The organism is Bacillus sp. AR2-1 (genome assembly GCF_008368755.1).
Taxonomy (GTDB): Bacteria; Bacillota; Bacilli; order Bacillales; family Bacillaceae_G; genus Bacillus_A; species Bacillus_A wiedmannii.
The window spans coordinates 1-115,020 of sequence record NZ_QORY01000019.1; the positions used below are offsets into that span (position 1 = coordinate 1).

Sequence of the window (115,020 nt, forward strand, 5' to 3'; positions counted from 1 at the left end):
TTCAAATCCTGTCTTCCCGATTTTCCAAAAACACGGGGCCTTAGCTCAGCTGGGAGAGCGCCTGCCTTGCACGCAGGAGGTCAGCGGTTCGATCCCGCTAGGCTCCACTTATTTTAATATATTTTATGGCGGTGTAGCTCAGCTGGCTAGAGCGTACGGTTCATACCCGTGAGGTCGGGGGTTCGATCCCCTCCGCCGCTACCATAAAGGACCTTTAGCTCAGCTGGTTAGAGCAGACGGCTCATAACCGTCCGGTCGTAGGTTCGAGTCCTACAAGGTCCACCACTAAAGCTTTATATCTCGGAGGTATACCCAAGTTCGGCTGAAGGGATCGGTCTTGAAAACCGACAGGCGGCGAGAGTCGCGCGGGGGTTCGAATCCCTCTACCTCCTCCATTTTTTCTAAATTAAATATTTTATCATCGCGGGGTGGAGCAGCACGGTAGCTCGTCGGGCTCATAACCCGAAGGTCGCAGGTTCAAATCCTGTCCCCGCAACCAAATGGTCCCGTGGTGTAGTGGTTAACATGCCTGCCTGTCACGCAGGAGATCGCCGGTTCGACCCCGGTCGGGACCGCCATTTTTTTACATAAAGGCTCGGTAGCTCAGTCGGTAGAGCAGAGGACTGAAAATCCTCGTGTCGGCGGTTCGATTCCGTCCCGAGCCACCATTTTGAAGTCGCAAGCCGACTTAGCTCAACTGGTAGAGCAACTGACTTGTAATCAGTAGGTTGGGGGTTCAAGTCCTCTAGTCGGCACCACTTTCAAAATGAGCCATTAGCTCAGTTGGTAGAGCATCTGACTTTTAATCAGAGGGTCGAAGGTTCGAATCCTTCATGGCTCACCATTTACAATTTAATGCGGGTGTAGTTTAGTGGTAAAACAAGAGCCTTCCAAGCTCTGGTCGAGAGTTCGATTCTCTTCACCCGCTTTTCAATTATGGGCCTATAGCTCAGCTGGTTAGAGCGCACGCCTGATAAGCGTGAGGTCGATGGTTCGAGTCCATTTAGGCCCACCATAATTATTCCGCAGTAGCTCAGTGGTAGAGCTATCGGCTGTTAACCGATCGGTCGTAGGTTCGAGTCCTACCTGCGGAGCCATATTATAGAGAAGTACCCAAGTGGCTCAAGGGGCTCCCCTGCTAAGGGAGTAGATCGCGAACGCGGTGCGAGGGTTCGAATCCCTTCTTCTCTGCCAGAATTGGCCCGTTGGTCAAGTGGTTAAGACACCGCCCTTTCACGGCGGTAACACGGGTTCGAATCCCGTACGGGTCATACTAAAAGAGATAGCATAATCTGCTATCTCTTTTTTGTTGTGTAAAAGCGGACTTTGGATAGTCTGCTTTTTTTATGGATTTTTTGTGTCTTTAATGCTTGATAGTAATTATTGCAATAAGTTGTAGGAGATTTATATATATGCATTTATTTTTGCAACCTTTTTATTCTCTCATTCGACTATATTAGTAAAGGGAGGAAGAAATAAAAATGGACATAGCCTATCTAGTAAACCAAGCAACAAGAGGAAATGATCAAGCATTTGAACAACTTATTACTTTTGTTCGCCCAAAGCTATATCGAACAGCCTATTCTTATGTAAGAAATGAACAAGATGCACTGGATATATACCAAGAAACAATTTATGAAGCATATCTTTCATTGAGAAAATTAAAAAAGCCGGAGAAATTTCAAAGTTGGATTACTAAAATTCTTGTTTTTAAATCCATTGATTTTGTAAGAAAGTCCTCTAGACAATTTGTTGTGAATGATGAAATGTTATCTAATTTATGTACAGAAGAGAGCATGAATAAATTAGAGCAATCGCTGGATTTAACCGAGGCATTTAATTTCTTAGATCCTACTTACAAAACCATTATTTTATTAAGGTATTATCACGATTTATCTATTAAGGAAATTGCTGAGGTTCTTAATTCTCCAGAAGGAACGGTAAAATCTCAATTACATCGAGCAAAGCAAGCCTTACGCCCCATTTTAAAGGAGGGATATAGTTATGAATAAAGAAGAAATTAATCACCATATCAATGATATTCCTATACCAGAAGATCGGTTAATTCAAAGAGAAAAAACAGCCATGCTTCAAGCTAAGAAAAATCAGTACCGTAGAAAAAAAACAATTAAGTATTCTAGTCTTATTGCTTGTGGAATATGTGTTTCTCTCTTAGGTTTTGGATTCATTTCTCCTACCATGGCAAAGACATTATCGGGTGTTCCAGTTATAGGCTCCATTTATGCACAATTTAATGATATTGCTTCTGATAAAATTGAAAAGGATGAGCTTGCCACATCAATTGAGAGACGAGATAGTCATAGTGGTTTAACGATGAATGTGAAAGAAGCTGTTTACGATGGTGGACGTTTAGTGGTCACGGTGGAATACAAAGGAGAGAATCCTATTTCCAAAAGTAATGAAGAGAAAGCTGGATTTAGTTATATAACCATTAATGGGAAAGAAGTCAGAGCTGCAATTGGTTCTACTTCACAGAAGTCAAAAGGACAAAACACCATTATTGAGCAGCATGAATTTACTCTGGCTAATTACGGTGAATTTGGTGATAAAATTGATGTTTCCGTCCATGGGAAAGATTTATTTGAACAAACAGGAATATGGAACGTAGCATTTCCTCTTACAAAAGTTGAAGGTGAGATTCATAAATTCACTCCTAATATAAAAACATCAACGAAAGATAATTTATATGCATTAACAGTAAATCAAGTAACCTTTTCTTCACTTTCAACGAGGATTGATTTGACCTTTGATTATCCAAAAGAAATGGAAGCTAATGATAGCTGGCCAGCACTTGATTATACCGTAACTGATGATAAAGGAAAAATCTACGAAGGAGTCAGCTTGCAAGTTGGTAGCACGGGACTATACGGACACCATATTGTTTTAGCTCTTCCACCAATGGATAATCCTCCAAAATCCTTAACAATTGAACCTACGTATCTTAGTGATCTAAATGATACATTAAAAAATGGAGGTGCTGAAGATTTAAAAACGACTGTGTTGCTACAATAATTAAAGAGCTTTGCTAGGTTCACATGTTTATTGACTGTTAATAAGTGACGGTATGTTAATTTGACGTGTATGGAAAAAACATCGCTGTCCAGCTAAGATAAATTTGTATCCATATAATCAAAAGACGCTATTCTTTTTGTAGAAATATACAGAAAGGATGGCGTTTGTTATGCTGTTATCATTGTCGGTTTTTGTCGGTAAGTCGATATATTGCAAAAATCGCTGATATATTTGGAGTTACGGTCCATATATTTAAAAAATCGCTGATATAATTTCACTTACCGACAAAAATATAAGAAAATCCCTTTCACAATCTAAAGAAAACGTCTCCATTGAGATGGATTCCACACCTATTCCATCAACTTTACACTCTATGTGAAAAAGTTCACAAATAGGCCATAATTTGTGAAGTAATTCACAATAATACGTGCTACAATATGAATGTAAAGAAGTTAAACAACATTAAATTAGTATTTTAATTAATTACTTAAACAATCATAAAAAATATATGTGAACAATAGAGAGGGGAAATTACCATGAAAAAAGGTATCAATCGTGTAGTATTAGTAGGAACAGGAGCTGTAGGTTGTAGTTACGCTTACTCAATGATCAACCAAGGTGTAGCTGAAGAATTCGTATTAGTAGATGTTAATGAAGCAAAAGCAGAAGGGGAAGCAATGGACTTAAGCCATGCGGTACCATTCTCTCCATCACCAACAAAAGTTTGGAGCGGTAGCTATGCAGATTGTAAAGATGCAGATCTAGTTGTTATCACTGCTGGATTACCACAAAAGCCAGGTGAAACTCGTTTAGACTTAGTTGAGAAAAATACAAAGATCTTTAAACAAATCGTTCGCGGCATTATGGATAGCGGGTTCGATGGAATCTTCTTAATCGCAACTAACCCAGTTGATATTTTAACTTACGTAACTTGGAAAGAATCTGGTTTACCAAAAGAGCGCGTAATCGGTTCTGGTACTACTTTAGACTCTGCTCGTTTCCGTTACATGTTAGGTGACTACTTAGATGTAGATCCACGTAACGTTCATGCTTACATCGTTGGTGAACACGGTGACACTGAACTTCCAGTATGGAGCCACGCTACTATCGGTGTACAAAAACTAGAAACAATCTTAGCTAACAACGAACAGTACAAACAAGAAGACTTAGATAAAATCTTCGAAAATGTACGCGATGCAGCTTACCATATCATCGAGCGTAAAGGTGCAACTTACTACGGAATCGGTATGTCACTACTTCGTGTAACTAAAGCAATCTTAAGCAACGAGAACAGCGTATTAACTGTATCTGCATACCTTGAAGGACAATATGGTGAGAAAGATGCTTTCGTAGGTGTTCCAGCTGTTATTAACCGCGAAGGTGTACGTGAAATCGTAGAACTTGAGCTAAATGAAGAAGAAAAAGCGAAATTCGCTCATTCTGTAAAAGTATTAAAAGAAACAATGGCACCAGTACTATAATAATTGCTAAATAATTCAGAGGCGGGAAACTGCTTCCTACCTCTGAGTTTTTATATAATTTAATATAAATTCCTTTTCCGGTTTCCCTTGTATATCCCCAATATACCCCTTTTGCTGGATAAGGGTCGTTTATAGAAAAGAGCACTCTACTTTATATAGAGTGCTCTTTATTATTATTTTTTAGGTGTTAATCCTAATTTCTTTAAAATATCTGCCAGTGTACCGCTTTTTGATTTTTCAACAGGTATTTGTGATTTAGATGCATCTGGTCCTTTTTTCAAGAAGTTCTTTTCAACGAAACGAATATCTTTTTCGTCGACAATGCCATCTTTGTTAAGGTCGCCGTCTTTCACAGATAGTCCTTTTTTACCATAGTTGCTAGCGATAATTTCAGCATCTTTCATATCAATTACTTTATCAGCATTTACATCGCCAGCAAGGTTTTCGTCAGGTCGTGCATAATAATATTGACCAAGTAGTTTACCATCTTTTTCAGTACCTAGTTTTGTAGTTAGTCGGCTTGTTAAATGTCCTGGAACCTCCACGTATAAGTTATAATCACGTTTATTAACAGGAAGTCCATTCAATTTGAAGTAACCGTATTTATCAAGTGAGCCTTCAAACTTATGACGGTAAGAATCTGTTGCATATACTTTTACACCAAGCTTTGTATAATCAAATTTCTCATCTAAATATCCACGTTCATTTAAGAATGCACCAGGTTTAATATTTCCTTCTACTTTTGAGTTTAAAGACATAACTGAGAATGTTTGATCTTGAAGCACACGCATTCTGCTTGGCTCTGATTCACCTTGTTTCCAGTAAACGAACACCGGTAAATCTAATTGAGCATTTGCTTCATAAAACTCATCATTTTCTACCTTGAAAGTTACATCAATGAACGGGAAGTCACCATCTAATCCGGCGAAGTTTTTATCATCGATAGCTCCGCCTACTGTAACAGAACCTTCTTCTAGTTTCGGCTCATTTACTTTTGCGGTTACCCCTTTTTCAGAAAGGAGTTTTTCAAAAGTAGGATTCAATTTCGCATTTGCAAATTTGAAGTTCTTCTCTAGGAATTTTACGTTAAATTCTCCAGATACAAATTGTTTCACATGTTTGGCGTTTAGTGTCACAGTGAATTCATCATCTTTATATAATTCTTTTTTATCATAACTAGCTTTTGCATATTGAGCACCTTGCGGAATAAACCAATAGTTATTTACACCGCTTGGATAGTCAGGACCTGCAGTTGCATAATCGAAAATATATACGCCTGTGTTCATTGGACCTTCAGTTTTAAAGGAATCAGGTGTAATACCAACTTTAAAGTCACCATTTTCAGTAATAGGTAAAAACTTCTGCAAGTAGGGAGAATAGTCATAGTACATAACGCCGTTCGCTTCTTGCGTAATGTTTAATCCTTTTCCTCTTAAGTAGTCAACGTTAGAATCATATACATTTCCTTTAACCCATAGTGCTTTTTTACCGTCTTCTACTGTATAGTTTTCTTCATTTAATTCATAAATACCAGGCTGTAATCCAGTTAATTTCACTTCTGGCGGTGTATTATCAATTACGACATAATCACCTTTCACACGTGCTTTCCCGGCTTTATCGTAGCCAACAAATTCAATTGTGTAATCTCCTTCTGGTAAGTCGATTTTTTCATCACCAATTGGTTTTGCAGGATCATTTGTAAAAGGATACACTCTGCCGTTAAAGAATGAATCTAAATAGTAATACACATCTGTTTTTAATCCACTCGTGTTTAATGTTCCGATGAAGCCAAGTGCTTTATTTGTTTTGGAATCTTTCACGATAAGATCTAACGTTTCAAGTTCGCTATTTAATTGGAACGCCCCGTGAACATATGATTCGCGGTATGGATTGAATGTAGATGTATCAGTTGAGATTGTTTTTCTTGATAATAGTGCATTTTCAATACCAGGCTCTGACACACGAATAGAGAACGGAATTTGATACGTTTCTTCTTTATTTTTCGTATTTGTAATATGAATATATCCTTCATATCGGCCTTGCTTTGCACCAGCAGGAATATTAATTTTTGCTTCAATTTCATCTGATTTACCAGCATCAATCGTAATTGTTTCAGAAGTAGAAATTTTTACACCGTTTGCGGTAGCGTCATTAATGGCAGAAGAAGCTGGTGTATAAGAAATTTCTGTTTTAAATTCTTTCTTCTCTTGTTTATTGCGGTTTTCAATTTTAATTTTTCGTTTTTGTTCAATGGATTCCCCGTCTTTTTGATAGTATTTACCGAATGCAATGGATCCAGTTTCGTCTGGTACTTCAATCACTTCATCATTGACAATTGTTTTTGTCGTATCTAACACTTTAAAACTTGTTTCCGTGTGAACAGAGTTATAAGCATCTACTCGTCCAGCTCCAACTTCATATACGGAATACTTTTCTTTTAAATCATCAGCTGTGTTCATAAGAGATGCCTTTACATCGAATGGAGAGTATTCTGGGTGTTCTTGCAAAATAAGAGCAGCAACGCCAGCGATATGAGGAGATGCCATGGATGTTCCTTGCATACGTTCATAGGAAACATCGTAGTTTTCACCTTCTTGCGGGTCGTTAATATATTCAGGTACTGTTGAAAGTACCGCAACACCAGGTGCTGTAATATCAGGTTTAATATCATCATTTGATGTAACAGGGCCGCGTGAGCTAAAGTCTGCAAGATGATCGCCTTCTGTTTGAATATAATTTATTTCATCGAAAGTTAAGGATGTTTTGCCTTGTTCAATTTGAGCTTTTAGTTTTTCGCCATCTTCTTTCGTTAGGCGGAATGCTGGAATGTATTTTGTACTTTCGCCAATATAGTAAGGAATTTCTCCATCCACATTGTTATAAATAATAACTGCTTTTGCACCAGCTTGTTTCGCATTTGCGATTTTTTCATCAAACGAGATTGTACCACGTGCAACGAGAGCGATTTTTCCTTTTACATCTTTTTTACTAAACTCGTCAGGAGTACCGATTCCTACAGATTCAATAGGGAGAGATTGTCCTTTGAAATCCTCTATTTTATCAGTGAAGTTTTTGCCGAATAAAATTAGGTTAGGGAATTGTAATTGCCCAGCATGACCGGATAGTTTCGGTAAGGAAATAGAGCTATCACTTGCTCCAACTGTAATAGCAAATGGAGAAGCGCCTGGTGACCCAAGTGTCGCTGGATTTGGGCCAGAGTTCCCGGCAGCAACGACTGTAAAAACGCCCGAAAGCATTGCGTTATTGACAGCGATAGACGTTGGATCAAGCGGATTGTTGCTATCGTCACCTAACGATAAGTTAATGACGTTCATACCGTCAGAAATAGATTTATCGATTGCAGCAATAATACCAGAACTATCGCCGCTTCCGTAAGGACCTAGTACACGATAGTTATACAGTTCAATGTCAGGTGCAACACCTTTTACTGCGGAATCTGATTTATTTTTCTTTTGAGCAGAAACGATACCTGCTACGTGAGTACCATGCGCAGTATAGAAGGAAGAACCACGATCATCAAATTCAGGAGCGCCAGATTGTTGCCACTCTGTATAAGTTGTTTCCATCGGATCTGCATCGTTATTAATAAAGTCCCAACCTTTTACGGAGTTTGGGTCTACCTTACTAGAATCCTCACCCGATTTTGCGCGATAGCCTTTATACACGTCTTTTAAGTCAGGGTGATTGTAATCAATACCTGTATCTAGTACACCAACTTTAATTCCTTTTCCGGTAATGCCCTCGCTATGTAACTTATCTACCCCAATTTGGGGAATGCTATCTGTTAGTTTTTGAGGTGCTTTCTGCTCTGCTTGTTTTGGTAAATTTAATTTCACTTCGTAATCTTTCCAAATACGTTTTACAACGCCAATGCGTAACAATTCTTCAACTGTATTTGCAGGTAACGTTAGCGCAACACCATTTATAGCGTGCTTATAAGAACGTTTAATTAGTACAGACTGGAAATTCCCTGATTTTACTGATGGGCTGAATTGATAAAGGCGTTTTAATCCTTTTTGGAATTCCTCATGTTCTTGATCAATACGTGCCTTTATATTTTCAGGAGCAGCTTGTAATCCTTTTTCTTTTTGTTTTAATTCATTAATCTTTACTGGAGCAGTTTGAAATTCTACAATGATATTTACTGGTTCAGAACTACTCGTATTAATATCTGGCGAAATAGTAAAACCAGGATTGGCATCTAACGTTTGTAATGCTTGGCGCTGTTCTTTAGAAAGTTTTGATAGTAAAGACTGGGCGTTTGAAGAGTCAATTTGGTTAATAGGGTTTTCAGCAAGTACATTGAACGGAAGGGCAGTTGAAAATAGAACGCCAGCCGTCACAATTCCGGTAACAAAACGATTTTTCTTTTTCATATATAGGCCTCCGATAATTTATATTTTAAAAATTATTTCTCCACGCCTGGTGTTTGTTCTGCATGAAATGTCCAGTTTAGCTGCAGGGAATCACCCTGGAATTTATTTTGATCTTGGTCGTTGTCTTCAAAGGAGAAGAGAACGTGTAAATAATCTGTTTCACCAGATTTAATACCATCTATTAAGTTATGACGTTCTAGAGAAGTAGCTACATCCTCCGGTTTCATAGTTTTTAATTCTGATAATTTTGTTTCCCACAAAATTTCATGATCATCGTTTGGATTAGATGGCTTTCCATCATTCACTAAAAATTTGACGATGATGTGATCGCCTAAATCTTCACCATCATTATTTTGCTTTGCATCTGTAACTTCATAGGATGTTTCAAGTGCTACTTTTGCAATATGCAATGTTCCTTTATTTTCAAGCTTGAAGTTTCTTTCAATCAAATCACCTGGTTTTAAATCTTTCACATTAACAATTACACTTGGGTTAATAGAAAGATCTAGTGTACCAGCTTGAAATGAGTTACTAGATGTTTCAGAATCACTGAAATAGGCGAATACACCGCCGAATGTAAGGGATAAGCCAAGTGAAGCTGTGACAACTCCCATTCCAACCTTTTGTTTTAATGACATAAGAAAGCCTCCTAATTTAATTTTTTATCAAACTTTTTCTTGGAGCATGGACAGAGTAAACATAGTGTTTCAGTATGAATTATATTTGCGAGAGTTCGTAGTTCTTTATTGAGAACAAGTATATGCTTATGAATTTTCCATTTCAATAAAATTGTGACAAAAAATGTTGAGAAACATTTTTTTATGACAGATTATTTTGTTGTGATTTTAAGTGATAAATAGCAAGTAAAATAGAATCAATCTAATGAAATAAAGGTTGAGAAATAAATAAGAGGATGAAAGACTAGTAGGAAATGAAGCGTTTGCAATGGATATTCGTCAAAATTCGATATTTTACACAGTAAATTTGAATATTTTAAGCGAAATTAAAGAAAAAAACGAATATTTTTTAAAAAATAACAAGGATATTTCAGTTTTTCGCAGAAATGATAAAGAGTAAAAAAATTCTGTCATCTTAGTGAGGTGAACATATTGGATGTAATAAATTGTGAAGAAGTGAAACGAGATGAGTTTCATACAGAAAAGTACTATGACAGTTATAACATCTTTGGGGCACATATTGTGACGGAAGATGGGATGCGAGGTGTACGATTCACAGTATGGGCTCCTCATGCGAAAGCAATGAGTGTTGTTGGAGATTTTAATGAATGGGATTATGAGCAACATAAGATGCTACAAGTGACAGAAGAGGGGATTTGGTCCTTGTTTGTACCGCATATTCAAGAGAATGAGATATATAAGTATGCGATTGAAACGATGGACGGTGACGTTATTTTAAAAGCAGATCCTTACGCAGTATATGCAGAAGTAAGACCAAATACGGCATCTGTAGTTTTTGATATAGAGGGATATGAATGGAATGATAAAAACTGGATTCGTAAGAGAAAGAAAAAATCGATTTATAAAGAAGCGATGACAGTTTATGAATTACATTTCGGTTCTTGGAAAAAGAAAGAAGATGGCGCTCTGTATTCTTATAGAGAAATGGCCGAGGAGCTCATTCCGTATGTGGTGGAACATCAATTTACACATATTGAAATTATGCCGCTTGTTGAGCATCCATATGATCGTTCTTGGGGATATCAAGGGACGGGATATTATGCAGCGACAAGTAGATTCGGCACGCCACATGATTTGATGTATTTTGTCGATGAATGTCATAAATATGGAATCGGTGTCATTTTAGATTGGGTGCCGGGGCATTTTTGTAAAGATGCTCACGGTTTATATTTGTTTGATGGGACACCGACTTATGAATATAAAGATATAGATGTACAAGAAAACCTAGTATGGGGAACTGTTAATTTTGATTTAGGGAAGAGGGAAGTACGTAATTTTTTAATTTCAAATGCGTTATTTTGGATGAAGTATTTCCACATTGACGGTTTCAGGGTGGATGCAGTTGCGAATATGCTGTACTGGAATAAAGAAGGACAAGAGCAAAGTAATGAGCACGCTGTTTCATTTTTACGAGAGTTAAATGAAGCGGTGTTTGCAGAAGATGAAGATTTTCTTATGACAGCAGAAGATTCAACAGCTTGGCCACTTGTAACAGCTCCAACGTATGAAGGTGGGCTTGGGTTCAATTACAAATGGAATATGGGCTGGATGAATGATGTGCTGAAATATATGGAGTGTGCGCCTGAGTACAGGAAGTATATTCATGAGAAAATGACGTTCTCTTTAATATATGCTTACTCTGAAAATTTCATATTACCGCTTTCTCATGATGAAGTCGTTCATGGGAAAAAGTCGTTATTAAATAAAATGCCAGGAGATTACTGGGATAAGTTTGCTCAACTTCGTTTATTATATGGATATTTCTTTACTCATCCAGGTAAGAAATTGCTCTTTATGGGTGGAGAATTCGGGCAGTTTGATGAGTGGAAAGACCTTGAAGATTTAGATTGGAATTTACATGATTTTGAAATGCATCGTTATATGCATGATTACTTTAAAGAGCTCATAGCATTGTATAAGCGCTCCAAACCACTTTGGCAGCTTGATCATTCACCTGAAGGATTTCAGTGGATAGATGCTAATAATCATGAGCAAAGTATTTTCTCGTTTATCCGCCAAGGGGATAAACAAGAAGATGCGTTAGTTGTCGTATGTAATTTTACGAAAGCTACATATGAAAACTATAAAGTAGGTTTGCCAGATTTCGAGTATTATAACGAGATTTTAAACAGTGACGCTGAGCAATATGGCGGATCGGGGCAAGTGAATAAGAAACGTCTCAAGACGATTCAAGAACCGTATCATAATCAAGCGGCACATGTAGAAATTACAATTCCACCATTTGGCGTATCCATATTACGACCAGTGAAGACGAGAAAGGGGAGCAAAAAACAAGATGGCTCAAAAGCAAAAGTGCGTAGCAATGTTACTAGCAGGGGGAAAAGGTAGTCGATTAAGTGCATTAACAAAAAATTTAGCCAAGCCAGCTGTTCCATTTGGTGGTAAATATCGCATTATTGACTTTACGCTAAGTAACTGTGCGAATTCTGGTATTGAAACGGTTGGGATTTTGACGCAATATCAACCACTCGAACTTCATAATTATATCGGAATCGGCAATGCTTGGGATTTAGACCGAGTAAGCGGTGGAGTCACAGTGTTACCTCCTTATGCGGAGTCTTCAGGTGTGAAGTGGTACACAGGTACAGCAAGTGCCATTTATCAAAACTTAAACTATTTAAGTCAATATGAACCAGAGTATGTTCTGATTTTATCAGGCGATCATATTTATAAAATGGATTACAGTAAAATGCTAGATTACCATATTGAGAAAGAAGCGGACGTTTCGATTTCTGTTATTGAAGTACCGTGGGATGAAGCGAGTCGCTTCGGTATTATGAATACGAACGAAGAGATGGAGATTGTTGAATTTGAAGAGAAACCGCAATTTCCAAGAAGTAATCTTGCATCAATGGGAATTTATATTTTTAACTGGGCAATTTTGAAAGAGTATTTAGAGATGGATGCAAGAAATCCTGAATCTAGTAATGATTTCGGAAAAGATGTACTTCCGCTTTTATTAGATGAAGGGAAAAAGCTGATGGCGTATCCGTTTGAAGGATATTGGAAAGATGTTGGAACGGTGAAAAGCTTATGGGAAGCGAATATGGATTTACTTCGCGATGAAACATCGCTGAATTTAAACGATCGTAATTGGCGTATTTATTCTGTGAATCCAAATGAGCCACCTCAATATATTGCAGAAAAGGCAAAAGTAGAAGAATCACTTATTAACGAAGGATGCGTCATTGAAGGGGACGTGAAGCATTCTGTATTATTCCAAGGGGTGACGGTGGAAGAAGGTAGTATGGTTATTGATTCCGTCGTTATGCCAGGAGCGAAGATTGGTAAAAATGTTGTGATTGAAAGAGCGATTGTTGGATCGGAAATGGTTATTGAAGATGGAACAATTATTCGTCCAGAAAAAAATGTCGACGATGTAGTACTCATTGCTGAAGGGAAATAGAAAAGGGGGATGAAATGAATGGGAGAAAAAATGTTAGGAATTATTAATGCAACGGGAAGTTTTCCTTCCTTAAAGAAAGTAACAGGGCATCGTTCATTAGCGGCGTTACCATTTGGGGGCCGTTATCGACTCATTGATTTCATGCTTTCAAATATGGTGAATTCTAATATTCATAGTGTAGCGGTTTTTACAAGTCATAAAAACCGTTCACTAATGGACCATGTTGGTTCAGGAAAACAGTGGGATTTAGATAGAAAAAGAGACGGACTGTTTTTATTCCCGCCAAATTGCCAATGTGACCAAGATGAATTTGGGTCTTTTGCACATTTTAGAAGACATATTGATTATTTTTTAAGAGCTAGAGAAGAATACGTTGTTATTACGAATAGCCATCTCGTAACAGCATTAAATTTTCAAGCGGTGTTAGAGCGACATATACATACGGCAGCTGATATTACTGAAGTTTGCCATGAAGGGGTTTCGCTTCAAACATACGTGTTAAAGAAACAATTATTGTTAGATTTATTTGAGACATATAAAGATGTGGAGCAATACAGTTTATTTGATGTAGTGAGAGAAAAGCGCGGAAAATCACTGCATATTGCTACGTATGAGCATACAGGATATGTAGCTATTATTGATTCAATTGAAAGTTACTATAAACATAGCTTAGAAATTTTGCAACCTGCTATTTGGAAGCAATTATTTAAGAAAGAAGCACCGATCTTTACGAAAGTAAAAGATGAACCACCAACTCGTTACCTGAAGGGTGCAGCCGTGAAAAATACAATGATTGCAAACGGCAGTATTATTGAAGGAGAAGTAGAAAATAGTGTTATCTCCCGTTCTGTTAAAATTGGAAAAGGCTCAATTGTTCGTAATAGCATTATTATGCAAAAGAGCAAAATTGGAGATAACTGTATAATAGACGGTGTTATTATTGATAAAGACGTGAAAATTGGTGACGGTGTTGTACTAAAAGGAAACGCCGATGAGCCATATGTTGTAGAAAAAGGAAGCATTCAAAACAGTACGATTAATAGTTATTCTTAAAAGAATCAGTGGGGGTTTTTCCTCCACTGATTAAAGCATTCATTCAAATGAAAACTCGAAGGGAGGAAGCTGCAAGGGAAGTCGTATAAGCTTTTCGTGCAGTGGGACAACAAGTGAATATTTTATTTGCAGTATCAGAATGTGTACCATTTGTTAAATCGGGAGGATTAGCTGATGTAGCAGGTGCGCTCCCAAAAGAGCTAAAAAAATTAGGCGTGGACGTTCGCATTATACTTCCAAATTATAGTCTTATTCCGCAAAAATTAAGGGATGGATGTACGTTACATAAAGTAATTAACGTCCCGCTTGGGTGGAGAAATCAATATTGCGGAATTTTAAAAGGTGAGCAAGACGGGATTACGTATTACTTAATAGATAATGAATATTATTTTAAGAGAGATTCTCTATATGGTCATTATGATGACGGAGAGCGTTTTTCTTATTTTTCGAAAGCAGTTTTAGAGTGTATTCCGCATCTTGATTTTGAAGTGGATGTTCTTCATAGCCACGATTGGCATACAGCTATGGTGAATTTCTTACTGCGTGAAAAGTATCAAGATAATCCATTATATGAGCATATTAAAACGGTGTATACGATTCATAATTTGCAGTTCCAAGGTGTATTTCCTCCTGAAGTGATGTACGACTTGTTAGAACTTGGTGATGAATATTTTCATAGTGAGCAGCTAGAGTTTTATGGAAATGTGAACTTTATGAAGGGCGGAATTATTGCTTCTGATCAAATTACAGCGGTTAGCCCGACATACAAAGAGGAAATTCAATATGAGTTTTTCGGTGAGAAGTTAGATGGGTTGTTACGAAAAAATAATGGTAAGCTTAGCGGCATCGTAAATGGAATTGATACGAGCGTATATAATCCAGAAACAGATTCGTATATTACTGCTCAGTATGATGCAGAGTCATTAGAGGAAAAGAATGAAAATAAACGCGCCTTGCAGCGTTATTTTGGTTTGCCAGAAAAAGAAGATACACCAATTATTTCGATGGTAACGAGATTAACGAAGCAAAAAGGTCTTGATTTAGTACGTACTGTATTCCGCGAAATAATGGAGGAAGATGTGCAATGTATTATTTTAGGATCAGGTGATTCTGAATATGAACAATTCTTTGAGTGGATGGCATACGAGTATCCTGAGAAGGTAAAAGTGTATATCGGATTTAATGAAGAACTAGCCCACCAAGTGTATGCGGGAAGTGATTTATTCTTAATGCCATCACTATTTGAACCGTGTGGACTTGGACAACTTATCGCATTAGCGTACGGTACAATTCCGATTGTAAGAGAGACAGGCGGATTAAATGATACTGTACAATCTTATGACGAAGAAACTGGAGAAGGAAATGGTTTCAGTTTCACGAACTTTAATGCGCATGACATGTTGCACACGGTTCTTCGTGCGATTGAATTTTATCATGATAAACCGGTATGGGAGCAGCTTGTAAAACAAGCGATGACTGAAGATTATAGCTGGGAGAAATCAGCTCTTGCCTATAAGAAATTGTATAAAAGTCTCATGGAATAACATGTAGGTGGTGAAGAAATGTTTACTCATGTTGAAAGTTTCAAATCAGCTTTTCTAGAAAAGTTAGAGACGATGTATGGTAAAAGTTTTAAAGACTCTACAACTCGTGATCAATACAATACGCTTGGGTACATGGTACGTGAGTATATGAATAGTCAATGGATTGCAACGAACGAAAGTTATCGGTCTGGAGAGCAAAAGCAAATGTATTACTTATCCATTGAGTTTTTACTTGGGCGTTTGCTTGGAAGTAACATATTAAATTTAGGCATCAGGGATGTATGTGAGCAAGGACTTTCTGAGCTTGGGATTTCTTTGCAACAGTTAGAAGAGGTGGAAGCAGATGCAGGTCTTGGAAATGGTGGACTTGGACGATTAGCAGCCTGTTTCCTTGATTCACTTGCATCTTTAAACTTACCAGGTCATGGCTGTGGAATTCGTTACAAGCACGGCTTATTTGATCAAAAAATTGTTGATGGTTATCAAGTTGAATTTCCAGAACAGTGGCTTCTGCATGAAAACGTATGGGAAGTAAGAAGGCATGATCAAGCTGTAGAGGTAAGTTATTTCGGCAATGTTGAACCGCTATACATTGACGGGCGTTTAGAGTTCAGGCATACGAATGCAGAAGTGATTATGGCAGTACCATATGACGTTCCAGTAGTAGGTTATGAGACGAGTACTGTAAATACACTCAGACTTTGGAATGCTGAACCAGTTCCTTTCCCGCAAAATTGCAAAGATATTTTGAAATATAAGCGTGAAACAGAGGCGGTATCGGAGTTTTTATATCCAGATGATACGCATGATGAGGGGAAAATACTTCGTTTGAAGCAACAGTATTTCCTCGTATCAGCAAGTTTGCAAAATATCGTTCGTATGCATAGAGAAAGATATGGTGACCTTCGTCAATTACATGAGAAAATTGCGATTCATATTAATGATACACATCCAGTTTTGGCGATTCCAGAACTAATGCGTATTTTATTAGATGAAGAAAAACTAGCATGGGAAGAAGCTTGGCACATAACGACACAAACGATTTCTTATACGAATCATACGACGTTATCAGAAGCGCTTGAGAAGTGGCCAATTCACATTTTTAAACCGTTATTACCGAGAATTTATATGATTATTGAAGAGATTAATGAACGTTTCTGTCATGAACTTTGGGAACGTTATCCATATGAATGGCATCGTATTGAAGAGATGGCGATTATTGCGCATGATCTTGTAAAAATGGCTCATTTAGCAATTGTCGGTAGCCATAGCGTAAATGGTGTAGCAAAAATTCATACGGAAATTTTAAAGCAACGTGAAATGCGATTGTTTTATGAGTTTTATCCAGATAAGTTTAATAATAAAACGAATGGAATTGCTCATAGACGCTGGTTAATGAAGGCGAATCCGCAGCTGACAAACCTTATTTCGGAGGCGATTGGAACAGAGTGGAAGAAAGAACCGATTAAGCTTCAAGAGCTACAATTAGTTCAATATGATGCGAGTTTTCAAGAGAAATTTGCAGAGGTAAAACAAGAGCGTAAAGAGATTTTAGCGGAGCGTATTCATAATAAAATGGGGATTACAATTGATCCTAATTCTATTTTTGATGTGCAAGTAAAAAGACTACATGCTTACAAACGACAACTATTAAACGTTCTTCATATTTTATATTTGTATAACCGTTTGAAAGAGGATGCTAGTTTTACATTTTATCCGCGTACTTTTATCTTTGGAGCGAAAGCATCACCTGGCTATTACTATGCGAAAAAAATTATTAAATTAATCAATGAACTCGCAAGGAAAGTGAATAATGATCCGTACGTAAGCCAATATATGAAAGTTATCTTTCTAGAAAACTATCGAGTGTCTTTAGCGGAAGATATATTCCCAGCTGCGGATGTGAGTGAGCAAATTTCAACGGCGAGTAAAGAAGCATCAGGAACAGGGAATATGAAATTTATGATGAATGGTGCGATTACACTCGGAACGTTAGACGGAGCTAATGTTGAAATAAAAGACCGGGTCGGTGATGATAACTGTTTCATTTTTGGCTTAACAGCGGAAGAGGTTCTTCATTACTATCAAAATGGTGGATATCGTGCAAGTGATTATTATCACCACAATATGCATATTAAAAAAGTAGTAGATCAGTTAACGAATGGTTTCTTTGCACATTCGGGAGCTGAATTTGAAGCGATTTATGATTCTCTCGTAATTCAAAATGATGAATACTTCGTTCTGCGAGATTTTGGTCCATATGCGGAAAGACAAGAAGCTGTCGGTAGAGCGTATGAAAACCGAACGAAGTGGCTAGAAATGTCGATTTTAAATATTGCACAGTCTGGTCATTTTGCGAGTGATCGAACGATTTTACAGTATAGTAATGAGATTTGGAGTATTGGTAATGCCGTTACACAGTATTAAGTGAAAGTCCCTTTTGAAGGGACTTTTATTCATGGAGACAAAGTGTATTCACTTTTAAAAGAGGAATATAATTGCTAAAAACCGAGCTTAATCTCATTAAGCTCGGTTTTCTTTTTTTGCTTAAGAAAGAAATGGGATAGTGGTATATATGATACCTGTTCCACCATATTCTCCCGTCGCAAAGTATGAAAATGTAAAGAAACCTGTAAACGTAAAAATTACAATGAGAAAAAGTGCAAAGATAAATTTTAGCATGTAAGGTCCCCTCATCCAAAAATAACTTCATATATTATTATAGTATAAGGATATAGGGTTTCCAATCATTACCTGGTTAAAAATGAGAAGTCAGACATGTTTTGTATGTTGTCATGGCATGATTATTTGTAATAGATTTTGTGTTTTTTGTAAATGTCATGTTGTGATGAACGTGTGCATATTCCCAGTCTTGGTCATTAAAATGGACATTGCGCGGAGGGAGAAGAGGAACGACATCAAATAGATTAACGAAGCGAAAGCTACTAGCTACTTGTAGTTTATAATAATTACGAAATGCAATATCGCCCACTTTGGGAGAGGCAAATGTATAAAGACCGTACTGTGCGAAGGCGGTGTTGATACGCGCATCGAGTATATGTAGTGTGGCGAGCGCGCCGCCTAAGCTATGACCTGTTGCAAGGAGTTTTTTATGGGCTGGTAGTGATACGAGCATATCCATAATAGAATCTCGGCAAGATTCATAAATGGAAAGAAAGCCGTTATGGACATTTCCGCTGTTTAAAGCATATGGGTATGGTTTTTGGTTAACGAGTGAATCGATAATCCAGTCTGTATCTGTTTGTGTTCCGCGAAAAGCTACAATAATCGTATCCTCAGATTCTAGTATGAATCCGAACCATTCTGTCGTTTGAATGGTTTTTCCTTGAAAGCCTTGTACATATTGAAAACCATCCGGTATTTCGAAAATCCCATTTTGTTTATATTGTTCATACGTTAACTCACAACAAGAAGCTAACAATATGGCGGTATCTTTATCGAAGGATAAAGGAGTACGCATTAAGGAAGCCCTCCTTAAGAAAAGGTATAGTTCAATATATGCAGTGAGGGACTTGATTCATTCTTTTGGAGGGGGCAAATAGTTTGTATCGCGTATATAAATTAGTGGATGAAATTATAGCGACTTATGGACGAATCATGCCAAAATAAAACAGCACCCTATAAGGGCACTGTTTACTCTTTTCCATCTAATAAACGTCCAAGTCCGCCTAAGACGCTGCCTTCACCGCTGTTTTGAGCTGCTGGGCTTGTAAGACGTGCTGCTAAACGGCTAAGTGTTAAGGACTGAATCCAAACCGTTCCAGGACCTTCTAACGTTGCGAAGAATAAGCCTTCGCCGCCAAATAGAGCTGTTTTTACTTTTCCAACGAACTCGATATCGTAGTTAACGTCTTTTGTCATGGCAACGAGACAACCTGTATCGATGCGAAGTCTTTCGCCAGGTTTTAATTCACGCTTATATACAGTTCCTCCTGCATGCATGAAAGCGAGTCCATCACCTTCAAGTTTCTGCATGATGAAACCTTCACCACCGAAGAAACCAGTTCCAATTTTTTTCGTAAACTCAATTCCGATAGAAACGCCCTTTGCTGCACAAAGAAACGCGTCTTTTTGACAAACGACTTTCCCTTGATATTGTGTTAAATCAACAGGGATGATTTTTCCTGGATAAGGAGCGGCGAATGATACGTGGCGCTTGCCATGACCTGTATTTGTAAAGACAGTCATAAACATACTTTCACCTGTAACAAGACGCTTACCAGCGCCCATTAATTTACCGAATAGACCACTAGATGGGCCAGAACCATCACCGAAAATGGTTTCCATTTCGATATGATCTTCCATCATCATCATTGCGCCAGCCTCTGCGATAACGCTTTCTTCTGGATCTAATTCAATTTCAACAAACTGCATATCATCGCCATATAATTTATACTCGATTTCATGTGCTTGCATTTTTTCACCTCATCATATGTAGTAATTATATTGTACAGAAATCAAAGGAATTAGAATACTGTAGATTTGTTAATTTTTGAATAAAAATAGAATGAAAATTTAAGGTTATACTAGGATTATAAAAAACGATGGGTTGAAAGTGTTCTCATTTGACGTTTTTGACATAGCATGATATAGTGAAAATACTATTGAGCTACATAATGTGGTACGGAAATAAAGCACGTTGTATTAAAGGCTGTAAGCTTGTTATACATTCATGTCCTTTATATCCACCTTTTCATGTGGATTCATAGTTTCATTTTTATTTAGGAGGTACATGACATGCAAACAGGTAAAGTTAAATGGTTTAACGGCGAAAAAGGTTTTGGCTTCATCGAAGTTGAAGGCGGAGAAGACGTATTCGTACATTTCTCAGCTATCCAAGGCGACGGCTTCAAAACTTTAGAAGAAGGTCAAGAAGTTTCTTTCGAAATCGTTGAAGGAAACCGCGGACCACAAGCAGCTAACGTTACAAAAAACTAATTAGCTAGCGAAAAAAAGCATTCCGAATTTCGGAATGCTTTTTTTATTCTTTGGAGCTAGATTCATTTGAAGATAACTCGCCTTTGAAAGTACGCTCTTCAAAGTCATCAAGCATTTGTTCATACTCTTCATGTTCTTCTGTGGCGAAAACTTGAGGATTTTTGCCATACATGTCTGTTCCTATAAAATTTTCGAAATCCTCTACATACCCAACATTTTCTTCACTATTTACGTACATGCCATTATAGTTTTTGGAATCCTGTCTTTCTAAATCGGACGGTGTTTCCGATGTCCCATAATTTGCGACATCTTGCCATGCATCTTCAGCATCGTATTCTACAGAATGATCTTCGTCGTGCTTGTGAAAAGAAGGAGCCAACACCTCTTCTTCAACTGGTCGCGTGTTCATATTTAATTTATTTGTAGTGTGCTGAATACATGTTGTAGCGGTTGGCATTGCCTCTAATCTTTCAAACGGAATTTCTTCGCCAGATACTTCGCAAATTCCATACGTACCTTCTTCAATTTTTTGCAGGGCATGTTTTGTATCTTCTAGCTGCTTATGCCAAAATTCGATGAGCCCGAAATCTTTCTCACGTTCGTACAATTCTGTAGCCATATCACCTGGATGATTGTCATAGCTAGATAATTCTCCAACAGAATCGCGTTCAGAAGCACGATCTGTATTCTCATGAGTTTGTATTGTTTGTTCAACTTCTTGCTGTTGTTTTTCTAAAATAGATTTAAATTGATTTATTTGTTGTGGAGTTAACATAGTCGTCCACCTTCCTACAATTCAGTTTCTTTACATAGTATGAGCGTTGAGAGTAGGAATTATGAGCTGAGATTGGTATATGAAAAAGGAGCCACGTCAGCAGCTCCTTTTTATCCCGCATTAACGGGCAGTTGATTAAAGTTTCACTTTATAGGAAATATCCAAGCAATAATCCGATTCCCATGAGGAGACCGAAGATTGTATTTGTTTTTGCTGTTGCAATCATCGCAGGTACCATTTCCATTGGAATACTTTTGCCGATAAAGCCTTTCGTCGCTTTCAATGCTTTCGGTGCACTTAAAAATACGATAAGCATCCATGGTGATACGATGTTAACGATAATTAGAGCGATTGTCCAAATATAAGAAACGATGAACATAGAAGCGAGTACACCAACGGCTCTTTCGCGTCCAACGAGAATTGCTAACGTTTTACGACCGTTTTCTTTATCGCCATCTAAGTCACGAATGTTATTAGCTAGTAAAATGGCACCAATTAAAATGGAGCTTGGAATAGATAGTAAAACGACTTCTGATGTTACAGTTCCAGTTTGAATAAAGAATGAAATTCCAATAATAATGACACCCATAAATAATCCGGCTGTTAACTCTCCAAATGGTGTATATGCAATTGGAAGTGGGCCACCTGTATAAAGGTAAGCAACGGCCATACAAACAAGACCGATTGCAGCAAGCCACCAGCTAGAATTCATACAAATATAAACACCTAATAGTATTGCGATCCCGAAAAATCCAAATGCTAAGTTAAGCACCGTTTTTGGCTGAATGCCATCGCGAACGATAGCGCCGCCGATACCAACTGACCCTTCGTGATCGAGTCCTCTTTTATAATCAAAGTATTCATTAAACATGTTTGTTGCTGCTTGAATGAGAAGACAAGCGAGAAGCATCATAAGGAAAAGAGGGAGATGTATTTGATTTATACCTCCGACCTGCATCGCATAGGCTGTTCCGATGAAAACAGGAACGAAAGCTGCTGTTAATGTATGGGGACGTAGTAAACTCCACCAAATGCGCCAGCCGGTTTGCTTACTTGGCTTTGGCGCCGTAGGAGAGGAATTCGTTTCGACGTTCATTTCCATGTTGAATCCTCCTTTGGTCACATATTGTACACAACTAAGTGTAGAAAAAGCATCATTTAGTGTCAACGTTTATTTTCTAGGAAGAGAAGGTGAATTTCTCAGAAATGCTAAACGTTGACAGGCCTTTCGTTTGAGGTGTATCTTAAAATCAAGCGTAATTATGACTATTTTTCGCCCATAGGGGGGAGACAATTGTGATTCAAACGAAACAAATAGGCTTGCAAGAAGTTCTTAGTGCAGCCATTAAGCGTGCAACTGATGAAAAAATATTGGTGAGCTTCGTAAAACAAATAGACTGGATAGATCCGCTTCTGTTTTATGCAGCAGGAAAAAGGATCTCATTCGAAAATAGATGTTATTTTGCAGACCCAGCTCAGCATGTAATATTTGCTGGAATTGGCTCTGTTTTCACTATAGCAACTTCTTCTCACAAACGCTTTCAAACGGCTCGTGACGAGTGGGATAAAGTAAAAGAGAAAGCATTTGTACAAAGAGAAAGATACGAATTTGGAACAGGTCCTCTTTTATTTGGTGGATTTTCATTTGACCAAGAAAAAGAGAAAACCGACTTATGGAAAGAATTTGATGATACGACATTTTCACTACCAGCATTTTTATTAACTGTAAAAAATGAAAAAGCATGGTTAACAATGAATACATTCGTTTCAGCAACTGATTGTGCAGAAACTCTTTATAACGAAATTGTTTCTTTAGAAGAGAAAATTTTTTGGGAGAGTAAATGTGCACTCGAAGGATCGAAATTAACAGTTACTTCTAAAGTAGAAGTAGATCCGCAAGGCTGGATGAAGGCCATTGAGAAAGTGCAGGATGAGATGAAGCAGGGGAACGTGCAGAAGGTTGTATTAGCGAGGGAGCTAAAAGTAGAAATGGATCATCATATTGATTCTGCTCTTGTTTTAGAAGCACTTCGCATTGGGCAACCAGATTGTTACGTATTTTCTTTTGATTATAAAGGAGCATGCTTCTTAGGAGCGACGCCAGAGAGATTAATTCGCAAAGAAGATGAGAAGTTTACTTCGATGTGTCTTGCTGGTTCAACTGGTCATGGTCAATCTATAGAAGAAAGTGAACGAAATAGTAATGCGCTTCTTCATGATGAAAAGAATTTAGCTGAACACGGTTATGTTGTGAACATGATTCGAGGAGTACTAAATGAGCACTGCGAATCCGTTAATATTCCGGAAAGTCCGGGCTTATTAACAACGAAAAACTTAATTCATTTATATACGCCTGTAGAGGCAAAAGGCGATGCGAGTCTTTTGACAATGGTAGAAGAATTACATCCAACACCAGCTCTTGGCGGGACACCTCGTTTGGAAGCGATGAAACTGATTCGTGATGTTGAATTGTTAGACAGAGGGTTATATGGTGCACCGATTGGCTGGATAGATGATGAAGGAAATGGTGAATTTGCGGTTGCACTTCGCTGCGGATTATTAAATGGCGCGAAAGCATCCTTATTTGCTGGGTGCGGGATTGTAATTGATTCAGTACCGCAACTTGAATATGAAGAAACAAGCTTGAAGTTTAGACCGATGCTTGGTGCTTTGGAGGAATTAATGAAATGAACAATCATATAGAAGCATTATCATATTATTTAGGCGCGTTCGTGGATGAACTGACGCGTCTAAATGTATGTGATGTTGTCATTAGTCCAGGCTCACGGTCAACACCGATTGCTCTACTAATGGAACAACATGAAGGAATGAACACATATTTACATGTAGATGAAAGATCAGCGGGATTTTTTGCACTCGGTATCGCAAAAGCAAAAAAACGCCCTGTTGCATTATTATGTACGTCAGGAACGGCAGCAGCAAACTATTATCCAGCTGTATGTGAAGCTTTTCATTCACGAGTGCCGCTTATCGTCTTAACGGCAGATAGACCGCATGAATTAAGAGATGTTGGTGCGCCACAAGCGATGAATCAATTCAATTTATACGGTACATTTGTGAAGCAATTTACAGAGATGGCACTTCCAGAAGCGAGTGAAGCGATGTATCATTATGCTCGCATGACGACGCAGCGCACGATAGCAAGCGCACTTCTAGCGCCGCAAGGACCTGTTCATCTTAATTTTCCAGTTCGCGAGCCGCTTATCCCAGATTTCTCATTAGAAAGTTTATGGGATAAAGGACGCGGGGAATATACAGGAGTAGTTCAGCAAGGGAACGTGATGATGCCGAGTGAATATGTAGATTCTCTTGTAGGGCGCCTTTCACATATGGAAAAGGGGCTTATTATTTGTGGAGATGATAGTCATTCAGAAATCGCAGCGTTTACGGCAGAACTAGCTGAGAAAACGGGATATCCAATATTAGCGGATCCACTTTCTAACATTCGTAGCGGACATCACGATAAAACGATGGTAATCGACTGTTACGATACATTTTTACGAAATGAGCTGTTAAAAGAAACGTGGAAGCCAGAAGTTATGATTCGTTTTGGTGGGATGCCTGTTTCGAAAGCATTAACGCAGTTCATCAAAAAACAGACGAAAGCTGTTCATATCGTTGTTGACGAATCTGGACAATGGAGAGATCCAGCTCTCGTTGCGACAGAAGTTGTCCAAGCAAGTGATATTGCATTTTGCAGTGCATTAATAGAAAAACTGCCAGTTATGAAAAAGAATGATTGGTTCGGAATGTGGCAACATATAAACGAAAAAACGAAGGAAACGCTTCGTGAAATGGAAACATATGAAACTGCATTTGAAGGGAAAGTTATTACGGATATCGTCCGCGTACTACCAGAAGGGGCAACATTATTTGCGAGTAATAGTATGCCAATTCGTGATACAGATTCATTCTTCTTCACATCGGATAAAAATATTCAAGTGATGGCAAACCGTGGTGTAAATGGGATTGATGGCATCATTTCGACAGCTTTAGGAGCGAGCATTATTTGCGATCCGCTCGTATTAGTTATTGGTGATTTATCATTCTATCACGATTTAAACGGATTATTAGCCGCAAAATTACATGAATTAAATATAACGATTGTCGTTGTAAACAATGATGGTGGCGGTATTTTCTCATTCTTACCACAATATGAGAAAAAGGAACATTTTGAATCATTATTTGGAACGCCAATTGGACTTGATTATGAGCATGTTGTCAAAATGTACGGCGGTTCATTTAGTCGTGTAAATGGTTGGGAGCAATTCCGAGAAGAGGTACAAAAGGGAACGACGACGGAAGGTTTACACGTTGTAGAAATTTGTACGAACCGTGATGAAAACTTAACATTGCACCGTAAATTGTGGGCAAAAACGCAGGACGTAATTACTACATCGTTGCAAGGTGAATCAAAATGAACGTAACGCTGCAAGGTGTATCGTATGAATATGAAGTAGTCGGAAGCGGGGAACCACTTCTACTTCTTCATGGTTTTACGGGAAGCATGGAAACGTGGCGTTCCTTCGTTCCTTCTTGGAGTGAGCAGTTTCAAGTCATTTTAGTAGACATTGTGGGGCACGGAAAAACGGAAAGTCCTGAAGATGTAACTCACTATGATATTCGAAATGTAGCATTGCAAATGAAAGAACTATTAGATTACCTTCATATTGAAAGAGCGCACATACTTGGCTATTCAATGGGCGGTAGACTGGCGATTACGATGGCATGTCTATATCCAGAGTATGTACATTCCCTTTTGTTAGAAAATTGTACAGCTGGGCTCAAAAGTGAAGATGAGAGAGAAGAACGTCGTGAAAAAGATGAGCGACTTGCCGATAAAATTGAGCGAGAAGGCATCAATAGTTTTGTAACGATGTGGGAAAATATTCCGCTGTTTGAAACGCAAAAACGTTTAGCACAAAACGCACAAGAAGCAGTGCGACAAGAAAGACTTGCTAACAATCCAAAAGGAATTGCAAATAGCTTGCGCGGCATGGGAACAGGGGCTCAGCCTTCATGGTGGAACGAGCTGCAAAACTTAAAAATACCTGTTCTTTTAATGAACGGGGAGCATGATGAAAAGTTCTTTCGCATATTAAAAAACATCGAAAAATGCATCTCTGACGCGAAATTTGTGAAAATTGATGGTGCTGGCCATGCAATTCATGTGGAACAACCGGAAAAGTTTGATACAATAGTAAAGGGATTTCTAAAAACTATGCAGTGATGCTTTTTCATCTAAGAAGGAAGCTACACTTATAGAGGAGATCAGAAATATACAAGGAGGTAGTTGTAATGGCTATTGAATGGGTAAAAGAAGGCAATTACGAAGATATTATTTATTCAACATACAATGGTATCGCAAAAATTTCGATTAACCGTCCTGAAGTACATAACGCATTCCGTCCTAAAACGGTAATGGAGTTAATCAACGCTTTTGCACACGCTCGTGATGATGCAAATGTTGGCGTTATCATTTTAACAGGTGAAGGTGGACGTGCATTCTGTTCTGGCGGCGACCAAAAAGTTCGCGGTCATGGTGGATATGTAGGTGACGACCAAATCCCTCGTTTAAATGTATTAGACTTACAACGTCTAATTCGCGCAATTCCTAAACCAGTTATCGCAATGGTAGCAGGTTATGCAATCGGTGGTGGACACGTACTTCATATCGTATGTGACTTAACAATCGCTGCAGACAACGCTGTATTCGGACAAACTGGTCCTAAAGTAGGAAGCTTTGACGGTGGATACGGAGCTGGTTACTTAGCTCGTATGGTAGGCCACAAGAAAGCTCGCGAAATTTGGTACCTATGCCGTCAATACAGCGCACAAGAAGCGCTTGATATGGGCTTAGTAAACACAGTAGTACCATTAGAAGAGCTTGAAGCAGAAACAGTACAATGGGCACAAGAAATCTTAGCAAACAGCCCAATGGCACTTCGTTTCCTAAAAGCTGCATTCAACGCAGACACAGACGGTCTAGCTGGTATTCAACAACTAGCTGGAGATGCAACGTTATTGTACTACACAACTGACGAAGCAAAAGAAGGTCGTGACGCGTTCAAAGAAAAACGCAGTCCGGACTTCGGTCAATTCCCTCGTTTCCCTTGATCAAACCAAAAGCGGAGCCGACTGTTTAGCCTCGTAGGCTAAGGTTCTTTCGCACAGAAAGTGTTTTTTACTTTCTCGCTTAGAATGTGAGGGGGATGGAGCTTCTGACGAAGAGGCGCTTTTTGCCTCGTAGGAAGGCGTGAAACGACCGACTGTTCTAGCCGCTGTAGCTAGATGAGATCAACCGGAAACAAAATAACTAAGAGACTTGATGTCATATCAAGTCTCTTTCTTTCATGAAAGGAGAATGAGTGATGGAGACGATGCCAAATTGGTTAATGCAACGTGCATTTTTAACACCAGATCGCACTGCAATTGAAATAGAGGATGAAAAGGTTACTTTTATGGAGCTGCATGAAAAAGTAGTATCTGTTTGTGAACACCTCACGCATGTAGGAGTGAAGCGTGGGCAAAAGGTGGCTGTTCTGATGAAAAATGGTATGGAGATGATTACAGTTATTCACGCCCTATCTTACGTAGGTGCAGTAGCTGTGCTTTTAAATACGCGTCTTTCAAGAGAAGAGCTACTTTGGCAAATGGATGATGCTGAAGTTATATGCTTAGTGACGGATCAAGATTTCGAGGCTAAAGATGTTCCTGTATATTCGTTCGCCGAAGTGATGAATGGATCGAAGGCGGAAGCCTCTATACAAGAAGAATTCTCTTTAGAAGAAGCGATGACAATCATTTATACGTCAGGGACGACAGGAAAACCGAAAGGCGTTATTTTAACGTACGGCAATCACTGGGCAAGCGCAGTCGGTTCTTCGCTTAATTTAGGGCTTCGTGATGATGATTGCTGGTTAGCTTGTATGCCAATGTTCCACGTTGGCGGGCTATCTCTTTTAATGAAAAATGTTATGTACGGAATGCGTATTTTACTCGTTCCGAAATATGATGCTGATTTTATTCATAAAGCACTTCAAACGAGAGGTGTTACGATCATTTCTGTCGTTTCTAAAATGTTAACTGATTTATTAGAGAGACTTGGAGAAGAGACATATCCATCTTCTTTACGATGTATGTTACTTGGCGGAGGACCAGCGCCGAAACCGTTATTAGAAACTTGTGTAGATAAAGGAATTCCTGTGTATCAAACGTACGGTATGACAGAAACGTCTTCGCAAATTTGTACGTTATCCGCAGATTATATGTTAACGAAAGTAGGATCAGCTGGGAAACCACTATTTCAGTGCCAACTTCGTATTGAAAAAGATGGCGTAGTAGTACCGCCGTTTGTAGAAGGCGAGATCGTAGTAAAAGGACCAAACGTAACAGGCGGTTACTTTAACCGTGAAGATGCGACACGCGAAACAATTCAAAACGGATGGCTTCATACTGGTGACCTCGGTTATTTAGATGGAGAAGGATTTTTATACGTATTAGATCGCCGCAGTGATTTAATTATTTCTGGCGGAGAAAATATATATCCGGCTCAAATTGAAGAAGTGTTGCTTTCTCATCCGATGGTAGCGGAAGCCGGTGTTGTCGGTATGACTGACGATAAATGGGGACAAGTACCCGCTGCTTTTGTTGTAAAAAGTGGAGAGGTAACAGAAGAAGAAATCCTTCATTTTTGCGAGGAGAAATTAGCGAAATATAAAGTGCCGAAGAAAGCGTGTTTCTTAGAGGAATTACCACGAAATGCTTCGAAAAAATTGTTAAGACGAGAGTTAAGACAATTAGTGGAGGAGATGTAAGTGGAAATAAAAAAAGCGACACTTCATATAACGGAAATGCCACTCGTAATCCCGTTTGCTGCAAGCTACGGAACGTATGAAAAGCGTGAAAGTATCGTCATTGAATTAGAAAATACGGACGGATACATTGGATTTGGCGAAGTTGTTGCGTTCTCTGAACCGTGGTATACGGAAGAAACGGTGAAGACAGCGCTACATGTACTTCAAGATTTTTTAATACCGGATTTATTGAAAGCTGAAATTTCTCATCCGAATGAAATACCAAAGTTGTTCAAGCATATAAAGAGAAACAGAATGGCAAAGGCCGGAATTGAAGGGGCTGTTTGGGATTTATATACAAAGCGTCAAAAGAAGTCATTAGCGACATTGCTTGGCGGAACTAGGACTGAAATTGAAGTAGGCGTTGTGATTGGTATCAATACAATTCCGGTTATGTTAAAACAAATCGAGAAGTATGCAGAAGAAGGATATGAGCGTTTTAAAGTGAAAATAAAGCCAGAGCACGACTACGAGTTATTGAAAGAAATTCGTAAAGAGTTTCCAAGCATCCCGTTAATGGCTGATGCAAATTCAGCGTATACATTAGCGGATACGGAGAAACTGAAACGATTAGATGAATTTCAATTGATGATGATTGAACAACCGCTAGCGGATTACGATTTTCTTGATCATGCACAACTGCAAAAGAAAATGGAAACGCCGATTTGTTTAGACGAAAGCATCCATAGTTTAGAAGACGCGCGCGTTGCGATTACGCTTGGCAGTTGCCGAATCGTTAATATTAAACCAGGGCGAGTGGGTGGATTAACAGAATCCATTCAAATTCATGATTACTGCATGGAGCATAACATATCAGTTTGGTGCGGTGGTATGGTAGAGATGGGGATTTCACGAGCACAAAATGTTGCGCTTGCTTCACTGCCAAACTTTACGATTCCAGGTGATATATCTGCCTCTAGCCGACATTGGGAGAAGGATATTATTTCGCCGGAAGTGATGCTTGAGGGCGGAAAGGTGATTGTACCGCAAAGTGTTGACACTGAGTATGAAGTAAATCGAGGAAGGCTGGCGGAAATCACGAAGCAGCGGATAGTTTTGGAGCGGTGAATTTAATCAGGATGCCCGCAAATAGCGGTAGGATTTTGTTGTTAATTGTCGGTAAGTCGATATATTTCAATAATCGTCGATATAATTTCATTTACAAAGGTTACTCCTGTGAGTAACCTTTTCGTATTGTACAAATTGGATAGACTAGTTTACAATCGAGCGTATAAAGTGAAACTTTAATCAGTGGGGGCATCCCCACTGATTATTAGTTGAACCAATCGGGCTTTTATGGGCAGTTGATCTTCCACCTAACTTCTTTGATTCACCCGAATTTTGAGGTGGGAGTCTTACTGCCCGCAAATAGCGGGGTAAAGGGGGAGTAAAATGAAGAACATTTCAATTTTAATAGCGGATGATGAGGCAGAAATTGCTGATTTAATTGAGATACATTTAGAAAAAGAAGGTTACCACGTCGTGAAAGCAGCTGATGGAGAAGAGGCAATTCATATTATTGAAACGCAGCCAATCGACTTGGTGGTTTTAGATATTATGATGCCGAAAATGGATGGTTATGAAGTGACGCGCCAAATTCGCGCGAAGCACCATATGCCAATCATTTTCTTAAGTGCGAAAACGTCTGATTTTGATAAGGTGACAGGTTTAGTATTAGGTGCAGATGATTATATGACGAAACCTTTTACACCGATTGAATTAGTCGCACGTGTAAATGCACAATTACGCCGATTTCTTACACTAAATCAGCCCAAAGTAGCGGAGAATAAATCTGCTTTAGAGGTAGGCGGAGTCGTTATTGATCCTGAGCGAAGAACAGTGAATGTGTACGGAGAACAAGTTGAATTAACACCGAAAGAGTTTGATATTTTATATTTATTAGCGAGCCATCCGAAGAAAGTGTACAATGTGGAAAATATTTTTCAGCAAGTATGGGCAGATGATTATTATGAAGGCGGAAATACGGTTATGGTACATATTCGTACGTTGCGGAAAAAACTTGGGGAAGATAAAAGAAAGAATAAGTTAATAAAAACAGTTTGGGGAGTAGGGTATACTTTCAATGGCTAAAAAGATGAGAAGCTTTCGCTCGAAGATGGTTATGCTATTTGCGTTAAGTATGATATTTGCTGGCGGTGTAACGTATATCATTTATGAAGGATTACGGATTTATTATAAATTAGTCGTTCGTTTTGAGGATCCGTTAGCTCAATTTCGTTCCATGGTAAGACAAATTGGGGATGTTAATTTCTTTTTGATTATTTTCATTCCTCTATCCATTATGTTTTTCTTCTTCCTTACTAGGCCGTATTTAAAATATTTTGATGAGATTTCAAACGGAATTCATCATTTGGCAAACGGTGATTTTACAAATGAAGTGCGCGTTTCATCTAATGATGAGTTTGGATATATCGCACGTGAAATAAATGTAGCGAGTGAAAAATTAAAGGAAGCGGTTGAACGAGGAGACTTTGCGGAAAGTAGTAAAGACCAGCTCATTGTTAATTTAGCTCACGATTTAAGAACGCCGTTAACATCTGTTTTAGGTTATTTAGATTTAATTCTTAAAGATGAGAATTTGACGAAAGAACAAATTAAACATTTTTCCACAATCGCTTTTACGAAATCCGAAAGGCTGGAAAGTTTAATTGATGAATTATTTGAAATTACGAGAATGAATTATGGGATGTTGCAGCTGGACAAAAGACCAATTGATATAAGTGAATTGCTTATACAGTTAGAGGAAGAATTGTATCCGTTATTAGAGAAAAAGGGTTTAGAAGCGAGATTGAACATGGATTCTTATTTACCTATTAGCGGTGATGGAAAATTATTAGCGAGGGTATTTGAAAATCTTTTAACGAACGCGATTCGTTACGGGTATGATGGAAAGTTTGTCGATGTGAACGGATATATTGAGAGTGAAGAGGTAGTCGTACAAATTATTAATTACGGAGATAGCATTCCGGAAGAAGATTTACCGTATCTTTTTGATATGTTTTATACAGGTGATAAAGCAAGGTCAGAGCAACAAGGTAGTACAGGCCTTGGACTGTTTATCGCGAAAAATATTGTTGAACAGCATGATGGGAAGATTTCTGCTGAAAGTAATGTGATTAGAACGATATTTGAAGTGAGATTGCCAAAAGAAGAGAGCGAAGCAATTTAATAAAAATTTAAACTTTACCCCACTTTTTATTTTAATAGTTTTTTCTATTCTATACGTAAGTTACGTTAAGGAGGAACTAGAAATGAAAAAGTGGGTATTTATTTCTCTATTTATAGCATGTACAATCTGTGTAGGTTTTTATATATCACCGTTATTTCAAAAAGAGATCGATGTTAAAATTGCTGACAAAGATAATACGGTAAGAGCTGCGAATACGGAAAAGATAGAGATTACAAAAGAAGAAATTTATAAAGGGGATCTATTATTAGTTAATAAAGATTACCCAGTTAAAAAAGATAGTATTAGGTCTGACATTATAAATGTAAATCACAATAGTGAATTAGTAAGAGGTTACGTCATATTTGATAGAAATCTTCGCTTATCAAAGGGTGTTGTGAAAAATTTTTTGAACGTTGTCGATGCAGCTGGAAAAGATGGAGTACAGCATTTCTTAATGAGTAGCGGGTATCGAGATTTTAAAGAGCAAAGTAAATTGTATAAAGAAATGGGATCTGACTATGCACTTCCAGCAGGATATAGTGAACATAATTTAGGATTATCACTCGACATTGGATCTACGCAAAAGAAAATGGAGAAAGCGCCTGAAGGAAAATGGATTGCGGATAATGTATGGAAGCACGGCTTTGTTTTACGTTATCCAAAAAATAAAAGTCATATTACAGGCATTCAATATGAGCCGTGGCACATACGTTATGTTGGCTTACCCCATAGTGCGATTATGCAAAAAGAGAAAATTACATTGGAGGAATACTTAGACTTTTTAAAAGAGAAAAAAGAAATTTCAACGAATGTAGAGGGGAAGAAATATACGGTTTCTTATTATAAAGTGTCTGGGAACAGGAACGTGAATGTTCCAGCGAATAAGCAGTATGAAATTTCGGGGAATAATATGGATGGGGTTATTGTGACGGTGCAGGAATAGAAAAAGAGGTTGTTCCGTTTTGGAGCAGCCTTTTCTTATATAAGAAAGGGATCGACGTTTTTTGTCGGTAAATCGATATTCCTTGTCGAATCGTTGATATAATTTCCTGTACTATTAGCATTTTGAGTAGCATCTTTTTATTTACTTTTAAACATTATAACGTTATATTTACTTCTTCTTTTTTTTGTGTTACGCTAAACGTGTAAAAGACATATAAAATGAAATTTTAATGTAAGCGTATTCTTATGGCTTCTTATAGAAAAGGGTGGAAGTACAATGACAGAACGATTCGTACTACGTAATGTGAAACGTGTGAACGGGGAAGAGATTGACATTGTAATTGAAAATAATAAAATCGCACAGGTGACGAAAGCTGGTGCTGGCGAGGGTGGAAAGGTTCTTGATTACTCAGGTACTTACGTATCGAGTGGCTGGATTGATTTACACGTTCATGCTTTTCCAGAGTTTAATCCGTATGGCGATGAGGTGGATGAAATTGGCGTTAAGCAAGGGGTAACGACAATTGTTGATGCGGGTAGCTGCGGAGCTGATCGTATTGCAGATTTAGTAAAAAGTAGAGAGCAGGCGAAAACGAATTTATTTGCCTTTTTAAATATTTCTCGCATCGGTTTGAAACGAATTGATGAATTATCCAACATGGGATGGATAGATAAAGAGAAAGTAATAGAAGCAGTAGAAAAGTATAAAGATGTAATCGTTGGGTTAAAGGCGAGAATGAGTAAAAGTGTCGTTTGTGATAGTGGAATTGAACCGCTTCATGTTGCACGCTCTTTATCTCGTGAAACATCATTACCGATTATGGTACATATCGGTTCAGCGCCTCCTCGCATTGAGGAAGTTGTACCTCTTTTAGAAAAAGATGATGTCATTACACATTACTTAAACGGGAAAGAAAATAATTTATTTGATGAAGAAGGCAAACCGCTACCTGTGTTACTAGATGCAGTGAAGCGCGGTGTTCATTTAGATGTTGGTCACGGTAATGCTAGTTTTTCTTTTAAAGTAGCAGAAGCGGCGAAGCGTCACGGTATTGCCTTTAATACAATTAGTACAGATATTTACCGGAAGAATCGTATACACGGCCCAGTGTATAGTATGGCTCACGTTCTTTCGAAATTCCTTTACTTAGGGTATCCGCTAGAAGAAGTAATTGATGCGGTTACGAAAAATGCGGCAGAGTGGCTGAAAAAACCAGAGCTTGGCCGTATTCAAGAAGGCGATATTGCAAATTTAACTTTATTTACGGTGAAAGATGAACCGATTACGTTAATTGATTCAGAAGGGGATCAGCGCATTGCTGAAAGAAGAATTGATACGAAAGGGGTTGTAATCAATGGGTCATTCATTGAATGCTAAGTACGGATTAAAAAGAGTAATTAATGCGAGCGGTAGAATGAGTATTTTAGGTGTATCCGCTCCGACAAATACAGTTATGGATGCGATGAAACATGGTGGACAAAATTATGTGGAAATTGCAGATTTAGTAGATAAAGCAGGAGACCATATTGCGAGAATTCTAGATTCAGAGGCAGCGGTCGTTGTGAATTCAGCATCGAGCGGAATTGCGCTTTCTATCGCTGGTATCGTGACAGAAGGAAATCGCCGTAAAAGTGAAAGACTTCATCAAGAGGTCATCGCGAAAAACGAAGTGATTATGTTAAAAGGGCATAACGTTCAATACGGTGCTCCAGTCGAAACGATGATTTATTTAGGCGGCGGTAAACTTGTAGAAGTTGGCTACGCAAATGAAGGGAAAGCAGAGCATATTGAAGATGCGATTGGTGAAAATACAGCAGCGATTCTATATGTGAAATCTCATCATGCTGTGCAAAAAAATATGATTTCTGTTGAAGAAGCATGGGAAGTTGCGCAAAGAAATAACGTACCACTTATCGTCGATGCGGCAGCTGAAGAAGATATTCAAAAATATGTGAAGTATGCAGACCTTGCTATTTATAGCGGTTCAAAGGCAATTGAAGGACCTACTTCTGGTATTGTTGGCGGTAAACGAAAATATATTGAGTGGCTGAAAGTGCAATTACATTGCATCGGAAGAAGTATGAAAGTTGGGAAAGAAACAACTTTCGGTTTACTTCAAGCGCTTGATGAGTACGGAGTAAAAGAAGATAAAAGTGAACAAGAAAAAGAGTTATTGCAAGTACTTATGCCGCTAAAGGAATTAAACGGTGTAAATGTAACGATCGTTCAAGATGAAGCAGGAAGAGCAATCTTTAGAGCACGTATTCACATTAACGAGAACGAGTTAAATAAATCAGCAAAAGACGTCGTAACAGCATTACGCGAAGGGGAAATTGCCATTTATACACGTGATTACGGAGTAAGACAAGGATTCTTTGATATTGATCCACGTCCACTTCAAGGTGATGACATACATGTGATTGAAGAAAAAATGAGAGAAATTGTAGGGGGAAACTAAAATGACAAACATTCAAAAACGTTTTTATAAAGGCCGCGTAGCATTAAATGTATTAGCGAACAATATCGAAAATGCGAAAGACATTTTTGAGGCAGCAGAAGGTTATGTAGTTGTTGGAGTGTTATCAAAAGACTATCCAACAGTAGCAGAGGCAGTTAAAGCGATGAAAGCATACGGAAAAGAAATTGATGACGCTGTATCAATCGGACTAGGAGCAGGAGATAATCGCCAAGCAGCAGTTGTAGCTGAAATTGCGAAGCATTATCCTGGTAGCCATATTAACCAAGTGTTCCCTTCAGTTGGAGCGACACGTGCAAATCTTGGCGGAAAAGATAGCTGGATTAATAGTTTAGTATCACCAACAGGAAAAGTAGGGTACGTAAACATTTCTACTGGTCCAATTAGTGCAGCTGGAGAAGAAAAAGCAATCGTTCCAATTAAAACAGCGATCGCACTTGTACGTGACATGGGCGGAAATTCATTGAAGTACTTCCCAATGAAAGGTTTAGCTCATGAAGAAGAATATCGCGCAGTTGCGAAAGCATGTGCGGAAGAAGGCTTTGCATTAGAGCCAACAGGCGGAATTGATAAAGAAAACTTTGAAACAATTTTACGTATCGCATTAGAGGCAAATGTAGAGCAAGTTATCCCGCACGTGTACTCTTCTATTATTGATAAAGAAACTGGTAATACGAAAACAGAAGATGTGCGTGAGTTATTAGCGGTAGTGAAGAAGCTAGTTGATCAATATGCGTAAGAAAATTGCAGCATTCGGCGAAGTAATGATGCGCCTGCAAGTACCAGGATATGAGTTATTGTCGCAAGCTAACGCATTAAATTACTCCTTTTCTGGTACAGGTGTGAACGTTGCAGCGGCACTTTCTCATCTCGGGCATGAAGGCTTTCTTATTTCAACTTTACCGGAAAATTCTGTAGGGGATGCTGCGGTATCACATATTCAAAAGTTAGGCATTCGGACGCCGTTTATTTCAAGAGGCGGTAAATATGTCGGCATGTACTTTTTAGAAAATGGATTTGGCGCACGTGCAAGCCGCGTTACTTATTCAAATCGATTAGAAAGTAGTTTCAATACGGCATGTGAAGACATGTATCAATTTGAAGAAATCGCAAAGGAAATTGATATCGTTCATTTTTGCGGGATTACACTTGCGATGAATGATACGGTGCGCCATCATATGAAATCTTTAGCGAAAGCAGTGAAAGAAAACGGAGGAACTGTCGTCTTTGATTGCAACTATCGTCCATCTCTTTGGGGAGAAGACGGGTATAAGCAGGCGAAACCACATTATGAAGAAATGCTGGCTCTTGCTGATATCGTTATGATGAACGAAAAAGATGCAATGTTCGTTCTGGGAATGAAAACCGAGGAGACGGAGCGAGAGGCGCAACTTGTTGATCTTATTCCAAAGGTTGCTGAAACATATCATATCGCTACAATTGCTGGTACACATCGCTCTATTAATAGCGATAATACACACTCGCTTCGCGGGTTTATATGTAAAGATGGTGCGTTCACTTTTGCAAAAACACTTACGTTTTCTGTATATGATAGAATAGGTGCTGGAGATGCTTATACGAGCGGGATTATTCATGGCGAGATAGAAGAGTTTGCACCAGAGAAAGCTGTTTCATTTGCGTCAGCAGCTGGAATGCTTGCACATACAATCGTCGGTGATACGCCAATGTCATCAGAGAAGGATATACTTCGGGCAATGACGGCATCAGTAGGTGATGTAGAAAGGTAGTGGGTGTAACGGTGAACGTAACGAGGAAAAAAGGACCATTATATTTACAAATAAAAAATATTATTCGTGATCGAATATTGCATGGTGTATATGCGATTCATACGAATATTCCTTCCGAACCGCAGTTAGAAGAAGAGTTCAAAGTGAGCAAAATTACAGTGCGTAATGCGATTAAAGAACTTGCTCAAGAAGGATATTTAGAAAAGAAAAGCGGTAAAGGAACGAAAGTTATCCGTAATACTTCTGCGACAAAGTTGTCAAAGGGTAAGAAATTTACAGAAGTGTTAGTGGAAGAAGGATATAAAGTACAGAAGAAATTGCTCAAAGCAGAAATCGTTCATAATGAAGAAGGAACGGTGCCATTTCGATTATTCGGTAAGGAAAGTTTTCGCATTGAACGTTTATATACGTTAAATGATGCACCGTACATTCATTATACGCACTATTTCTCAGCACACATGGCAAGTACAGATTTATCGGACTTTGACTTGCAATCGCTTTACGATTTAGTGGAAGACCGAGGTATACATTTAGAAAACTTCAGAGATGAATTCGCTGTTGGGCTTGCGCCTAGTTTCGTTGCCGAAGCGTTAGGTGAAAAAGAGGGGACAGCGCTATTAAAACGTATGCGCTATTCTTACGATGAAGTTGGAGAAGTAATTGAATATAGCGAAGGCTACTACAACACAGAAATGCAGCATTATGTAGTGAATTATGACGTATAAAAAAGAGGGGATTCGCCCTCTTTTTTTATAAAGTGTTTCATTAGATTCATCCCGCACCAATTAGGTGCTTATTGCCTGCAAATACGGGATAAAAGTAAGGGGAATGAGAGATGGATATATACTTATTAATCGTCACGTTACTTGCAATCGCGATTGTTATTTTAGGGGTATCATGGTGGAAATGGCATGCATTTATTAGTTTAACAGTTGCAAGTTTATTTTTAGCTATCATGTCTGGATTGAATTTGACGAAAATAGTGACTGCCTATGAAACTGGTGTCGGTAGTGTACTAGGGCATCTAGTTGGTATTTTAGCTCTCGGAACAATTTTAGGAAAAATGATGTCCGATTCAGGGGCCGGCATGCAAGTGGCAGACTTCTTTATTCGATTTTTCGGTGTAAAGAAACTACCTTGGGCTATGTTATTTGCAGGATTTGTTATAGGGATTCCGGTATTTTTTGAAGTGGGGATCGTCATTTTATTACCACTTGTTATTTCTATTCGAAAAACGACGAAGCAAAATATATTATTAATTGCGTTACCTGTTATTGCTGGATTATCTATTGTGCACGGGCTTGTACCACCACATCCAGGGGCGATGACAGCAATCGGTATTTATAACGCGAACTTAGGAAAGGTACTTTTATATTCATTACTTATCGCGTTACCAGCAGCCATTATCGCAGGACCGATATTTGCAAAGTGGGTACATAAAAGGGTTATACCTGAAAATGAACCAGAGCTTGTTCGAGTTACGACTGTATCAACAGATTTACCAAGTCGTAAAGTTTCATTTTTTATTATTTTATTACCAGTTGTATTGATGATTTTATCAGTAGTTGCACCATATATTTCATTACCGAAAAAGATAACTGAATTTTTTGTATTTATAGGAAGTCCAGTAATTGCTTTACTTATTTCATGTTTTGCAGCATTTTATTTACTTGGAATAAGGCAAGGAATTAATAAAAAGGTGATTAAAAAATTAATGGATGAAAGTTTATTACCGGTCGGTTCCATTATTTTAATTATTGGTGCAGGCGGTGGATTTAAACAAATATTAATTGAAAGCGGCGTTGGAACAGCGATTGCCCAAATGGCAGAACATATATCGTTATCACCAATTGTGTTAGCTTTCATGGTAGCTGGATTAATTCGAATTGCAACAGGTTCAGCGACAGTAGCATTAACGACAGCAGCAGGGATTGTTTCACCAGTTATTCAGCACATGTCAGGTGTAAATTTAGAATTGCTCGTTATAGCAACAGGTGCAGGATCATTAATGTTTTCTCACGTAAATGATGCAGGGTTTTGGCTTGTAAAAGAGTATTTAGGATTAACGGTGAAGGAAACGTTTAAAACGTGGACGGTACTTGAGACATTGTTATCATTTATTGCATTTGGTTTTGCGCTTTTATTAAATACTTTTATTTAGAAGATACCTTAATTGGTATCTTTTTTTGATGAAGCCCATTTCCAAAAACAAGCCCGTTTTTAGGTAAGCCAAGCTTCCTATTCGCCCTGAAAACATACTATAAATGGAATCCCCTCATTTAGAGCAAGGTGAACTTGTTATGAATGATACTAAAGGAGGAATAGAGTAATGAGCGAAAAGTGTGAACACAGACATGATGATTGTAACCGCAGACACCATGGTTGCGGAGGCGGTTTTGCGCTTCTAATCGTATTGTTTATTTTATTAATTATCATCGGTGCTAGCTGCTTCGGCGGAGGCGGAGGCGGTTGTGGTTATGGTGGTTACGGCGGTTATGGCGGCGGCTATGGTGGATATTGCTGCTAATTAAAAACTATTGAAAATAGCCTTGTGCATACTGCACAAGGCTATTTTATTCATATTTTTATATGCTGTGATAATTTATTAATGTACAGAGAACGGATTAAGAAGAAGAAAATGATCTCGATAATCCCGAAAAAGGTGAGTATAATTAATAACTCTTTTAGTAATGAGAAAGAAAACATGCTTTGTAAAAACTTAACCGCAAATAATGTGTGAACACCAGCAACGATATAAGGAACGAAAAATAAAATTCCTAACTGAATCGTTGCAGAGCGAAACATTTCTGATTCAGTTAAGCCTAGTTTTGTAATCGTAATGTATTTTTGTTTTTCATTCGTTAAGTCGTTATACATACGGAAGTATAAAACGCTAGCCGCACCGATAAAGAAGATAAAGCCAAGAAATGCCCAAATAAAGAATTGAGCAACTGCATTTTCTTTATTATGGAGTAACTCATCAGTAGCTGTATAAATATTAAAAGGAACGGGAGATGCATGCTTATCGTCTTTATGTGCCTCATAATATTTTTCGGTGTCATTACTAATACTTTTTAATATATTTTTTGTTGGAATAATTGCATTTTCCCAATTATCCACGAAGTAGTTATAAACTGTAATGGTTTCAATATGAGGAATCATAGTATCGATTGCATAATCTTGCATAATAACTAAATTTGCTAATGCAAATGGTGGTGCTATTCCTTTGTTAATAAATTCCTTTATATAAAACTCCTTTTTATTGGATTCAAGCGTAATTGTATTTTGTTTTACAAATGGATTTGATACAAGGTTTAATAGCTCTGGTGAATAGCCAGAAATAATGTAAACTTCTTTTGAATCAAGGGTGATTGTAGGTCTCTTTAACTGTTTAGCAATTTCGTTATAATCACTCATTTTCATAATTGCAATCTCTTCTTTTGAAGCAGTATCTTTTAAAAGCGTAAATTTATATTTTTTATATTGAAAATGAGCATTGGAAAGTTCGGATTCAATAGTATTAACGTGCTTTCGTTCAAGGGAATGATCCCCTTCTAATTTGTATGTGAAGGGAATAGGATATCGCTCTAGTATCGACGCTTTTGTATTATTATTCGCAGCAAATAGTCCGATAATAATCGTAAATGCAAGCGCAGATAGCATAGAAACGATAAAGAGTACATTAATATTACTACGGGTACGAGCAACTAAATCTGAAATCCATAACATGTTTATTTGTTTCAAATAAAACTTTCTACGCTTCTTTAAAATATAGATAAAAAGAAGAAATGTTTGTGAAAAGAAAAAATATGTTCCGATTACTACGAGTGGCAAAATAGATAATATAATAAAGAAGACAGATCCGTTTTGCACATTTTTTTCGGTTACGTAGCCTTGTGGATAACCAGCAATATAATAACATAACCCTAAACAAGTTAAAGCAAATATTGAAATGAGTATAGACGGCCTTTTTTCGGCTGTCACTTTCTTGTTCCCTTTAATAAGATGGACTGTTTTACGCGTACGAATAAACATCGGTGTAAACGTAGAAACGATTAAAAATAAAATGATAAACGTTACGGTTGTCACGATTATCGCTTCTGTTGGCCAATATAAATAGAGACCTTTCGCATTTGTTAATTTCGAAGTGACTAATAAGAAAAAGTTAGAAAATACAAGGCCACCTTGAATGCCGATAAAGATAGACAATATCCCGATGATCATGTTTTCAGTAAATAAAAGTCTTTTTAATTGTTTCTGTGAGATACCGAGAATCGTGAGTATCCCGAATTGCTGCTTCCGTACATTTAAAAATGTTCCAATTGAATATAAGAGAAAGAAGAACGAGAACATAACGATAACAAGCTGTGCTGTACTAGCTAAGTTCATTAGAGGATCACGTTCTTGAAAGCTTTGTACATTTTGGAAGCGCGGGTGATACGCGTATACAGTAAATGAAAAGAAAACCATGATAGAAAAAGCACTACTTACAAAATAAGCGAAATATGCTTTAGAATTACGCGAGACATTTTTAAATGCAAATTGCCAAAATGTCATCCACGTCTTCCTCCTAATAATGCTAAAACATCTAATATTTCTTGATAAAACTTTTCGCGATATAGCCCGCGATGTAGTTCGTTGTAAAGCTCGCCATCTTTAATAAAAATGACGCGGTTACAGTAACTTGCTGCGAATGGATCGTGCGTAACCATTAAAATTGTTGCATCTTCTTCTTTATTCAATTTCGTAAATAGTTCCATCACGTCAATTGCCGCTTTTGAATCTAAATTTCCCGTTGGCTCATCGGCAAGTAGAAGTGACGGATGATGAATAACAGCACGTGCTACTGCGGTACGTTGTGCTTGTCCCCCAGAAACTTCAAAAATACGTTTGTCTAAAATATGATCAATGCCAAGCTTTTTGGAAATGTTATTAAGCTTTTCGTCCATTTCTTTTAATGGAACATTATCTAATGTTAAAGGTAGTACGATATTTTCACCGATTGTTAGTGTATCTAGTAGGTTAAAGTTTTGGAAAACAAATCCTAACTCTTGGCGGCGGAAAATAGCTAACTTCTCTCTACGAAATGTGTGCGGTTTTTTTCCGTTAATCACGACATCACCAGAAGTAGGGGAATCAATTGTAGAGATAACGTTTAAAAATGTAGATTTACCACTACCAGATGGTCCCATGATAGCGACAAATTCACCTTTATCTACATGTAAATTTATATTTTTTAAAGCAGTATGAGGGACTTTTCCTTCATACACTTTTGAGACGTTTTTTATGTGTAAAACTTCTTCCATAGTAATCACCTTTCTATCCGTTAAAACTTAATGTGTTGTGATAATTTTTGCATATAGAAGGAACGAATTAAAAGGAAAAATAAAATTTCAACCGTTCCAAAAATCATAAGTACGACTGTAATCTCAGCGAAGAACGAGAGATGTAATACTTCTTGTAGCATCTTTGTCGCAAACATCGTATGAATCGATGCCATAATGTATGGAACAAAGAAAAGAATTGCAAGTTGAATTGTAGCAGATCGTTTCATCTCAGCTTCTGTTAAACCGATTTTTGTAATCGTTACATACTTTTCTTGCTCATTTGTTAAATCTGTATACATTCTGAAGTAAAGAACACTGCCAGCACCAATAAAGAAAATAACACCTAAGAAAGTCCCAATTAAGAAGAACGAAGCGACATTTTGTTTTGTTGTGTATAGAGAATCGCTCGCTTCACTTGCATGGAAAGGCGGGTGCTCTGCTTGAATGTTGTTCCCGTCTGTATTCACTTTTTCTATGAATAAAGAGCCGATGTTATTAGCTTTTTCCCAGTCCTTAACTTTAAAGCTATATACACTCATCTGTTTTGAAACGGATGATAACGCCTCTACATTTTCATCAGATAGTATGAGCAATTGGTATATTAAGCGATTTGGGAATGGGTTATAACTTTTATATTCTTTCACTTGTAGTTGTAAATTGTTTTGAGTAAGTGTAAGAGTATTTTTCTTGTCTTTATTATGAAGCGTTCCAATAACCTGATCATCTAAGTCTTTCATAAGAATATAAGATTCATTCTTATTTACCGTGAGCGTTTCCCAATTTAAAGCCTTAGCAAGTACATTATAGTCACTTTGTTTAATTGCATAATAGAGCTGAGAATTTCCTTCCGCTGAAGATACTTCATATATATCCGTTTTAAATTGTTTATAAGTAAATTGCTCTTCGTTAAACTTTTGTTTTAACCAATTTAAATGTTCATCCGCTAACGTATTTTCAGTATGTGATAAATATGTAAAAGGAAAAGGATTTTCTCTTACTGTATCGAACTTCATAAATTTACCAAAACCATATAAGAATGTAATCATAGTAAAAGCAAGTGTTGATAGCATCGCTACAATAAAGAGCATGTTAATGTTTGTCCGAATGCGCGCTGCTAAATCAGAAATCCAAAGCATATTAATTCGCTTCATATAAAATGTTCTTCGCGTTTTTAATATACGAATGAGTAAAAAACTAATTTGTGAAAAGAAAAAGTATGTTCCAGCTGCAACAAGTGACGGAATGAGAAATATACTGGTGGCGGCGTACAAAAGCCCAACTACTTCGCCGAGCGACATGAAATATAGCGGATTTGCTGCTAGTACGTATCCAGATATTAAACATGTCGCACCAAATAGAGAGATGAGCACGGATGCTTTTCTTTCTTTTTGTTTTGTTCCTTCTTTTAAAAGACGTACAGCCTTTCTCGTCCGAATGAGCATCGGCGTAAACGATGAGACGAGAATGAAGAGTCCTAGAAAAATGATCATAGTTAAAATAATGGCAGCTGTTGGCCAATATAAATATAAACCAGGAACATGTGTAATTTTGGCGGTAACTAATAAAAAGAACTGCGAGAAGACAAGTCCAAGTTGAATGCCGAAAAAGATGGAAAGAACACCAATTAGCATGTTTTCTAGAAATACGAGTCTCTTTAATTGTTTTTGAGATATGCCAAGTACTGTTAAAATCCCAAATTGCTTTTTTCGTACTTTTAAGAAAGTACCGATTGAATATAGTAAAAAGAAAAATGAAAAGAATACAATGACAATTTCTGAAATTGTCATTAATATGTTCAGAGCAGCATTCACGCCTGTCATATGCAATTTAGGATGAAATAAATAAACCGCAAACGAGAAAAAAATTGCAATGGAAAATGCACTACTTACAAAATAGGCGAAATAAGCTCTGGCGTTCCGGTTTACGTTTTTGAATGCAAACTGCCAAAATGTCATTCACCTGAACCTCCTAATAGAGTGAAGAAGAAAAGGATATAAGAGATACCCTTTTCCTGTACTAATATATTTATAAAACTTAACCATTCGTATACTCTGATAACTTTTGCATGTAAAAGGAACGAATAAATAAGAAAAAGATGACTTCAACGACTCCAAAAATAATAAGAACAGCTGAAATTTCTTTGAATAGTGATAAATCAATTACGTCTTGGAGCATTTTTGTTGCGAACATTGTATGAATGGACGCCATAACGTACGGAACGAAAAATAAAATGCTAAGTTGAATGGTTGCAGATATTTTCATCTCTACATCTGTTACACCAATTTTTGAAATTGCTACATATTTTTCTTGTTCATTCGTTAAATCAGTATACAGTCTAAAGTAAAGAACGCTACCTGCTCCAATAAAGAAAATGACACCTAAGAATGTCCCGATTAGGAAGTATGCGGCACTTCCTGATGTAATTCTATATAATGAGCCTGCTGATTCATAGGAGCGTATAAGGGGTCCTTCGTATTGGAATTCCTGTCGATCTCTTTGTATTTTTTTCATAAAATCATCAGCGATTTCATACGTCTTTTCCCAGTTTTGTACGTTATAATTGTACGCTGCTACATGCTTTGTTGTATTTGGTAAGTTGTTTACAACAGCGTCAGGTAAAATTAAAGTTTGATATGAAAAGTCAGAGGGAATGGCCCCTACTTGTTCATATCCTTTTACTTGTAATGTCGTATTTGTGCTAGAAAGTGTAATGGATTTTCTATTGTAGCTTGGCTCAAATTGGCTGAATAAGGTGAAATAAGCGCTACCTGTTAAGACATATGCTTCGTTATCGCTCATGAATAGTTGTTTCATTCGCAGGGAAGCTGCAAGTTTGTTATAGTCACTTTGTTTCATTGCATAGATGTCATTGTAAGTCGTTATACCTTCATCTTCTTTCAGTGGTGTTTCATATAAATCAGCTTTTAGTTTTTTATAAGAGAAATCTTCCTTTTGTAACTGCTTTTCAAGCCAAGTTAAATGCTCGTTAACAAAAGGATTTGCGTCATATGAAAAATAAGAAAATGGAAAAGGTGAAGTTCTCGCAACATCTAGCTTTGTAAACTTTCCGAATCCATATAGGAACGTAATCATTGTGAAAGCAATTGTAGAAAGCATCGCTACAATAAAAAGCATATTGATATTCGTTCGAATACGACTTGCTAAATCCGAAATCCAAAGCATGTTAATTCGTTTCATATAAAAATTTCTTCTTTTCTTTAAAATATAAATAAGTAAGAAACTAATTTGAGAAAAGAAAAAATATGTCCCAATTGTAACAAGTGCTGGAATCACAAAAACACTTGAAACCATATAGATAACGCCTACTTGCGTGTTTATTGAGAAGAAATATTTAGGGTTTGCAGCTAAAATATAACCACCTAATAAACAGATAGCACCAAATAGAGAAATGAATATGGATGGTTTTCTTTCCTTTTGTTTCCCACCATTAGTTTTTAAAAGGTTTACCGTCTTTTTCGTACGAATTAGCATGGGTGTAAATGAAGATACAGCGATAAAGAGACCAAGAAATACAATCGTTGTTAAAATGAAAGCATTCGTAGGTGGATATAAATATATCCCTGGTAGATGTGTAATTTTCGCTGTCACTAATAAGAAAAATTGTGAAAATACAAATCCAAACTGCATACCGAAAAAGATAGATAAAATACCAATTAACATATTTTCAGTGAAAACGAGTCGATGTAATTGTTTTTTTGATATACCTAAAATAGTTAAAATACCAAATTGCTTTTTACGAACTTTTAAAAACGATCCAATTGAATAGAGTAGAAAAAAGAACGAGAACAAGACAATAACAACTTCTGAAAAAATCATTAATCCTGAAATTTCAGAGATCATAGTGGGATTTTGTAATTTCGGATGAAACAAATAAACAGCAAACGAAAAGAAAACAGCAATTGAAAAGGAACTGCTTAAGAAATAAGCAAAATAAGCTCTGGAATTACGCGTTACATTTTTAAAGGCAAACTGCCAAAATGTCATAATATGTACCTCCCGTTAGAAGGTAAATATGTAGTTTTATTGCAAAAAATGTATGAGAGTAAGTTCTCATACATTTTGCTAGCATATGTTCCGATCATGCTTCGGTCACCTTCTCTGTATGTTCTGCTTGATTATTTGCAGCGTTGTGGAAGATGATTTTAATCGTCGTTCCTTTACCAACTTCAGAATCTAGTTTGACAGAGTGACCTAAATAATCACAAATTTTACTTACAATATAAAGTCCCATACCAGTAGATTCTCCGAATGCGCGACCGTTTTTCCCAGTGTAAAACGGTTCAAATACTCTTCGAATATCTTCTTGCGGAATACCAACACCTTCATCGCGAACTTCTAAAATAATATCTTTTCCGTTTCGATAAGCAGATAAGAAAACTTTCTTCCCGCGCTCACCAGAGTAACGAACTGCATTTGTCATTAACTGATAAATGATGAACTTTAGCCATTTCGCATCAGAAGCAACTTTTAAATCGGAATGAACTTCTAAAACAGGGAAGACCCCATTTCGAATGAATAGTTCTTTTAATCCGTTAATATTTTTTGTTACCGCATCTTTTAATGAAATCGTCTCAACGTGGAAATCTTCATGGAAGTTATTTAACCTTGCCATATATAAAGCCATATCGAGTCCTTGATTTAATCGTTCTAATTCTTTTTTGAATTTCGGAATCAAATGTTCATCTTCCATTTCGAGTACCATAAGTTGCATAACAGACACAGGTGTCTTCATTTGATGCACCCAGTGGTTAATGAATAATTGATGTTCTTGTTGTTTTACTTCATACGACTGTAGTTCCTTTTGGAAGAGACGGTACTGTGTGCGCACGAGTTCATTTACACCGTGAGGCATCGGAGCAGTTGCTCTTTCAATAAACGCATCTTCCATTTTCTCTGGTTGCTCACTTAATCTATGGTACATTCTACGATTGCGGACGTAACGATAAGCGAGGAAACAAATGAATAAATATAAACTTAAAACGACGAAGTAAAATTTATTATTTTGAAATCCATCTACTGCATCATACAGAACGAAAATGATGCCGAAGTTTAATACATATAGTAGAAAAAATGCAAAATGATCACGTAAAAATAGCTTCATGCTTATTCACTCCAAGTTGCGTTAAAACGATACCCAAGTCCACGTACTGTTTCAATAGCATTTTCAATACCAAGCTCATTGAACTTTTTACGAAGACGCGTAATGTTTACGTTTAATGTATTTTCCTCAACGAAGCTTTCGTCATCCCATAGGGCAGCTAATAAATCTTCACGGCTCGCTGTACGAGGGAATTTAGATAATAACATTTCTGCTAAAATTGCCTCTTTCTTCGTTAAAAGAACTTGCTCAGCACCGAAATGGATTTCTGGGCGTTCTGGGAATAGTTTTAAACCTTTTACTTCAACGATACGTTCAGAAATATTTGGCGCATAATCACCGTAAATACGGCGTAATTGACCTTTAATTTTCGCCATTACAACGTCATAGTGGAACGGTTTTGTAATATAATCATCCGCACCGCTTTCAATCGCCATAATTTGTTCCATCTCGCCAGCACGCGCTGAAATGAAAATAATTGGACAAGTAGATTCATGACGAATTTGACGGCACCAGTAGAATCCATCGAATTTCGGTAAGTTTACATCAAGTAAAACAAGATGTGGTTTCACTGCATTAAACGATTCCATAATATCATCGAAATTCTCTGCAACAACAGCTTCATAGCCATATTTTTGAATGTGAGATTGTAGTAATGATGAAATATTTGGATCGTCTTCAACGATTAAAATTTTATACATATGTATACTCCTCCTAAAAAAACAATTGTAGCTATAGTGTATCATGTGTTTCAAGTCTTTTCATTATGTTGAAATGTAGGCTAATAAACAGTATAGGTCAAAAGTGTGAAAAGTAAAAAGGGCTTATGTATAATTGATAATTAATTGGAAGTGATTTAATATTTAGATAAATATCTAAATGTCTAATTAGTGAAAGGAAGAAAGACATTGAATCAAGCATTCAAAGCATTAGCAGATCCAACAAGGCGAAAAATTTTGGACTTATTGAAAGAAGATGATTTAACTGCTGGTGAGATTGCTGAACATTTCAATATGACGAAGCCAAGTATTTCACACCACTTAAACGCACTTAAAAATGCTGAACTTATTCAAGATGAAAAAAAAGGGCAATTCGTTATGTACTCTTTAAATACAACTGTATTTCAAGATTTATTGACTTGGGTGTTTACATTTACGAATAAGGGGGAAGAGGGGAAATGAGGAAGCATATATTTCCGTTATTATTAATTGCTTTAACGATTATTGCATGGTGTGCCGCGTGGCCGCATTTACCGGAGGAGGTTCCGAGTCATTGGAATCTTGCTGGTGAGGTAGATGGACATATGTCAAAAATGGGCATGATGATTTTGGATGTTGCAGTTATGGTTTTTATATATGTGTTATTGACTTTATTGTCTAAGATAGATCCGAAGCATGGGAATTATAAGAAATTTTCTAAAGGATATAATGTAATGAATTATAGCGTATTAGTCCTATTATTTTTAGTAAGTATCATTGGAATTGGTGCTGGATTAGGTTATGACATTCCCATGAATAGTACACCGCATATTCTTGTTGGTCTTTTATTTATAGTCATCGGCAACTATTTACCACAATGTAAACCAAACTACTTTGTAGGTATAAAAACACCGTGGACATTAAGTAACGAGGAAGTGTGGAGGAAGACACACCGTTTTAGTGGAAAGGTGTTTGTTGTATTAGGAATTATTATGATGTTAAGTATTTTTGCCCCAGTAGTATGGAAAGCTTTCTTAATAATTGGGATTATTATCGGTGCAGTAGGACTAACGATGGGATATTCTTATGTTGCTTATAAAAAAGAACTAAAAATGTAAATAAAAGCTGCTTTTCCTTCTAAGGAAGAGCAGCTTTATTTCTTATTTCTTCAAAATCGGTATCCAAATTTCACTTTTAAAGTTTGGAGAAGATACATCTTTCTGTTCATTCCACAATATTTCCGGTCCTACCGCTAATTCATAGTTGGAAGAAGGAAACCATTCGGAATAAATGCGTCCCCATACATTTTGTAATGTTTCAGGAAATGGACCGACAGCTTCAAAGATAGCCCACGTTGAAGCTGTGACTTCAAGTTGCGCGAATTGCGCTGGACAATTTTTCGTTGTGGCTACTCCAATGTAGTGATCAAGTTCTCCCTTTTCCTCCATCCTTCCTTCAGAAAAGTTAGTAGAAGCACTAATAATTCCATTCGGTTCCATGTTTGAAAGGGACTTTAACGTTTGAATGGACTCTGGATTTAGACTCTTCCACATAGAAGCAATTTCTTCATTTACACCATTAAACACAATCGGTACTCGTTTCGTAATACCAATAATTCGAAATGGTTCTTTTTCTTTAATTCGATAATTCATTTCATTTCCTCCTTGAATCGATAACTGGAAGGTCATTGGTGAATAAGCTTTCAAAGAACGAATTGTACTTCGAGCTTCTGAAGGCGTTATACCGTGCAAGTTTTGAAAGGCACGTGTAAAGGAATCGGGTGAGTTGTATCCATATTTGATAGCGACATCAATGACTTTTGCATTGCTATCTTTTAGTTCAAAAGCAGCAAGAGTAAGACGCCTACAACGAATATATTCTGATAGTGATACGCCAGCTAGGAAAGAAAACATTCTTTTGAAATGGTATTCAGAGCAGTAAGCTATTTTTGCGACTTCTTTAAAATCAATTTCATCTGTTAAGTTATTTTCAATATATTGCATTGCCGCATTCATGTTTTTAAGTGAATCCATACGATGACCTCCTTGTTAAATAGAATAGCAGGAACAAACGAAGTCCATCCGACATTTCATGCACAACTTTGTAGGGTACATTTTTAACCTTACAAAATTGTAATGTTCCTGTAAGGAGAATGAATGGATGGTATGATATCCCAATGCTATAGTAACAAAGTACTTTTGTTCAGTAGGTTAAATTTTTATATCTTTACTTATGCGTCTTACATAACTGTCATGTTTGTGTAAGAAACATCGATAGTGGCAAGAGTAGAGAGTGTATATAGTTGAAAATAGAGAATAGAAGAAATGAGGGATGTCGAGATGAAAACAGTGTTAGAAGCAAAAAATATTGAAAAAGTGTATGACACGGGTGGTAATAAATTTGCAGCGTTAAAAGGTATCAACTTACAAGTAAAAGAAGGTGAGTTCGTTGGAATTATGGGACCTTCTGGTTCTGGTAAGACGACTTTACTAAACGTTCTTTCTACAATTGATAATGCGACGAACGGTGAAATTTTAATTGATGGAAAAGATATCGTGAAGATGAACGATGATAAGTTAGCGTTATTCCGCCGCGATCATTTAGGGTTCATTTTCCAAGATTATAATTTATTAGATACGTTAACGGTAAAAGAGAACATTGCGTTACCTCTTGCGTTATCAAAGGTGAAAGCGAGTGAGATTGATCGCCGCGTTCTTGAAATTTCAAAGAAATTCGGTATTGATCACATTTTAAGTCAGTTCCCATATCAAGTGTCAGGCGGACAGAAGCAGCGCTGCGCAGCATCGCGTGCGATCGTTACGAATCCTAGTATGATTTTCGGGGACGAGCCGACAGGAGCGCTTGATTCTAAATCAGCGACAGATTTACTTGAAAGTATGAAGTCGTTAAATGAATATGATAACTCTACAATTTTAATGGTAACACATGATGCGTTTGCGGCGAGTTACTGTAAACGAGTTATTTTCATTAAAGATGGTGAGTTATATAAAGAATTGCACCGCGGGGAATTAACGCGTAAACAGTTCTTCCAACAAGTCGTTGACGTAATGTCTTCCATTTCCGGAGGTATGGCTGATGACCTTATCTAGCATTGCCCTCCGAAACATACAGCGGAATTTTAAAGACTACTTTGTATATTTTGCATCTATGATCTTTAGCATCGTCATTTATTTTACATTTAAGGCGTTGCAGTATAATTCACAAATGGAAAAAGCTGCGGAAGCTTCTAAAAAAATTAGCGGAGCGTTCCAAGTTTCAAGTGTTATGCTAATTATTTTCGTAGCGGTGTTCATTATATATTCGAACGGTTTCTTTACAAGGAAGCGTAAAAAAGAAGTTGGGCTATATTCCTTATTAGGCATTCGTAAAAGACAAATTGGTAAAATGCTGTTTTATGAAAATATGTTAATGGGATTAATGTCTTTAATTATCGGAATTGCGATCGGTAGCGTTCTTTCAAAACTATTCCTTGAACTACTAATAAGTATGATGGGAATAAACTTAAACGTTCATTTTGAAATACCGATGGCCGCAGTTATTGATACAGCACTTATTTTCTTTGTGATTATTTTGTATACATCACTTCAAGGATATCGTTTAATTTATCGCTTTAAGCTAATTGAACTTTTCCGAGCGGAACGCGAAGGAGAAGCAATGCCAAAAGGATCCGTAGTGATGGCGTTAATTTCAGTTTTCTTAATCGGTTCAGGTTATTTCTTAGCGTTAATGTACATGAAAGCAGTTATGTATGCAGACTTTATGGTCGTTGCATTATACATTTTACTAGCGACAGTAGCAGGAACTTATTTATTGTTTATGTTCTTCACAGTATTTGTATTGAAGCGAGCAAGAAATAATAAGTCAGCATTTTATAACGGTATGAATATGGTAACGACATCGCAACTACTATATCGCATTAAAGGAAACTCGAAATCACTAGCAACAATTGCTATTTTAAGTGCAGTGACATTAACAGCGGTTGGTACGTCAGTTACGATGTATTACAACACATTTACGCAATCAAAAGTTGCTGCTCCGTATAGTTATTCTTACGAGAAAAAAGATGAAGCACTAGATAAAAAAGTAAAAGAAATACTTGCTGGAGAGAAGAGCAATCATCCAGTGACATATGAATCAGAAGTTGAAATGATTCCTGTGAAGGGAACATTTAAAGGTGAAAGAGCAGATCAAGTGCTGAACACACATTATAATGTTACGAAGCAGTACCAGCTTATTTCTCAATCAAGCTTTAATACAATTGCGAAACGATTAGATGTAGAGCCTGTAAATTTAAGTGCGAATGAAGCCTTTGTATACGATAGCCTCTATATTGAAAAACTTGATTTTGGTCCTCTTTATACAGGAAATAAAGCTGTATTTCCTGTTGGGAATGAATCGAAAGAGCTAAACATTAAAGGTGTAAATAGTAGAAGTCTTACAAACTTAAATGAACTATTTGTAATCGTTCCAGATCAAACATATGAGCAGGCGAAACAAGTATATGAAACACGCGCTGTAAAAAATATTGATGTAAAAGGTGAGCGAAATAGTAAAGAGTTAACAGCGAAATTAGCAAACGTTATGCCAGCAGGCGAATCGGAAGTTTTAAAACCATTTAACGATTTCTATACAGGATTCCAAATGGGAATTGAAACGACAGGTTTAATGATGTTCATTGGGCTATTCTTAGGATTAGTTTTCCTATTAGCGACAGGCTCAATCATTTACTTTAAACAGCTTACAGAAGCAAGTGCTGACCGTGATCGTTACGTTGTTCTTCATAAAATTGGTGTAACGAAGCAAGAGATGAAGAGAGCTATAGCAAAACAAGTGAGCTTTATCTTTGCTATTCCGTTAATTATCGGTATTTTACACAGTTTATTTGCACTAAAAGGTTTGTCAAATATATTACCATTTGAAATTATGATCCCGCTCCTAATTAGTATTGGAGTATATGGTGTCATTTATATCGGATATTACTTCCTAACAGTTCGTTCTTATTATAAGATTGTGAGTGCGAAATAATAAGTGAAGCTGCGAGAAAATAAGAAAGCCATTTACCTAATTTTTTATGAGGTGAATGGCTTTTTTTACGTTCTAATTATAATGAAGAGATAATTAACGCGCATCGATTATGTCGATGAAACTAAAAGTATGCTTTCGGTTAAAGGCATCTATGCAAAGTAAAGAACGCTTCAAAGGATTTAATTCCATTACAGTCATATAACTTGTAGGGAAATAACCATCTTTATAATAAGTGATCAATATTTCTTTTTCTGAAATGTAAGAGCGTAATAAAGTATCTTCAATTTTGTCTCTATCATCATAGGGTGATACTATTTGCGATTCTTTCATATCAGTCGATTTTGATATATTTGTACTACTCATGCTTTCTATTCTCCTAACAATATATTTTCTATATGGGAAGGCTAATTACTATGGAAGTACCTTGTGTGATAGAACGAAGTAAGTATGGATGATTGGGAGCAGGATTGGCTTCGTACTAAAAAATTATCAAATTCATTCACTTATTTATAGTAATTATTTGTCATTCTTGTACTTTTTTGAATGGGATTCAAACTTTATTAAGGGGAATAAATCGATGTGATGAAGGTGAGCTAGTATAACAACTATCTCACCTTCTATATTAAGTAAGCATTTTTATATAACGGTATGATTTTCACGATATTGTCTAGGCGTCATACCCGCAATTTTTTTGAAGACTCTTGTGAAATAACTTTGATCATTAAAATTAAGCCAGGCACAAATATCTGATAATGGATAAGTCGTTAATGTTAATAATTTTTTAGCTTCTTCTACTCGTTCTCTCTGGATGTATTCAATTAAAGGAATTCCCACTTCTTTTTTAAATAGTTTTGATAAATAAGTAGGGGAAATATGTAAAAGGTTAGCAAGATCATTCAAAGATATTTCATCGTAAATATGCTTGTTAATATAATTGAGGCACGTAGTAATGGAATTAGAATATGCTTGATTATGATATTCTTTTACACGTTCTGCAAAAGTACATAATGCATCTTCAATTAACCTATTTACGGAATACATGTTATCTAGTTTCTCAATCGTTTGTATATATAAAGTACCGAGTGAAAAAGCAATATGCGATGGAAGATTACCGTCTATCGCATATCGAATAGCTAGCGTAATGGCGATAATGCCATTATTTTTTTGGTTTCTAAGCTGATCTCCTTTAGACCAAATTGTCGCATCTTCTTGGGGGAATGAATACGCATATTGTATGACCTTTTCTGTATTGCCTTCTTTAATGGCTGAAAAAAATTTGCGTTCCAATGATATGTCATAATTTTGCGGATCATGCCGGCGACGTTTTGAAATGTATAAATCAGGATTTACGATTTTATAAGAAACATCTTCGAGTAATTTATTCTCTTTCCAGACAATATCTCTATCTAATTTTTCATTAAAAATGACGTAATGTAACCAAATACTTATATCAATTAACGTGCTTTTTTTAATCTCGGGTAGAAATTGATAGTAATCTACTCCTTGTTGCATTTTATTATTACAGTTGAAATACTTCATCAGTTTAATCGCCATTTCATCTGATACTTTTGGATAGGTAGTCGGGCCGATTATAATTGTACCTTTTATATGTTCATGATTTGTTATATGGATGCTAATGAAATTTTCAAGATACTTATTTCCTTTGAAAATTGGAAAATTGCAAGGTACGTTTTCTTGATAAATTTCATTAAGATGTTCTTCTTTAGAAGAATAAAATGGACTACCAATTGTATGAGAAGTAGATTCATATACAATTTTTTTATCAGTAGATAGAAATTGAACAGGAACATGGAATGTTCTATGTACAAGGTCACATAAGTGCTGTAGGTCGATGGAATTATTCATTATCTTCTCCTTTTAAATAGTTTTGGAATACCACATATTCAGACTCAAATCTATATTTCTTATTATTTGCCTTTGTTTGCTTACATGAAAATAAACGTAGTGATGGTACCTTCCATAAAAGTTCTTTTTATATCTACTATACCAAATTAATGAATATAAAAGAGGTATTTATATATGGAATAAGAAATGTTTCATTCTTCATAAAATCTTAAGAAATCTCCTCAATTTTTGTTAAGAAACGATAGTTATACTTAGAAACAAGTTAAAAACTATCGAACGAATGGGGAGAGGGTTACATGCAACTCATAACATTCTTACATGAATTTATAAAACATCCGAAACATACTGGTGCAATTGCGCCAAGTTCAAAAATATTAGCAAAGAAAATGGTAGATGTCATTGATTTTAATAGAGCGAAATGTATCGTAGAGCTAGGGCCTGGTACAGGGGTTTTCACGAGAGAAATTATGAAGAGAAAGAAGAAGGAAACGATATTTCTTCTTATTGAAATTAATGAAGTGTTTTGCAAAGAGTTAAAGAGAAAGTTTAAAAATGAGCAGAACGTCATTGTGGTACATGGTTCAGCTGAAAATATAAAGAAGTATATGGAAGAATTACAGATAGAATGCATTGATTACGTCTTATCGGGATTGCCTTTTACATCTTTACCAGAAGAAGTTTCAAAGCGTATTTTAAACAATGTAATGGAGGCGATACATGAGACAGGTGAATTTATTACATTTCAATATTCACTTGTGAAAAAAGGATTTATACAACATTTCTTCCCTGAAATTACGCTCGAAAAAGTGTGGCTCAATTTCCCGCCAGCGTACATCTTTAGCTGTAAAAAAGAGTTAAGAAGAGCTTATGCCTAATGGAATTACATGAATTATTATCTTATATTGAACAGTATGGCTATTGGGCACTATTTTTCTGTTTATGGTTAGGTATTATCGGTATGCCAATTCCAGACGAAATGATCGTAATGAGTGGTGGGTTTGTCTCTTCATTAGGGATATTAAGTGTCATTCCAGCATTTTTATTAACCTATTTAGGCGTTGTATCTGGGCTGTCGTTAGGTTATATAGTAGGAAAAATATTTGGTATAAAAGTACTTGATAAGCTAATGAAAAAGAAAAAGGCGAAATATCTTTTGAAATCTCAACAAATGGTAGAGAAGTATGGCCATTATGCGTTAGTCACAAGCTACTTCATACCAGTCGTCAGACATATCGTACCGTATTTAGTTGGAATGAATAACATGTCATTTAAGACGTATGCTTTGTATTCCTATACGACAGGACTTGTTTGGACACTTGCTTACTTTGTACTCGGTTCTTTATTTGGACAACATATTGAAAGGATTGTAGCGCTTGCGATAGAGTATGGCGTGTATTTTGGCGGAATTGTTTTTGTTGTTGCGAGTGGTGCTTATTTGTATAAGCAAAGAAGAAGTACGGTGATGAGTAAATAAATAGAATGAGGGCTTACGCTTATTGAGAGTAGTATAAAAGGGAGAGTTATTTTGTAGAATAACTCTCCCTTTTAATGTAATAGCTTTTCATTACTTACATTAGGTGTTGTTTGAAATACAGTTATATAAATTGTTAATATGATTGTATTGATTAGATTAGCTAGTATAGTCATAAAATCACTTGATGGAGTGATAAGAACAAAGATTGAAAGTATGGCAGAAGCAAGTGGAATAAACTTTTGTAGTGTAGTTAACTTTCCGTCTTTATGAAGCTTCGAAGATTGAAAGAAGCAAAGTAAGAAAATAAAGGACGTAAATAATAATCCTAGATAGCCCCATCCATCTTCAATATACCAAGGTAAAAAGCTCATTCTTGATGTGAAAATAAATAAATTGAATACTAACGTGCTAATGATTAGCGTATTTAAAATCGTGATATTTGTCTGTTTTTCCATTTGAATTATACTCCGAAATTTATTTTATCCCGTATTAAAGGGCAGTAAAATCCCCACTGATTAAAGTTTTACTTTATTGAGATGTTTTTGCCATTTCCATAAATCGCTGTTCAATTTCATCGAAATCGAATGAATGGCATATTCTGCGGTCTTCTTTATCTAAAATTCGATAATGTTGAGATAAAATATTTTGTTGTATTTGATAACCGTTTAATTCTTTTATTTGTCGCCACCACACTTTTCCGCCTAACGTCTTCGGGAAGTTTGTACTGTAATGTGTAAAAGCGATTGTTTTTATAATTTCATTCACATCATCCCCAAATGTCATCTGGACTGTATCGCTCTGTTCGAAGAGTGTTACGACACAAACTGCGCCTGCCCATGTTAGCGTGCGTCTTCCTTTTTCGATTTCTACTAATGTTTTCTTCGATAAACCAATAATTTCTGACATTTTATCTTGTGATAGATTATTTTCAACACGGATGAGTTTTAATTTTGAATTAACGAGTTCAATAAATTTTTGTTTATCCATAATGCAGCTCCTTTTTCTTATAGTGTAAAATTACACTAAAGGTGTAATTTTGTCAATTGGAGTGTAAAAAGTTATTTTTTGTCTATTTCAATCTTTTTAATTAATATTTCACTTTTAGTTTAAGAAAATGTTAAGAAATCGAACGAGTTTTTATTAAGAAATAAGCTCTATACTTAGAAAAACCTTAAAGAAAACATAATGAAAGGTGGAATATAGATGAAAAGATTTATTTTTGGATCACTACTTGTTATCGTCGCAGGAGCGGCATATTTATTAAAGGGGAGCGCGGGGTTTGATAGAATGAATCCATTTCTTGATATAGAGGACCATTATGCAATAATTGATAACGATGGAAAAGAGTTAGGTGGAAATAAAGGTCGTGAATATAAAGTGAAAGCTTATGATGAAAATGGTAAGAAAAAAGAAGTTACAATTGACGAAGTAGATGAATTACCAAAAGGCTCATACTGGCATGTGCTTACGAGAGGTAAGTTCTTACATAATAAAGTACAAGTAACAACAGATAAAATTCCTGATGGAGCGAAGGCGAAATTAGGATTATAAGTATAAAACCGATTCTCAATGAGAGAATCGGTTTTGTTGTTTTATGGTAATGTTTAGTGTAAGGGGGCGAGGGTGATGCTACTCATTGTTAGTCTTATTTTAATCGGGGTTATGTGTAGTATGAGAATAGTATCTTTACATATGATAGAACGAGAAAAGATAGAAGAGCGATATGTATATTGTCCAAAATGTAATGCGAAAATTAGGAGAGGCAATTCTGCTCCCTTTTGTTCGAAATGTAATTTAACATTTTAATTATAGGAAATTTGAAATCATTTTGTATGGTTTTGGATTTTTTACACGAAAGCGTAAGAAAGAAATAGGTCTTTACTCTTTACTAGGTATTGGAAAAAAAGAAATAGGCAAAATGCTGTTTTATGAAAATACGTTAATGGTTTTACTATCGATTAGTAATCGGCATTGTAATTGGTAGTTTACTTTCAAAATCATTCCTTCAGTTATTAGTAAGCATGATGGAATTAGGCGTAAACGTTCATTTTGAAGTACCGATTGGAGCGGTTATTGATACAGCATGTATTTTTTTGTTTCATTTTTCTTTATACATCTTTTAAAGGATATAGCGTTATTTATATTAGTTATTATTTCTTAACGGTTCATTCTTATGTTCGGATTGTGAGTAAATGAAAATAGTGATAAAGTTTTTCGTTTTTTATTAGCTAAAATGAGGTGTGCATAACTAAGGTTTGATAAGGGGAATTTGAAACAGAAAAGAGATGGGAAAACCATCTCTTTTCTGTTTCAATGTTTTACGCTATTATCTATTTTCTTTCTATTCACATATAGGAAATGCATCTTGTAGATAAGGAGAAAGATAATCCTTTATTCTAATATTTAAAGTGGAGAAAAGCAGAAGTTAGAGCTTTTGTAATAAACGCTCGCTACTATTCATATCATTTTTGCATAATGGACATTTTGGTTCTTCTTCTAATGAAAAATTTTTACGCATCCATCCACGGCAGTCTTTTGCCGTACATTCCCATATAGCTATCGCTTCGGGATCTTCTACAGGCTTATCATTTTTTCTCCAATACATGTGATCGCTCCTCTAAAGTGAAAAGTTTTTTTGAAAAAATAAAAAGGTTGTTAACATTTTTTGTTAACAACCTTTTACTTATTAATTATACTGTATTTTTCGCAAAAATGCGAAGTTTAGTAATTATTAAAGTATAATAAAGTATTGATTACACAACCGCAGGATTATAAATCATCGTAAAGTGTCCTTGTAATAGTTCAATATGACAAGGTGTATGAAGCGAGCTTTCTCCATCTGTATCTACTTCTTTTTCTTCTTCTGTTTCAATATGAATGGATTTCGCTTTTACATGGAAGATGTCATTTTCATTTGAGTCTTCAAATAGTTTCTTCCCGATATAATCTTTAAACGCTTGAATACCTGTTGATTTTACAACAAAAATATCAAGTGTTCCGTCATCACATTTTACGTTCGGAATAAAGGATGGAATACCACCAAGATATTCACCGTTTCCAACCATAACAAGGACGGCTTCGTCTTCATATACTTGTCCATCGTACGTAATTTTTACGGGGAATGTTTCAGCATTTTTGACAGTTCGAATGGTGCTTAAATAGTAACCAATTTTCCCAAGCTTTGCTTTCTCTTCCGCATCGATATTGTTTGATACTTCAGAGACAAGTCCAATGCCCCAGAAGTTTAAGAAGTGTAGGTCATTTGCTTTTGCGACGTCAACTGGTTTTACATGTCCTTGTGTAATAAGTTTTGCTGCTTCTGCGATGTTTTGCGGAACGCCAAGTGTGCGAGAGAAGTCATTGCAAGTTCCGCCTGGAATGATTGCAAGTGTAGGTCTAGTTTCAAGAGGTGCTAAGCCATTTGTGCATTCAAATACAGTGCCGTCACCACCAAAGACGATAATTAAATCTACTTTACTAGCAAACTCCTGACAATATTTTGTTGCATCACCTTGCTTTTTCGTATGAAGGATATGTAAGTCAGGAAAAGCTGCCGCAAGAGGTGGTACAATTTTCGTTAAATTCGTATGTAAATCGCCTTGCCCTGCTTTTGGATTTACGATGAGGAGTACTTTTTCAAATTTTGTTTTTGTCATTTTTATTCTCTCCCTTTGTCTTTTACGAATCGTGATAGAAAATAAACTTCCACCAGTAATTGATGGTGGAAGTTTATTCTATTATATTATTCCGTTACAACTGAAGCGATAAATGGTAAGTTACGATATTTTTCTGCGCAGTCGATACCGTAGCCAACGATAAATTCGTCTGGAATTTGGAAGCCAACATATTCAGCTTTTAAGTCCACTTTACGACGCTCAGGTTTATCAAGTAACGTACAGAATTTCAATGCTTTCGGTTTATGCATAAAGAAGTGATCTTTTAAGAAGTGAAGTGTTAAACCAGAATCGATAATATCTTCTACGACAATTACGTTTTTTCCAGTGATGTTTACATCGATATCTTTTAATAGTTTTACTTTTCCAGTTGTTTCTGTTTGATTTCCGTAGCTAGATGCAGAAATAAAGTCGATTGTTACATCGTTTTTAATGTGACGAATTAAATCGGCAGCGAATACGAAAGATCCTTTTAATACAGCGATTACTACGATTTCTTCTCCTTCAAAGTCACGTTCGATTTGAAGTGCTAGTTCTTTTACTTTTTCTTGTAATTGTTCTTCAGAAATTAAAGTATCTTTTATTTCAAGATTCATTGGAGTCCTCCTACAGTGTAAAACTTGTGAACATTTCGACTGTAAAGGAAAGAAGGGGAAAAGTCAAAGAAGATATAAGTTTTTTACAGAAATCCCCACAAAATAGTCAGATGATATGATATACTGATTACATCAAGAAAACGCTTCCAAAAGGATGATTATGATGAGAAAGAAAGAGTATACAAGTGCAACATTTATAAAAGCATTACTTTTAACAATTGTTCTTGGTAGTTTGGCTTACATAATTGATGTACCAGCGATTCGGATTTCACTAATTGGAATGACTTTAGTATTAGGCGCAATTTCCCACGGTATGATGTCACAGCTACAAGAAGCTGGAGTGGATCATATGAAAAATCATATAGATAAGAAATGAGAAACCTTCACGTATAGAGAGTGAAGGTTTTTTGTTTCTTACAAAAATGTAAGGTAGTTGTAAGGCAAATCGATAGTTGCATAGTAGTGTTTTGGATAAACTATAAGTGTAAGGTAAAAGGCAAGCATATTTTAGGTAAATTAAGTTTTAGGCACTCTATATGTGAAAAAGGAGTAGGAGGGCATGGAGAAACGTTGGACGACCTTTTCTTTTTTAGCAACTAGCAACACCGTAATGCTAGCTGGCGAAATGGATTTTTTGCACTTGTTTGATCGAGAAGACGATCATTTTTCTTCTAAATTTACAATGAAATGGAATAAATGGAGCGAAAGTTGTAGGTTTGAAGAAGAGGCCCCTAACGAAGAGCAAAAGATTATTTTGACAAACCCTATTAAAGCGTGGGTTGTTCAACGTCGTAAGTGTAACGTCAAAAATCACTTAAAGAAAACTGAGCCGAGACAATTAGTTATCGCTCCGGCCTGTTCTACTTCTACATCACGCGAAAGTAACATGTAAATATTGAGACACACACCCGAAAAAACATCGCATATATTGCGATGTTTTTTTATTTTTCTACAATGAAATCTTTAAATGAAATATATTTCATCTGCATCTTATATTTATATCTCTTGTTTATTCTAGTGATACATCCGATGCGAGTTGATGTGAATAAAATATAAGGAGAGAATGAAGATGAAAAAGAGACTATTACCAATTTGTGCAATGGCACTTTTAACAGTAGGATATTCTTCAGTAGCGAGTGCGGATACTGGAACAGTAACAAAGGAAGAACAGGCACAACTGCAGCAAGATAAAGCGAAAAAAGAAGCATTGATTAAAGAACAGCAAAAAAGTGAAGAAGAGAAAAAGCGAATAGCGCAAGAGCAGTTGAAAAACGATAAGGCGAAAAAAGAAGCATTGATTAAGGAACAGCAAAAAAGTGAAGAAGAGAAAAAGAGAATAGCACAAGAACAGTTGAAAAATGATATGGCAAAAAAAGAAGCAGCACAAGTACAACAAAAAAATGGTGCGGTAAAAAAAGAAGTAGCGAAGCCAGCTGTACAAGGTGAAAAATTACCAAACACAGCATCTAATAATGTAGCAATGATGGCACTAAGCGCATGTCTTGTAGGGATAGGGACATTATTTGGTTTGAATCGTCGCAATAAAGTTAAGGCGTAAATAAAATATTGTCCTATAAAGAATGGAATAATTTCATATATTAAAAATGGTAGGTTATTCCTACCATTTTTGGCATGGAGGGATGAACATGAAGTTACTCAATTATATAGGTATCATATTGATGGCCATAGGGCTATTCACGGGATCATATTACGCTATGGAATGGTATAAAGGAAAAAGCTCTGCTCAACAATTAACGAAAGAAGAATTAAAGAGCCTTGAAAATATACAACATAAGCAACTTTCTTACGAAACACCTGTAACTTCCCAAGTACCTTCTTCTCAAACAGAACATAAAGAAGGAGAAAAGGTTGCACTGTTAAATATACCGAAAATAAAGAAGAAGTTTTCTATATACTGGGGAGCGGATGATGCAACGTTGAAGAAAGGAGTTGGAATGTTCGTTAGTGATGTAACGACAACACCATCTGGAGGGGGACATACTGTACTGAGTGGACACCGGGATACTGTCTTTACAGATTTAGGAGAGTTAAAAGAAAAAGACACTCTTGTTTTAGAGTATGATAATAAAACTTACACATACGAAATTCAAAAGATATGGATTACCCATGCGGATGATCGTACTGTTATTATAAAAAAAGAAGAACCGATATTAACACTAACGACTTGCTATCCATTTGATTATATAGGGGATGCACCAGATAGATATATTATCGAGGCGAAGTTAACGGCTAGTTATTCAAAATGAAGTGATAGTTTCTGAAAGCGGAAGGGGGATACATAAGTTATGTCAAAAAACATTTTAATTGTGGAAGATGAAGATATTTTGCGTGAAATATTAAAAGATTATTTTTTGAGCGAGCAATATGTAGTGTTTGAAGCAAGAGATGGGAAAGAAGCTTTAGTTGTATTTGAGGAAGAAGAGGTTGATTTAGTTATTTTAGATATTATGTTGCCGGAACTTGATGGATGGTCTGTTTGCCGAAGAATTCGTAAAACATCTGAGGTTCCTATTATTATGCTGACGGCACGTGTAGATGAAGATGATACGTTACTTGGATTTGAACTTGGGGCGGATGACTATGTGACGAAGCCGTATAGCCCACCAATTTTATTAGCAAGAGCGAAAAGGCTGTTAGAAAGTAGAAAAGTAACGAAGCAACTTCTAGAGAATGAAGATGATACATTATCCATTCACGGTATTCACGTCCACTTCCCATCGCGCACTGTTACGGTAGATAGGACAGACATTAATTTAACACATACTGAATTTGAAATATTAGCGTATTTCATGAAAAATCAAGGGATTGTTTTAACGCGAGAGCAACTCATTTCAAGAATTTGGGGATATGAATTTGCTGGTGACGATCGAACGGTTAATAGTCATATTCGTAATTTAAGAAATAAATTAGGAGAGAAAGCAAAGTGCATTACAACTGTAGTACGAACAGGTTATAAATTTGAGGGGAATGTATGAGAAAGGGGATTGTACTAAAATTATTTGCCCTCACAACAGCATTATGTATGTTAATTTTAGCGACGATATTTATTGGACAAACGATATTTTTTAAACAATATTATGCGAATCGAAAAGTAGAAGATATTAAAGTGAATTTAAATTCCTTTGAGAAGAATTATTTGAATTATGCAGGAAGTGCAGAAGGAATTCAGAAGCTGGAGCAAGACTTTTTAAGAGAAAATAATACGTGGATTACAACGTTAGATCAGAATGGGAATTTAAAACATGCGGATGATTTTTATTTTGAAGTAACGATAGATCGTAGGCAACAAAAGAGCTTTGGACAACAAATATTCAAAATTCCTTTATACAATCTCGTCAATATAGAGGAGATTGATAATAAATTATCAGATCCGTTTTTAGGACAAGAAATTTATTTTTCTGGCGTGAAAAAAGGTGATAGTTTTATTCCATTCTCTTTCGCGTTAGGTAAGCAAAATTTAAATGGATCTAATAAACCGTTAGAAAAAGCGTTTCAGGAGAAAATGAAATTAGATGAGGAGAAAAAGAGAGCGGATCAAGAACAACTTGTTAAAGAAAAGAAACCAGCTGTTCAGGAAGAATCTGCTCAGGAATTAGATACTTACATAAGAGGACGTGTTACGAAAGTACAGTTTCCTGATGTAAAAGGTCTTGTAAATCCAATTTATAAAAATAGTCTATTCTTAGATAGCATAAAAGAGTTTCAAAGGGATGTATTACTAAATGAAAGTAATCAAATAGAATATTCAATAAAAACAATGGACTATGAAAAAAATGATATAAAATATAAATTATTAATGAAACCAATAACAGAAAGAGACGGATCAGTCACATATATTTATGCGATGGCTTCTTTACAGCCTGTAGATGAAGCTGTACAAATGGTGCAAGATTACTACATTTACATCATTGCATTTGTAGTCGTTCTTATTTTTCTAGCTTCGTTCTATTATTCAAAACAAATTGCAAAGCCGTTATTAAAAATAAATGATACGACGAAGAAAATAGCACACTTAGATTTCACAGAACAAATACCGATTACTTCAAAAGATGAAATTGGTGATTTATCGAAAAATATTAATGTATTATCTAATAAGCTCCATTCGCATATTGGACAGCTAGAACAAGATATTGAAAAGGAAAGAAAGTTAGAAAATACGCGGAAAGAATTTATTTCTGGTGTTTCGCATGAATTAAAAACACCGCTGAGTATTATGAAAAGCTGTATTTCTATTTTAAAAGATGGAGTAGCTGAGCATAAAAAAGAATACTATTTTCAGGCAATGGAACGAGAAGTAGATAAAATGGATACTTTAATTTTGGATATGCTGGAGTTAGCTAAATTTGAGTCAGGTACATATAAAATGAAAAAGGATGTATTTTATATCGATACAGTAATTGAAGATATATGTGAACACCTTTCTGTGGACATAGAGAAAAAAGAACTTCATGTGCATAAAAATATATGTTCATTTGAAGTAGTCGCAAATCAAAGTCGGATTGAACAAGTAATCGTGAACTTCATTACGAATGCCATACGTTATACACCGAATAAAGAGGATATTATTATTTCTACAATAGATGAGAAAGATCGTATAAAAGTGTGTATTGAAAATAAAGGTACTCACATTGAAGAAGAGCAATTAGATAAAATTTGGGACCGTTTTTATCGCGTGGATGCAGCTCGCCACCGTTCACAAGGTGGAACTGGGCTTGGTCTAGCTATTTCTAAAAATATTTTAGAACTGCACGATGCTGAATATGGGGCAGAAAATACAGAAGATGGTGTATTATTTTACTTTTATTTACCTAAAAAAGCGTAGATGATGCATGCTACGCTTTTTTAATTTATTTTCATATTATCTTTACCTAATCTTTATTTTTAAGCGATATAATCTGGTTAGAAAATGAGGTTATGTAAGGAGTCGATGAACCGTGCATAGCAAGTGGCTAAGTATAATGGTATTTATTTTCTTTTGTGCATTTATTGTATTTTTAATTGATATTACGATATAACAAAAAGAGCGCTTATTAAGCGCTCTTTTTGTTTGAATTTATTTGATAAGCATTGATGCTCTTGAATAAGCGAGGTGAAGTAAGAAATAAAAATATAAGTAAAACGGTACATAAAATAAAAGAACCGAGCATTGTACTGCCGTTTACGATTAATGAGTATAGAACTGCTGATTGACCTTTCGGTGCATATTGTCCCCAGAAAATAATACCAGCAATAAAGTGGCAGAAATAGCGAGCAAAGCTACCGATAAATGTAGCAAGGATAATATAAGCAAGGACTTTCTTACCTTCGTTTTGTTTTGATGAAGGTTTTTCTTTACGGCTACCTAAACTTGATTGTTCTAAGTTATTTTCATTAGACGTTAAAAGTGCTTTTTGAATTGGACGATAGAATAAGCCAGCAAATCCGATAAAAGCAAAGGCAATGAAGTACTCAATGAAAGCTTGAATAGGTGTTAAAATGTAAGCATCTCCTACGACAATTTGTAATAGTCCCCAAACTAAACCACCTAAGAAAGCTGATTTAAAGCCCCAGCGGTATGCAATAATAAAAATAGGAATCATAGCGAATGAAATGGAACCGCCTGTTGGAAGTTTGATTGATAATGGTAAAATGTCGATGACCAAGGCGAAGGCTGCAAGAATTGCAGATTCGATCATCGCTTGTAAATTGGTGTTACGCATGTTGTCTCCCCCTAAATCCAAGTTGTGCAAAAAAGAATAGATATCATAGGAGGATACGAAATACGTAAATAAAAAAGAGGTATGTATTTCGGACGTTTGCACAATCCCTGCGTTAGCATTAACTAACAGGTTCGAAGGGTCGGAACGAAGTGTTCCCTCTCAGCGGCATGGCTCCCCCAGTGATAACGAGATTCTTTATTTGCTATTGTTTATTGTAAGCGAAATGGATGAGAATGGCAAACGAATACAGTATGACAATGATTGAAATAGAATTGTAGCGAAATGTTAATAAATATGAAGCAAAAGGGTATAGTACAAGAGAAATAGAGTGTGCTATAATTTTTTTGAAAATAATTATCATTCTCTTCTGAGGGGGAAGGTTATGAGCTTAGTAGATATTAAAATCGGTGAGAAAGTGTTAGTAAAAAGCGTTCAGTCTTTAGATCATTTACTGAAGAGAAGATTGGCTGCTTTCGGTCTTTCTGAAGGAAGCGAACTTCGCATGAAGCAGAAAGCGATGTTCAAAGGTCCTTGTACATTGGAGTGTCGTGGACAGTTAATTAGTATTCGTCATTGTGACGCGAAAATGATAAAGGTGGAATTAGCGTGAATAAGGTAGCTTTGCTAGGGAATCCGAATACAGGGAAGACATCATTATTTAATGCACTTACTGGTTCTTATGAATACGTAGGAAACTGGAGCGGTGTAACAGTAGAAAAGAAGGTTGGTAAATTAAAAGATAAGCAAGGAACATTAATTGATTTACCAGGTGTTTATGATTTGAATCCAGTTTCGCGTGATGAAGGTGTCGTTACAAATTTTCTACTAACAGACGAATTTCATCATATGTTAAATATAGTGGATTCTTCGCAATTCGAGAGAAATATGCATTTAACGTTGCAATTACTTGAGTTTGGAAAGCCGGTTTCAATCGGATTAAATATGGTCGATGTGGCAAAGCAACGAGGCATTGTAATTGATGTAAAACGATTATCAGAGCTATTAGGTGTAACAGCCGTTCCGGTCGTTGCAAGAAGTGGAAAAGGCTGTGAAGAACTACTTGCTACTCTTAAAGAAAATGACAAAAACGAGAAAAAGCCATTCATTATTTCATATGGTGTACAGATGGATGAAGGAATTGGAGAGGTAATAGCTCTTTTAGAGACAGCGAATTATAAGCATCCAAGATGGTTAGCCCTTCAATTTTTAAGCAATAACGAAGTAGTAGAAAAAGAAATGAAAGCATTACCAATTTATAAGGAACTTGTAGCCATTCGATCTCGCTTAGAAGGAAAACTTGATTGTACGTTGGAAGAGCACATTTACAAAACTCGTGAAGCGTATATTGAAAAGTTAAAAACAAATGTTATGAAGCATGAGAAAGAAGGAAAAATTCCTTTTTCGGAAAAAATTGATAGATTAATTACACATAAAATTTTAGGACTTCCAATCTTTTTAGCAGTTATGTTTTTTATTTTTCAGGTTACGTTTACGTGGATTGGTACACCTTTATCCGATATGTTAGATGAATTTTTTGGTGGACAGCTTACGGATTGGGTAACGGCTGGGCTCACAAGTGTTGGAGCTTCTGATTTTATTCAAGCACTCGTTACAGAAGGTATTATTGCCGGTGTTGGTGCGGTATTAGTATTCGTTCCACAAATCTTTGCACTATTCTTTTTCATTTCATTATTAGAAGACTCAGGATATATGGCGCGAATTGCAGTTGTTATGGATAGAATTATGGAGTTCTTCGGTTTAAATGGAAAAGCATTCATTCCGATGATTATCGGTTTTGGATGTAATGTTCCAGGTATTATGGCAGCGAGAACGATTGAACAAGAAAAAGAACGTTTACTTACAGTTCTTGTAACACCATTTATGTCTTGTTCGGCACGTTTACCTGTATACGCATTATTTGCGGGAGTATTCTTCCCTCATAGTCAGGCAACTGTTGTGTTTTCTTTATATGTTGCAGGTATTGTTCTTGCATTATTAGTTACAAAAATTATGTCTCTTACCATTTTAAAAGCGGAAAAGTCTATTTTCGTCATTGAACTACCTCCTTACCGCGTGCCACAAGCGAAAACGTTATGGCTAAGCACGTGGGAGAAAGGGAAAGGATTTGTTCGTAAAGCAGGTACATTCATCTTCGGTGGTTCTGTTGTCATTTGGTTATTAAACTATGCAGGTCCATCAGGATTTGGTGTTGATATGGGAGATAGTTACTTAGCGATGATTGGTGGATTTATTGCACCACTATTTGCACCGCTCGGCTTTGGAACGTGGCAAGCTGCAGCATCTCTTTTAACAGGATTTTTAGCGAAAGAAGTTGTCGTTTCTACAATGGCAATTATTTATGCGGTGAAAGAAGATGTGCTTGGAAATGTAATGGGAGCACATTATACTGCGTTATCAGCATATGCATTTATGTTCTTTATTTTATTATATGTTCCGTGTTTAGCGACAGTAGCTGTTATTAAACGTGAAACAGGATCAACGAAGTGGACAATTTTCTCTGTCGTTTATCCACTCGTTGTTGCTTATGTATTAACGTTCATTATATACCAAGTTGGATCCTTACTCGGATTCTAGAAGGAGATGTATTAGAGTGATGGTCAATATTATAATCGGAGCTATCATTTTTGGTTATGCAGCATACACGTTAGTTAATTTTGTAAAGAGAAGTAAAAAGGGAAAATGCGCAGCATGTTCTTTAAATAAATCATGTCAGTCGCAAACTTGTAGTCCGGATATGGAGCAAGTTGCTCATAAATAGAAAAAAGCTTTGCGAATTTCGCAAAGCTTTTTTGTTTTACCTTTTAATTTTTACAAGTTGAGAAGCTTCTACACCGTTGTAGCCAGGGAATTCTTTACTAGGGTCTTTATCGAATTTTAATACCCCAACAGATTTTTCATCGCCTTTTACATTTACGTAAGTTGCATCATCAACAATCGCGAACATGTCGGCATATGCACGTCCACTTCCGATAATTGTATTGCCTTCGTATTTTAATTTTGCCCCATCAAGTGTAGCATTTTCTACTTTTTCTTTAGCAAATAATACACCTTGTTCTGCTGTTACAGCTGGTAATTTATTAAGTGGTTTCGTGTCGTCTTTTTCATCAACTTTGCTAAGTAACTCTTTCTTCACCAGTTCTTCACCAGTTTTCTTATCCATAACAAGAACTTTTTTACCCTCTAATGTAGTCATTTTCATTTTATAGAAGTCTTTTTCTTTCACTTCTTTTTTGTTTTTATCTGTAATTTGTTGAACTTGTTCTTCTGATCCGTACAGTACAAAACCGTTTGCTTTCTCTCCTAATAAAGAACAACCTGATAATGCTCCGAATGAAATTGCTGCTGCTAATCCGATGCCTACTAATTTTTTCATGATGATTTCTCCTTTTTATATGTTTTATTGTAAATACAGTTTTTGTATTAGTTCTGAAATGATGAGAAGCTTGTTCGTTGCTTCTGGTATTAGTGTATAAGAAATATTGCAACGTAACTATCGAGTTAGCTTACAGTAACATTACAATAATGTAATTTAGTGAAAGTGCATAAAAATAAGTCAATTCTGAAGAGGGTTAATGAGAATATATTAGGAATACAATGTTTTATATAGAATGTCATATTATATTGGCTGTATTTTGGAAATAACATGTAAGGACATATTAGTTTTGTTATAATAAACACGTAGGCTGTAAAAATGAATATTCTTTACTGTTAAGGGAGATTTTTCAGTTTTCCAAGTAGTGAATTTGAAATATGAGGTAAGTCATAGGAGGAATTAGAATGTCTGTATTTAAACGATTACGAGATTTAACAATGTCGAATGTATATTCATTAATTGAAAAAGCGGAAGATCCAGTTAAGATGACGGATCAATATTTACGCGATATGCAAGCGGATGTACAAGAAGCTGAGAAAAGTGTAGCAGCTCAAATTGCACTTGAGAAGAAATTCAAAATATTATTTGAAGAGCAAGAAGCACTTGTGAAAAAACGTGAAGAGCAAGCTCATATGGCTGTTCAAGCAAGCAATCTTGATCTTGCACGTCGTGCTCTTGAAGAAAAACAAAACGCAGAGCAAAAGATGAATGAGTATAAAGCAAGCTATGAGCAAAACAAAGCTGCTGCCGATAATCTTCGCCTGAAGCTAGAAGAAATGCGTAAGCAATTAACAGAGCTGAAAAATAAACGTGAAACACTTGTAGCACGTGTAAATGCGGCGAAAGCACAAAAGAATATTAATCAGGCGATGTCTGGATTTGATTCAAATTCAGCAAAAGCTGGTTTAAGTCGTATGGAAGAGAAAGCTCTTCAATTAGAAGCTGAAGCAGAAGCAAGTGGTGAAGTGTATAAAAAAGAAAAGTCATTAGATGATGAATTCGCAAGCTTAAACAAAAATTCTGCTGTTGACGATGAATTAGCTCGTATTATGAAGCAGTATGAGAAATAATATAGAATAGACAAAGAAACCGACATGTCTGAAGAGAATTCATGTCGGTTTTCTATTACATTTTAGAGGAGGTTTTGCAATGACATGGACAAATGTGTTAGCCATGCTTGTATGGACTGGAGCAAGTGCAGTACTTTTATTTGCAATTATGTGGGTTGATTCAATTTTTACTAAATACAATGATTTAAAAGAAATAAAGAATGGGAATACAGCTGTAACAACGCGTTTCGTTATGAAATTATTCGCGCAAGGGTACATTTTATCTCAATCCATAACGAAAGCAAATGACTTATGGCAAGCGCTACTTGCATCAGCAGTTTCTTTCGTTATTTTATTAGTGGTAGAAATGTTTATCGAATTTGTGTTAAAGAAAATGTCCGGTTTAGATTTAGAAGAAGGTACGAAAGAAGGCAGTGTTGCGCATGCGATGTTGGCCGGATCATTACATATCGTTGGTGCACTTATTTTAGGTGCTTGTTTATAAAGAGAGAAGGAGGGGTAAATCATGAGTTTATTTAAACGAATTAAAAATATAATGAAGAGCCCAGAACCGCCGAAACCGGAGAAGAGTTTGTTAACGTTAGCTCCTGGCGATATGATTGAAGTTTCATTAGTCATGTACGAATTAACTGGGAAAACGAGTATGCATTCTCGTAAAGAAATTGTTTTAACACTGCAAGACGGGAAAGATATTCGTTATTTAAAAATTGAAGATCGTGAAAATACGTATTACAAATTATATACACCAATCGATGGTCGTTTAGATTCAATTGATGAAGTTCCGACGACAATTGAAATGGATGATACAGAGTACCATATGGAAGAGCAATATAACGGACGTGTTGTTGTGATGGGGAAAACACCATTCTCTGCTTCAGAGGAACAGTACGTATGGGAATTCCAATCAGATAACCGAAAATTATTACGTATTGAATGGCAAAATGGTCGCACAATGATGTATGAGGGAGAAGCAATTATTCCTGCTGATGTACAAATTATAAGAGCAACGTAAGGGGGCGTAATCATGTCAAACCGATTGTTTACCATGATTAAATCGTTCGTAATCCCTATACTTGCTATCGTTCTATTACTTGTTGTTGCTGGATATGCCTTATCAGGTTGTCAAGGCGGACAGACAAAGTCGATTCAAGACCGTTATCCACTAGAATCTGTCGCAAAAGAAGGTAAACAAGAATCTTACGTGTATAGGGCCGCCAATCGGTCAGTTCCTGAAGTCGCAAAGGAACTCATTAATGAAAGAGAACCGAAGCAAGCATCTAAAGAAGACGAAAATCAAATGTTCCTCGTTTATTCTGATAAGATTTATAACCTGCAAAAGGATAAAGAGAAACCTTCTGATACGTTAATTGAAATAAGTAATAAAGAATTTGTCCGTCAAAATTACCAACCATCCTTCCTGCAAGGATATATTATGGGAAGTATTTTAAACGATATATTCGGTTCACGAAAATCATCATACGGTGATTATCGCGGATATAATGACAGACAAAATCATAAACCGGTTATTCCAGAGAGACCGCCTACGAAAGAAGAAAAGAAAACCCCGCCTCCAATTACGAAGGAAGGGAAAGGATCTATCATTAAGCGAGGCGATAATGTAGATTCGAAACCTTCCGTAGGAGATACAGGAAGTATTACGAAAAAAGGAAGTAGTACGCCTCCGCCTTCTACTGGAAGCAAAGGAAAAATTACAAAAACACCAGGTGGCTCGAGCGGATCAGATGTGAAGCCGAAATCCTCTATTAAAACGCCGCCAAGGAATACATCTCCTCCGAAAACGAGGGTCGGTGGTTCAGGAAAAATTACGAAGAGAAGATAGTTATAGAGACCGGAAAGTAGAATGTGCTTTTCGGTCTTTTTATTATGGGAATTAATTCCTTATAGCTGGTACAATTAAGTTATAAGGAGGAGATTAGTATGACTATATATAAAAGGTTTAGTTTGATTATGTTCCTCGTCTTATTCCTCAGTTTGTTTATTAGCACAACGATGAAATTTCACTTTGTAGTAGGTATTCTATGGATACTATGTACATGTACTCTTTTTCTATATGTTCCGCTGCGCTTTCAACATGAAGTGCCTACCTTTCAAAAATACGTAGCATGGATTAAGAGAGGAAGAAGATGGGGAGAGTAAAATTATATCAGCGATTATTGAAATATATCGACTTACCGACAACGACCGCAACTTCATAATAAGAAGAGGGTGTGCCAAATTGTTGGCACACCCTCTTTATTCATGATGATTAATGAATATCACGTTTCTTAAAGTTACCGCCTTTTACTTCTGCTACGTCATAAACTGTAATAAAGGCGTGCGGATCGATTTCATTAATAAGTTCTTTCATTTTACTTTCTTCTAAACGGTTAATTACACAAGAAATTTCTTTGAATTTCTCTCTTGAATAACCACCGTATACTTCGTTATATGTTGCACTTCGGCCTAAACGATCACGAATTGTTTCTACCATTAATTCAGGCTCTTTCGTAATGATTTTAAATGCTTTCGAACCACTTAAACCAACTTCAACGATATGAATCACTTTCGAAGCAATAAAGTAAGCAATTGCCGAAAGGATAGCTCCTTGAAGACCGAATACTGTTGATACGAAAATAAATACGAACATGTTTAAGAATAAAATAAGGTCACTTGTTCCAAAAGGTAACTTACGAGAAAGCAATACAGCTAGCATATCGATTCCATCTAATGCGCCGCCGTTACGTAATGCTAGCCCCATACCGAAACCGATAATAATACCACCAACAACTGTAACGAGTAGTGTATCGCCTTCAATAATAGCTGGTATTCCGTGCATAACAACAGTACCTACTGCTAATGAAGCAATCCCGATAATGGAATAAATAGCAAAGCTTTTACCGATTTGCTTATATCCTAACCAAACGAAAGGAATGTTAATAACTGCGATTAGAGCTCCTAATGGCAATCCAAATAATCTTGAACTAACGATACTTAAACCAGTCACACCACCGTCTGATACGTTATTTGGAATTAATACTGCTTCTAATCCGTACGCTGTAATAAATGCCCCAATAATAATCATCAAAGCTTTTGAAGCAATTTTTAGCTTATTGGGCTTGTTTTTGATAATTTTCTCCATGTAATTTCCTCGTTTCAAACTAGTTTCTTATTTGTTACGTCATTCACACCTAACTTCCATTTTAACATTTAATTTGAAAAATTTCTCCTTTAATGGATGTATGCAGGGGATATTATGACCATACTCACTTTAAAATATTTTTGAAGTGAGTATAAGAAATCCCATCCTTTCAAAGGATGGGAGACTATTAAGAAATGATAAAACTAAGCACGGATAGGAATAAAGAAAATCCTAAAATAGCTCCGCAAACTTTCATATGACGTTTACGTCCCATCACAACGATTGCGACATACTCACGAATCATTGCATTAGGCCAGTAATAAAATGCAGTTTTTGATCCGATTCCTTGGCTATTAAGCCCCGCTTGTCTTGCATATATACCAGCGCGGAAAAGATGGAAATTATTCGTTGTAAAAATACTTCTATACTTACCTTCAGGTTTTAAAGACTCCATAATTTCTTTAGAGAACGACATATTTTGATATGTGTTTACAGAGCGATTTTCTTGCACTGTATGTTCAAGCGGGATTCCTTTTTCAACAGCGTACTTTTGCATCGCTTCCGCTTCTGGAAGACCTTCATCTGGACCTTGTCCACCAGAGAAAATGATTGTTGGTGGTGTATTCACAGCGGCTTGTTTCCAGTAAAAGTCGATTGCTTTATGAATACGACTTGCAAGTAAAGGCGGTACTTTATCATTAATTAAGCCGCTACCAAGAACGATGATGAAATCTTGATTACGCCTTGGTCTGTTGAATTGATATAGAAAATAAGCGCTTAAGAAGTTAGATAAGTGTATAAAGAAATATAAGGTTATAAGAGAAATTCCACCAAAAATAGGTTGCAAATGCGGTGAGAAGAAACTTGCTGGACTTATGAAAAAGAATAATATACAGAATAAAATACCTAAAGCAGCAATGAGTGTTAAACAGTTAGTGAACCGTCGTCCTTCTCGTTTCATTAAAATTCTCGCATTCAGAAATAGCCCAAACATTAAAGCAACAACACCGAAAGGAATCATAAGAATAAGTGCTAAAATAGGTAAAATTATACTATAGCGTAGGACATCAATACTTGAATTTACAGATATAATCACACAAAAAAGAAGGAAAAAACAGAAAAAAACATTAAATAAAAAGCCGTTTATTATTTTTCGCGGATCCTTTAAGTAAGAGATAAGAAAAATAATAAACAATATAAGAGGAATAATTCCAAAATACATAAATATAGTACACCTCAATTTGTATAATAATTTGACATACCTTCTATATTACATGATTTTATAATTGAAAATGAAAGAAAAAATGATTTAGAATTTTCTCAATAAAATATATAGATACATATGTTACAATGTATGGAAAGCGATATATTAAAAGTAAAATGGTTGAAAAGGCACTCTATGGAGTGTCTTTTCTTTTTTTCATGTAATTATGCATATTATATTTATTTTCAAGTGAAGAGGATTAAAATATAAGTGGTAGGCAGACTATATAAAGCAGAATTTCTTACAAACATTTCCCTCTACTTTTTGTATCTAACAATCGTATAACAATAAATAATTCTGTTTTATAGCGTCTGTTTATGAAAGGCGCCCTCTTTGAAGGCACCTTTTTATTGTTTCATGTAGATACTTTTCACTGTTGATATAGTGGAAAGTATCTATACTAAACATTAGCAATCTTCCGTATAAATATTATCAATTTACTATATATTCCAGTGGTGTTAACCTACATATGAAAGGCTTTCTTTTTCAAAATATTACCCCTAATAAATTTTTGAAGAAGTCAACTGTCTCCAAAATTGCCATTCATGCTTAGCAAAAAAGAATCCTTTTGGATTCTTTTTTGTGTTCGACATGATATGACAAATTGTATTCTTATAATTTGTTATTATGTTAAATGGTTATTAAGAATAGAAAAGGGGACCTTAGAATGAATTTAAAGAAAATATTTTTAACAGGTGCAATTGTCGTAACAACTGCCTTTACATCTATTGGAACGGCACAAGCAAGTATTATCTTCAAAGATGTTCCAACAGGGCATTGGTCTTATAAAGCAATTTTAGATTTAACAAGTAAAAATATTGTTAGTGGGTACGGAAATGGAATTTTTGGGTTTGGTGATGATGTGACTCGTGAGCAAGTTGCTAGACTTATGTATCTTCAGCTAAAGCCGGAATCGAAAGAGAATTACAATAATCCGTATAATGATATTAATGATCATTCAACAAATTTTAAAAAGGAAATTTTAGCATTAACAGAAATGGGGATTTTTGCAGGGGATGAAAAAGGAAACTTTAGACCAAAAGCTTCTTTGACTCGTGAAGAAATGGCTCAAGTATTAACAAATGCATATAAATTAGTGGCAAAATCAGAGCATACATTTGTAGATGTAGATAGAAAATCATGGTCGAATAAAGCGATTAGCGCTGTACAATCTAATAAAATTGCTGCCGGAACAGGTGATAATATGTTTTCACCTAAGATGAATGTGACTCGTGAACAATATGTACAGTTCTTATATAATGCGACATTACCATATGAGGAAAGACCAGGAGCGAATCAAGAGCCAAAGCGCTTTGCTAATTGTAAAGAAGCAAACGATGCTGGATTTTATGATATTACAAGAGATAGTCCGTACTACGGTAAGCATTTAGATCGTGATGGCGATGGAATCGCTTGTGAGAGAGAGAAGAGCGGTAAATAAAAAAAGCACTCACCCTGAGTGCTTTTTCTTATGGAAACATGCTATTTTTTTAGGCGATTCTCATAAAATAAAAGTAAGGAAATGAAAGTAGGTGACAAAATGCCATCAGTTGTGGAAGGCGTTATTATTGAAAACTGTAACGGAACGATTAATTTAGGAGATAAATATAACGTGCAGCCGATTGAAAAAACGAAAGCTTATAATGGATCAGGATCATCGAATACAGGAAAAAAAGTACAAACATTTAGTGGTATTAGTACAGCAGATGTAAGGGATAGCGATGCGAACGATCAAGGAATACAGTTTACTTTATAGATAAATATGTAAAATTGCATAAAATGATGAACTTGCCCTGTGCTACAATCTAGCTGTGAGCTGTTCATGATTCTTCTGTATTATAGTTGTTAGATTGGAAATATAACATCTTATCAAAAATCATACGTACAAAAAAGACACTTCAAACGAAGTGTCTTTTTTTACTTTAGTGATACCCTTTAGCAGAGTCTTTATGAATTTTATTTTTAAAGATACTGTAGCTCCAAAGTTGATATCCAATAACAATTGGTACCATAACCATTGCAACGAAGAACATAATTTTTAAGTTTAATTGACTACCAGCTGCGTTATATAGCGTTGTACTATAAGCATCATTAATACGAGATGGTAACATTCTTGGGAACATACCTGCAAATCCAGTTGTCATAAACATTGCGATTGTTAAGCAAACGAATGTGAATGCGAGACCTATATTATGTTTGTACACCATAATAAGTGCGAGTACACTCAGTAACATTGCAAGTACCGGAAGAATGAATAGTACCGGATATTCTGTGAAGTTTTGGAATAAATTTGTACGATTTGCAGTTGCTACATAGAAAATAGCTAAAATGATAGCAGCTGCCATTGAAAATGGTCTTGCGATTTTATAAGCACGATCAGATACTTCACCAGTTGTTTTAATCATAACCCAAAGGGCGCCAGATACGACGAATATAGCAGTGAAGAACAGACCACCTAAAATACCATAATGATTTAGTAAGCTTAGTAAATTTCCTTCATAGCCATTTTTTCCGATTTGTAGTCCGTAATAAAGGTTAGCGAACGTAACACCGAATAAGAAGGCGATTAGGAAACTACCAATTGTAAATGCCCATTTACAAGTTTTTTGCCAAATTGGTGAATCGTCTTTATGCATAAATTCAAGTCCGGCAGCACGAGCAAACAGTGCGAGTAATACTAAAAATAGTGGTGTATATAGGTAACTAAACATATTTGCATATGTGACTGGGAAGGCAGCAAATGTTGCGCCACCAGCTGTAATTAACCATACTTCATTACCACCCCAGAATGGGCCGATTGCTTCTTGTAATTGATTTCGTTCTTGTCGGTCTTTCGCAACGAAAGGAAAAATCATTCCGTTACCAAGTGCATATCCATCAAGAATGAAGTAAACTGTCCAAATCACGCCCCATAAACCAAACCAGATAATTGCAAGCATATCATGAGACATGAGCTGCACCTCCCTCAGTAGCAGGTTCTTCTAATGCTGCTGGTCCTTTTTTCGCGAACTTTAGCATTAAGTATACGTCTGCGATTAAAAGTAATGTGTAGAACAAGATTAAACTAATTAATGAGAACCAAATTTGTGGAACAGATATAGGTGATACAGATTCTGCTGTACGCATTAGTTTATAAACTGTCCATGGTTGACGACCTACTTCGGCAACAATCCAACCAGCGTTAATTGCGATATATGGTAGTAAGACAGACCATATTGTAATTTTTAAATAATGTTTTGAGTTTTCTAGTTTTCCTTTTCGGTTTAAGTAGAAACCGTACCAAGTTAATGCCATAAAGAACATACCAAGTGCAACCATTAAGCGGAAGCTATAGTACACGAGGTTAACATTTGGACGTTCATCTTTCGGGATATCTTTTAAACCAACAATTTCGCCATCAAATGAGTTTGTATAGAAGAAACTCCCTAGTTTCGGAATAGTAAGGAATTCAAAGTTCTTTTCGTTTTTTACATCAGGAATTTGAACAATCGAAAAGCCTTGTCCTTTTCCAGTTTCCCAAACTGCTTCCATCGCAGCTCCTTTAGCTGGTTGATATTTAGCTGCTGATACACCAGACTGATGACCCATAAACGGTGTAACAGTTGCAGCGAATAAACCTAACATTAAACCAAATTTGAATGATTTTTTGAAGAATTCCACTTCATTTTTACGTAATAAATGATAGGCGCTAATTGCCATAACGAAGAAAGCACCAACGATATAACAACCAATTACAGTATGGAAGAACATGTTCCAAGCATATGGATTTGTCACAAGTGCCCAGAAATCATTTAATTCAGCGCGGCCGTTACGTACGACGTAGCCAACAGGGTTTTGCATAAAACCGTTTGCTGTAATAATCCAAAGGGCGGAAATATTTGTTCCAAGTGCAACCATCCACATACAGAAGGCACGGAACTTTGGTGAAATTTTGTCTTTACCGAATAACCATATTCCCATGAAAGTAGATTCTAAGAAGAAGGCAACGAGTGCTTCGATTGCGAGAGGTGATCCGAAAATATCTCCCATATATTTGGAGTACTCAGACCAGTTTGTTCCAAATTGGAATTCCATCGTAATCCCAGTTATAATCCCCATTACGAAGTTAATTGTAAATAATTTACCCCAGAAATTTGCCATTTTGCGGTATGTTGGATTCAATGTGCGGGCGTATTGAGTTTCCATACATGCTACTAAAATAACAAGTCCGATTGTCAAAGGTACAAATAAAAAGTGATAAAAAATAGTAATTGCAAATTGAAAACGACTCAGTAACAGAACGTCGGACATAATGAATATTCACTCCTTTTTTACATTATCTACAATCAGTTTATAGTGAAAATACGTTTTAAATAGGAGGGACTTGTTACAAAGGTGTGTGTATATTTTGAAAGAATTATGTCGGTTATCTGAAAATATCTTATTTTCAATATAAAGTAATATCCTTTTTGAGTTTTTTAAATTTTGGTACACTATATAAGTAATGTAAATGAGAGAAAAGAGGGTTCTTTACTATGAAGTCATTAGAAGAGATTTTACAATACAATGAAAAATTCGTTGAAGAAAAAAAATACGAAGAGTACGAAACAGGTAAATTTCCAAACAAAAAGATGGTAATTATCTCTTGTATGGATACTCGTCTTGTTGAATTATTACCGAAAGCGATGAATATGCGTAACGGTGATGTGAAAATTATTAAAGTAGCAGGCGCTGTTATTTCACATCCGTTTGGAAGTATTATGCGTAGTATTTTAGTTGCTGTATATGAACTTGGTGCTGATGAAGTTTGTGTAGTTGGTCACCACGATTGTGGTATGGCAAAAATTCAAGCAAGCAGTACAATTGAGAAGATGAAAGAGCGCGGTATAACAGAAGAGAAATTAGATACACTTCGTTATTCTGGAATCGATTTAGAAAGATTCCTACAAGGATTCTCTAGTGTAGAAGAAAGTGTAGAACATAGCGTATCAATACTTCGCAACCATCCATTACTTCCTGAAGAAGTACCTGTTCACGGTCTTGTTATAGATCCTGACACAGGAAAATTAGATTTAGTTGTGAATGGTTACGACAATTAAGAATTAACTTTGTCATCCTTTTTATCTGGGACAGGATCAAATCCTCCCGGGTGGAAAGGGTGACATTTTAATATACGCTTGCATGTAAGCCAAAATCCTTTCAGAGCACCATGTTTTTGAAATGCTTCTAATCCATAATGAGAGCAAGTTGGGTAAAAGCGGCACGTTGGTGGTGTCATCGGAGAAATGAATTTTTGATAAAAGCGTATAATCCCAATAAAAATCTGTTTCATAATGGTCTCCTTTTCAGCATAGTCTTAAAGTATTATAGCACGACTGTACATAATACTTTACTAATGTTGATTTCCGTTATATCATATTGGATATAACGGAATTAAATTAAAAGCGGGAGAGATGTTGTATGCCATCAGTAGAAAGCTTTGAATTAGATCATACGATTGTAAAGGCGCCTTATGTAAGACATTGCGGAGTTCACAACGTAGGTAGTGACGGTATTGTAAATAAATTCGATATTCGTTTTTGCCAACCGAATAAACAAGCAATGAAACCAGATGTTATTCATACGTTAGAACATTTATTAGCATTTAATTTACGTAAATATATTGATCGTTATCCGCATTTTGATATTATCGATATTTCACCAATGGGCTGCCAAACAGGATATTATCTTGTAGTAAGCGGAACACCAACGGTTCGAGAAATCATTGATTTATTAGAATTAACATTAAAAGATGCGGTTCAAATTACAGAAATTCCAGCTGCAAATGAAACACAGTGTGGCCAAGCGAAGCTTCACGACTTAGAAGGAGCACAACGCTTAATGAACTTCTGGTTAAGCCAAGATAAAGATGAACTTGAGAAAGTATTTGGATAAAAAGAAAAAACTGCCTGTGAAAGGGCAGTTTTTTGTAACACGATGATAAATGAAATTATATCGACGATTTTTCGAATATATCGAACACAACTTGAAATATATTAACGATTTTTTTAATATATCGATGTTTCGAAACTGGATATCGACTTACCGACAAAAACTGCCAATAGTATGAATCAAATATAAAGAAGAGGCCGTCTAACATATGTGTTGGGCGGCCTCTTTTTTATGAAAGTATACTAGATACCCCAACATATAAAATAAAGGCAGAACCGAGAAAATAAACAAATGCTTTTGCTTTTTGCCGCTCTTTTATTTCATCGATTCCAAAAAGGATAAACATAATACTCAAAAGGATAAAAACGTATGGTAAAAGCATAGAGAGGTTTGCGAAGAAGCTAAATAGGGCGAGAATAAGAGCGATAGTAGCTATTATAATTCGAATGTTTTTAAACATATAATTCTCCTTTAAAAGAACATTATAAATGGAATAACAAAAACAATCGTAAAAAGACTTAAACCGATGCTAATAGCTCCAATTTGTTTTTGTTGTTTTTGAATCGTCTCAATTCCTACTAAAATGCCATATAAACTAAAGAGGAACAAAATGATAGATGAAAAGGTTTGAAAGTTCATTGTAAATGTGCTGTATAAACATAAGATTAAAGTAATAAAAACGATGGTTAGCTGTAATTTTCTTATATGCATTATAACCTCCTAGTAGAAAGATAGTTATTGAGAGACAAAAATTATAATAGCAACGATTAAAGTGAATACGCCAGAAAAGAAGGAGAGTGTACTATGTACTTTCTTTTGTTTCTGTTTTTCTTCTGCGCTCATGATGAAGGTCATAACAGATAAGGCGATGAGCATATAAGGCATTGTAACAAGTGCGTTTGTAAACATTCCGGATAAAGCGAGAGCGATGACGATAAGAGCCGATACAATTCGTAATGTTTTTAGCATACAAATCTCCAACTTTTAAATAGATTATTTACCGGAATATTTCTGAGAAGCCAAGCAGTAAAGCACCAGCTCCAGCCATAAAAGCAAGTATGCTGCTAGATTGTTTCTGTTTTTTTATTTCCTCTAAACCTATAGTGAAAGCCATAGCCCCTAAGAAAATGAACATGTAAGGCATAATGTCTCTGTTACCGCTAATAAATCCATAGATTGCTATAGATAAGGCGATAAGTGCAAAAGTAATTCGAACGCCTTTTAACATAAAAGCCCTCCTTCTAGTTTATGTAGGTACTGATGAGAACAATCTAAATGAAAGCACCTGCAACAATACAAATAAATCTAGTTCCTGAATCCTTTTTCCTTATTTGTTCAATGGTAATAAGAAACAGTAAAACTCCTAATAGAGATTGTGAAAGTGGTAGAAAGTTATGTTGACCTGTCAATAAACTAATACTGAATATGATGTGGGCTAAAATAAGTAGTATATGAAGCGTATTATGAATTCTTCTTGTTGTTTTTTGTATAAGGGTTATCTTCTGGCTTATCAACAGAATGTTTATAAGCGTAGCCTTTATTAATCGTCATGACGGAGAGTACTAGTATGACTAGGACGATTATAATACCGATAATTAATATTTTGAACATGGAATCCCTCCTTTACTTTATTTTACATAATTTTGTAATTGATGAAAACAATAGAAATTAAAAGGATGAAAGAAGGGTGTTACATGGAGACGAAAAAAACATATTATATATCAATAGGAAACGGTCAAATTTCACAAGTGAAGACGGCGGATACGTATAATTTTGAGATTTCCGCAAGTGATGAGGAAATTACGGAGTTAAGAGAGTACTTTGATCAAGCATATGTAGAGGATTTAGGTTCATTTGTACGTTCTCACGTTCCATTTGTTGAGTATCATCACGATTCGAATAATGACCGATATGATGAACAACTACAAAAAGCATATAAAATGATTTACGATTTAGGTAATCATGAGACGAAAGAATTAGTCGCGCAAATGGGAATAATCAATGGATTGTAATTGGATAATATTATGCAGAAAAGCGAGAATATGCTACAATTTGTGGTAGGAAAAACTTGTAACCATCAATAGGGGAGTAATGGCATGTACAAATTTAAAGATTATTACCACAATACTGTACAATTATCGTTTGAACGTTATCCATTTTCTCCTGAGCCAAAGCATGTTTGGGTTGTATGCCGGTACGGGGATCAATGGTTATTAACGCATCATTTACGTCGCGGTCTTGAATTTCCAGGTGGTAAAGTAGAATTAGGGGAAACACCGGAAGAAGCGGCAGTTCGAGAGGTTCATGAAGAAACTGGCGGCATAGTTTCTGATTTAACTTACTTAGGACAATATAAAGTATCTGGAAAAGACAAAATAATCATTAAAAACATTTATTTTGCAACAATTAGTGCGGTAGAAGAACATACGCATTACGAAGAAACGAAAGGATCTGTTTTATTAACAGACATTCCTGATAACATTAAAACGGATAGAAAATTTAGCTTTATAATGCGTGACGATGTACTGGCGCGCACGATGAAACATATAGAAGAAATCGGCTGTTTTACGAAGTAAAGTGGCCGGTTTCTTTTTTTGTGTGTAAGAATAAATGTAAATATATCTTTACATTATTTTGGGTATATTATACATTTTTGTAAAGGTATATTTACATTTTAGGAGGGGGAAGATGGATAAAAGAAAAGAAACGACTGTTACTGTTTCGATGGGGAAATTAAATTTCTATTCATGTTGTATAGCATTTGCTCTGGCGATTGGAGTTAGTTTTTTACATTCACTTCTTTCAGGTGGGTTTCAAATTGAAATTACGTTACCAACCTTGTTTCTTTTTATTATCGCAATGATTGTTCTTGTTTGTATTCATGAAGCGATACATTTAATAGGGTTTCGCTATATCGGTGGTGTTCCGTGGAGTGAACTGAAATGGGGTGTTAATTGGAAATCAGGTGTTGCATATGCTCATTCTAAACAGGCGATTACAGTAAAACAAATGAAGAAAGTGTTAATGCTGCCGTTTTTACCAACTGGAATTTTGCCAATTGTAATTGGGTTAACTACGAATGTGCAATCCATCTCATTTTTAGGGATTTTACTAACAGCAGGTTGTATCGGTGACATTGCCCTATATCAAAAAGTTTCAAAGTTTCCAGATGGTGCGCAAGTTAAAGATCATCCGAGTAAACCGCAGTTTACAGTATATGAATAATAAAGGAAGGGGAGGCGTTTTTGAAAAACGGCCTCTTTTTTGTTTGTCAGCTTTTGTCGGTAAGTCGATATATTGTAAAAAATCGCCGATGTAATTTATTTACTATTATTTTGTTTTCATTTCCACCTCTAAAAACGAAAGCACCTCCAACAAATCGTTCACTATACGTGGATGCTCAAAATCATCCCAAAATGAATCTCTCTTCCACACACCAAGAATTCCTACTCGTTCAGAACCAAGCACGTCGTTTTCTGGATGATCTCCAACGTAAAGACATTCTGTGGCCTTAACATCTAGCTTTTTTAAAGCCCGTTCGAAAATCTCAGGATGTGGTTTTTTAATTCCTTCCGCTTCTGAAACGAGAATTGTCTTTGTATACGTATGTATGTTTAGTGCGCGAAGATTGTTTATTTGATACTCAGTAAAGCCATTTGTAATAATGCCGATTTTAATATTTTGTTCTGTTAAACGATGAAGTAATTCATGCATGTTTTTGAAAGGAATACAATGGTGTTGAAAGTTTGTAATATAGTCGTGCAGCAGTTGCTCTGGTGTTAAAGTGGTAATGTTATATTCGCAAAGGAGAGTAGCATATACTTTATCTTTCCACGTAAAGCCATTATTATCGAGCTCAAGAAATCGAGAACAATACTCTGATTTTTCTATGTTCATTAAGTGAGAGGCAAAGCGATTATATTGATCATGAATAAACTGTTCTAGAGATTGGCGCCGATCTAATAGTGTTCCATCTAAGTCGAATAAGACTGCTTGAATCATGAGAAACCTCCTTATAGTTTGTATAATTAAGTATCGCACATTCGTTAGAAATTGCTTATGATATTTTTGTAGAATGGAACGACGGAGGTTTATATGAAGAGACTGTATGGTAAGTTAGTAGCGGTTGTCGTCGCAATTGGTTTAGTAGCAGGGTGTGATATTTCTATGAAGAGTGTGAAGGAAAAAGAAGTTTGTAAAACAGAAGAAGAATGCGTGGAAATAGGAGATAGGAAACTTCAAAAAGTATATGAAAAAATAGATGGATTATCTGAGCTTGAAGCAGTAGAAGATTATGATATAGAAGAGTATGAAAGTGCGAATATGAAAGAGGCAGAGCAGAAAAAAGAGGATGACGAAAATTATTTCTTTTTAGCCTCTTATTATATTGATGGTGATGAAATTGTAGATCCTTATTTTGAAAAAATAGAACGGAAACGTTTAAATAAAGTATTCGCTGAAGATAAAGAAGCGAAAGAAGAGGTGCTACAACAGCGTCAAGATAGAGGTTATCATGAAGACTTATGGGATATGTACCGCACGCTCATTCCAGCTAAATATCGCGGGAATATAACCGAATTTGATTTAATAACGGACGGTTATGACGGTGTTGTTGCTCACGTTATGCCTAGTATGGAGAATCCGAAAGATTGGACCCTAAGCTTAGATACACTTGATTCCGCGGTAAATATCGATGAAGTGATGAAAACATTAATTCATGAGACGGCTCACGTGTTGACGCTCGGGCATAAGCAAATACCAGTAGATGAAAACTATGTAAAGGATTTTGAAGAAGATAAAGATATTTCAACGTACCGAAATAACTGTGAAACTCTTTTCTTACAAGAGGGATGTGCGAGGGGAAAATCTTATATTAATCAATTTTATAACTCTTTCTGGAAGGACATTGAGCAGGAGTGGATAGAAAAGAAAGTAGAAGAAAGTGAAGAAACTCAAATTGAATTTTTTAAAGAAAAGCATGAGGAGTTTGTCTCACAGTATGGAACGACAAACGTAGCGGAAGATATTGCAGATACGTTTACAGCATTTATTTTGCAAGATTCAAAAAAGGTGAAAGAAGGATCGGAGTTAAAGTATAAAAAAATTGCGTTCTTCTATCAGTTCCCTGAGCTTGTAAAAATGAGAGCAGAAGTGTTGTCGGGATTAGATGATATCTCAAAAACGATAGAACAACAAAGCGGACAATAATGAGAGGTATATATTTTAGCCAATAAAACGTAAAGAATTTTAGTTCTTTGCGTTTTTTTATGTTTATAAAATTGAAAATTCTGTCTTTTTTTAAGAAGAAGAAGGAACTGAAGCTTTAAAAGAGAATTAGTATAAAAATGTCACAAATTAGACACAATTATAATGCGCATATTGTAGGGACTATAAGTTTACTCTCAAGGAGGTAATGAAACGTATGAAAACGATTCTTGCGGTTGCTGGTCTCATTTGGGTAATGTCTCACGGTTTTCCGATTTTTGAAGGAGAGCAAATTCGTAGTGCATTAAATAAAAAGTATGATGATTATCATGTAATAGATCGAAAAGAAAATGTCGTTACAGTACGTGTGAAAGATTGTTTCCATACAGTTACAGTTGCGGATGGAAACGTTACAAATGAAACAAAGATGTGTGATAAAAGGTAAAGAAAGAAGCTGACTATAGTTTATCGCCCTAAGTCAGCTTCTTTTTCGTTTTCCAATTAGAAGTTTTTCAAATGCCTCAACAAACACATACATAAGTGTTGCGAGGACGCAGGTGAGTAGTACGCTCAGTAAGACGAGCGTGAAATTAAATACTTGGAATCCGTAGCTAATTAAGTAGCCAAGACCTTGTTTAGAGACGAGAAGTTCGCCGAATATAACACCGACCCATGATAAACCAACGTTCACTTTTAACGTTGAAATAATTGCTGGGAAGGATGCAGGGAGAACGACTTGCTTATAACATTGCCATTTATTTGCGCCAAACGTGTCCATCACTTTTATATAGTTAGAATCGACTTCTTGAAATGCGCTGTAAATAACGAGAATGGTAATGATGATGGAAATGATTACCCCCATTGCAATCGACGAAGAAATATTTGGACCGAAGATTACAATGATAATAGGTCCAAGTGCCACTTTTGGCATGGCGTTTAGGACGACGAGATAGGGGTCGAGCACGCGAGCGAGAAGTGGCATCCACCAAAGAAAAGTAGCGATAATAGCGCCGAGCACTGTTCCAAGAATGAAGCCTACTCCTGTTTCAAGTAATGTCGTCCATATGTGAACCCAAAGCGAACCGTCAATCCATTTACTAAGGAAGAGATCCCAAATGCTTGAAGGAGAGCTAAAGAGTAAAGGATCAATCCACTCTTTTTTGCTAGCTATTTCCCATAGTGAAAAGAAAAGAATGAGCAGTAAAAGCTGCAGTGAGCGTGCTAACCATGCACGCTTACGTTCTTTTTTCTGAAACTGTTCATGTAGTTGCTTTATATTATCCAAGTCGCTCCAGCTCCTTCCATATATCTTGGAAGAGGGATGGGAAGTCATGGTGGTGGCGTGATTCTAACGGTGATAAGGAACGGATGCTTTCTGGGACGATAAATGTTTTTGCAATTTTCCCGGGATTCGCTTGTAGTAAATAAATACGATCACTCATCGCAATTGCTTCTTCAATATCATGTGTTACGAGTAGTGACGTTTTCTTATATTTGCGTAGTAAGTTGAAAACGAGATCTTCTAGTTTCAATTTCGTTTGATAATCGAGTGCTGAGAATGGTTCATCTAGCAATAAAATTTTAGGATCGGTCGCTAACGTTCGAACGAGAGCGGCACGTTGACGCATACCGCCGGACAGTTCACGAGGGTATTGCTCTTCTACATCATGTAGACCGACTTGTTTTAAAAGCTGTAAAGTATGTTCTTTCGTCTGTTCATTGTAAATTTTTCGGGTGTGAAGTCCGAGCATAATATTTTCTTCAATTGTTTTCCAAGGGAACAAGTAATCTTGCTGCAGCATATATCCCATAGATGAAGTTTTCGTTGTAATAGGCTCACCATCTAAAAAGACGATACCTTCAATTGGATCAAGTAGCCCGGCAATAATGGAGAGGAGTGTCGTTTTGCCGCAACCACTTGGACCGAGTATAGAAATAAATTCGCCTTCTTCCACTTGTAAGCTCATATCTTCGAGAATTAGTTTGGCATTCTCTTTCGCGAAAAAGCAGTGAGAAACGTTACGTATTTGTAAAAAACTCATACACTTCGCCTCTATTTCTTAATAACGCTTTCGGCAATTTTTGTATTGACGAGCGCTTCATGTGGAACTTCTTTTTGTAATTCGCCAGCTTCTTTCATTATCGTTTGGAGCTGTTTCCATTCTTCAGCATCTAATAGCGGATTTGTTGCATAAGAGTGTTGTTTTTTATACCGTTCGATTACTTTTACTGTAATGTCTTTTGAAGTGTCTTTAAATAACGGAGAAACGGTGTCAGCAATCTCTTCTGGACTATGTGTATCAACCCATTGCTGCGCTTTATAGAGAGCACGTGTGAATTTTTCAGCAGCATCTTTATCTTTCTTTAAGAAGCTTTCTTTTGCCATGAACGTTGTATACGGAACAGTTCCAGATTCATTTCCGAACGAAGCGACGATAAACCCTTTTCCTTCTTTTTCGAATATACTTGCAGTCGGTTCAAAGAGCTGTACAAATTCCCCAGTACCAGATGCAAAGGCACTTGCAATGTTAGCAAATTCGATGTTTTGAATTAAGTTTGTATCTTTGCGAGGATCAATGCCATTTTTCTTTAAAACGTATTCTCCAACCATTTGCGGCATGCCGCCTTTACGCTGTCCTAAAAACGTAACACCTTTTACGTCATTCCAATTAAAAGAGTCTAATTTTTTACGCGAAACTAAAAATGTTCCGTCTGTTTGTGTAAGTTGTGCGAAGTTAATGATAGGGTCTTTTGCACCTTGTTGATGAACATAAATAGACGTTTCAGAACCGACGAGAGCAATATCAATTCCGCCAGATAATAGGGCGGTCATCGTTTTATCTCCGCCAGCTGTTGTTTGGAGGTCAATATTTAATCCTTCATCTTTAAAAAATCCTTTTTCAATCCCGACATATAAAGGGGCGTAGAAGAGAGAATGGGTAACTTCGCCGATGCGAATGTTTTGCGTTTGTTCTTTCGTACCTTCCTTTTTACTACTGCAAGCAGCAAATGTGAAAATAGATAGTAACATGATGCAAAAAACAGCTATAAATTTTTTCACTATATGACACCTCCTAGAAGTCACTCTACAAGCATGATATGTAGGTAAGTGCCCATATGTGAGTGTAGATAGCAGGAATTTTTTGGGTGATAAAGAAGTACAAATATAAGGGGTGATAAAATGGAGTACGAATATGATGATAGCGTACATTTACATCTTGACTATTTCGGAACAGAATGTGATATGGAATCGATTGCTTATAAGCGGAAGAATGAAGACGTGTGGGATGTGTATTTTAATTTTGGAACATATGGTCTTCAGAAAGATGAGATCGAGACAGGTAGATTTATGGACGAATATGCTGGTCATTACGTTTTTTCTGTACATGCTCGTGATCTTAGTTGGGAATTTGGAAGTGCTCAATTTGAAGAGTGGGTCTTGAAAAATCATATAGTAGAAAAATCGCTGCAAAAATAGGGAGGAATTTTGTGGTCGATTTTCTCATTTTCTTGTTCATTTTCGTAGTCGGTTTTTTTATTATGCAAGTACTCATTTACAGATTTGCAAAGAAAAACATTCAAAAATATACAAAAAGAAAATGGATTCATATGTGGCTAGAGATGAATATGAAAAAGGGCCCGAGATTAGATCTTTTTGATTTTGTAGTTATCTTACTTGTATGTATTATATGGAAAGTATGGATGTATTCTCTTATATAATACATATGCTCATGTCTGTTAGAATGAAGCAGAACCTGTCAGTGTTGATAGGTTCTTTTCTTATGGTAACAATTTTGTGAAGCGTAGTTCATTTATGCTGTTAGAATATAGAGCGAAGAAGGTTTATCCCGTTCAATCCTGAATGGTTCGGACTTATTAAAGTTTCACTGTATTTTTAAGGGGAAATTAAGGATACATGTGTATATTACAAGCACATAGGGAGACTAGCTGCATACAAATATGGTATTTTGTATAGGACAATATGTTTGTGGATGCGAGACGAAGGGGTAAAGGAAAGAGGGAATAAATTGCGTTTTGATTTTTTAACACAACAACGAAGAAGAGATGAATTTTATCTTAGTTTTTCTCCTCAGGAGTCGAGGAAGAACCTATTAATTTCTATCATTCTTAGTGGAATGTGGGCGATTTGTTTAGAAACGCTGTTTTTTGTTATGTTAAGATCTTTCGAATTCGAGAGGACTAAAGAATTTTTTAATGGGAAAATACAGCTGAGTATACTCATTATTATTTTGTGGGGTGTACTACTATACACCATTCATTTAAATAAAGGTATTAGTCACAAGCTTAGGCCGGCTATCCGAGTTCACATCGTATTATTTTTAATTGCTCATACAATGAGTTGGATGTATATCTTAGTGCAGGAGGATATGAGCCTTCTATTAGTAAATACATGGGTATATTTACAATATGGACAGTATATATTAAGCCTGTTATTTATTTATATGGTATATGTTTTTGCGTATAATTTGCTTGGAAGGGTTTTCTTAAGTACAACGATAACTAGCTTAGTTTTACTTATTTTTGTAATGGTGAACCATTTTAAGCTCATCTTTAGAGGAGAGCCATTCTATCCGTCTGATTTCACACAGATTGGTCATATGGATACGGTTATACCGATGGTCATGGATTATTTCAGTTTTTGGAATGTGTTCCTGATGGTAGTTAGTATTGTTTTACTTATATTTGTAGTTATGTATATAAGAAAGTACATTCCAGTTATAAAATCGCATATTATTATGAGGATTATTTTAATATGTGGCTCTGCGTTTATGTTGTATGCATATAGTAACGCCCCTAATACCTTTATGAATAATATATTTACAAAAGCTGGGGTAGACATCCGTGCGTGGAATCAAGTTATAAATTATAAGGGGAATGGTTTTGTTATAGGATTTTTAAGTAACTTAGATACGACAGTTATCCAAGAGCCAGAAAAATATTCAAAAGAAAATATGCAGCAAATTGCAAAGGATATAGAGAAGCAATATGGCGGTAAAGTAAAAGCGCAAAAAAAGGCAGAGAAGCCGAATATTATATTTATTATGAGTGAGGCATTCTGGGATCCGACAAAATTAGCGAATCTTTCATTTAGCGAAGATCCAGTGCCGAATTTACATCATTATACAGAGAATTTTCCAGGAGGACAAACGATAGCTCCTACATTTGGAGGGAATACTGCGAATACAGAATTTGAAGCCTTAACGAGTTATTCGATGAGTCTTTTAATGCCAGGTTCTATACCATATCAACAAGCTGTTCCAAGCCAAAAAGAGATTCCATCGATTGCAAGTGAGTTGAAAAAACAAGGGTATTATGCAAGTGCAATTCATGCGTTTAATCGATCGTTTTATAAACGTGAAGATGTATATAAAACATTGGGATTCGATAATTTTAATGCAGAAGATACGATGAAAAATAAAGAAGTAGTGGGAGACAATATTGGTGATTTATCTATGAGTAAAGAAATCATAGATGAATTAAATAAGAGAAAAGAACCTACATTTATTCATGCGGTGACGATGCAAAATCATTTTCCGTATACGCCAAATATGTTTGGAGAAAATAAAATAGAAATTAGTGGATTAACAGAAGAGGAATCGAAAGCGGAATTAGAAGCATATACAGAAGGTGTAAGACTGTCTGATGAAGCTCTGCAATATTTAATCGAGCAGCTTAACGATTTAGACAGACCTACTTTATTAGTCTTCTTTGGAGATCATTTACCTATGTTAGGAACTAATAAATCTATTTATAAAGAAGCAGGATATATAGAAAATGAAGAGACGGTAAGAGAAAGATTAATTATGTCAGAAACACCATTGTTAATGTATGCAAATTTTGATTTGCCAAATGACAATTTAGGTTTAGTAAGTCCAATTTATTTTTCTAATCTTGTTTTTGATTATGCAGGACTAAATCAATCACCGTTTTATCAATTTTTATCGGAAATGCATAAAGAAATACCGGTTCTTAGAGATGAGTTAAAGGTTAATAAAGATGGGGAAGAGATAACAGATTTAACAAAGAAACAAAAAGAAATGTTAGAGCAATATAAAATGATCCAATATGATTTACTTGCTGGAAAGCAGTATAGTAAAGATATACTTTTTAAATAGAACAAACAAAAAGAACTTGTATAACGATACAAGTTCTTTTTTTTATAGTATTTAACGGGGTAACCAGACAAGCTGGGTTTAGGGAGTATTACCTGTACATTTAGTATAAATGAAAATGTAATCGTTTTATTGATTGATTTGTGAGAAATATGTGAATTTTAATCTTTTCAAAAAATGCGTTCCAATTGAAGCGATTTGGTATAGATTTTTATGAATGCAAAAACTTTATAAGTTCTGCATTTAATTCATCCGCTTGATCAATTGGAGAGCCGTGACCGCTATTTGTAAGAGGATGTAACTGAGAATTTTTAATCCGCTTTTGCGTGAGTTCAGCGCTTTTGTAAGGGATAAGTTGATCGTGAACACCGTGGAATATTTTTGTTGGGACGTTAATTTCACTTAAATCTTTCGTTACATCTTCATTTGCGGCTGCTTGCAATATTTTGATGAGAGCGTAGGAAGCAGACTGCATACCGAGATAAGAAAACCATTCTAACGTAGCAGATCCTAAGTTTCTATTAAAAAATGATAAAGATACATCATTTAAAAATTTTGGCATATTGGCATACATTTGATTAATGAGGGTATCTGCTTGTTCTTTTGGGACACCATAGGGCGATTCTTGATTTTTAACGAAAGAGGGGGAAACAGCATCGACTAATACAAGTTTAGAAATACGATGGCCATTATAGCGGGACATGTACCGAATAGAAAGAGCACCACCTACTGAAAAACCGACTAATGTAGCATTTTCTACTTGAAGTGCTTCGAGAACAATGGCGATATCGTCTGCTAAACGATCGTATGTGTAACCAGTCCATGGTTTATCAGATTGCCCGTTTCCGCGTATATCCATAGCGATGCAGCGGAAACCATGCTGTGGTAACACATTGAGTTGATATTGGTACATTTGATGATTTAAAGGCCAGCCATGAACGAAAAACACGGTTTTACTACCGGGTCCAGGATTAACGTCTTGCACAAAAATATGCACATCTTTCTCGACGGTAACAAACATAAATTATCCCCCTAACCTATTCATATGCTCTATCCCAAAAGCGTTGTTTCGTCATGGCTTTAATAAATTTATTTGCAAGTTGCGTAGGGTTTTGTTCTATTAGGACGCCAGGCTTTCCTTCAATATTTAAAGATTGAATAACGGTAGATCCATTTTGAAAGGCACCAATTGGCTTAAAGTGATTATATGATTCTACGACAAATGAACTCGCTTTATTAAGAAACAGTTCATCAAGGTTTCCTCCAATAAGAAGTAGCCCGTCATAAAGAAGTGAAGATCCCGTTAAGAAAGTGTCATTCACGTCCCAACGTACATTTTGCGTTCCTTGCACAATACCTAATCGCTCGGAAACAATTACTGGCTGCAACCCAACTTGTTTGAATTGATTTAGTATATATTGCGCGTTTTGTCCGTCATATCCATTTGCAACAATGACACCTACTCGTAATGTATTAGGACTAAATGTCGTATTTGCCATACTGAGTGCTGGCGATGATTTCGTAACGCCCGATTCTTGAATATTTGGGACTTTTGCTCCGATCGCTTCAGCGACTAACGTAGCTAATTCAGTACTAATATGCCCAATCATAGTTACGACTTGTTGGCGGACCGATTTACTTTTTACTTTTCCTAATTCAAAGGAGAAGGCTTGCATAATATGAACCTTTTCGACGTTACTCATACTATTCCAAAATAAACGTGCTTGAGAGAAATGATCTTTGAAACTAGCGGTTGTTTCTCTCGTTTTATGCCCTGATACAGTAGAAGGATATGTAACGAACCCACCCTTTGTACCGGGGACAGTGTAAGGAGTGTTATTTGCTAAGGAATTATTATGGTAAGCAATTTTTCCTTTGTCGATTATATATTTAGATGCACCATCTCTTTGATTGTTGTGAAATGGGCATATCGGACGGTTAATCGGTAATTCTTGATAATTTGTACCGACGCGTGCCAATTGAGTGTCTGTATAAGAAAAGAGCCTACCTTGTAAGAGCGGATCATTTGTAAAATCAATACCACGGACGATACTTCCCGGATGAAGCGCGACTTGTTCCGTTTCAGCGAATACATTCTCGACGTTGCGATTTAATGTCATTTTCCCGATGATTTTAACGGGGAAATCTTCTTCAGGCCAAATTTTCGTCGCATCTAATATATCGAAATCGTATTTAAATTCATCCTCTTCTTCTAAAATTTGAATGCCAAGTTCGTACTCAGGATAGTTTCCAGCATTAATATTTTCCCATAAATCACGGCGATGGTAATCTGGATCAGCACCACCTAATTTTTGCGCTTCATCCCAAATTAATGAGTGAATGCCGAGCTTCGGCTTCCAGTGAAATTTTACGAATCGTGACTTTCCATTTTTATTCACTAAGCGAAATGTATGAACGCCAAACCCTTGCATCATTCGAAAACTTCTTGGAATGGCACGATCAGACATAATCCACATCATCATCGCAGCCGATTCTTGGTTATTGGCGATGAAGTCCCAAAATGTATCATGTGCTGTTTGTCCCTGTGGAATCTCATTATGCGGTTCAGGTTTAAGGGCGTGAATAAGATCAGGGAATTTAATGCCATCTTGAATGAAAAAAATAGGAATATTGTTTCCTACTAAATCAAAATTTCCTTCTTCTGTATAAAATTTAACGGCGAACCCTCGTACATCTCGATTTGTTTCATTCGCTCCTTTTGATCCAGCTACTTCAGAGAAGCGAACGAAAAGGGGTGTTTTTTTTGAAGGGTCTTGTAAAAAGTGGGCCATTGTTAGCTCTTCTAAAGATTCATATAGCTCGAATATACCATGTGCACCGTATCCACGTGCGTGAACGACTCTTTCAGGAATTCGTTCACGGTCAAAATGAGCAAGCTTTTCTCGCATTAGGAAATCTTCTAGAAGGGTAGGACCACGATCACCAGCGGTTAAAGTATTTTCATCATTTGAAATGGTAACACCTGTATTTGTCGTCATTTTCTTTCCTTCATTCTCACGCGTGAAGGGTTCCAGTTGTTCTGTTTTTTTATTTTTTTTGCCGTCCACATAAAACACCTCCCATAATATACGTATTATTGTTTATAGCTTTTATGCTTATATAGCCTGAAGATACTTTGCTTTATTGGGATGATTTTCCTCAAATGTTCGATTTATCTTTGTTTGTCTATGAAAATCATTTATTATAATAAATGGTATTCTTCGAGATATTATTTTGAAGGGGTGTTGAAGTGAAAGGAAGTTTTCTATCATATAAAGAAGAAGAAAGGAATGCAAAAATTTTTTTATGGGTGCTATATGTCATTGTTGTTTCATACCAAATTTTCTATGCAATCGTATTAGAAAATAAATCATTAACGGATATGGGGCATAGCATACTATGGCAAGTTATTTGCGGAACTGCAATACTCGGTGTGAATGTATATTTAATAAAAAAAGAGAAAGCGAACCTTGTTAAATATGCATGTGTATTTGCATACATAGGAATAGAAATCGTTAATATACTTTCGTATATGCTTTATAATGAGGCGGCATTTGATGGAGTAAATATAATAGAAATTATTTTCATCTTCTTTGTACCTATATTTTTAAATAAAAAATATTTTGTGTTTGTACTTTCGACAATTGTAGGGAAATATGTTATTTATTTATTCGTATTAAAGGAAGTAAAAGGATTTATGTTCCTCATTATGTATACACTCGTATTAATAGCGGCATACATCATTTTAAATCGATTTATACAATACCTTTCAGCGGTAAAGGAAAGTATTAAGATTGCTAGTGAATCACAAAAATTAGCAGTAATCGGAAAAATGGCAGCGACAGTGGGACATGAAATTAAAAATCCACTTGCTTCATTAAAAGGGTTTACGCAATTACAACGAGAGAAGCATGAGGAGGACCCTATTTACGAACAGATGATTTTTGAAATAGAAAATATGAATAATATGATAAGTGAGTTAATGGAAGTTGCTACATGTAAACCTTCTGTTTATAAGAAACATAATATAGGTGAAATTGCATTACAAGCAGTAAAAATTGTTCGCGAAAAAATGAATGAATCTAGCGTCCAGTTTATTTCTAATGTGGAAGAAAAGACGATAGAAGTTGAATGTGATGAGCGGAAAATAAGAGGAGTCTTTCTATATGTCATAAAAAATGCTCTGGAGGCAATGGAGCAAGGTGGCACATTAGAGTTACGGTTAGAAAACAAAGGACAAGATTATGTAATGCTAAGTGTAATTGATAATGGTTACGGTATTAAGAAAGAAAATTTAGCTCGTGTTAAAGAGGCCTTTTATACAACGAAACAAGATAAAATTGGCCTAGGACTTACTGTAGCGAATCGGCTTGTTACTGAGCAGCATCTTGGTGAATTACATATTTCAAGTGAAAGAGATATTGGAACTAGAATAGATATTATGCTCCCGAAGCAACGTGGAAATAATGAAATCCAAGAGGGAGAAAAGCTAGGAGTTACGATATGAATAAAGACAATATATTTAAAAATGAAGAAATGAAGGCACTGAAAATATTTTTAAGTTTATTTTTCATTATATTTTTTGTATACGATCTTGCCTACGAATTTATTGTACCTTTAATAGGAGGAGAGCAAGAAGGAGTAGGACAATTTGAAGATGGTTTAGGTTTATGGCTTTATTTTCTAATGGTGATTTTGTTTTGTATTGGAGTATACTTCATGAAATGGAAGAATCCATTTGCAGTGAAATATATTATTCTAATTGGATATAACCTATTAGATTTTATCCATAATTTTATGATTTACTACGGTAGTGATGCTGAGTTTGATGGTGGGAATATAGTAGAAGGATTTTTTATTTTATTTGCCCCACTCTTTGTGAACAAAAGGTATTTTTGGTTAGTTACTGGTATACTTGTTGGGAAATACGCTCTTATAGGAATCATTATTCACTCGTCACTCGTTTTAATCCCGATGGCATTATATAGCGTATTTACTATCATATGTTGGATTATGTTTTTAAGGTTTCAATCTTACGTTCGTACGCTTGAGATGATGGATAAAGAAATACAACAAACAGAAAAGCTAGCAACTGTTGGGAAAATGGCTACAGTTATTGGTTACAAAATTAGAAGACCTCTAGCTAATTTAGATAAATTTGTTAATAAGCAAGCAAATAAATATCCTGAGGATAAAATATATAGTGATATTATGAAACAAGAAGTAGAGCGAATTCATACAATCGCTACAGAACTTAGTGGATTTGAGAAATCTAAATCACTAGAATCAGAAGTTCATAATATAGAAGAAATTATCGCTTATGTTATTCGAGTTATGGGAAAGCCTGCTTTAAAGCAAGGAGTGCACATACAAGGTATTTATAGTAAAGACATACCATCGATTACATGCGATGAAAAACGATTAAAGCAAGTATTTTTTAATTTAATTAAAAATGCGATTGAAGCAATGTCAGTTGGCGGAACGATTACGATTAAAGTGACTGTAGAAGATGCAATCATTGTTCAAGTTAAGGATGAAGGTTGCGGTATTCCAAAAGACAAAATTCCGAAGTTAAATGAAGCTTTTTACACAACGAAAGAAACGGGAACAGGTTTAGGTTTAGTAGTTACAGAAAAAATTATTAAAGACCACAACGGTAAAATGAGTTTTGAAAGTGAAGTTGGGGTTGGAACGACTGTGAAGATTGTATTGCCAATGTAATGAAAAAATTTTTAAAAGGGAGATTACTTATTTGAGAGTGATCTCCTTTTTTTGTTAAATAAATTACTGTTAAGAAGGAACTAAATATTAGTGATTAGAAAAATAGAATATACAGCACTGGCAGTAATTCCAGGGTTAATATAAAGAGATATAGCATCCCCTCTTGAAACAGGGTTTCCAGTTGTAATGCTAGTCCAAGTTACAGTAGCCGGACCTACGGCTGGAGTAGGATTAAATACTTGAATTTGTCCTGATCCAGTATCCGTCGGTTTAATGGAAAATACTATAGTTCCGGTAATTTTGTCCGTGGTAGTTAAGGTAATAGTAGTTAAAATGTAACTGGAAGTAGGGGCAGTGAGGTTTGTTGGGACATTCCTGCAAATATCAATCGTATAAACAGCAGCAGGTAAGTTATTTACATTTATAGATGCAGCAAAGCCAACTACACTACCGTCTCCAGCAGTGACATATGGAATAACATTGGAGTCAATGCCAGGAGAACCCGCTATACGTTGAAAACCAGCATTTGTTCCTTGAAAAATAATACTTTTTGCTGAGGCACTACCTGCAGTTCCAGTAGGTCCGGTAATGCCAGTAAATCCAGTAAATCCAGTAGGTCCGGTACTACCAGTAGAACCAGTAAATCCAGTAGGCCCGGTAATGCCAGTAGGCCCGGTAAATCCAGTAGGCCCGGTAATGCCAGTAGGTCCGGTACTACCAGAAGGTCCAGTATTCCCCGTAGGCCCAGTACTGCCAGTAGATCCAGTATTCCCCGTAGGCCCAGTACTGCCAGAAGGTCCAGTATTCCCCGTAGGCCCAGTACTGCCAGTAGATCCAGTATTCCCCGTAGGCCCAGTACTGCCAGTAGATCCAGTATTCCCCGTAGGTCCATTGATGCCGGAAGGTCCGGTACCGCCAGAAGGTCCAGTACTGCCAGTGTTTCCAGTAGGCCCACTTTCTACTAATACGATATAATCTGGAGATACATTCGGAAATCCTTGAGGTGCATCTTTTTTTACAACATAGCCGCTGCTCGTATAAGTGACAACTTGTCCTTTTTTATAGGTGGGGGCGGCTGCTAGACTAAAGGCGGTAGTACTTTGGAAACCAGCTCCGGAAGGCCCGGCAGAGCCAGTAGGTCCAGTACTACCAGTGGGTCCGGTGTTCCCGGAAGGTCCAGTGATGCCGGCAGAGCCAGTGTTTCCAGTAGGTCCGGTGCTACCAGTGGGCCCGGTGTTTCCGTTAGAACTACTATTGCGTCTGCCGTCGCAACTAAAACAATTACGTGGGTACATGTATGTTCTCCTTTCTATATTTTGAAAAACTAGTTTTAAAAATAGAACCACTATATACATATTATGAATTCTATATTTTTGTGTGTTCAATCGTATTGTGTATAGATTTTAAAATAGAGAGGAGAGTTGAATCGTTATAGAGCCAACGTTTCTCTTGTGGGCCGAAAGTAACACCCAAGTCAAAATTAAGCTGCAAATAAATCTTAAAGTGATTCTTATTTTTTCATAGCAAAATAAGAAGCGGTTAGGAAACAAATAAAGCCTAAAATCCAACCAATAGAAGGAGAATAAGGAAGTATATGTTGTAATAGCATTCCGCTAGAAATAAAAAAGCTACCGAGTAGGCCTAAGAAGATGGGGTATCGCAGTAATTTGAACATGAGTGATACAACCTCCTTTATTACATATATTGTATATTAGTCTTAATTTTCTGTATATAAATTTAAGAGAAAATGGTGGTACAATGTATGAAGGATATGAGAAGAGAGGATGAAGATTAACATATGTACGTTACTGTAACAGAAGCAGCATATAAAAAGATTATGGATACGATTCCAAATGAAGCGAAATATATAAAGTTATTTTACGATAATGAAGGTTGCGGTTGTGTAATGAGCGGAATTATCGATTTAGTAGCTGTAGCAGAAAAAGATGAGCGCGATGTGGATATCGAATCTAGCGCAATGAATTTTATCGCAGATCGTACAAAGCTTGTATTTATGGATGATAAGTTAACAGTTGATTGGCATGAAGTTGGAGGAACTTTTCAGCTGAAGAGCCCAAGCCAATTTTATAATCCAAATATGAAGTTACACGTTCGAGTGTAAGAAAGAAAAGATGGTCCAAAATATTTTTGGACCATCTTTTTATTATATAAGGTACTATTATTTTCGTTTTTTGTTGATAAGTCGATATATTCGAAAAATCGTCGATATAAGTTTATGTACCAAACAAAGCAAACCTCTCCATACAATACAAAGATTTTTTCACATAATGAAATGTACATGTGATTGAATTTTCTGTATAATCTTATTTGCGGAGGGGATATGCATGAGAAGATGGGGGATTGAGTTATTAATTTTAGCAGTCGTTATTATTTGGGGGATTAATTTTACGATTGCTAAATATGGACTTTTAGAATTTACAGCAATTGAGTTTACTGCACTTCGGATGATATCAGCGGCACCGCTTATGTTACTCCTTACATTTTTTATTGAAAAGTCGGTTTATATGGAACGAAAGGATATACCTAGATTAATCATCGTTAGTGTTGTAGGTATTGTACTGTATCAAACGTTATTTATGGAAACTGTCAAATATACGTCCGCTACAAATGCCTCTTTACTCATTTCTATTTCACCTATTTTTACAACTGTATTTGCTATTTTTTTGAAACAAGAAAAGTTTTCTTCTCGAAAACTCATCGGTTCTATAATTGCCTTTGGTGGTGCTGCATTAGTTTTATTAGCAGGGCATTCGCTTGCTAGTTCTTTTTATGGTAACGGAATTGGACTTATTACATCAATATGCTGGGGGCTTTATCCTGTTTTAGCAGGTCCATTAATTAAAAAATATTCAGCACTACGTGTTACCGCATGGTCAGCATTAGTTGGCGCGATTCCGCTTTTATTGTTAAGTGGACCACATGTATTTATAATGCCATTTCACATTACACATGGAATGACACTATTCGCTTTACTATATTCCATTTTCTTTGTAACAGTATTTGGTTTAGTGATGTGGTATGTTGGTATTCAAAAAATTGGCGCGTCACATACGATGGTATATATGTATATAACGCCACTTGTAGCTGTTTTATTTGCAGCTATATGGGCAAATGAATATGTATCATTTCAACAAATAATCGGTGGAATTATTATTTTCTTCGGTCTATGGTTTGTGAAATCGGAGAAAGTAAAAATTCATTCTACTGCGGGGGAACCTATATCAAAATAGGAAAACAGATCATCTATGATCTGCTTTCCTATTTTTTTATTTTTGGTAAGAAGACGAGAAATAAGATAGCAGTAATAAGTGGAATTAAGTTTAAAAATGGAATACGGAAGAGTGTGATAAGAATAATACCTGGAAGAAGAACACCGAGGACAGCGTAGAAAATACTATGATTTTTCGTGTACCAATACAATGAAAGTCCAATAAGTGCAGGGATAATGAGGTGAATGAGAGCCATTAAAAAATAAATCATTAGACGCCCCCTTTATTTGTGTACTTATTACATCATATCCGTATGTTCATAGATTGATATCACTTTTTTCATAAATGGACGAAAAATGTTTGGAAAAACGTCACAAATTATGAGAATATGATGTTTGAAATCTTGTATAATATTATTTCCTGAAAACATTCAAACAACATAAACATACTGTTTATGTTGTTTTTAATTTGAGTGAAATGAATTTTAAGTAGTATGAACTCGAAAGAAATGAGTTATACAGCTTTTGTTGGATAGATAAAAATTACTGAAGAGGAGAACAGCATGATTAGTATGTCATTAAGATCATTTAAAATTCAATCGTATTATTTACTAGGTTTTCTTTTGCTAGGATGGATGTTAACACCGTTTTCAGCTCATTTTCTAGGTGCTGGAATTGGACTTATCGTAAGTATGTATTGTGTTTGGCTTTTAGGGAGACGAATTGAGAAGCTTGGAGATAGTATCGTAAAGAAAACGAAAGCACCGACGCTCGGTATGTTTAATCGTTTTGCAGCTGCCATTTTGGGCGCTGTTATTATGTACGAAATTGAGCACCACATGGTTATGTGGGCATTTGCAGTAGGGATTCTGGGGGGTTATTTCTTAATCGTTGTGAATTTAGGCTACTATAGTATGAAAGATGAGGAAGAATTAACAAAGAGCTAAAAAGATAAAAAGCCTCTTTTTAGGTGGAATAGAGGATCCGGCGAGGGGTAGTTACAATAGGAAGCATAATTTTGCATAAAATACAGGTTGCTGCTTCCTATAAGCTAACATGAAATCACGTATTAGTATGACTCTTATGTTCTTTAAAAAAGGTGGATATAATACAACAAATTATTCCGGTAATTAGAATAATATATTTTATCGTTTCACTTGTATGCTCAAATAAATTAACGTTAAGCATCACAAGTCCTCAAAACATTTGGATCGCTCCGTAACTGAATAAAATTTTTCCTGTACGAGAAAAATTTTTCATAGGCCTCATCCTTTCCTTCATATGTAAATTTTATCATAAAAAAATAATAATGAATGAATATAAAATGAATTTTCTGTGATTTTACGAACTAAGTCATAGATGAAGAGATAAGATATAGAAAGAAGCTTACGTTTTTAACGTAAGCTTCTTTTTTATGTAAGTGTGTATAACCGTTAAGCCGCATTGGGTTTTGTCGGTGAGTACGCGGAACTTTACGGTTACACGACACTTATTCATATGAGTAAAAGGGGTATTCCAACAGAAAGTTTGTACTTAAGCGATTGGACCGCCTAAGTTAATAATATCTTCAGAAACGCTGTCGAACTTTTTGAAGTTCTCTTTGAATTCGCTCGCAAGCTCGATTGCTTTCGCTTTGTAAGCAGCTTTATCAGCCCAAGTTTGTTCAGGCATTAACACTTCGTCAGGTACACCTGGTACGTGAAGTGGAACTTCAAGACCGAAGATGTCATGTTTAGCTGTTTCAGTTTTCGCAAGTTCGCCGCTTAATGCTGCTTGAATCATTGCACGAGTGTAACCTAAGTTCATACGTTTACCAATGCCGTATTCGCCACCAGTCCAGCCAGTGTTTACTAAGAATACTTTCGCATCGTGTTTCTCGATTTTTTCACCAAGCATTTCAGCATAGCGAGATGCATCAAGTGGTAAGAATGGTGAACCGAAGCAGGTTGAGAATGTTGCTTGCGGAGATGTAACGCCGCGCTCTGTTCCTGCTAGTTTACTAGTGTAACCACTTAAGAAATGATACATAGCTTGTTCTTTTGATAACTTACTGATTGGAGGCAATACGCCAGATGCATCAGCAGTTAAGAAAATGATTGTATTTGGGTGTCCAGCAACACTTGGCAGTACGATATTGTCAATCGCATGCATAGGGTATGCAGCACGAGTATTTTCTGTTAAAGTAGTATCGTTATAGTCTGCGATACGCGTTTGGTTATTAATGATAACGTTTTCTAAAACAGATCCAAATTTGATTGCATCGAAAATTTGTGGTTCTTTCTCGTGAGAAAGGTTTACACATTTTGCGTAGCAACCGCCTTCAATATTGAATACACCGTTATCAGACCAACCATGCTCATCATCACCGATTAATTTACGGTGTGGATCAGCAGATAATGTTGTTTTACCTGTTCCAGATAAACCGAAGAATAGTGCTACGTCACCTTCTTCACCTACGTTTGCAGAGCAGTGCATAGAAAGAATATCTTGTTCAGGTAGTAAGAAGTTCATAATAGAGAAGATTGATTTTTTCATTTCTCCAGCGTATTCTGTACCACCAATTAGTACGATACGTTTTTCGAATGAAACCATAATGAATGCTTCAGAGTTTGTACCGTCAACAGCTGGATCAGCTTTGAAATTCGGTGCAGAAACAATTGTGAACTCTGATTCATGAGTTGTTAATTCTTCTTCAGTTGGACGAATGAATAATTGATGTACAAATAAATTGTGCCATGCATATTCGTTAATAACTTGAATTGGTAGGCGGTAATTGCGGTCAGCGCCTGCAAATCCATTGAAGATGAATAACTCTTCTTTTTCTTTTAAGTATTCTAAAACTTTAGTGTATAATTTATTAAAATGTTCTTCAGAAATCGGTTGATTCACTGCTCCCCAAGCAATTTTGTCAGCAACCGATGCTTCTTTCACAATAAATTTATCTTTAGGAGAACGTCCTGTATATTTTCCTGTTGAAGCAGAAACGGCACCAGTAGAAGTTAATTTCCCTTCATTTCGCATTAATACTTTTTCCACTAATTGCGGAACACTTAGTTGAATCTGTGCATTGCTTCCGTTCAATAATTCGTGTAAACCAATTTGGACATTCACAGTACTCATATTTATATACCATCCTTTTCATTTAATGAAATATTTCTCGTAATCCCCAACAAGAGTATAACACAATTATATAAATAATGTATACTATTTATTTCTTTTTGTTTGTGTGAATGTATTATTTCCTTATTAATATTTCATTCCAGGCGTATTGAGAAAAACTTTCAGGAAAATGTGAATATTAATTGACAAATGAATATCATTTCTTTAGTATAGGTTGGGACGGATACTCTCTTATCCCGAGCTGGCGGAGGGACAGGCCCGATGAAGCCCAGCAACCTCACTTGTAGTGGTAAATACAGGTGAATAGGTGCTAAAACCTGTGCGAGGCTAACGGTCTCGAACGATAAGAGCAAAGGGCAAAAAGCAGTATGCAAGTAGCAAATTAAACCTTTCCTCTATGTAAAGTAGGAAAGGTTTTTCTGTATGCTTGTGTGGGAGAATAAATGTATGTCGCAGTTTGTGGCAAATTAAGGATGAGTTCCGTACAATATATACAATTACTGTAGGGAGGTTTACCACATGACAAAAAAACGTCATCTGTTCACATCTGAGTCTGTAACTGAAGGACATCCAGATAAAATTTGTGACCAAATTTCTGATTCAATTTTAGATGCGATCTTATCAAAGGACGCAAATGCACGTGTAGCTTGTGAAACAACTGTAACAACTGGTTTAGTATTGGTAGCGGGGGAAATTACGACTTCTACTTACGTAGATATTCCAAAAATCGTTCGTGAAACAATTCAAGGCATTGGTTACACACGCGCAAAATACGGATTCGATGCAGAAACTTGTGCAGTTTTAACATCTATCGATGAGCAATCTGCTGACATCGCTATGGGTGTTGACCAAGCGCTAGAAGCACGCGAAGGTCTAATGACTGACGCTGAGATTGAGGCAATTGGTGCGGGAGACCAAGGTTTAATGTTTGGCTTCGCATGTAATGAAACACAAGAATTAATGCCACTTCCAATCTCGCTTGCTCACAAATTAGCTCGCCGTTTAACTGAAGTACGTAAAGATGACACATTATCATACTTACGTCCGGATGGAAAAACGCAAGTTACAGTTGAGTATGATGAAAATGGTAAACCTGTACGTGTAGATACAATCGTAATTTCTACACAGCATCATCCAGATGTTACATGGGAAGAAATCGATCGCGATTTAAAAGAGCATGTAATTAAAGCTGTAGTTCCAGCAGAATTAATGGATGGAGAAACGAAATTCTTCATTAACCCAACTGGCCGCTTCGTAATTGGTGGACCACAAGGTGATGCTGGTTTAACAGGACGTAAAATCATCGTTGATACTTATGGTGGATACGCTCGCCACGGTGGCGGTGCATTCTCTGGTAAAGATGCAACGAAAGTTGACCGTTCTGCAGCATATGCAGCTCGTTATGTTGCGAAAAACATCGTAGCAGCTGGTCTTGCTGACAAAGCAGAAGTACAACTTGCATACGCAATTGGTGTAGCACAACCAGTATCAATTTCAGTTGATACATTCGGGACTGGTAAAGTATCTGAAGACGTACTAGTAGAACTAGTTCGTAACAACTTCGATCTTCGCCCAGCTGGTATTATTAAAATGCTAGACTTACGTCGCCCAATTTATAAACAAACAGCAGCTTACGGCCACTTCGGACGTACTGATGTAGACCTAACATGGGAACGTACAGACAAAGCTGCAGCTTTAAAAGAGCAAGCTGGTCTATAATATATGAAAAAAAGCTTTGCGCCGTGAGCGCAAAGCTTTTTTTATTTTGTTTTACTTCCAATTTGAATACATGAGCTACAATACACTTCGCCGTCTAGCTCAATATACTTTTTCATATTCGTCATACTATTTGCTGGAAAGGGCATATGAATCCATGCTTTTTCATACGTTTGTATTTCTTTTTTACATGATTTACAAAGGATTGGTTTCTTCTGGAACATATGTAATCAACCTTTCATTTGACGTGCTTTACCCGCGCAAAAGGCACTGCTTAGTAAAAATAGTGTTGCGAATATAATGCTTACTAATGTAGCGTATGGAATTGCGCCTTTTAGAGAAAAGCCGACAGTAATGGAAGCGACGAATAAGAGGATGAATGTTGTTGTTAGTTTTTTATAAAGTTCCATAATATGTAGACCTCCTTATTTAGAGATAGAACGTTTAAAAATAAAATCTATTATATAGGCAAGTACGAGAGGAATTAATGTGCTAGTCAAATAGTAACGAATACCACCATCAGGCAAAAGTACATACAATTTTAAAAAGTTAATATCGAACCCGTAAGCGATACATTGAAAAAGGGATAATATAATTAGGAATGGTATAATGGGTACGGATCGTTTCATATTTTGAATCATGTAAAGCTCCTTTATATGGATAAACATACTTATATTGTATCATGTTGAATTCTTTGCTTCATACATAATTTTACAATAAAATGAAAGGGAAGATGAAAAATGAGTGTAACTGAACATAAAAAACAAGCTCCGAAAGAAGTGCGTTGTAAGATCGTGACGATTTCCGATACACGTACGGAAGAGACAGATAAGAGCGGACAACTATTACATGAATTGTTAAAAGAAGCGGGACATAAAGTAACTTCTTATGAAATTGTAAAAGATGATAAAGAAAGTATTCAGCAAGCGGTGTTAGCTGGTTATCATAAGGAAGATGTAGATGTTGTATTAACAAATGGCGGTACTGGTATTACGAAACGCGATGTCACAATTGAAGCAGTATCAGCGTTATTACATAAAGAAATTGTCGGATTTGGTGAGCTGTTCCGTATGATTAGTTATTTAGAAGATATCGGAAGCAGCGCAATGTTAAGTAGAGCGATTGGTGGTACAATTGGGCGCAAAGTAGTTTTCTCGATGCCAGGATCGAGCGGAGCAGTTCGCCTTGCGATGAATAAATTAATTTTACCGGAATTAGGTCATATTACATTTGAGCTGCATCGCCAATGAGTAAGTATGCTGGAATTGTATTAGCAGGCGGTATGTCGAGTCGATTCGGTGAGCCGAAAGCGTTAGCAATTTGGAAGGGAACTACTTTTGTTGAGCATATTGTGAAAGTGATGGGAAATACTTTGCAAGACATTGTAGTAATTAGCCATACTGATATAAAAGAGCGAGTAGAGCAACTCGTACAAGTTCCTGTTATAGAAGATATTCCGCATTATAAAGGAAATGGACCGCTTGCCGGCATTGTATCAGGTATGGAATATATAGAAGCAGATTGGTACGCTATTATGCCTTGCGATGCACCAAACGTTTCGCCAGAGTGGCTTACCATTTTACTAGAGCAAACGAGTAATGAATATGATGCGGTTGTACCTATTATTAATGGAAGAAAACAACCGTTACTTGCAGCGTATCATAACCGTGTGAAAGAAAAGATTTATGCTTTGCTTCAGGAAGAAAAAAGAAGTGTGGGCCAGCTTTTATCACAATGTAATGTAAAGTATGTTGCTGGAGAAGATGTACAAGCGCATGCGGATTGGTTTATAAATGTGAATACGAAAGAAGAATATGTGCAGGCTCAAAAAAACCTTTCAAATGAATGAAAGGTTTTTTGGTATACAGAAATTGGGGAACAATTACTGTATAAAGGTATGTGAGTAAGTTGATTTTAAGGGAAATTCTTAAAATCACTATACAGTTAAAATACTGTATAACCATATATTAATTTTTATGGGTTTTTATTACAAGTCGGTTTAGTTATGTTTATTTTTGATATAATGAATATAGAAATAAAACAATGTTTAACCTTATGTATCATTTATGAAACTAAAGTTTATAACTGTGTAATAAACTCCCTTCGTCTAGTTGAAGGGAGCTCTTCTGTTTAAGCGAGTAATTCTGATGCGGTGTTCTGAAGGACGGTTTCGTATTGGTCAAGTAACCCACGGAAAATCTCATCCCAGCTTTTTGTTTTAGCATAAGATGAAGCCGCTATGCTCATTTGCATAAGTTGCTCTTCATTTCGCAATAAAGAATGGATGGATGATAGAAATGAATCCGCATGTTTGGGCGGGCAAAGAACTCCTGTCTGTCCATCCGTAATAATATTTTTAACCCCGCCACTATTTGCACCGATGACAGGTGTACCGCATGCAAGTGATTCGAGTACGACATTTCCGAACGTTTCAGTAGCGGATGGAAATACCATGATGTTAGAACAAGCATATGCTTCAGCTAAATCCTTACCTTGTAAATATCCAGTAAAAGTGACATTTGTATTTGGAACAGCTTCACGTAAATGTATTGCTAGAGGACCGTCTCCTGCAATGAGCCAATGAATATCGTTTCGAGTATGCGCTGTTTTCGCGATAAGGTGTTGTAACGTATCAATATCTTTTTCAGGGGCAAGCCGTCCAACATAGGAAAGGACATACTTCGCTGTAATATTATATTTTTTTCGGAATAGGTCTGTATTGTAAGATGGATGAAAGAGTGTGCAATCTACACCACGTCCCCATATGGAGAGGGAATGAAAGCCTTTATTTTTTAGTTGGTGTAACGTTTCAAAGGAAGGTACAAAATTTTTTTGCATATGACTATGAAACCATTTTAAATAGTTCCAAAGCATATTGGAGAGGAATTCGATTTTGTAATAACGTAAATAGGCATCGAAATCAGTATGATAAGAACCGACAACTGGGATGTTTAACTTTTTTGCATAATACAATCCACAAAGTCCCATGTTGAAAGGTGTGGCAATGTGAATAATGTCAGGTTTAAAGGAAAGTAGTTCCCGTTTAATGCGTGGAGTAGGAAAAGAAAAACGACATTCTGGATATAATATTGTTAACGGGATACTTCTCATCTTGTTCACATTAGCTACGAAATTATCTTCAGCTGTATGCTGAGGGGCGAAAACAGAATAGGCGATCTTTTCTTTCTGAAAGTAACGTGTTAATCGTTCTAATGTTTTCGCAACCCCGTTAACTTGTGGCGTAAAAGTATCGGTAAAAATGGCGACTCTCATCATATCACTCCTTTATGTGAAAAGTGGGATGAATTGATAAAAAGAGATGATGCCAGAGCAAGTGCCGAGGCACATACCGACGAATACATCAGACGGATAGTGAAGCCCTAAATAAATGCGAGAAATACCAACGCATAATGCTAACGGTAATAGAAAAGCAAATATGCTTGGATTATAGCAAATAAATGGAATAAGGACAGAGAAAACGGCTGTTGTATGACCAGACGGGAAAGAGTGGTCTTTTAATGGATGGACTGGATATTTCGCATCCTGAATTGTTAAATAAGGGCGTTTTCGCGGATACCATCTTTTTAATATTTGTACAGGAATATGGCTAATTGCTAAAGAAATAGCAGTTGCGATTGCAGCTTGATGCAAAGTCCCTTTTGCAAAAATTAAAAAGAAAAGTGTGAGTGCGATTGAGAAAGTAGCACCACCGATATGAGTAATATTGCTGAAAAAGATATTTAATGTTTTTTGATCAAAGTATCGGTTAATTCCTTTGAAAATGTAACATTCTATTTTATACAGTCCACTGACCTTCATGAAAATTCTCCTCCCTCGTTTACATATATATGGAGATATTAGCTTTTATTTTAATAAGATTTTATTGAGGGAGTAATAATGTTTTGTAAAGAAAAAGTTAGTTTTTATATAAAAAGCTGCCACTTTAATGGCAGCTGGAAAAGTTACTTCTGTAATGATTTATAATACTGGCCTTTTTCAACATATTGTGTGCGAATTCGCTCCATGTCTTTACGGTCTTCTTCTGTTAATTCACGAACGACTTTAGCTGGTCGACCGAATGCTAATGTGTTTGGCGGGATTTTCTTTCCTTGTGAAACGAGGCTGCCAGCACCGATAAAGGCTCCTTCACCAATTTCAGCACCATCTAATATAATAGATCCCATTCCAATTAAAGCATCTTTTTTAATATGACAGCTATGTAAAATAACTTGATGTCCAATGGTTACGTCGTCTTCTAAAATAAGAGGATACTGTGGGCTTTGGTGAAGTGTACATTGGTCTTGTACATTTACCCGGTTTCCAATGATTGTTGGTGAAACATCACCGCGTATGACTGTATTAAACCAAATACTTGATTCTTCACCAATGGAAACGTCGCCTGTAATCGTAACATAATCAGCGACAAAAGCACTACTCGCAATTTTTGGATTTTTTTCTTTGTAAGGATATATCATGTAAAGTCTTCCTTTCCTAGAGACTAGTTTCAGTGTATCAAATTATGAGAAAGAGTGAAATGGAGGAGGTCCGTATGTGGAATTATGAAGCAGAGGAAGCGAAAGCTGTCGTTGTTATCGTGCACGGCGCAATGGAATATCACGGACGTTACGAAGCCGTTGCGGAAATGTGGAATCATATCGGCTACCACGTCGTAATGGGGGACCTTCCGTCACATGGAACGACTTCGAGAAATAGAGGACATATTGATTCATTTGATGAATACATAGAGGAAGTTAAATTATGGGTGAAAGAGGCAAGAAAGTATAGGTTACCTATTTTTATATTTGGTCATAGTATGGGTGGTCTTATTGTCATTCGTATGATGCAAGAAACGAAGAGAGAAGATGTAGACGGCATTATTTTAAGTTCGCCATGTTTAGGCTTAGTAGCTGGACCTTCAGCACCACTTCAAGCTGCCTCAAAAATATTAAATATTATCGCTCCAAAATTGCAATTTGCAACGAATCTTACAGTGGAAATGTCCACTCGTAATCATGAAGTTAGGGACGCGATGGAGAATGATTCATTGTTCTTGCGCAAAGTATCAGTACGTTGGTATAGTGAATTGATTAAGTCTATCGAAATTGCTCATAAAAAAATAGATGATTTTCCAGATGTTCCGCTCTTGCTAATGCAAGCTTGTGAGGATAGACTTGTAGATAAAATACGTGTCCGCACTTGGTTTGATAATGTTAAAATAAGTGATAAGGCTTTTAAAGAATGGCCGAATTGTTATCACGAGTTATTAAATGAGTATGAGCGTGATGAAATTTTGAATTATATTCAGTCATTTACTGAAATACGCATCAATAACATAATAGAAACAAACAAATAAGTAAATTATTTGTACATCGAATAGAGGAGATGAAGGAAGAAGTGAACGTACCGAGTAATCCCATAACGCTCATGGCGAAAGTATACCGTGATGTGTTTCCGGTAGTACACCATGAGCTAGCGGTGTGGAAAGAGCGTGCCTACCATATTCCGAATGATGAGCTTCATAGTCAGGCAATCGCGAGTATTGAGAATAAAACGTTTCATTGCGAAGGCGGTGGTATTTTAGCACTGTTAGCAAATGAGCACCGAGAGGAATGCATTCGTTTTATCGTAGCGTATCAAACAATCAGCGATTATTTAGATAATTTATGTGACCGCAGTACATCACTTGATCCGAATGATTTTGCCGCACTGCATGAATCTATGTTAATGGCATTATCACCTGAAGTAGAAGGTGGCGGTAATTATTATCGCTATCGTGATGACCAAGACGATGGTGGTTATTTAGATGAACTTGTTGAAACATGCCAAGATGTTTTAAAGAAAACGAAGCACTATGAAAAAATTGCTCCTGTTCTTCATGAACTTGCTTGTTATTATTGTGATTTGCAAATTCATAAACACGTGAAGTTAGAAGAAAGAGAACCACGCTTACAAAAATGGTTTGAAGCACATAAAGAAAATTTACCTGAAATGAGCTGGTTTGAATTTTCAGCATGTGCCGGTTCTACACTTGGAATCTTCTGTCTTGTAGCATATGCATTTCATGATGAATTACATGATGAAGATATTGCGAAAATTAGACAAGGATACTTCCCATACGTACAAGGACTTCACATTTTACTTGATTATTTCATCGATCAAGAAGAAGACCGCGCCGGCGGGGATTTGAATTTCTGTAGTTATTATGAAAACGAGCAAGCGATATTAGATCGTATGAAACATTTTGTAGAAGAAGCAGAGAAGAGCATTGGTGATTTACCTCATGCGAAGTTTCATCGTCTCATAAGCCGAGGGTTACTTGGTATTTATTTATCAGATCAAAAAGTATCAGCACAAAAGAATATGAACAAAATGGCACGGCGCATTGTAAAATACGGAGGGCTTACTTCACGATTCTTCTATTGGAACGGGAAGATGTACCGAAAGAAAATGGCGCAGTGATGAAAAAAACCACTCATGTAGAGTGGTTTTTTGTTATAATATGGTAAATGATGGTGGTGGAAATGAAGCGATTGTTTCAAAAGCTATATGAAAATATTGAAGTAACGTTACTCATGCTACTTTCCATTTCATTTGTAACTGGAATGTATATGATGATGAATAGGCCAAGTGGTCCTACTATGATGGATTATGTGCCGCAAGTAATAATTGGCACAATTATTATTGTAGATATCGTGTTCTTAATGAATAGTAGAAAAAAACAAACGAATAGTAAATAAAAAAGCATTTGTACACGAGAGTACAAATGCTTTTTTATTTATGATCGTATTTTTGAAAATACATATATGAGAAGTTCAATTGCGAAAATAACTAAAACAGATAGTCCGAATAAAGGCATGACAGCGCCTAGTATAACCATCATGATAAAGAAAACGATTATGCTTTTTTTATCTCTTTGTTTTGGCGGTGCTGCTAATTTTCCTTTCGGCTTTCTTGCAAACCACATTTTTACTCCGTAATAAATAAGAAGTAATAAAGATAATGTCGTTAGTAAGCATAATATTTTATTTGGCCATCCGAATAAATGACCTTCGTGAAGCGGGATACCGTAAGTGAACCATTGTGCAAATAAGCCATAATCACGATAGTCCGTTTTTGAAATGAGTTTTCCGCTATATTGATCAAAGTAAGCTGTTATTTCTTCATTTGGTGCCACATCCATGCCCGTAATACCAGAACCGCTCGATTTCGAAACGGTGAATACACCTTTCGGATCAGTTGGTAGTGAGATAACGTATGGCTTTTTTATTTCAATTCCTTTTTGTAATTCATCGACAGAAATTGTTTTTGGCTCATTTGAATTCGATTCAGGAGGAGCTTCTTTTCTTGTTGCCCACGGCAATTCTTTTACCTTTGATTCAGGCGGTGCCATATACAACTTGGGATATCCAATCGATTCATTCGACGATGCGATTTTATAAATTTGGTTACCCATAAATCCTGACCATGGCAATCCAGATGCGACTAACAAAACGAGTGGAATTGTAAATATAATACCGATAATAGAATGACGTCGTTTTGCTTTTTCTCGCTTAGTGGATGCCGGTGTGTTTTTGAATTGGCGTATACTCATATATAATCCAGTCACAATTAAAAAGATTGTCCAGCATGCCGCAAGCTCTACAGTATAGTTGACGACAGTGCCACCAACTAAAAGAGAACTATGTAATTCCCGCATTATATTGGCAAACGTTTCACTTGCATTTTGATCTCCAATAATTTGATTATTGCTATCTAAATACACATATTTTTGTTGCCCTGTATATTCATTTGCAATAGTAAGCCTCGTATTATAATCCCCATTAAACTCACTAATTTTCGCCACACTATAATGTGGATATTTTTTCTCTGTTAAGGAAATAGAATCAGACATCGAAATAGATTCCGTTTGGGCGCTCTTCCCAAAATATAAATCTTTATAGATGAAATCTTCAACTTCTTCCCGAAATAAATACCCAATTCCGCTCAGTGACAACGTA

At 36.2% G+C, this 115,020-nt stretch carries 121 protein-coding genes, 14 tRNA genes, 2 pseudogenes and 2 riboswitches (1 of these 139 only partly in view); of the genes and pseudogenes, 85 read left to right on the forward strand and 52 right to left on the reverse strand.

Annotated elements, in window-relative coordinates; genetic code table 11:
- The first annotated feature begins 34 nt into the window (after positions 1-34).
- The 17 genes from DT250_RS21705 to DT250_RS21785 all read left to right on the forward strand — a co-directional run bounded on the left by DT250_RS21705 (position 35) and on the right by DT250_RS21785 (position 4,514).
- Positions 35-107: transfer RNA gene (locus tag DT250_RS21705), tRNA-Ala, on the forward strand.
- A gap of 20 nt (positions 108-127) precedes the next feature.
- Positions 128-204: transfer RNA gene (locus tag DT250_RS21710), tRNA-Met, on the forward strand.
- Between the two features lie 4 nt (positions 205-208).
- Positions 209-285, forward strand: a tRNA-Ile gene (locus tag DT250_RS21715).
- 17 nt (positions 286-302) lie between these two features.
- Positions 303-395, forward strand: a tRNA-Ser gene (locus tag DT250_RS21720).
- A gap of 27 nt (positions 396-422) precedes the next feature.
- Positions 423-499, forward strand: a tRNA-Met gene (locus DT250_RS21725).
- Between the two features lie 3 nt (positions 500-502).
- A tRNA-Asp gene (locus DT250_RS21730) sits at positions 503-578 on the forward strand.
- Between the two features lie 14 nt (positions 579-592).
- A tRNA-Phe gene (locus DT250_RS21735) sits at positions 593-668 on the forward strand.
- A gap of 14 nt (positions 669-682) precedes the next feature.
- A tRNA-Thr gene (locus DT250_RS21740) sits at positions 683-758 on the forward strand.
- Between the two features lie 10 nt (positions 759-768).
- Positions 769-844 (forward strand) — tRNA-Lys (locus DT250_RS21745).
- A gap of 13 nt (positions 845-857) precedes the next feature.
- Positions 858-928: transfer RNA gene (locus DT250_RS21750), tRNA-Gly, on the forward strand.
- A 10-nt stretch (positions 929-938) separates the two neighbouring features.
- Positions 939-1,015, forward strand: a tRNA-Ile gene (locus DT250_RS21755).
- Between the two features lie 7 nt (positions 1,016-1,022).
- A tRNA-Asn gene (locus tag DT250_RS21760) sits at positions 1,023-1,097 on the forward strand.
- 6 nt (positions 1,098-1,103) lie between these two features.
- A tRNA-Ser gene (locus DT250_RS21765) sits at positions 1,104-1,194 on the forward strand.
- A gap of 5 nt (positions 1,195-1,199) precedes the next feature.
- Positions 1,200-1,271 (forward strand) — tRNA-Glu (locus DT250_RS21770).
- Positions 1,272-1,481: 210 nt separating this feature from the next.
- Complete coding sequence (locus DT250_RS21775; RefSeq protein ID WP_088609422.1) at positions 1,482-2,012, forward strand: sigma-70 family RNA polymerase sigma factor; 531 nt, start codon at positions 1,482-1,484, stop codon at positions 2,010-2,012.
- Positions 2,005-3,033, forward strand: coding sequence for a DUF4179 domain-containing protein (locus tag DT250_RS21780; RefSeq protein WP_088064690.1), 1,029 nt, complete (start codon positions 2,005-2,007; stop codon positions 3,031-3,033). Before DT250_RS21775 ends, DT250_RS21780 begins: the two co-directional genes overlap by 8 nt.
- A gap of 536 nt (positions 3,034-3,569) precedes the next feature.
- On the forward strand, positions 3,570-4,514 hold the full coding sequence (locus tag DT250_RS21785; protein WP_060632710.1) for an L-lactate dehydrogenase: 945 nt from the start codon (positions 3,570-3,572) through the stop codon (positions 4,512-4,514).
- A 173-nt stretch (positions 4,515-4,687) separates the two neighbouring features.
- On the opposite strand, the gene DT250_RS21795 is transcribed toward DT250_RS21785, so the two are convergent.
- Positions 4,688-8,911, reverse strand: coding sequence for a S8 family serine peptidase (locus tag DT250_RS21795; protein ID WP_098133834.1), 4,224 nt, complete (start codon positions 8,909-8,911; stop codon positions 4,688-4,690).
- Positions 8,912-8,943: 32 nt separating this feature from the next.
- Positions 8,944-9,549 carry a CalY family protein gene (locus tag DT250_RS21800; RefSeq protein ID WP_088064688.1) on the reverse strand — a complete coding sequence of 202 codons (606 nt, stop codon included), beginning with the start codon at positions 9,547-9,549 and terminating at the stop codon, positions 8,944-8,946.
- Positions 9,550-10,020: 471 nt separating this feature from the next.
- On the opposite strand from DT250_RS21800, the gene glgB reads away from it, so the two are divergent.
- The 5 genes from glgB to glgP all read left to right on the forward strand — a co-directional run bounded on the left by glgB (position 10,021) and on the right by glgP (position 18,060).
- Positions 10,021-11,958: a 1,4-alpha-glucan branching protein GlgB gene (gene glgB, locus DT250_RS21805; protein WP_149213700.1), complete on the forward strand. Its 1,938-nt coding sequence runs from the start codon at positions 10,021-10,023 to the stop codon at positions 11,956-11,958.
- Entirely contained in the window at positions 11,906-13,036 is a 1,131-nt protein-coding gene (gene glgC / locus DT250_RS21810; RefSeq protein WP_000057613.1) for a glucose-1-phosphate adenylyltransferase, read from the forward strand. The genes glgB and glgC overlap by 53 nt, the downstream gene beginning before the upstream one ends.
- Positions 13,037-13,054: 18 nt before the next feature.
- Positions 13,055-14,089, forward strand: coding sequence for a glucose-1-phosphate adenylyltransferase subunit GlgD (glgD, locus tag DT250_RS21815; RefSeq protein ID WP_000504142.1), 1,035 nt, complete (start codon positions 13,055-13,057; stop codon positions 14,087-14,089).
- 113 nt (positions 14,090-14,202) lie between these two features.
- Entirely contained in the window at positions 14,203-15,633 is a 1,431-nt protein-coding gene (gene glgA / locus DT250_RS21820; protein WP_002203738.1) for a glycogen synthase GlgA, read from the forward strand.
- 18 nt (positions 15,634-15,651) lie between these two features.
- Positions 15,652-18,060, forward strand: coding sequence for a glycogen phosphorylase (gene glgP, locus DT250_RS21825; RefSeq protein WP_087984936.1), 2,409 nt, complete (start codon positions 15,652-15,654; stop codon positions 18,058-18,060).
- Positions 18,061-18,180: 120 nt separating this feature from the next.
- Here glgP and DT250_RS32345 read toward each other — a convergent pair whose 3' ends face one another.
- The 3 genes from DT250_RS32345 to DT250_RS21835 form a co-directional block, all read right to left on the reverse strand.
- Positions 18,181-18,315, reverse strand: a complete 135-nt coding sequence (locus DT250_RS32345; protein WP_254982102.1) for a hypothetical protein — start codon at positions 18,313-18,315, stop codon at positions 18,181-18,183.
- Between the two features lie 76 nt (positions 18,316-18,391).
- Positions 18,392-19,114 (reverse strand): lipase family protein, encoded by a 723-nt coding sequence (locus tag DT250_RS21830; RefSeq protein ID WP_001260119.1) that lies wholly within the window; start codon positions 19,112-19,114, stop codon positions 18,392-18,394.
- Between the two features lie 173 nt (positions 19,115-19,287).
- The gene (locus tag DT250_RS21835; RefSeq protein WP_001147830.1) at positions 19,288-20,070 is read right to left on the reverse strand and encodes a TIGR00266 family protein; all 783 of its coding nucleotides are present in this window, start codon (positions 20,068-20,070) and stop codon (positions 19,288-19,290) included.
- A 321-nt stretch (positions 20,071-20,391) separates the two neighbouring features.
- Here DT250_RS21835 and cspD point away from each other — a divergent pair, with 321 nt between their 5' ends.
- A complete protein-coding gene (gene cspD, locus DT250_RS21840) occupies positions 20,392-20,592 on the forward strand; it encodes a cold-shock protein CspD (RefSeq protein ID WP_001193052.1) in 201 nt (66 codons plus the stop codon).
- A gap of 43 nt (positions 20,593-20,635) precedes the next feature.
- Here the strand turns inward: cspD and DT250_RS21845 are convergent, their stop codons facing one another.
- Both DT250_RS21845 and DT250_RS21850 read right to left on the reverse strand, forming a co-directional pair.
- Positions 20,636-21,367, reverse strand: a complete 732-nt coding sequence (locus DT250_RS21845) for a yteA family sporulation protein (protein ID WP_048541151.1) — start codon at positions 21,365-21,367, stop codon at positions 20,636-20,638.
- Positions 21,368-21,515: 148 nt separating this feature from the next.
- Positions 21,516-22,469, reverse strand: coding sequence for a 1,4-dihydroxy-2-naphthoate polyprenyltransferase (locus DT250_RS21850; RefSeq protein ID WP_060486613.1), 954 nt, complete (start codon positions 22,467-22,469; stop codon positions 21,516-21,518).
- Positions 22,470-22,663: 194 nt separating this feature from the next.
- On the opposite strand from DT250_RS21850, the gene DT250_RS21855 reads away from it, so the two are divergent.
- The 16 genes from DT250_RS21855 to DT250_RS21930 all read left to right on the forward strand — a co-directional run bounded on the left by DT250_RS21855 (position 22,664) and on the right by DT250_RS21930 (position 40,128).
- Positions 22,664-24,058, forward strand: coding sequence for an isochorismate synthase (locus DT250_RS21855; protein ID WP_088609425.1), 1,395 nt, complete (start codon positions 22,664-22,666; stop codon positions 24,056-24,058).
- Positions 24,055-25,809, forward strand: coding sequence for a 2-succinyl-5-enolpyruvyl-6-hydroxy-3-cyclohexene-1-carboxylic-acid synthase (gene menD / locus DT250_RS21860; protein ID WP_088064684.1), 1,755 nt, complete (start codon positions 24,055-24,057; stop codon positions 25,807-25,809). The genes DT250_RS21855 and menD overlap by 4 nt, the downstream gene beginning before the upstream one ends.
- Positions 25,806-26,618: a 2-succinyl-6-hydroxy-2,4-cyclohexadiene-1-carboxylate synthase gene (gene menH / locus DT250_RS21865; protein ID WP_088609426.1), complete on the forward strand. Its 813-nt coding sequence runs from the start codon at positions 25,806-25,808 to the stop codon at positions 26,616-26,618. The genes menD and menH overlap by 4 nt, the downstream gene beginning before the upstream one ends.
- Positions 26,619-26,686: 68 nt before the next feature.
- Positions 26,687-27,505 (forward strand): 1,4-dihydroxy-2-naphthoyl-CoA synthase, encoded by an 819-nt coding sequence (gene menB, locus DT250_RS21870; protein ID WP_000963888.1) that lies wholly within the window; start codon positions 26,687-26,689, stop codon positions 27,503-27,505.
- A 254-nt stretch (positions 27,506-27,759) separates the two neighbouring features.
- Complete coding sequence (locus DT250_RS21875) at positions 27,760-29,205, forward strand: o-succinylbenzoate--CoA ligase (protein ID WP_149213701.1); 1,446 nt, start codon at positions 27,760-27,762, stop codon at positions 29,203-29,205.
- Complete coding sequence (gene menC, locus DT250_RS21880; protein WP_097889138.1) at positions 29,206-30,312, forward strand: o-succinylbenzoate synthase; 1,107 nt, start codon at positions 29,206-29,208, stop codon at positions 30,310-30,312. It begins immediately after the preceding gene.
- 324 nt (positions 30,313-30,636) lie between these two features.
- The gene (locus DT250_RS21885; protein ID WP_088609427.1) at positions 30,637-31,335 is read left to right on the forward strand and encodes a response regulator transcription factor; all 699 of its coding nucleotides are present in this window, start codon (positions 30,637-30,639) and stop codon (positions 31,333-31,335) included.
- A complete protein-coding gene (locus DT250_RS21890; RefSeq protein ID WP_088609428.1) occupies positions 31,328-32,434 on the forward strand; it encodes a HAMP domain-containing sensor histidine kinase in 1,107 nt (368 codons plus the stop codon). Before DT250_RS21885 ends, DT250_RS21890 begins: the two co-directional genes overlap by 8 nt.
- Positions 32,435-32,516: 82 nt before the next feature.
- Positions 32,517-33,377, forward strand: coding sequence for a M15 family metallopeptidase (locus DT250_RS21895; RefSeq protein ID WP_088609429.1), 861 nt, complete (start codon positions 32,517-32,519; stop codon positions 33,375-33,377).
- A 276-nt stretch (positions 33,378-33,653) separates the two neighbouring features.
- Complete coding sequence (locus tag DT250_RS21900; RefSeq protein ID WP_097889139.1) at positions 33,654-34,754, forward strand: amidohydrolase/deacetylase family metallohydrolase; 1,101 nt, start codon at positions 33,654-33,656, stop codon at positions 34,752-34,754.
- On the forward strand, positions 34,732-35,835 hold the full coding sequence (locus DT250_RS21905; RefSeq protein WP_098133830.1) for a DgaE family pyridoxal phosphate-dependent ammonia lyase: 1,104 nt from the start codon (positions 34,732-34,734) through the stop codon (positions 35,833-35,835). Before DT250_RS21900 ends, DT250_RS21905 begins: the two co-directional genes overlap by 23 nt.
- A 1-nt stretch (position 35,836) precedes the next feature.
- Positions 35,837-36,592 carry a 2-dehydro-3-deoxy-phosphogluconate aldolase gene (dagF, locus tag DT250_RS21910; RefSeq protein WP_098133829.1) on the forward strand — a complete coding sequence of 252 codons (756 nt, stop codon included), beginning with the start codon at positions 35,837-35,839 and terminating at the stop codon, positions 36,590-36,592.
- The gene (locus DT250_RS21915; protein ID WP_088064674.1) at positions 36,585-37,601 is read left to right on the forward strand and encodes a sugar kinase; all 1,017 of its coding nucleotides are present in this window, start codon (positions 36,585-36,587) and stop codon (positions 37,599-37,601) included. Before dagF ends, DT250_RS21915 begins: the two co-directional genes overlap by 8 nt.
- Positions 37,601-38,326 carry a GntR family transcriptional regulator gene (locus DT250_RS21920; protein ID WP_000539264.1) on the forward strand — a complete coding sequence of 242 codons (726 nt, stop codon included), beginning with the start codon at positions 37,601-37,603 and terminating at the stop codon, positions 38,324-38,326. The genes DT250_RS21915 and DT250_RS21920 overlap by 1 nt, the downstream gene beginning before the upstream one ends.
- A gap of 110 nt (positions 38,327-38,436) precedes the next feature.
- On the forward strand, positions 38,437-39,762 hold the full coding sequence (gntP, locus tag DT250_RS21925) for a gluconate permease GntP (protein ID WP_088064673.1): 1,326 nt from the start codon (positions 38,437-38,439) through the stop codon (positions 39,760-39,762).
- A 168-nt stretch (positions 39,763-39,930) separates the two neighbouring features.
- Positions 39,931-40,128 carry a YjcZ family sporulation protein gene (locus DT250_RS21930; protein ID WP_001290402.1) on the forward strand — a complete coding sequence of 66 codons (198 nt, stop codon included), beginning with the start codon at positions 39,931-39,933 and terminating at the stop codon, positions 40,126-40,128.
- A 50-nt stretch (positions 40,129-40,178) separates the two neighbouring features.
- On the opposite strand, the gene DT250_RS21935 is transcribed toward DT250_RS21930, so the two are convergent.
- The 6 genes from DT250_RS21935 to DT250_RS21960 form a co-directional block, all read right to left on the reverse strand.
- Positions 40,179-42,158 carry an FtsX-like permease family protein gene (locus DT250_RS21935; RefSeq protein ID WP_149213702.1) on the reverse strand — a complete coding sequence of 660 codons (1,980 nt, stop codon included), beginning with the start codon at positions 42,156-42,158 and terminating at the stop codon, positions 40,179-40,181.
- Positions 42,155-42,907, reverse strand: coding sequence for an ABC transporter ATP-binding protein (locus tag DT250_RS21940; RefSeq protein WP_071757563.1), 753 nt, complete (start codon positions 42,905-42,907; stop codon positions 42,155-42,157). The genes DT250_RS21935 and DT250_RS21940 overlap by 4 nt, the downstream gene beginning before the upstream one ends.
- 20 nt (positions 42,908-42,927) lie before the next feature.
- Positions 42,928-44,883, reverse strand: a complete 1,956-nt coding sequence (locus tag DT250_RS21945) for an ABC transporter permease (protein WP_088064671.1) — start codon at positions 44,881-44,883, stop codon at positions 42,928-42,930.
- 79 nt (positions 44,884-44,962) lie between these two features.
- The gene (locus tag DT250_RS21950; protein WP_088609432.1) at positions 44,963-46,933 is read right to left on the reverse strand and encodes an FtsX-like permease family protein; all 1,971 of its coding nucleotides are present in this window, start codon (positions 46,931-46,933) and stop codon (positions 44,963-44,965) included.
- A 94-nt stretch (positions 46,934-47,027) separates the two neighbouring features.
- On the reverse strand, positions 47,028-48,050 hold the full coding sequence (locus tag DT250_RS21955; RefSeq protein ID WP_000765337.1) for a sensor histidine kinase: 1,023 nt from the start codon (positions 48,048-48,050) through the stop codon (positions 47,028-47,030).
- A gap of 2 nt (positions 48,051-48,052) precedes the next feature.
- Positions 48,053-48,748: a response regulator transcription factor gene (locus DT250_RS21960; protein WP_149213703.1), complete on the reverse strand. Its 696-nt coding sequence runs from the start codon at positions 48,746-48,748 to the stop codon at positions 48,053-48,055.
- 207 nt (positions 48,749-48,955) lie between these two features.
- Between DT250_RS21960 and DT250_RS21965 the strand changes: the two genes are divergently transcribed.
- Positions 48,956-49,228, forward strand: a complete 273-nt coding sequence (locus DT250_RS21965; protein ID WP_088064669.1) for an autorepressor SdpR family transcription factor — start codon at positions 48,956-48,958, stop codon at positions 49,226-49,228.
- Positions 49,225-49,863, forward strand: a complete 639-nt coding sequence (locus tag DT250_RS21970) for an SdpI family protein (RefSeq protein ID WP_149213704.1) — start codon at positions 49,225-49,227, stop codon at positions 49,861-49,863. The genes DT250_RS21965 and DT250_RS21970 overlap by 4 nt, the downstream gene beginning before the upstream one ends.
- A gap of 42 nt (positions 49,864-49,905) precedes the next feature.
- Here the strand turns inward: DT250_RS21970 and DT250_RS21975 are convergent, their stop codons facing one another.
- A complete protein-coding gene (locus tag DT250_RS21975) occupies positions 49,906-50,778 on the reverse strand; it encodes an AraC family transcriptional regulator (protein WP_088064667.1) in 873 nt (290 codons plus the stop codon).
- 306 nt (positions 50,779-51,084) lie between these two features.
- Between DT250_RS21975 and DT250_RS21980 the strand changes: the two genes are divergently transcribed.
- The gene (locus DT250_RS21980) at positions 51,085-51,855 is read left to right on the forward strand and encodes an ABC transporter ATP-binding protein (protein ID WP_000859654.1); all 771 of its coding nucleotides are present in this window, start codon (positions 51,085-51,087) and stop codon (positions 51,853-51,855) included.
- Positions 51,842-53,791 (forward strand): ABC transporter permease, encoded by a 1,950-nt coding sequence (locus DT250_RS21985; protein ID WP_088064666.1) that lies wholly within the window; start codon positions 51,842-51,844, stop codon positions 53,789-53,791. The genes DT250_RS21980 and DT250_RS21985 overlap by 14 nt, the downstream gene beginning before the upstream one ends.
- 93 nt (positions 53,792-53,884) lie before the next feature.
- Here DT250_RS21985 and DT250_RS21990 read toward each other — a convergent pair whose 3' ends face one another.
- Together DT250_RS21990 and DT250_RS21995 are read right to left on the reverse strand one after the other, a co-directional pair.
- On the reverse strand, positions 53,885-54,154 hold the full coding sequence (locus DT250_RS21990; protein WP_088064665.1) for a YolD-like family protein: 270 nt from the start codon (positions 54,152-54,154) through the stop codon (positions 53,885-53,887).
- Between the two features lie 273 nt (positions 54,155-54,427).
- Positions 54,428-55,657, reverse strand: a complete 1,230-nt coding sequence (locus DT250_RS21995; RefSeq protein ID WP_088609434.1) for a helix-turn-helix domain-containing protein — start codon at positions 55,655-55,657, stop codon at positions 54,428-54,430.
- 296 nt (positions 55,658-55,953) lie between these two features.
- Here DT250_RS21995 and DT250_RS22000 point away from each other — a divergent pair, with 296 nt between their 5' ends.
- Positions 55,954-56,532: a class I SAM-dependent methyltransferase gene (locus DT250_RS22000; RefSeq protein ID WP_088064663.1), complete on the forward strand. Its 579-nt coding sequence runs from the start codon at positions 55,954-55,956 to the stop codon at positions 56,530-56,532.
- Positions 56,532-57,131: a DedA family protein gene (locus DT250_RS22005; protein WP_088609435.1), complete on the forward strand. Its 600-nt coding sequence runs from the start codon at positions 56,532-56,534 to the stop codon at positions 57,129-57,131. The genes DT250_RS22000 and DT250_RS22005 overlap by 1 nt, the downstream gene beginning before the upstream one ends.
- 71 nt (positions 57,132-57,202) lie before the next feature.
- Here DT250_RS22005 and DT250_RS22010 read toward each other — a convergent pair whose 3' ends face one another.
- Positions 57,203-57,586 carry a hypothetical protein gene (locus tag DT250_RS22010; protein ID WP_087984913.1) on the reverse strand — a complete coding sequence of 128 codons (384 nt, stop codon included), beginning with the start codon at positions 57,584-57,586 and terminating at the stop codon, positions 57,203-57,205.
- A gap of 73 nt (positions 57,587-57,659) precedes the next feature.
- Positions 57,660-58,118 carry a helix-turn-helix transcriptional regulator gene (locus DT250_RS22015; RefSeq protein ID WP_088064661.1) on the reverse strand — a complete coding sequence of 153 codons (459 nt, stop codon included), beginning with the start codon at positions 58,116-58,118 and terminating at the stop codon, positions 57,660-57,662.
- A 216-nt stretch (positions 58,119-58,334) separates the two neighbouring features.
- Between DT250_RS22015 and DT250_RS22020 the strand changes: the two genes are divergently transcribed.
- From DT250_RS22020 to DT250_RS22030, 3 genes and pseudogenes are all read left to right on the forward strand, one after another.
- Positions 58,335-58,682 carry a YxeA family protein gene (locus DT250_RS22020; RefSeq protein WP_088064660.1) on the forward strand — a complete coding sequence of 116 codons (348 nt, stop codon included), beginning with the start codon at positions 58,335-58,337 and terminating at the stop codon, positions 58,680-58,682.
- A 75-nt stretch (positions 58,683-58,757) separates the two neighbouring features.
- Positions 58,758-58,937: a hypothetical protein gene (locus tag DT250_RS22025; protein WP_088064659.1), complete on the forward strand. Its 180-nt coding sequence runs from the start codon at positions 58,758-58,760 to the stop codon at positions 58,935-58,937.
- 19 nt (positions 58,938-58,956) lie between these two features.
- Positions 58,957-59,273, forward strand: a pseudogene (locus DT250_RS22030) (FtsX-like permease family protein); the annotation flags it as partial.
- A gap of 283 nt (positions 59,274-59,556) precedes the next feature.
- Here DT250_RS22030 and DT250_RS22035 read toward each other — a convergent pair.
- The 3 genes from DT250_RS22035 to hpt all read right to left on the reverse strand — a co-directional run bounded on the left by DT250_RS22035 (position 59,557) and on the right by hpt (position 61,401).
- Positions 59,557-59,736, reverse strand: coding sequence for a cold-inducible protein YdjO-related protein (locus tag DT250_RS22035; RefSeq protein ID WP_000289924.1), 180 nt, complete (start codon positions 59,734-59,736; stop codon positions 59,557-59,559).
- A gap of 148 nt (positions 59,737-59,884) precedes the next feature.
- On the reverse strand, positions 59,885-60,787 hold the full coding sequence (locus DT250_RS22040) for a diacylglycerol/lipid kinase family protein (protein WP_000167910.1): 903 nt from the start codon (positions 60,785-60,787) through the stop codon (positions 59,885-59,887).
- Positions 60,788-60,873: 86 nt separating this feature from the next.
- Complete coding sequence (gene hpt, locus DT250_RS22045; protein ID WP_001047287.1) at positions 60,874-61,401, reverse strand: hypoxanthine phosphoribosyltransferase; 528 nt, start codon at positions 61,399-61,401, stop codon at positions 60,874-60,876.
- A gap of 160 nt (positions 61,402-61,561) precedes the next feature.
- On the opposite strand from hpt, the gene DT250_RS22050 reads away from it, so the two are divergent.
- From DT250_RS22050 to DT250_RS22075, 6 genes are all read left to right on the forward strand, one after another.
- A complete protein-coding gene (locus DT250_RS22050; protein ID WP_097889152.1) occupies positions 61,562-61,777 on the forward strand; it encodes a hypothetical protein in 216 nt (71 codons plus the stop codon).
- 183 nt (positions 61,778-61,960) lie between these two features.
- Positions 61,961-62,293: a hypothetical protein gene (locus DT250_RS22055; protein ID WP_097889153.1), complete on the forward strand. Its 333-nt coding sequence runs from the start codon at positions 61,961-61,963 to the stop codon at positions 62,291-62,293.
- Positions 62,294-62,470: 177 nt separating this feature from the next.
- Positions 62,471-62,959: an LPXTG cell wall anchor domain-containing protein gene (locus DT250_RS22060; protein WP_097808224.1), complete on the forward strand. Its 489-nt coding sequence runs from the start codon at positions 62,471-62,473 to the stop codon at positions 62,957-62,959.
- Between the two features lie 88 nt (positions 62,960-63,047).
- Positions 63,048-63,668 carry a class D sortase gene (locus DT250_RS22065; RefSeq protein ID WP_088064656.1) on the forward strand — a complete coding sequence of 207 codons (621 nt, stop codon included), beginning with the start codon at positions 63,048-63,050 and terminating at the stop codon, positions 63,666-63,668.
- Positions 63,669-63,707: 39 nt separating this feature from the next.
- A complete protein-coding gene (locus DT250_RS22070) occupies positions 63,708-64,397 on the forward strand; it encodes a response regulator transcription factor (RefSeq protein ID WP_060486642.1) in 690 nt (229 codons plus the stop codon).
- The gene (locus DT250_RS22075) at positions 64,394-66,244 is read left to right on the forward strand and encodes a sensor histidine kinase (RefSeq protein WP_088064655.1); all 1,851 of its coding nucleotides are present in this window, start codon (positions 64,394-64,396) and stop codon (positions 66,242-66,244) included. Before DT250_RS22070 ends, DT250_RS22075 begins: the two co-directional genes overlap by 4 nt.
- 208 nt (positions 66,245-66,452) lie before the next feature.
- Here the strand turns inward: DT250_RS22075 and thiT are convergent, their stop codons facing one another.
- A complete protein-coding gene (thiT, locus tag DT250_RS22080; protein WP_088064654.1) occupies positions 66,453-67,121 on the reverse strand; it encodes an energy-coupled thiamine transporter ThiT in 669 nt (222 codons plus the stop codon).
- 86 nt (positions 67,122-67,207) lie between these two features.
- Positions 67,208-67,309: riboswitch (TPP riboswitch) on the reverse strand.
- Between the two features lie 194 nt (positions 67,310-67,503).
- Here thiT and DT250_RS22085 point away from each other — a divergent pair.
- The 3 genes from DT250_RS22085 to DT250_RS22095 are packed head-to-tail and all read left to right on the forward strand — an operon-like array spanning position 67,504 to position 69,900.
- Positions 67,504-67,731, forward strand: a complete 228-nt coding sequence (locus DT250_RS22085; protein WP_000060518.1) for a FeoA family protein — start codon at positions 67,504-67,506, stop codon at positions 67,729-67,731.
- Positions 67,728-69,716, forward strand: a complete 1,989-nt coding sequence (feoB, locus tag DT250_RS22090; RefSeq protein WP_106382738.1) for a ferrous iron transport protein B — start codon at positions 67,728-67,730, stop codon at positions 69,714-69,716. Before DT250_RS22085 ends, feoB begins: the two co-directional genes overlap by 4 nt.
- Positions 69,717-69,732: 16 nt before the next feature.
- On the forward strand, positions 69,733-69,900 hold the full coding sequence (locus DT250_RS22095; RefSeq protein ID WP_000989599.1) for a FeoB-associated Cys-rich membrane protein: 168 nt from the start codon (positions 69,733-69,735) through the stop codon (positions 69,898-69,900).
- A 36-nt stretch (positions 69,901-69,936) separates the two neighbouring features.
- Here DT250_RS22095 and DT250_RS22100 read toward each other — a convergent pair whose 3' ends face one another.
- The gene (locus tag DT250_RS22100) at positions 69,937-70,515 is read right to left on the reverse strand and encodes a lipoprotein BA_5634 family protein (RefSeq protein ID WP_088064652.1); all 579 of its coding nucleotides are present in this window, start codon (positions 70,513-70,515) and stop codon (positions 69,937-69,939) included.
- 404 nt (positions 70,516-70,919) lie between these two features.
- Between DT250_RS22100 and DT250_RS22105 the strand changes: the two genes are divergently transcribed.
- From DT250_RS22105 to DT250_RS22125, 5 genes are all read left to right on the forward strand, one after another.
- A complete protein-coding gene (locus tag DT250_RS22105) occupies positions 70,920-71,585 on the forward strand; it encodes a PspA/IM30 family protein (protein WP_000110287.1) in 666 nt (221 codons plus the stop codon).
- 79 nt (positions 71,586-71,664) lie between these two features.
- The gene (locus DT250_RS22110; protein ID WP_000220323.1) at positions 71,665-72,069 is read left to right on the forward strand and encodes a DUF350 domain-containing protein; all 405 of its coding nucleotides are present in this window, start codon (positions 71,665-71,667) and stop codon (positions 72,067-72,069) included.
- Positions 72,070-72,090: 21 nt separating this feature from the next.
- Positions 72,091-72,597: a DUF4178 domain-containing protein gene (locus tag DT250_RS22115; protein ID WP_000051753.1), complete on the forward strand. Its 507-nt coding sequence runs from the start codon at positions 72,091-72,093 to the stop codon at positions 72,595-72,597.
- Positions 72,598-72,609: 12 nt separating this feature from the next.
- A complete protein-coding gene (locus DT250_RS22120) occupies positions 72,610-73,425 on the forward strand; it encodes a DUF4247 domain-containing protein (RefSeq protein WP_000071201.1) in 816 nt (271 codons plus the stop codon).
- Positions 73,426-73,523: 98 nt separating this feature from the next.
- On the forward strand, positions 73,524-73,742 hold the full coding sequence (locus DT250_RS22125; protein WP_149213705.1) for a hypothetical protein: 219 nt from the start codon (positions 73,524-73,526) through the stop codon (positions 73,740-73,742).
- 109 nt (positions 73,743-73,851) lie between these two features.
- On the opposite strand, the gene DT250_RS22130 is transcribed toward DT250_RS22125, so the two are convergent.
- Both DT250_RS22130 and DT250_RS22135 read right to left on the reverse strand, forming a co-directional pair.
- Complete coding sequence (locus DT250_RS22130; protein WP_000411244.1) at positions 73,852-74,724, reverse strand: YitT family protein; 873 nt, start codon at positions 74,722-74,724, stop codon at positions 73,852-73,854.
- Between the two features lie 187 nt (positions 74,725-74,911).
- Complete coding sequence (locus DT250_RS22135; protein ID WP_087984896.1) at positions 74,912-75,946, reverse strand: YdcF family protein; 1,035 nt, start codon at positions 75,944-75,946, stop codon at positions 74,912-74,914.
- Positions 75,947-76,655: 709 nt separating this feature from the next.
- Here DT250_RS22135 and DT250_RS22140 point away from each other — a divergent pair.
- Entirely contained in the window at positions 76,656-77,429 is a 774-nt protein-coding gene (locus DT250_RS22140) for an S-layer homology domain-containing protein (protein WP_001049554.1), read from the forward strand.
- A gap of 81 nt (positions 77,430-77,510) precedes the next feature.
- A complete protein-coding gene (locus tag DT250_RS22145) occupies positions 77,511-77,744 on the forward strand; it encodes a spore germination protein (RefSeq protein WP_033657613.1) in 234 nt (77 codons plus the stop codon).
- A gap of 166 nt (positions 77,745-77,910) precedes the next feature.
- Here DT250_RS22145 and cydB read toward each other — a convergent pair whose 3' ends face one another.
- On the reverse strand, positions 77,911-78,939 hold the full coding sequence (gene cydB, locus DT250_RS22150) for a cytochrome d ubiquinol oxidase subunit II (protein WP_137011971.1): 1,029 nt from the start codon (positions 78,937-78,939) through the stop codon (positions 77,911-77,913).
- Positions 78,929-80,278 carry a cytochrome ubiquinol oxidase subunit I gene (gene cydA, locus DT250_RS22155; RefSeq protein ID WP_149213706.1) on the reverse strand — a complete coding sequence of 450 codons (1,350 nt, stop codon included), beginning with the start codon at positions 80,276-80,278 and terminating at the stop codon, positions 78,929-78,931. The genes cydB and cydA overlap by 11 nt, the downstream gene beginning before the upstream one ends.
- A 224-nt stretch (positions 80,279-80,502) precedes the next feature.
- Between cydA and DT250_RS22160 the strand changes: the two genes are divergently transcribed.
- Entirely contained in the window at positions 80,503-81,066 is a 564-nt protein-coding gene (locus DT250_RS22160) for a beta-class carbonic anhydrase (RefSeq protein ID WP_000838167.1), read from the forward strand.
- Here DT250_RS22160 and yidD read toward each other — a convergent pair.
- Complete coding sequence (gene yidD / locus DT250_RS22165; protein ID WP_000809334.1) at positions 81,063-81,299, reverse strand: membrane protein insertion efficiency factor YidD; 237 nt, start codon at positions 81,297-81,299, stop codon at positions 81,063-81,065. The genes DT250_RS22160 and yidD overlap by 4 nt on opposite strands.
- A 128-nt stretch (positions 81,300-81,427) precedes the next feature.
- Here yidD and luxS point away from each other — a divergent pair, with 128 nt between their 5' ends.
- A complete protein-coding gene (gene luxS, locus DT250_RS22170) occupies positions 81,428-81,901 on the forward strand; it encodes an S-ribosylhomocysteine lyase LuxS (protein ID WP_001141371.1) in 474 nt (157 codons plus the stop codon).
- Between the two features lie 226 nt (positions 81,902-82,127).
- Here luxS and DT250_RS22175 read toward each other — a convergent pair whose 3' ends face one another.
- Genes DT250_RS22175 through ytzI form a run of 6 tightly spaced genes read right to left on the reverse strand, consistent with a single transcriptional unit; the run spans position 82,128 to position 83,509 of the window.
- Positions 82,128-82,358, reverse strand: coding sequence for a YczI family protein (locus tag DT250_RS22175; RefSeq protein WP_000475806.1), 231 nt, complete (start codon positions 82,356-82,358; stop codon positions 82,128-82,130).
- Positions 82,359-82,369: 11 nt separating this feature from the next.
- Positions 82,370-82,609 (reverse strand): hypothetical protein, encoded by a 240-nt coding sequence (locus tag DT250_RS22180; RefSeq protein ID WP_149213707.1) that lies wholly within the window; start codon positions 82,607-82,609, stop codon positions 82,370-82,372.
- Between the two features lie 24 nt (positions 82,610-82,633).
- On the reverse strand, positions 82,634-82,867 hold the full coding sequence (locus DT250_RS22185) for a DUF3953 domain-containing protein (RefSeq protein ID WP_073516833.1): 234 nt from the start codon (positions 82,865-82,867) through the stop codon (positions 82,634-82,636).
- Between the two features lie 28 nt (positions 82,868-82,895).
- On the reverse strand, positions 82,896-83,126 hold the full coding sequence (locus DT250_RS22190; protein WP_088064643.1) for a YczI family protein: 231 nt from the start codon (positions 83,124-83,126) through the stop codon (positions 82,896-82,898).
- A 43-nt stretch (positions 83,127-83,169) separates the two neighbouring features.
- The gene (locus tag DT250_RS22195) at positions 83,170-83,367 is read right to left on the reverse strand and encodes a DUF3953 domain-containing protein (RefSeq protein WP_149213735.1); all 198 of its coding nucleotides are present in this window, start codon (positions 83,365-83,367) and stop codon (positions 83,170-83,172) included.
- Positions 83,360-83,509, reverse strand: a complete 150-nt coding sequence (ytzI, locus tag DT250_RS22200; protein ID WP_073516831.1) for a YtzI protein — start codon at positions 83,507-83,509, stop codon at positions 83,360-83,362. The genes DT250_RS22195 and ytzI overlap by 8 nt, the downstream gene beginning before the upstream one ends.
- Positions 83,510-83,592: 83 nt before the next feature.
- On the opposite strand from ytzI, the gene DT250_RS22205 reads away from it, so the two are divergent.
- The 3 genes from DT250_RS22205 (at position 83,593) to DT250_RS22215 (ending at position 85,123) form a co-directional block, all read left to right on the forward strand.
- Positions 83,593-83,910 (forward strand): hypothetical protein, encoded by a 318-nt coding sequence (locus DT250_RS22205; RefSeq protein ID WP_000448410.1) that lies wholly within the window; start codon positions 83,593-83,595, stop codon positions 83,908-83,910.
- A gap of 84 nt (positions 83,911-83,994) precedes the next feature.
- Positions 83,995-84,474 (forward strand): antimutator 8-oxo-(dGTP/GTP)ase, encoded by a 480-nt coding sequence (gene mutTA / locus DT250_RS22210; protein WP_000276386.1) that lies wholly within the window; start codon positions 83,995-83,997, stop codon positions 84,472-84,474.
- 112 nt (positions 84,475-84,586) lie between these two features.
- On the forward strand, positions 84,587-85,123 hold the full coding sequence (locus DT250_RS22215; protein WP_149213708.1) for a DUF3267 domain-containing protein: 537 nt from the start codon (positions 84,587-84,589) through the stop codon (positions 85,121-85,123).
- Positions 85,124-85,228: 105 nt separating this feature from the next.
- Here DT250_RS22215 and DT250_RS22220 read toward each other — a convergent pair whose 3' ends face one another.
- Positions 85,229-85,900: an HAD family hydrolase gene (locus tag DT250_RS22220; protein WP_149213709.1), complete on the reverse strand. Its 672-nt coding sequence runs from the start codon at positions 85,898-85,900 to the stop codon at positions 85,229-85,231.
- A gap of 93 nt (positions 85,901-85,993) precedes the next feature.
- Here DT250_RS22220 and DT250_RS22225 point away from each other — a divergent pair, with 93 nt between their 5' ends.
- Both DT250_RS22225 and DT250_RS22230 read left to right on the forward strand, forming a co-directional pair.
- Positions 85,994-87,106: a zinc metalloprotease gene (locus DT250_RS22225; protein WP_149213710.1), complete on the forward strand. Its 1,113-nt coding sequence runs from the start codon at positions 85,994-85,996 to the stop codon at positions 87,104-87,106.
- A 214-nt stretch (positions 87,107-87,320) separates the two neighbouring features.
- A complete protein-coding gene (locus tag DT250_RS22230) occupies positions 87,321-87,548 on the forward strand; it encodes a hypothetical protein (protein ID WP_000849118.1) in 228 nt (75 codons plus the stop codon).
- A 33-nt stretch (positions 87,549-87,581) separates the two neighbouring features.
- Here the strand turns inward: DT250_RS22230 and DT250_RS22235 are convergent, their stop codons facing one another.
- Genes DT250_RS22235 through DT250_RS22245 form a run of 3 tightly spaced genes read right to left on the reverse strand, consistent with a single transcriptional unit; the run spans position 87,582 to position 90,164 of the window.
- Positions 87,582-88,388 carry an ABC transporter permease gene (locus tag DT250_RS22235; protein WP_088064640.1) on the reverse strand — a complete coding sequence of 269 codons (807 nt, stop codon included), beginning with the start codon at positions 88,386-88,388 and terminating at the stop codon, positions 87,582-87,584.
- The gene (locus DT250_RS22240) at positions 88,381-89,145 is read right to left on the reverse strand and encodes an ABC transporter ATP-binding protein (protein ID WP_088064639.1); all 765 of its coding nucleotides are present in this window, start codon (positions 89,143-89,145) and stop codon (positions 88,381-88,383) included. Before DT250_RS22240 ends, DT250_RS22235 begins: the two co-directional genes overlap by 8 nt.
- An 11-nt stretch (positions 89,146-89,156) precedes the next feature.
- Positions 89,157-90,164 (reverse strand): ABC transporter substrate-binding protein, encoded by a 1,008-nt coding sequence (locus DT250_RS22245; RefSeq protein WP_142314808.1) that lies wholly within the window; start codon positions 90,162-90,164, stop codon positions 89,157-89,159.
- A 120-nt stretch (positions 90,165-90,284) separates the two neighbouring features.
- Here DT250_RS22245 and DT250_RS22250 point away from each other — a divergent pair, with 120 nt between their 5' ends.
- The 3 genes from DT250_RS22250 to DT250_RS22260 all read left to right on the forward strand — a co-directional run bounded on the left by DT250_RS22250 (position 90,285) and on the right by DT250_RS22260 (position 93,240).
- Complete coding sequence (locus DT250_RS22250; protein WP_088064638.1) at positions 90,285-90,581, forward strand: DUF3986 family protein; 297 nt, start codon at positions 90,285-90,287, stop codon at positions 90,579-90,581.
- Positions 90,582-90,592: 11 nt separating this feature from the next.
- Positions 90,593-90,823, forward strand: a complete 231-nt coding sequence (locus tag DT250_RS22255) for a hypothetical protein (RefSeq protein ID WP_087984884.1) — start codon at positions 90,593-90,595, stop codon at positions 90,821-90,823.
- A gap of 272 nt (positions 90,824-91,095) precedes the next feature.
- Complete coding sequence (locus DT250_RS22260) at positions 91,096-93,240, forward strand: LTA synthase family protein (RefSeq protein WP_149213736.1); 2,145 nt, start codon at positions 91,096-91,098, stop codon at positions 93,238-93,240.
- 208 nt (positions 93,241-93,448) lie between these two features.
- Here DT250_RS22260 and DT250_RS22265 read toward each other — a convergent pair whose 3' ends face one another.
- A complete protein-coding gene (locus tag DT250_RS22265) occupies positions 93,449-94,258 on the reverse strand; it encodes an alpha/beta fold hydrolase (RefSeq protein WP_088064636.1) in 810 nt (269 codons plus the stop codon).
- Positions 94,259-94,274: 16 nt separating this feature from the next.
- On the reverse strand, positions 94,275-96,305 hold the full coding sequence (locus tag DT250_RS22270) for a catalase (protein ID WP_149213711.1): 2,031 nt from the start codon (positions 96,303-96,305) through the stop codon (positions 94,275-94,277).
- A 182-nt stretch (positions 96,306-96,487) separates the two neighbouring features.
- Between DT250_RS22270 and DT250_RS22275 the strand changes: the two genes are divergently transcribed.
- Both DT250_RS22275 and DT250_RS22280 read left to right on the forward strand, forming a co-directional pair.
- A complete protein-coding gene (locus tag DT250_RS22275; RefSeq protein WP_088064634.1) occupies positions 96,488-97,744 on the forward strand; it encodes an ATP-binding protein in 1,257 nt (418 codons plus the stop codon).
- The gene (locus tag DT250_RS22280) at positions 97,741-98,958 is read left to right on the forward strand and encodes an ATP-binding protein (RefSeq protein WP_097889164.1); all 1,218 of its coding nucleotides are present in this window, start codon (positions 97,741-97,743) and stop codon (positions 98,956-98,958) included. Before DT250_RS22275 ends, DT250_RS22280 begins: the two co-directional genes overlap by 4 nt.
- 80 nt (positions 98,959-99,038) lie before the next feature.
- On the opposite strand, the gene DT250_RS22285 is transcribed toward DT250_RS22280, so the two are convergent.
- Together DT250_RS22285 and DT250_RS31770 are read right to left on the reverse strand one after the other, a co-directional pair.
- A complete protein-coding gene (locus DT250_RS22285) occupies positions 99,039-100,253 on the reverse strand; it encodes a collagen-like domain-containing protein (RefSeq protein WP_149213712.1) in 1,215 nt (404 codons plus the stop codon).
- Between the two features lie 215 nt (positions 100,254-100,468).
- Positions 100,469-100,633, reverse strand: a complete 165-nt coding sequence (locus DT250_RS31770) for a hypothetical protein (protein ID WP_087984879.1) — start codon at positions 100,631-100,633, stop codon at positions 100,469-100,471.
- Between the two features lie 123 nt (positions 100,634-100,756).
- Between DT250_RS31770 and DT250_RS22290 the strand changes: the two genes are divergently transcribed.
- Positions 100,757-101,080 carry an iron-sulfur cluster biosynthesis family protein gene (locus DT250_RS22290; RefSeq protein ID WP_048540845.1) on the forward strand — a complete coding sequence of 108 codons (324 nt, stop codon included), beginning with the start codon at positions 100,757-100,759 and terminating at the stop codon, positions 101,078-101,080.
- Between the two features lie 223 nt (positions 101,081-101,303).
- Positions 101,304-102,209: a DMT family transporter gene (locus DT250_RS22295; protein WP_088064632.1), complete on the forward strand. Its 906-nt coding sequence runs from the start codon at positions 101,304-101,306 to the stop codon at positions 102,207-102,209.
- A gap of 28 nt (positions 102,210-102,237) precedes the next feature.
- Here DT250_RS22295 and DT250_RS22300 read toward each other — a convergent pair whose 3' ends face one another.
- Positions 102,238-102,459, reverse strand: a complete 222-nt coding sequence (locus tag DT250_RS22300) for a hypothetical protein (protein WP_000639043.1) — start codon at positions 102,457-102,459, stop codon at positions 102,238-102,240.
- Positions 102,460-102,750: 291 nt separating this feature from the next.
- On the opposite strand from DT250_RS22300, the gene DT250_RS22305 reads away from it, so the two are divergent.
- The gene (locus tag DT250_RS22305) at positions 102,751-103,134 is read left to right on the forward strand and encodes an ATP synthase subunit I (RefSeq protein ID WP_000624934.1); all 384 of its coding nucleotides are present in this window, start codon (positions 102,751-102,753) and stop codon (positions 103,132-103,134) included.
- A 115-nt stretch (positions 103,135-103,249) separates the two neighbouring features.
- Here DT250_RS22305 and DT250_RS32020 read toward each other — a convergent pair.
- Both DT250_RS32020 and pckA read right to left on the reverse strand, forming a co-directional pair.
- Positions 103,250-103,447: pseudogene (locus DT250_RS32020) on the reverse strand (hypothetical protein).
- A 273-nt stretch (positions 103,448-103,720) separates the two neighbouring features.
- The gene (gene pckA, locus DT250_RS22310) at positions 103,721-105,307 is read right to left on the reverse strand and encodes a phosphoenolpyruvate carboxykinase (ATP) (protein ID WP_087984876.1); all 1,587 of its coding nucleotides are present in this window, start codon (positions 105,305-105,307) and stop codon (positions 103,721-103,723) included.
- A 228-nt stretch (positions 105,308-105,535) separates the two neighbouring features.
- A riboswitch (SAM riboswitch) is annotated at positions 105,536-105,657 on the forward strand.
- Positions 105,658-105,826: 169 nt separating this feature from the next.
- Here pckA and metK point away from each other — a divergent pair.
- Positions 105,827-107,026, forward strand: a complete 1,200-nt coding sequence (gene metK, locus DT250_RS22315; protein WP_000163113.1) for a methionine adenosyltransferase — start codon at positions 105,827-105,829, stop codon at positions 107,024-107,026.
- Positions 107,027-107,067: 41 nt separating this feature from the next.
- Here metK and DT250_RS22320 read toward each other — a convergent pair whose 3' ends face one another.
- Genes DT250_RS22320 through DT250_RS22330 form a run of 3 tightly spaced genes read right to left on the reverse strand, consistent with a single transcriptional unit; the run spans position 107,068 to position 107,664 of the window.
- On the reverse strand, positions 107,068-107,247 hold the full coding sequence (locus DT250_RS22320; protein WP_097889167.1) for a hypothetical protein: 180 nt from the start codon (positions 107,245-107,247) through the stop codon (positions 107,068-107,070).
- 6 nt (positions 107,248-107,253) lie between these two features.
- Positions 107,254-107,433 carry a hypothetical protein gene (locus DT250_RS22325; protein WP_000424805.1) on the reverse strand — a complete coding sequence of 60 codons (180 nt, stop codon included), beginning with the start codon at positions 107,431-107,433 and terminating at the stop codon, positions 107,254-107,256.
- Positions 107,434-107,448: 15 nt separating this feature from the next.
- A complete protein-coding gene (locus DT250_RS22330) occupies positions 107,449-107,664 on the reverse strand; it encodes a hypothetical protein (protein ID WP_088064628.1) in 216 nt (71 codons plus the stop codon).
- 99 nt (positions 107,665-107,763) lie between these two features.
- On the opposite strand from DT250_RS22330, the gene DT250_RS22335 reads away from it, so the two are divergent.
- Positions 107,764-108,273 (forward strand): MogA/MoaB family molybdenum cofactor biosynthesis protein, encoded by a 510-nt coding sequence (locus DT250_RS22335; protein ID WP_000117127.1) that lies wholly within the window; start codon positions 107,764-107,766, stop codon positions 108,271-108,273.
- On the forward strand, positions 108,270-108,872 hold the full coding sequence (locus tag DT250_RS22340; protein ID WP_149213713.1) for a molybdenum cofactor guanylyltransferase: 603 nt from the start codon (positions 108,270-108,272) through the stop codon (positions 108,870-108,872). The genes DT250_RS22335 and DT250_RS22340 overlap by 4 nt, the downstream gene beginning before the upstream one ends.
- Positions 108,873-109,153: 281 nt before the next feature.
- On the opposite strand, the gene DT250_RS22345 is transcribed toward DT250_RS22340, so the two are convergent.
- From DT250_RS22345 to DT250_RS22355, 3 genes are all read right to left on the reverse strand, one after another.
- On the reverse strand, positions 109,154-110,296 hold the full coding sequence (locus DT250_RS22345; protein ID WP_149213714.1) for a glycosyltransferase family 4 protein: 1,143 nt from the start codon (positions 110,294-110,296) through the stop codon (positions 109,154-109,156).
- A gap of 12 nt (positions 110,297-110,308) precedes the next feature.
- On the reverse strand, positions 110,309-110,842 hold the full coding sequence (locus DT250_RS22350) for a phosphatase PAP2 family protein (protein ID WP_000868583.1): 534 nt from the start codon (positions 110,840-110,842) through the stop codon (positions 110,309-110,311).
- Positions 110,843-110,985: 143 nt separating this feature from the next.
- Complete coding sequence (locus DT250_RS22355; protein ID WP_000640213.1) at positions 110,986-111,498, reverse strand: gamma carbonic anhydrase; 513 nt, start codon at positions 111,496-111,498, stop codon at positions 110,986-110,988.
- A gap of 74 nt (positions 111,499-111,572) precedes the next feature.
- Between DT250_RS22355 and DT250_RS22360 the strand changes: the two genes are divergently transcribed.
- From DT250_RS22360 to DT250_RS22370, 3 genes are all read left to right on the forward strand, one after another.
- Complete coding sequence (locus tag DT250_RS22360; RefSeq protein WP_149213715.1) at positions 111,573-112,376, forward strand: alpha/beta hydrolase; 804 nt, start codon at positions 111,573-111,575, stop codon at positions 112,374-112,376.
- 41 nt (positions 112,377-112,417) lie between these two features.
- Positions 112,418-113,482, forward strand: a complete 1,065-nt coding sequence (locus DT250_RS22365) for a tetraprenyl-beta-curcumene synthase family protein (protein WP_149213716.1) — start codon at positions 112,418-112,420, stop codon at positions 113,480-113,482.
- A gap of 62 nt (positions 113,483-113,544) precedes the next feature.
- Positions 113,545-113,760 (forward strand): hypothetical protein, encoded by a 216-nt coding sequence (locus DT250_RS22370; RefSeq protein ID WP_088123562.1) that lies wholly within the window; start codon positions 113,545-113,547, stop codon positions 113,758-113,760.
- Positions 113,761-113,798: 38 nt separating this feature from the next.
- Here DT250_RS22370 and DT250_RS22375 read toward each other — a convergent pair whose 3' ends face one another.
- Positions 113,799-115,020: the 3' portion of a PepSY-associated TM helix domain-containing protein gene (locus DT250_RS22375; RefSeq protein WP_149213717.1), read on the reverse strand. 80 nt of this gene lie beyond the right edge of the window; 1,222 of the gene's 1,302 nt are visible here — the last part of the coding sequence; the start codon falls outside the window, past its right edge — the gene reads right to left on this strand; it ends in the stop codon at positions 113,799-113,801.

Bases quoted from the DNA above. Each gene is read 5' to 3' on its own strand.
- DT250_RS21775 (WP_088609422.1), top strand. From the start codon at position 1,482: ATGGACATAGCCTATCTAGTAAACCAAGCAACAAGAGGAAATGATCAA.
- DT250_RS21780 (WP_088064690.1), top strand. From the start codon at position 2,005: ATGAATAAAGAAGAAATTAATCACCATATCAATGATATTCCTATACCA.
- DT250_RS21785 (WP_060632710.1), top strand. From the start codon at position 3,570: ATGAAAAAAGGTATCAATCGTGTAGTATTAGTAGGAACAGGAGCTGTA.
- DT250_RS21795 (WP_098133834.1), bottom strand. From the start codon at position 8,911: ATGAAAAAGAAAAATCGTTTTGTTACCGGAATTGTGACGGCTGGCGTT.
- DT250_RS21800 (WP_088064688.1), bottom strand. From the start codon at position 9,549: ATGTCATTAAAACAAAAGGTTGGAATGGGAGTTGTCACAGCTTCACTT.
- glgC (WP_000057613.1), top strand. From the start codon at position 11,906: ATGGCTCAAAAGCAAAAGTGCGTAGCAATGTTACTAGCAGGGGGAAAA.
- glgD (WP_000504142.1), top strand. From the start codon at position 13,055: ATGGGAGAAAAAATGTTAGGAATTATTAATGCAACGGGAAGTTTTCCT.
- glgP (WP_087984936.1), top strand. From the start codon at position 15,652: ATGTTTACTCATGTTGAAAGTTTCAAATCAGCTTTTCTAGAAAAGTTA.
- DT250_RS32345 (WP_254982102.1), bottom strand. From the start codon at position 18,315: ATGCTAAAATTTATCTTTGCACTTTTTCTCATTGTAATTTTTACGTTT.
- DT250_RS21830 (WP_001260119.1), bottom strand. From the start codon at position 19,114: ATGCGTACTCCTTTATCCTTCGATAAAGATACCGCCATATTGTTAGCT.
- DT250_RS21835 (WP_001147830.1), bottom strand. From the start codon at position 20,070: ATGCAAGCACATGAAATCGAGTATAAATTATATGGCGATGATATGCAG.
- cspD (WP_001193052.1), top strand. From the start codon at position 20,392: ATGCAAACAGGTAAAGTTAAATGGTTTAACGGCGAAAAAGGTTTTGGC.
- DT250_RS21845 (WP_048541151.1), bottom strand. From the start codon at position 21,367: ATGTTAACTCCACAACAAATAAATCAATTTAAATCTATTTTAGAAAAA.
- DT250_RS21850 (WP_060486613.1), bottom strand. From the start codon at position 22,469: ATGGAAATGAACGTCGAAACGAATTCCTCTCCTACGGCGCCAAAGCCA.
- menD (WP_088064684.1), top strand. From the start codon at position 24,055: ATGAACAATCATATAGAAGCATTATCATATTATTTAGGCGCGTTCGTG.
- menH (WP_088609426.1), top strand. From the start codon at position 25,806: ATGAACGTAACGCTGCAAGGTGTATCGTATGAATATGAAGTAGTCGGA.
- menB (WP_000963888.1), top strand. From the start codon at position 26,687: ATGGCTATTGAATGGGTAAAAGAAGGCAATTACGAAGATATTATTTAT.
- DT250_RS21875 (WP_149213701.1), top strand. From the start codon at position 27,760: ATGGAGACGATGCCAAATTGGTTAATGCAACGTGCATTTTTAACACCA.
- DT250_RS21885 (WP_088609427.1), top strand. From the start codon at position 30,637: ATGAAGAACATTTCAATTTTAATAGCGGATGATGAGGCAGAAATTGCT.
- DT250_RS21890 (WP_088609428.1), top strand. From the start codon at position 31,328: ATGGCTAAAAAGATGAGAAGCTTTCGCTCGAAGATGGTTATGCTATTT.
- DT250_RS21895 (WP_088609429.1), top strand. From the start codon at position 32,517: ATGAAAAAGTGGGTATTTATTTCTCTATTTATAGCATGTACAATCTGT.
- DT250_RS21900 (WP_097889139.1), top strand. From the start codon at position 33,654: ATGACAGAACGATTCGTACTACGTAATGTGAAACGTGTGAACGGGGAA.
- DT250_RS21905 (WP_098133830.1), top strand. From the start codon at position 34,732: ATGGGTCATTCATTGAATGCTAAGTACGGATTAAAAAGAGTAATTAAT.
- dagF (WP_098133829.1), top strand. From the start codon at position 35,837: ATGACAAACATTCAAAAACGTTTTTATAAAGGCCGCGTAGCATTAAAT.
- DT250_RS21915 (WP_088064674.1), top strand. From the start codon at position 36,585: ATGCGTAAGAAAATTGCAGCATTCGGCGAAGTAATGATGCGCCTGCAA.
- gntP (WP_088064673.1), top strand. From the start codon at position 38,437: ATGGATATATACTTATTAATCGTCACGTTACTTGCAATCGCGATTGTT.
- DT250_RS21930 (WP_001290402.1), top strand. From the start codon at position 39,931: ATGAGCGAAAAGTGTGAACACAGACATGATGATTGTAACCGCAGACAC.
- DT250_RS21935 (WP_149213702.1), bottom strand. From the start codon at position 42,158: ATGACATTTTGGCAATTTGCATTTAAAAATGTCTCGCGTAATTCTAAA.
- DT250_RS21940 (WP_071757563.1), bottom strand. From the start codon at position 42,907: ATGGAAGAAGTTTTACACATAAAAAACGTCTCAAAAGTGTATGAAGGA.
- DT250_RS21945 (WP_088064671.1), bottom strand. From the start codon at position 44,883: ATGACATTTTGGCAGTTTGCATTCAAAAACGTAAACCGGAACGCCAGA.
- DT250_RS21950 (WP_088609432.1), bottom strand. From the start codon at position 46,933: ATGACATTTTGGCAGTTTGCCTTTAAAAATGTAACGCGTAATTCCAGA.
- DT250_RS21955 (WP_000765337.1), bottom strand. From the start codon at position 48,050: ATGAAGCTATTTTTACGTGATCATTTTGCATTTTTTCTACTATATGTA.
- DT250_RS21960 (WP_149213703.1), bottom strand. From the start codon at position 48,748: ATGTATAAAATTTTAATCGTTGAAGACGATCCAAATATTTCATCATTA.
- DT250_RS21970 (WP_149213704.1), top strand. From the start codon at position 49,225: ATGAGGAAGCATATATTTCCGTTATTATTAATTGCTTTAACGATTATT.
- DT250_RS21975 (WP_088064667.1), bottom strand. From the start codon at position 50,778: ATGGATTCACTTAAAAACATGAATGCGGCAATGCAATATATTGAAAAT.
- DT250_RS21980 (WP_000859654.1), top strand. From the start codon at position 51,085: ATGAAAACAGTGTTAGAAGCAAAAAATATTGAAAAAGTGTATGACACG.
- DT250_RS21985 (WP_088064666.1), top strand. From the start codon at position 51,842: ATGACCTTATCTAGCATTGCCCTCCGAAACATACAGCGGAATTTTAAA.
- DT250_RS21990 (WP_088064665.1), bottom strand. From the start codon at position 54,154: ATGAGTAGTACAAATATATCAAAATCGACTGATATGAAAGAATCGCAA.
- DT250_RS21995 (WP_088609434.1), bottom strand. From the start codon at position 55,657: ATGAATAATTCCATCGACCTACAGCACTTATGTGACCTTGTACATAGA.
- DT250_RS22000 (WP_088064663.1), top strand. From the start codon at position 55,954: ATGCAACTCATAACATTCTTACATGAATTTATAAAACATCCGAAACAT.
- DT250_RS22005 (WP_088609435.1), top strand. From the start codon at position 56,532: ATGGAATTACATGAATTATTATCTTATATTGAACAGTATGGCTATTGG.
- DT250_RS22010 (WP_087984913.1), bottom strand. From the start codon at position 57,586: ATGGAAAAACAGACAAATATCACGATTTTAAATACGCTAATCATTAGC.
- DT250_RS22015 (WP_088064661.1), bottom strand. From the start codon at position 58,118: ATGGATAAACAAAAATTTATTGAACTCGTTAATTCAAAATTAAAACTC.
- DT250_RS22020 (WP_088064660.1), top strand. From the start codon at position 58,335: ATGAAAAGATTTATTTTTGGATCACTACTTGTTATCGTCGCAGGAGCG.
- DT250_RS22025 (WP_088064659.1), top strand. From the start codon at position 58,758: ATGCTACTCATTGTTAGTCTTATTTTAATCGGGGTTATGTGTAGTATG.
- DT250_RS22035 (WP_000289924.1), bottom strand. From the start codon at position 59,736: ATGTATTGGAGAAAAAATGATAAGCCTGTAGAAGATCCCGAAGCGATA.
- DT250_RS22040 (WP_000167910.1), bottom strand. From the start codon at position 60,787: ATGACAAAAACAAAATTTGAAAAAGTACTCCTCATCGTAAATCCAAAA.
- hpt (WP_001047287.1), bottom strand. From the start codon at position 61,401: ATGAATCTTGAAATAAAAGATACTTTAATTTCTGAAGAACAATTACAA.
- DT250_RS22050 (WP_097889152.1), top strand. From the start codon at position 61,562: ATGATGAGAAAGAAAGAGTATACAAGTGCAACATTTATAAAAGCATTA.
- DT250_RS22055 (WP_097889153.1), top strand. From the start codon at position 61,961: ATGGAGAAACGTTGGACGACCTTTTCTTTTTTAGCAACTAGCAACACC.
- DT250_RS22060 (WP_097808224.1), top strand. From the start codon at position 62,471: ATGAAAAAGAGACTATTACCAATTTGTGCAATGGCACTTTTAACAGTA.
- DT250_RS22065 (WP_088064656.1), top strand. From the start codon at position 63,048: ATGAAGTTACTCAATTATATAGGTATCATATTGATGGCCATAGGGCTA.
- DT250_RS22070 (WP_060486642.1), top strand. From the start codon at position 63,708: ATGTCAAAAAACATTTTAATTGTGGAAGATGAAGATATTTTGCGTGAA.
- DT250_RS22075 (WP_088064655.1), top strand. From the start codon at position 64,394: ATGAGAAAGGGGATTGTACTAAAATTATTTGCCCTCACAACAGCATTA.
- thiT (WP_088064654.1), bottom strand. From the start codon at position 67,121: ATGCGTAACACCAATTTACAAGCGATGATCGAATCTGCAATTCTTGCA.
- DT250_RS22085 (WP_000060518.1), top strand. From the start codon at position 67,504: ATGAGCTTAGTAGATATTAAAATCGGTGAGAAAGTGTTAGTAAAAAGC.
- DT250_RS22100 (WP_088064652.1), bottom strand. From the start codon at position 70,515: ATGAAAAAATTAGTAGGCATCGGATTAGCAGCAGCAATTTCATTCGGA.
- DT250_RS22105 (WP_000110287.1), top strand. From the start codon at position 70,920: ATGTCTGTATTTAAACGATTACGAGATTTAACAATGTCGAATGTATAT.
- DT250_RS22110 (WP_000220323.1), top strand. From the start codon at position 71,665: ATGACATGGACAAATGTGTTAGCCATGCTTGTATGGACTGGAGCAAGT.
- DT250_RS22115 (WP_000051753.1), top strand. From the start codon at position 72,091: ATGAGTTTATTTAAACGAATTAAAAATATAATGAAGAGCCCAGAACCG.
- DT250_RS22120 (WP_000071201.1), top strand. From the start codon at position 72,610: ATGTCAAACCGATTGTTTACCATGATTAAATCGTTCGTAATCCCTATA.
- DT250_RS22125 (WP_149213705.1), top strand. From the start codon at position 73,524: ATGACTATATATAAAAGGTTTAGTTTGATTATGTTCCTCGTCTTATTC.
- DT250_RS22130 (WP_000411244.1), bottom strand. From the start codon at position 74,724: ATGGAGAAAATTATCAAAAACAAGCCCAATAAGCTAAAAATTGCTTCA.
- DT250_RS22135 (WP_087984896.1), bottom strand. From the start codon at position 75,946: ATGTATTTTGGAATTATTCCTCTTATATTGTTTATTATTTTTCTTATC.
- DT250_RS22140 (WP_001049554.1), top strand. From the start codon at position 76,656: ATGAATTTAAAGAAAATATTTTTAACAGGTGCAATTGTCGTAACAACT.
- DT250_RS22145 (WP_033657613.1), top strand. From the start codon at position 77,511: ATGAAAGTAGGTGACAAAATGCCATCAGTTGTGGAAGGCGTTATTATT.
- cydB (WP_137011971.1), bottom strand. From the start codon at position 78,939: ATGTCTCATGATATGCTTGCAATTATCTGGTTTGGTTTATGGGGCGTG.
- cydA (WP_149213706.1), bottom strand. From the start codon at position 80,278: ATGTCCGACGTTCTGTTACTGAGTCGTTTTCAATTTGCAATTACTATT.
- DT250_RS22160 (WP_000838167.1), top strand. From the start codon at position 80,503: ATGAAGTCATTAGAAGAGATTTTACAATACAATGAAAAATTCGTTGAA.
- yidD (WP_000809334.1), bottom strand. From the start codon at position 81,299: ATGAAACAGATTTTTATTGGGATTATACGCTTTTATCAAAAATTCATT.
- luxS (WP_001141371.1), top strand. From the start codon at position 81,428: ATGCCATCAGTAGAAAGCTTTGAATTAGATCATACGATTGTAAAGGCG.
- DT250_RS22175 (WP_000475806.1), bottom strand. From the start codon at position 82,358: ATGTTTAAAAACATTCGAATTATAATAGCTACTATCGCTCTTATTCTC.
- DT250_RS22180 (WP_149213707.1), bottom strand. From the start codon at position 82,609: ATGCATATAAGAAAATTACAGCTAACCATCGTTTTTATTACTTTAATC.
- DT250_RS22185 (WP_073516833.1), bottom strand. From the start codon at position 82,867: ATGCTAAAAACATTACGAATTGTATCGGCTCTTATCGTCATCGCTCTC.
- DT250_RS22190 (WP_088064643.1), bottom strand. From the start codon at position 83,126: ATGTTAAAAGGCGTTCGAATTACTTTTGCACTTATCGCCTTATCTATA.
- ytzI (WP_073516831.1), bottom strand. From the start codon at position 83,509: ATGTTCAAAATATTAATTATCGGTATTATAATCGTCCTAGTCATACTA.
- DT250_RS22205 (WP_000448410.1), top strand. From the start codon at position 83,593: ATGGAGACGAAAAAAACATATTATATATCAATAGGAAACGGTCAAATT.
- mutTA (WP_000276386.1), top strand. From the start codon at position 83,995: ATGTACAAATTTAAAGATTATTACCACAATACTGTACAATTATCGTTT.
- DT250_RS22215 (WP_149213708.1), top strand. From the start codon at position 84,587: ATGGATAAAAGAAAAGAAACGACTGTTACTGTTTCGATGGGGAAATTA.
- DT250_RS22220 (WP_149213709.1), bottom strand. From the start codon at position 85,900: ATGATTCAAGCAGTCTTATTCGACTTAGATGGAACACTATTAGATCGG.
- DT250_RS22225 (WP_149213710.1), top strand. From the start codon at position 85,994: ATGAAGAGACTGTATGGTAAGTTAGTAGCGGTTGTCGTCGCAATTGGT.
- DT250_RS22230 (WP_000849118.1), top strand. From the start codon at position 87,321: ATGAAAACGATTCTTGCGGTTGCTGGTCTCATTTGGGTAATGTCTCAC.
- DT250_RS22240 (WP_088064639.1), bottom strand. From the start codon at position 89,145: ATGAGTTTTTTACAAATACGTAACGTTTCTCACTGCTTTTTCGCGAAA.
- DT250_RS22250 (WP_088064638.1), top strand. From the start codon at position 90,285: ATGGAGTACGAATATGATGATAGCGTACATTTACATCTTGACTATTTC.
- DT250_RS22260 (WP_149213736.1), top strand. From the start codon at position 91,096: ATGCGAGACGAAGGGGTAAAGGAAAGAGGGAATAAATTGCGTTTTGAT.
- DT250_RS22265 (WP_088064636.1), bottom strand. From the start codon at position 94,258: ATGTTTGTTACCGTCGAGAAAGATGTGCATATTTTTGTGCAAGACGTT.
- DT250_RS22280 (WP_097889164.1), top strand. From the start codon at position 97,741: ATGAATAAAGACAATATATTTAAAAATGAAGAAATGAAGGCACTGAAA.
- DT250_RS22285 (WP_149213712.1), bottom strand. From the start codon at position 100,253: ATGTACCCACGTAATTGTTTTAGTTGCGACGGCAGACGCAATAGTAGT.
- DT250_RS31770 (WP_087984879.1), bottom strand. From the start codon at position 100,633: ATGTTCAAATTACTGCGATACCCCATCTTCTTAGGCCTACTCGGTAGC.
- DT250_RS22290 (WP_048540845.1), top strand. From the start codon at position 100,757: ATGTACGTTACTGTAACAGAAGCAGCATATAAAAAGATTATGGATACG.
- DT250_RS22295 (WP_088064632.1), top strand. From the start codon at position 101,304: ATGAGAAGATGGGGGATTGAGTTATTAATTTTAGCAGTCGTTATTATT.
- DT250_RS22300 (WP_000639043.1), bottom strand. From the start codon at position 102,459: ATGATTTATTTTTTAATGGCTCTCATTCACCTCATTATCCCTGCACTT.
- DT250_RS22305 (WP_000624934.1), top strand. From the start codon at position 102,751: ATGATTAGTATGTCATTAAGATCATTTAAAATTCAATCGTATTATTTA.
- pckA (WP_087984876.1), bottom strand. From the start codon at position 105,307: ATGAGTACTGTGAATGTCCAAATTGGTTTACACGAATTATTGAACGGA.
- metK (WP_000163113.1), top strand. From the start codon at position 105,827: ATGACAAAAAAACGTCATCTGTTCACATCTGAGTCTGTAACTGAAGGA.
- DT250_RS22320 (WP_097889167.1), bottom strand. From the start codon at position 107,247: ATGTTCCAGAAGAAACCAATCCTTTGTAAATCATGTAAAAAAGAAATA.
- DT250_RS22325 (WP_000424805.1), bottom strand. From the start codon at position 107,433: ATGGAACTTTATAAAAAACTAACAACAACATTCATCCTCTTATTCGTC.
- DT250_RS22330 (WP_088064628.1), bottom strand. From the start codon at position 107,664: ATGATTCAAAATATGAAACGATCCGTACCCATTATACCATTCCTAATT.
- DT250_RS22335 (WP_000117127.1), top strand. From the start codon at position 107,764: ATGAGTGTAACTGAACATAAAAAACAAGCTCCGAAAGAAGTGCGTTGT.
- DT250_RS22340 (WP_149213713.1), top strand. From the start codon at position 108,270: ATGAGTAAGTATGCTGGAATTGTATTAGCAGGCGGTATGTCGAGTCGA.
- DT250_RS22345 (WP_149213714.1), bottom strand. From the start codon at position 110,296: ATGAGAGTCGCCATTTTTACCGATACTTTTACGCCACAAGTTAACGGG.
- DT250_RS22350 (WP_000868583.1), bottom strand. From the start codon at position 110,842: ATGAAGGTCAGTGGACTGTATAAAATAGAATGTTACATTTTCAAAGGA.
- DT250_RS22355 (WP_000640213.1), bottom strand. From the start codon at position 111,498: ATGATATATCCTTACAAAGAAAAAAATCCAAAAATTGCGAGTAGTGCT.
- DT250_RS22360 (WP_149213715.1), top strand. From the start codon at position 111,573: ATGTGGAATTATGAAGCAGAGGAAGCGAAAGCTGTCGTTGTTATCGTG.
- DT250_RS22370 (WP_088123562.1), top strand. From the start codon at position 113,545: ATGAAGCGATTGTTTCAAAAGCTATATGAAAATATTGAAGTAACGTTA.